The sequence below is a fragment of the Streptomyces sp. NPDC029466 genome (assembly GCF_055574515.1).
In genome coordinates, this window is record NZ_JBVHZH010000010.1 from 1 (window position 1) to 115,343 (window position 115,343).

A 115,343-nucleotide genomic window follows, 5' to 3' on the forward strand; every position below is an offset into this window, starting at 1 on the left:
GGTTGATAGGCCAGATATGGAAGCCCGGTAACGGGTGGAGTTGACTGGTACTAATAGGCCGAGGGCTTGTCCTCAGTTGCTCGCGTCCACTGTGTAGGTTCTGAAGTAACGACCTGTGATTGTGCCGGGTTGTCATCTTCATAGTGTTTCGGTGGTCATAGCGTTAGGGAAACGCCCGGTTACATTCCGAACCCGGAAGCTAAGCCTTTCCGCGCCGATGGTACTGCAGGGGGGACCCTGTGGGAGAGTAGGACGCCGCCGAACAATTTTTCAGCTCCGGTCCCTGAACCTCTGGTTCAGGGACCGGAGCTTTTTTGTTCTGCCCCCCGGGTGATGGGTGTAACTCGAAGTTCATCTCAGCTGACCAGGATCCGTGTCATGCGGACAGTAGGAACGCTCAAGTCAGCCGGTGTGCGTGCGGGTGATGAGGTCGTGGTGCCGGCGTATGGCAGCGCCGAGGTGGCCCGGGCCGTGGTGGAGTTGGGCGCGGTGCCGGTGTTCGCCGATGTGGACGGCGACAGCTACTGCCTCGACCCGGCTGCCGTGGCTGACGTGGTGACGAGTCAGACTGCCGCTGTCGTGGCGGTCAACCGCTTCGGGCGGCGGGCGGATGCCGGCTGGATCCGTGAAGTGGGTCAGCGGCACGGTCTGCTGGTGCTGGTGGAGGACGAGCCCGGGGCGGACCCGGAGGGCGCGGACCTGCGTCGGGCGCATGCGGCCTATCTGGACGGCAGGCTCAACGGGGTCGGGACGCCGACGCCGGCGGCGGGGCACACCTACGAGCAGTATGTGGTGCGGGTGCCGGGCAACGGGCGGCCGGACCGGGACGCGTTCGCGCGGACGTTGCGGGGCAAGGGCGTGGCGTGCCGGGTGCCGGTGCTGGCTCCGGTGTACCGCATGCCGGGGCTGCGGCGGGATGTGTTTCTGCCGCAGACGGAGCGGGCGGTGGACGAGACGCTGGCGCTGCCCGTGCATGCGGGGATGTCGCGGCGGGAGCTGCACAAGATGGTCGGTGCGTGCAATGCGCTGGGCGGGTTGCTGCAGCCGGCCTTTTAGCGAGTGGCCCGGGTGCGGTTCGAACCTGCCGCCGAGTTGCGGTAATATCTATTCCGTTGCCGCGCCCCAATAGCTCAGTCGGCAGAGCGTCTCCATGGTAAGGAGAAGGTCTACGGTTCGATTCCGTATTGGGGCTCCAGAGGACAAAGGCCCCCGCCAAATGGCGGGGGCCTTTGTCGTGTTGGGACGCGGTGCCGCAATGTGCGTCAGTTTTGCGGGGATTGGATATAGGCCAGGCCGTGGGCGCCGGAGATGTCGGTGCGGTCGACTTCCAGGGTGGCGAGCGGGCTCATCGTGGTGAGGTCGACGACCGTGACGGTGCTGGAGAGATTCGCGGAGACATAGCCGAGGCGGCCGTCGGGGGAGGAGGTGATGGTGAGGGGGAGCCGGCCGACCTCGACCTCACCCAGGGGGGCGAGGGTATCGGCGGCGAAGATGGTCAGGACTCCGGGGAGTTGCGAGTCCATGAAGCCGCCGGATGCGGTGCCCGAGCGCAGTTCGCCGGCCAGCAGCAGGCCGGTCGAGGTGGCGTGGACCGGCATGACCTGGCCCTTGGTGGGGACGGTGCGGATGATTTCGTGGGTGGCGGTGTCGATGACGTGGATGCCCGTCGGCCCGGAGGGCGAGGCGGTGAAGTCGGCCTTCGGAGCCGCCACGTAGGCATGACGGCCATCGGGGGCGATGGTGAGCCCTTCGCTGCCGGTGACCGGGATGCGGCCGATGCACTCATCGCGTGTCAGGTCGACGACCGAGACGAACGGCGCTTCCTTGTTGGTGGCGTAGCCGTACCGTCCGTCGGGGGTGAGGTCGAACCAGTGCGGGCCGGGGGCCATCGTGGAGATGCGGCCGAGGCGGGTGTGGGTGCGGGTGTCGAGGATCAGGACGCCGCCGGGCTCGGTGTCGGTGGCCTCCACGCTGGCGTACAGCCGGCCGCGGGCACGGTCGAGGGCCAGGCCGTGCGGAGCGTGGTCGGGGGCGGTGTCGAGGGTCGCCACGATGCTGCGGGTGTCGACGTCGATGACGGTGATCTGGTGGGACCGGCCCTGGTGGGCGTTGTAGAAGCCGGAGCGGTAGGTGCTGGCGCAGTACAGCAGCCGGTGGTCGGGGTCGTAGCAGAGCTCGTGGGGCTGCGGCGGGACCGGCAGCACGTCCAGGCGTTCGTGAGTGGCGGCGTCGAAGAAGGTGACGGTCGGACCGGTCTGGCTGACGACGGCGAGCAGGTCGCCGGGCTTGCCGGCGGGTGTGGAAGTCATGGTCCGTATCGTGGGCGGCCGTTGGGGATGACTCCAGTGCAAGTCGGGCAAGGGTGCCTTGCACCGCACGCAAGGGTGCAGGTGGTGACAGGGGCAGCGGCCGGACGGCTGTGAGCCGGATCACACAGGCCGCTGCCCCGGGGTCAGCCGGCCTGGAACTCGGGGACGCGCAGGGCGAGGATGGCCATGTCGTCGGAGGCGGGTTCGGCGGCGAAGCGTTCCACGGCGCGCAGCACGCGGGCGGCGACCGCGCCGGCGGTGAGGCCCGTACAGGTCGTCAGGACGTCGGTGAGGCCGTCGTCGCCGAGCATGCGGGTGCCCTCGCGGCGTTCGGTGACGCCGTCGGTGACACACAGCAGGACATCGCCGGGGTCAAGGGTGACGGTCTGTTCGTAGAGTTCCAGGTCGTCCATGACGCCGAGGAGCGGCTGGGGTTCGGCGGCCGGTTCGACCGTGCCGTCCTGGCGCAGCCGGAGCGGCAGGGGGTGGCCCGCGCAGACGACCTTGAGTACGGCGCTGCCGTCGTCCTGCGGCCACAGCTCGCCGTAGAGGAGCGTCAGGAAGCGGCTACGGGCGCCCTCGTCGAGGATGGCGGCATTCAGCCGCTCCAGGACGGCGGGGCCGCCGAAGCCCTCGCGGGCGAGCAGCCGCAGCGCGTGCCGGGCCAGGCCGGTGACCGCGGCGGCCTCCGGGCCCGTGCCGCAGACATCGCCGATGGCGAAGCCGTACGCGCCGTCGCGGATGGGGAAGAGGTCGTAGAAGTCGCCGCCGACCTCGTTGCCCTCGCCGGCCGCGCGGTAGATGACCTCGACCTCCACGCCGGGGATGACGGGGAGTTCGGGGGGCAGCAGGCTGCGCTGGAGGGACTGGCTGATGGCCGTGCGCTCGGAGTAGAGGCGGGCGTTGTCCAGGGCGAGCGCGGCCCGGCGGGAGAGGTCCTCGGCGAGTTCCAGGATCTCCTGGCGGAAGTGCTCCTCGGTGGGCTTGCCCAGGGTGAGCATGCCGATGACGCGGTTACGGGCGACGAGGGGGAGCACGACGGTCTCGCCGCCGACGGCGGAGGCGGTGGCGAGCGTGGCGCCCGGACCGGTCGACGGGCGGGCGGAGTTGCCCAGGCCGAGGCTGCGCATCGAGGTGCGCAGTGCGGCGTCGTGGGCGGCGTCGCCGGGGGCGGTCCACACCCGCGCGCCGGGGGTGGGCACCGGCTCGGGGGGATCGACCTTCATCAGCAGGGTCTTGAGGCCGTCGATCCGGTCCTCGTCCTCGTGCAGGACATAGGAGAGTTCGGGCTCGGAGGCCGGGTCGGCGACGGTGTAGACCGCGCACCACGTGGCGAGGGTGGGGACCGTCATCTGGGCCATCAGGGCCAGGGTCTGATCGCGGTCGAGGGTGCCGGCCAGGAGGTCGGAGGCCTCGACGAGGAAGGAGAGGGAGCCGCGGCGCAGCTTCTCCAACTCGGTCAGCCGGGCGCGTTCGACGGCGAGGGCGATGCGGTCGGCGGCGAACTGGAGCCGCAGTGCCTCCTCGTTCGTGTAGCGGCCGGCGCCTTCCGCGGCGACGCCGAGGGAGCCGGTCAGCCGGCCCTCGACCTTCAGGGGGACGGTGACGACCGAGCGCATGCCCGTGCCGCTGAGGAGGGGGACGGCGCCGGGGACGGCGGTGAGGTCCTCGTGGACGGCGGGCATCCGGGCGGAGCCGTAGCGTCCGGATCCGGCCTCGACGGGGACGCGGGCGAACCGCTGGCGGGCGGAGGGCAGGCCCGTGGAGGCGCGGACCTCCAGTTCGGTCTCGTCGTCGGTGGCCAGGAGGAGATAGGCGGCGTCGCCGTCGAGCATGTCGCGGGCGCGTTCGACGGTGCGCTGGAGCAGGCCGTCGAGGTCGTCCGGGGCCGGGGAGCCGATGAAGACCTCGAACGGGTCGGACGGGCGTCCCTCTGCCTGGGCGGCCTGGGAGGCGGCGTCCGGGGCGGGCGTGCGCTGCGGGCTCTGGAGGATCGCGCGTTCGTGGTCGCGCACCAGGAGGCAGACCGTGGAGGCCTCGCCGTCGGCGTCGCGGACGCGCAGGTGGGAGGCGTAGACGGGGACGACCCGGCCGTCGGCGCCCCTTATGCCGTAGGAGCCCTCCCAGCGGGACAGCTGGAGCGCCTCGGCGATGCCGGTGCCGGTGCCGGGGGTGTGCGGCCAGGCGGCGAAGTCGGTGAGCGGTTTGCCGATGACCTGCTCGGGGTCGTAGGCGAAGAGGTCCTGGGCGTCCTCGTTCCAGAAGCTGATGCAGCCGCCGCGGTCGATCTGGATCACGGCGACGCGGACCCGGGCGTCGGCGACCGGGAGGGCGTCCACGGGCAGCGCGGGGCCCGCGGAGCGGGTGCCGGCCGGGCGCTCGGGAAGATCGAGCTGGAACCACACATGCTTCTGGGCGGTGGTGTACTCGACGCCCCAGCGGGAGGCCAGCGCGCCGCACAGCAGCAGGCCGCGGCCGCCCTCGCGGTCGGGGTGGACGACGATCTGCCCGGCGTTCTGGAGCGGAATCTCCCGTTCGGGGTAGCGGTCGGCGACGGAGATCTTCACTCCGCCGTCGTTGCGCAGACACAGCACATCGGCGGCGGTGCCGGCGTGCACCACCGCGTTCGTGACCAGCTCACTGGTCAGGACGACGGCGTCGTCGACGATGTCGGCGCAGCCCCAGCCCTGGAGGGTGTCGCGGACGAACGCACGGGCAGTGGCGACGGAGCGCCCGACCGGCTCGAAGGTTGCGGCGGCCCGCGCGGTGATCACTGGTCTCCTCATGCGTGTGTCGGTGATCTGCTCCCCCATGGTCGCGGCGCCCCTCCGAATACCTGTTGTGCTCGCCCCACCGCCCGTGGTCGATGGCCGGGGCGGTGGACAGCCGTATGCCAGGTTACTTACCTTCGCCGCACCCAAGGATGCCGGTCACGTGTGTTTCCGCCCCAATCGTGCACCGGGACGGTGTGCGATGCTGCCGAACTGTTATGGCCTGGTTGAGCCATGGTGAAACACTGGGCAAGTATCAAGAGAAAGCCCGGGTAGAACGGTCGACCCTGCGGGAGGGACAACGTGGAGTCTGGCGCAGCGGCGCGGGGCGCAAGCACACGCGCGAAAGGCGGACGATCCCGGAACAACGGGACGACCGAGGTGGATACGGCTGCGCTGAATCGGCTGTTGGTCGCACTGGTTGCCATGCGGGACGGGAACTTCCGCAAACGGCTCACGGTTTCCGGCGACGGCGTCATGTCGGAAATCGCGGCGGTCTTCAACGAGGTCGCGGACCGCAATCTGCATCTCACGGGCGAGCTGACGCGGGTGCGCCGGGTCGTCGGCCGTGAGGGAAAGCTCACGGAACGGCTGGAGGTCGGCGCCGCCGAGGGCTCCTGGGCCGCGGCGATCGACGCCTCGAATGCGCTGGTCGACGACCTCGTACGGCCCGTCTCCGAGGTGGGGCGGGTGCTGTCGGCGGTCTCCGAGGGCGACCTGGAACAGCGGATGGATCTGCGTTCGCGCAGTTCGGACAGCTCTTCGGAGCACCCTCTGCGGGGTGAATTCCTGAAGGTCGGCCGGACCGTCAACGGGCTGGTGGATCAGCTCTCCGCCTTTACCGACGAGGTCACGAGAGTGGCCAGTGAGGTCGGTACGGAGGGCAAGCTCGGCGGCCAGGCGCGGGTGCGCGGAATGTCGGGTTCGTGGAAGGACCTCACGGAATCCGTCAACACCATGGCGTCCCGGCTGACGGCCCAGGTGCGTGACATTGCTCTCGTCACCACGGCGGTGGCCAAGGGTGATCTGTCGCGCAAGGTGACCGTCCATGTCTCCGGCGAGATGCTGGAGCTGAAGAACACCGTCAACACGATGGTCGACCAGCTCTCCTCGTTCGCCTCCGAGGTGACGCGGGTCGCCCGTGAGGTCGGTACGGAGGGTGAGCTCGGCGGTCAGGCGCAGGTCCCCGGCGTCGCCGGCGTGTGGAAGGACCTGACGGATTCGGTCAACCTCATGGCCGGCAACCTCACCGCGCAGGTGCGCGGGATCGCGCAGGTCACCACCGCCGTCGCGAACGGTGATCTGTCGCAGAAGGTCACGGTCAGTGCACGCGGCGAGGTCGCGCAGCTGGCCGACACGATCAACACCATGACCGAGACGCTGCGGACCTTCGCGGACGAAGTGACGCGGGTGGCGAACGAGGTCGGCGCCGAGGGTCAGCTCGGCGGTCAGGCGCAGGTGCCGGGCGCGGCCGGCACGTGGAAGGACCTCACCGATTCGGTGAACACCGCCTTCCGCAACCTGACGGCGCAGGTGCGGGACATCGCGCAGGTGACGACGGCGGTCGCCAACGGTGACCTCTCGCAGACGGTCACCGTCGATGTGGCCGGTGAAATGCTGGAGTTGAAGAACACCGTCAACACGATGGTGGGTCAGCTCTCCTCGTTCGGCGCCGAAGTGACGCGCGTTGCGCGGGAGATCGGGGTCGAGGGCGAGCTGGGCGGACAGGCCGCGGTGCCCGGTGCCGCGGGGACGTGGAAGGACCTCACGGACTCCGTGAACACCGCCTTCCGCAACCTCACCGGGCAGGTGCGCAACATCGCCCAGGTGACGACCGCGGTGGCCAACGGTGACCTCTCGCAGAAGGTGACCGTCGATGTCTCCGGCGAGATGCTCCAGCTGAAGAACACCGTGAACACCATGGTGGACCAGCTGTCCTCGTTCGCCGACCAGGTCACGCGGATGGCCAGGGACGTGGGTACGGAGGGCCGGCTGGGCGGCCAGGCCCGGGTGGACGGCGTCAGCGGCACCTGGAAGGAGCTGACCGACTCCGTCAACTTCATGGCGGGGAACCTGACTTCACAGGTGCGGCAGATCGCGCAGGTGACGACGGCGGTCGCCCGGGGTGACCTCTCCCAGAAGATCGACGTGGACGCGCGCGGCGAGATCCTGGAGCTGAAGAACACCATCAACACGATGGTCGACCAGCTCTCCGCCTTCGCCGAGCAGGTCACCCGGGTCGCCCGGGAGGTCGGTACGGACGGCAGGCTGGGCGGTCAGGCGCAGGTGCCGGGCGTCGCGGGTGTCTGGCGCGATCTGACCGACTCCGTGAACGGTATGGCCGGCAACCTCACGGCCCAGGTCCGCAATATCGCGCAGGTCGCCACGGCGGTCGCGCGCGGTGACCTGTCGCAGAAGATCGACGTGGACGCCCGGGGCGAGATCCTGGAGCTGAAGAACACCCTGAACACCATGGTCGACCAGCTCTCCTCGTTCGCAGAGCAGGTCACCCGGGTCGCCCGTGAGGTGGGCACCGAGGGCATCCTGGGCGGCCAGGCCGAGGTGCAGGGCGTCAGCGGTACGTGGAAGGACCTCACCCAGTCCGTCAACTTCATGGCGAACAACCTGACCTCGCAGGTGCGCAACATCGCCGAGGTGACGACCGCGGTGGCCCGCGGTGATCTGTCCAAGAAGATCACCGTCGATGCCAAGGGCGAGATCCTCGAACTGGTCACGACCGTCAACACGATGGTCGACCAGCTGTCGTCGTTCGCCGAGCAGGTGACCCGGGTGGCCCGCGAGGTGGGCACCGAGGGCCAGTTGGGCGGTCAGGCGCGGGTGCCGGGTGCCACCGGCATCTGGCTGGACCTCAGCGACAACGTGAACCTGATGGCCAACAACCTGACCATCCAGGTGCGCAACATCTCCCAGGTCTCGGCGGCGGTTGCCAACGGCGACCTCACGAAGAAAGTCACGGTCGAGGCGCGCGGCGAGGTCGCGCAGCTCGCCGACACGGTCAACACGATGGTCACGACGCTGTCGTCGTTCGCCGACGAGGTCACGCGAGTGGCCCGTGAGGTGGGCACCGACGGCATCCTGGGCGGTCAGGCCCGCGTCCCCGGCGTCGCCGGTACGTGGAAGGACCTCACCGAGTCCGTGAACTCGATGGCCAACAACCTGACCGGCCAGGTCCGCAACATCGCCATGGTCACCACCGCCATCGCCAAGGGTGATCTGACCAAGAAGATCGACATCGATGCGCGGGGCGAGATCCTCGCGCTGAAGACCACCATCAACACGATGGTCGATCAGCTCTCGTCCTTCGCCGAACAGGTCACCAGGGTGGCCCGTGAGGTGGGTACGGAAGGCCAGCTGGGCGGGCAGGCGCAGGTGCGCGGTGTGGCCGGCACCTGGCGGGACCTGACCGAATCGGTGAACGAGATGGCGGGCAACCTGACCCGTCAGGTCCGGGCCATCGCCGCGGTCGCCGCGGCGGTCACCCTCGGCGATCACAACGTCCGTATCGACGTGGACGCGGCCGGCGAGATCCTGGAGCTCCAGGACAACGTCAACACCATGATCTCCACGCTCCGCGAGACCACCCTCGCCAACGAGGAACAGGACTGGCTCAAGGGCAACCTCGCCCGGATCTCCGGTCTGATGCAGGGCCGGCGCGACCTCAAGGACGTCGCCACGCTCATCATGAGCGAGCTGTCGCCCGCGGTCTCCGCCCAGCACGGCGCGTTCTTCCTCGCCGCGCAGCCCGACAGCCAGGAGATCGGCGCGGACGGTGGCGAGGCCGGTGCGTACGAGCTGCGGCTGATGGGTTCGTACGGCTACGCCATGGGCGGGATGCCGACGACCTTCCGGCCGGGCGAGACGCTGATCGGCACGGCCGCGGAGGAGGGGCGCACGATCCTGGTGGAGAACGTCCCGTCCGGCTATCTCAAGATCGCCTCCGGGCTGGGTGAGGCACCGCCGGCGAATGTGATCGTGCTGCCGGTGCTGTTCGAGGACAAGGTGCTCGGGGTGATCGAGCTGGCGTCCTTCCAGCCGTTCACCCAGATCCAGAAGGACTTCCTCAGCCAGATCGCCGAGATGATCGCGACCAGCGTCAACACCATCTCGGTGAACACCAAGACCGAGGTGCTGCTCAAGCAGTCGCAGGAGCTGACCGAGCAGCTCAAGGAGCGGTCGGGTGAGCTGGAGAGCCGGCAGAAGGCGCTGGAGCTGTCCAACACCGAGCTGGAGGAGAAGGCCGAGCAGCTGCGCGCGCAGAACCGCGACATCGAGGTGAAGAACACCGAGATCGAGGAGGCGCGGCAGGTCCTGGAGGAGCGCGCCGAGCAGCTCGCGGTCTCGATGCGCTACAAGTCGGAGTTCCTGGCGAACATGTCGCACGAACTGCGCACGCCGCTCAACTCCCTGCTGATTCTGGCCAAGTTGCTGGCCGATAACGCCGAGGGGAATCTCTCCCCGAAGCAGGTCGAATTCGCCGAAACCATCCATGGCGCCGGTTCCGACCTGCTCCAGCTGATCAACGACATCCTCGACCTGTCCAAGGTCGAGGCCGGAAAGATGGACGTCAGCCCGACGCGCATCGCGCTGGTCCAGCTCGTCGACTACGTGGAGGCCACCTTCCGGCCGCTGACCGCGGAGAAGGGACTCGACTTCTCCGTACGGGTCTCCCCGGAGCTCCCCGCGACGCTGCACACCGACGAGCAGCGACTGCTCCAGGTGCTGCGCAATCTGCTGTCCAACGCGGTGAAGTTCACCGACAGCGGCGCCGTCGAGCTGGTGATCCGGCCGGCCGGCGCGGATGTCCCGGTGGCCATCCGGGAGCAGCTGCTGGAGCACGGTTCGCTGCGCGACCCGGACGCGGACATGATCGCCTTCTCGGTGACCGACACCGGCATCGGCATCGCCTCCAGCAAGATGCGGGTCATCTTCGAGGCGTTCAAGCAGGCGGACGGCACGACCAGCCGCAAGTACGGCGGTACCGGCCTGGGCCTGTCCATCAGCCGGGAGATCGCCCGGCTGCTGGGCGGCGAGATCCATGCCGCGAGTGAGCCGAACCGCGGCTCCACGTTCACCCTCTACCTGCCGCACAACCCGGGCGGGCTGCCGCCGCAGGGCTATCCGCAGCTGGTGGCCGGCGGGATCGCGATGGACGCGGAGGCGCGGGAGACGGAGGTCGGGCAGCAGGAGGCCGAGGAGCAGCAGGAGCACGAGCAGGGCTCCAGCCTCAACCGGCGCCGCCGCCGGGCGATTCAGGGGACCCCGCGGCGCTTCGAGCTCTCCGGGCGGCAGCAGCCGGCCCCGGCGCCGCAGCAGGCGCCACCGGCGCCGCCGCAGCCCGCTCCCCAGCAGCCCGCGGAGGAGCCCTGGCTCGGCAACGGCCAGGATCTGGTGGACCCGGCCTTCGAGGGCGGCTTCCACGGTGAGAAGGTGCTGATCGTGGATGACGACATCCGCAACGTCTTCGCCCTCACCAGCGTCCTGGAACAGCACGGGCTGTCGGTGCTCTACGCGGAGAACGGACGGGAAGGTATCGAGGTCCTGGAGCAGCACGACGACATCGTGCTGGTCCTGATGGACATCATGATGCCGGAGATGGACGGCTATGCGACCACGGCGGCGATCCGCCGGATGCCGCAGTTCGCCGGACTGCCCATCATCGCGCTGACCGCGAAGGCGATGAAGGGCGACCGGGAGAAGAGCATCGACTCCGGGGCCTCCGACTACGTGACCAAGCCGGTGGATACCGATCATCTGTTGTCGGTCATGGAGCAATGGATGCGGGCGGAGTGACGGAGCGTCCAGTATGGAGGGGAAAGGGGATCATCGCGTGCTGACTCAGTGTTGCCGCGGACGTGTGGAAGCGTGGGATCCGGGGAACCTTCTGGTCCCTGTCTGCGTTTCTGCAACGTGCACAGTGACATCGCGGTGACAGGGTGTGGCGACAGGCGGGGTGCAGCTACCATGACCGGCACAAGGACGGGCGGCGTGACGGAGTCGTCCCCTGGGGCGGCGTCCGGTTCGATGCCGGGGCGAGGAGGACGGGCCATGGTGCAGAAGGCCAAGATCCTCCTGGTCGATGACCGGCCGGAGAATCTGCTGGCGCTGGAGGCGATCCTCTCCGCGCTCGATCAGACACTGGTGCGGGCATCGTCCGGGGAGGAAGCGCTCAAAGCACTGCTCACGGACGATTTCGCGGTGATTCTGCTCGATGTGCAGATGCCGGGCATGGACGGTTTCGAGACCGCCGCGCACATCAAGCGGCGCGAGCGGACCCGCGACATCCCGATCATCTTCCTCACGGCCATCAACCACGGCCCGCATCACACCTTCCGCGGGTACGCGGCCGGCGCGGTGGACTACATCTCCAAGCCGTTCGACCCGTGGGTGCTGCGCGCCAAGGTCTCGGTCTTCGTCGAGCTGTACATGAAGAACTGCCAACTGCGGGAGCAGGCCTCCCTGCTGAGGCTTCAGCTGGAGGGCGGCCGGCCGAGCGCCGACGAGGCGCGGGAGTCCGCGGGGCTGCTCGCCGAGCTGTCCGCGCGGCTGGCCGCGGTCGAGGAGCAGGCCGAGGCGCTGTCCAAGCAGCTGGACGAGACGGCGGACGCGGCGGCGGTCGCCACCGCGGCGCATCTGGAGCGCAAACTCACCGGACTGCGCAGGGCGCTGGACGCCCTGGAGCCGGGGTCGGGCAGCGTCGCGGGGTGACTGACGCCCCTTCATGAGACGGGCGCGCGACACGTTCGGGTGAAGCGCCGTGCGCTCGTGTCATGCCTGCGTTCGCCTGTAATCTCGTCGCCATGGCCTCACGTACGTCCGGCAAGGGAACCCAGAGCACGGCGGGCCCCTCGAAGCAGCGCGCCGGACGGACCGCGGGCGGCGCCGCCAAGAAGGCCGCCGCGAAGAAAGCCCCCGCGAAGCCGCCGGCCAAGAAGGCGGCGGCAGCGAAGAAGGCACCGGCCAAGAGGGCCGCCGCCAAGAAGGCCGCTCCCAAACCGGCGCCGTCACCCACCGGTGGGGTCTACCGTCTCGCCCGCGCCTGCTGGCTGGGGCTCGCGCACGGCATCGGGGCGATGTTCCGCGGGGTGGGCCGTGGCGCGAAGAACCTCGATCCGGCGCACCGCAAGGACGGGCTGGCGCTGCTGCTGCTCGGGCTCTCACTGGTGATCGCGGCCGGCACCTGGTCGAACCTCAGCGGCCCGGTCGGCGACCTCGTCGAGCTGCTGGTGACCGGCGCGTTCGGCCGGCTCGATCTGGTCGTACCGATACTGCTGGGCGGCATCGCCGTACGCCTCATCCGGCACCCCGAGCAGCCGGAGGCCAACGGCCGGATCGTGATCGGGCTGTCCGCGCTGGTGGTCGGCGTCCTCGGGCAGGTCGCGATGGCCTGTGGCTCCCCGGGCCGGGACAACGGCCTGGCCGCCATACAGGACGCCGGCGGCTATCTCGGGTGGGTCGCGTCCAAGCCGCTGATCTTCACCGTCGGACAGACCCTGGCGGTGGCGCTGCTGGCGCTGCTGACCCTCTTCGGGCTGCTGGTGGTCACCGCGACCCCGGTGAACGCCATCCCGCAGCGGCTGCGGGCGCTCGGCATCAAGCTGGGCGTGGTGCATCCCGAGGCGGACCACGACGAGGTCGAGGAGTACGCGGAGGAGTGGCGCGAGCAGCCCGTGCGCAAGCCGCGCCGCAGCGCCGCCGCACCGGCCGCACACGACCCGGACGCGATAGAGGAAGCGGCACTGGCCAAGCGGCGCCGGCCGCGGCGGGCCTCCGCGCAGTCCGACCCGACCCGGCCGATGGACGCGGTGGATGTCGCCGCCGCGGCCGCCGCCGCGCTGGACGGCGCGGTGCTGCACGGCGTCCAGCCGTCACCGCTCGTCGCCGGCCTCAGCAGCAGCATCTCCGGGGAGCGCCGGGGCCGCGACGGCGAGGACACCGCGGGGGAGAGCGGCACGGTGCCGCCGGCCCGCGGCGCGGAGCCGGAGCCGGCCGCGAACGAGCGCACCCCGGCCGTGCCGGACTTCACCAAGGCGCCGCCCGAGCCCTCGGGCGCGCTGCCGGCCCGCGCCGAGCAGCTCCAGTTGGCCGGCGACATCACCTACTCGCTGCCCTCGCTCGACCTGCTCTCCCGGGGCGGGCCCGGCAAGACCCGCAGCGCCGCGAACGACGCCATAGTGACCGCGCTGACCACGGTCTTCCAGGAGTTCAAGGTCGATGCCGCGGTCACCGGCTTCACCCGGGGCCCGACGGTCACCCGCTACGAGGTCGAGCTCGGCCCGGCCGTCAAGGTCGAGAAGATCACCGCCCTGGCCAAGAACATCGCCTACGCGGTGGCCAGCCCCGATGTCCGCATCATCAGCCCGATCCCCGGCAAGTCCGCGGTCGGCATCGAGATCCCCAACACCGACCGCGAGATGGTCAACCTCGGCGATGTGCTGCGGCTGGCGGACGCGGCGGGCGATGAGCATCCGATGCTGGTGGCGCTCGGCAAGGACGTCGAGGGCGGCTACGTCATGGCCAACATGGCGAAGATGCCGCACATCCTGGTGGCCGGTGCCACCGGCTCCGGTAAGTCCTCCTGCATCAACTGTCTGATCACCTCGGTGATGGTGCGGGCGACGCCGGAGGACGTCCGGATGGTGCTGGTCGACCCCAAGCGCGTCGAGCTGACCGCGTACGAGGGCATCCCGCATCTGATCACGCCGATCATCACCAACCCCAAGCGCGCCGCCGAGGCGCTCCAGTGGGTGGTGCGCGAGATGGACCTGCGCTACGACGATCTTGCGGCCTACGGCTTCCGGCACATCGACGACTTCAACGAGGCGGTGCGCAGCGGCAAGGTCAGCTCCCCCGAGGGCAGCGAGCGCGAGCTGGCGCCGTACCCGTACCTGCTGGTCATCGTGGACGAGCTGGCGGACCTGATGATGGTCGCGCCGCGGGACGTGGAGGACTCGATCGTCCGCATCACCCAGCTCGCCCGCGCGGCAGGCATCCACCTGGTGCTCGCCACCCAGCGGCCTTCCGTCGATGTGGTCACCGGCCTGATCAAGGCCAATGTGCCCTCCCGGCTCGCGTTCGCCACCTCCTCGCTCGCCGACAGCCGGGTCATCCTCGACCAGCCGGGCGCCGAGAAGCTGATCGGCAAGGGCGACGGGCTGTTCCTGCCGATGGGCGCCAACAAGCCGGTGCGCATGCAGGGCGCGTTCGTGACCGAGGAGGAGGTCGCGGCCGTCGTCCAGCACTGCAAGGACCAGATGGCGCCCGTCTTCCGCGATGACGTCACGGTCGGCACGGCGAAGAAGAAGGAGATCGACGAGGACATCGGCGATGACCTCGATCTGCTGTGTCAGGCCGCTGAGCTGGTGGTTTCCACCCAGTTCGGGTCGACGTCGATGCTCCAGCGCAAGCTGCGGGTGGGCTTCGCCAAGGCCGGCCGGCTGATGGACCTGATGGAGTCGCGGAACATCGTCGGGCCGAGCGAGGGTTCCAAGGCTCGTGACGTTCTTGTGAAGCCTGATGAACTGGACGGAGTGCTGGCGGTGATCCGGGGGGAGGCTACCGAGTAGCACAGCCATCCGGGTCACCCGTACGGAAGAAGAAAGCAACCGTTTCTGCTGCCGAGACGTCAAGTTGAGGGAGATGAGGGAACGATGCCGCACCATCCAGCCCGAGGGCACCGCCGACGGCGTTCCGATGGCGTACAAAGTCCGCTCTCCCGCTTGCCCGACCCTTTCGCCCCACCCCTAGACTGAACTTCCAGCAGGTGGCTACACGCTCGAAAGGCGCCTCCGTGTCCATCGGCAACTCCCCCGAAGCAGACCGGCCTTCCGTCGGTGCTGCCCTCCAGAAGGCCCGTATCGGAGCGGGACTGACCGTCGAAGAGGTCAGTACGACGACACGGGTGCGCATCCCTCTCGTGCACGCGATCGAGCAGGACGATTTCTCCCGCTGTGGCGGCGACGTCTACGCCCGGGGGCACATCCGGGCGCTCGCCCGTGCCGTATCCCTCGATTCCCGACCCCTGATCGACCAGTTCGACGCCGAGCACGGCGGCCGGCCCGCGCCGACCCCCGCCGCGCCGCTCTTCGAAGCCGAACGGATCCGCTCCGAGCCGCGCCGCCCCAATTGGACCGCGGCGATGGTCGCGGCGATCGTCGCCGTGGTCGGATTCGCCGGCTTCACGCTCTTCACGGGCGGCGACAAGAGCAACGGCGGCCCGGTCGCGGCCGGTGACGCCCATGCGAAGGCGCCGGCGCCCACCCGCCATCCCTCCACGATCAAGCCGCCCCTCAAGCCCGACCCCGAGCCCTCCGACAGCGCCGTCGCCGGACTGCCGAAGGACAAGGTCACGATCAAGGTGACCGCCCGCGACGGCCAGAGCTGGATCTCCGCCAAGGACGCCAACGGCAAGCTCCTGGAGGACGGTCTGCTCAAGCAGGGCGAGTCCAAGACCATCACCGACAAGAAGCGGATCGACCTGGTCCTCGGTAACGCCGGAGCCGTGCAGCTGTACGTCAACGGCAAGGAGGTCAAGCAGGTCGGCGAGAAGGGCACCGTCGAGCGGCTCAGCTACACGCCGGGGGACCCCCAGGCGGGCTGAGTGCCCTTGCCAGAGGGCGTCCGCCGCCCGGCCCCGGGGTCCGGGACCGGCGGCGGAGACCTGCGCGCCAAGGGGGTGGCCGGGACAAAGTAGGCTGAGCCCTATGCCCGAACGCCGTACCGTCGCCCTTGTCACTCTTGGCTGCGCCCGTAACGAGGTGGACTCGGAGGAGCTCGCAGGCCGCCTGGCAGCGGACGGCTGGGAGCTCGTCGAGGAAGCCGCCGATGCCGATGTCGCCGTCGTCAACACCTGTGGCTTCGTCGAGGCCGCCAAGAAGGACTCCGTCGATGCCCTGCTGGAAGCCAACGATCTGAAGGATCATGGCAGAACCCAGGCCGTGGTGGCCGTCGGCTGCATGGCCGAGCGCTACGGCAAGGAGCTCGCCGAGGCGCTGCCCGAGGCGGACGGGGTGCTCGGCTTTGATGACTACAGCGATATCTCCGGCCGGCTCCAGACCATCCTGAGCGGCGGAAACGTCGAGGCCCACGCGCCGCGCGACCGTCGCAAGCTGCTGCCGATCAGCCCGGCCGAGCGCCAGCAGGCCGACGGAGTGGCGCTGCCCGGCCACGGGGACGCACTGGCCTCGGCCCCCGAGGACCTGCCCGAGGGTGTCGCACCGAAGTCCGGACCGCGGGCGCCGCTGCGCCGCCGCTTGGACGCGAGCCCCGTCGCCTCGGTGAAGCTGGCCTCCGGCTGCGACCGGCGCTGCTCGTTCTGCGCCATCCCGTCCTTCCGCGGCTCCTTCATCTCCCGCCGGCCCTCCGATGTGCTCGGGGAGACGCGCTGGCTGGCCGGTGAGGGCGTCAAGGAGATCATGCTGGTCTCCGAGAACAACACGTCCTACGGCAAGGACCTCGGCGACATCCGCCTGCTGGAGACGCTGCTGCCGGAGCTGGCGGCCGTCGACGGCATCGAGCGGATCCGGGTCAGCTATCTCCAGCCCGCGGAGATGCGGCCCGGCCTGATCGACGTGCTCACCGGCACCGACAAGGTCGCGCCCTACTTCGATCTGTCCTTCCAGCACTCGGCGCCCGGTGTGCTGCGGGCGATGCGGCGCTTCGGCGGCACCGACAGCTTCCTGGAGCTGCTGGAGACGATCCGCACCAAGGCGCCGCAGGCCGGCGCCCGCTCCAACTTCATCGTCGGCTTCCCCGGCGAGAGCGAGAGCGATCTGGCGGAGCTGGAGCGTTTCATCACCGAGGCCCGGCTCGATGCCATCGGCGTCTTCGGCTACTCCGACGAGGACGGCACCGAGGCCGCCTCGTACGAGGACAAGGTCGACCCGGACGTGGTCGCCGAGCGGCTGGCGCGGGTCTCGCGGCTGGCGGAGGAGCTGACCGCGCAGCGCGCCGAGGAGCGGATCGGCGAGACGGTGCGGGTGCTGGTCGACCGGACCGACGACGAGGACGGTGTCGTCGGGCGGGCCGCGCACCAGGCCCCGGAGACCGATGGCGTCACCCTGCTGTCGACCGACCGGGAACCGGAGCCCGGTCGTATGGTCGAAGCAAAGGTGGTCGCGAGCGAGGGGGTGGACCTCGTCGCGGAGGTGCTGTCGGTGGAGGGCACGGGGTGTACCGAGGAGGCGGCCAGATGACCGGAGTCCCGGCATCCGCAGCTGGTGGCCCGCGCACGGCGCCGGCCGTCCGGCAGGCCGGGCTGTGGAACATCGCCAACGTCCTGACGATGCTGCGGCTGGTGCTGGTCCCGGCCTTCGTGCTGCTGCTGATGCACGACGACGGAACGGATCCGGTCTGGCGGGTCTTCGCCTGGGCCGCGTTCGCCGTCGCCATGATCACCGATGTGTTCGACGGGCATCTGGCGCGGGCGTACAACCTGGTCACCGACTTCGGCAAGATCGCCGACCCGATCGCGGACAAGGCGATCATGGGTGCCGCGCTGATCTGTCTGTCGGTGCTGGGTGATCTGCCCTGGTGGGTGACCGGCGTGATCCTCTTCCGGGAGCTCGGCATCACACTGATGCGGTTCTGGGTGATCAAGCACGGGGTCATTCCGGCCAGTCGTGGCGGCAAAATCAAGACATTGGCGCAGGGCACCGCGGTCGGGATGTACGTCCTGGTGCTGACCGGTCCGCTGGCCACGTTCCGCTGGTGGGTGATGGCGGTGGCGGTGGCGCTGACCGTCGTCACCGGACTCGACTACGTCCGGCAGGCCGTGGTGCTGCGCCGGGCCGGGCTGGCCCGGGAGCGGGCCGTGCGCGCCGAGCGGGACGCGGGCCGGTGAGCGGGCCGGGTTCTGCCGCCGCCGGGGCGCTGGAGATGCTGGCCGGGCGGGGACAGAGTCTGGCCGTGGCCGAATCGCTGACCGGCGGCCTGGTGGCGGGCGCGCTGACCGCGGTCCCGGGGGCCTCACGGGTGGTCCGGGGCTCGGTCACCGCGTATGCGACCGAGGTCAAGCGCGAGGTGCTGGGCGTGGACGGCGCCCTGCTGGCCGCGCGCGGCGCCGTGGACGGCGAGGTCGCCCGGCAGATGGCGAGCGGTGCGCGGCGGGTGCTGGGCGCCGACTGGGGCCTGGCGACCACGGGTGTGGCCGGCCCCGATCCGCAGGACGGGCATCCGGTGGGCACCGTTTTCGTGGCGGTGCAGGGACCGGACGGTGCCGGAGCGGTGCGCCGGCTGTCGCTGGCGGGGGATCGTGACCGGATCCGCCAGGACACCATTCGCGCCGTGCTCGCACTGTTGTTGAGCGAACTGACAGAAAATACGCGGGCACAGGATACGGAACAACACGGGGGGAATGGATGTTTGCAGCCCTGAGTGAACACGTACTTGCGCCCGGCACTGGTACCGCCCGAGGCGGTACGGTGGGGCGAGAAGGATCCGGATCCGAGGTCCGAGGAGGGAGCCAGCGATGATTCTGCTTCGTCGCCTGCTGGGTGACGTGCTGCGCCGACAGCGTCAGCGCCAGGGCCGAACCCTGCGCGAGGTCTCTTCCTCCGCCCGGGTATCGCTCGGCTATTTGTCCGAGGTGGAGAGGGGGCAGAAGGAGGCTTCCTCCGAGCTGCTCTCGTCGATCTGTGACGCGCTGGATGTGCGGATGTCCGAGCTCATGCGGGAGGTCAGCGATGAGCTGGCGCTCGCCGAGCTGGCAGCGTCCGCGGCCGCGAGCGACCCGGTGCCCGCACCGGTACGGCCGAAGCTCAATTCGGTGTCCGTCACGTCCCTGGCCGGTGTGCCGGAGGACCGCGTGACCATCAAGTCCCCGGCAGACGTCGTGGATGTCGTCGCGGCCTGACACCCCTGTTCGTACGCATCGAAGCCCTGGTAGGCGCAGCCTGCCGGGGCTTTGTGCTGTCCGTACGGGGGCGGGGGTGCGCGGTGGATCCGGGGCGGGCGGGCGCTCGGCCGGACCGTTCGGGCAGCTCGGAACGGGCGATTCATTTATACGATGGCTAAATCGGATAAATCGCCCGAAAAGGAGTGCCTGGATGTCTGTCGTCAAGAGCACACTGTCCGACGGGGACCGCGGCATCGTCGGCAACGCCCTTCAGGGAGCCCTCGTCGACCTGGTGGATCTCTCCCTCGTCGCGAAGCAGGTGCACTGGAACGTCATCGGGCCGCGCTTCCGCTCCGTACATCTCCAGCTCGACGAGGTGGTCGCCAGCGGACGGCAGCACGCCGACACGGTGGCCGAGCGGGCGGCGGCGATCGGGGTCTCTCCTGACGGGCGGGCGGTCACCGTCGCCAAGACCAGCGGCATCGGCGAGGTCAAGGACGGCTGGATCAAGGACGGCGACGTGGTGCGGGCGATGGTGGAGGCGCTGAGCGCGGTCATCGGCCGGATGCGCGAGCGGATCCTCGCCACCGCGGAGGCGGACCCGGTCAGCCAGGACATCCTCATCGGGCTGACCGCGGACCTGGAGAAGCACCACTGGATGTTCCAGGCCGAGGCCCAGTGACGTACGGCGGCGTGCGCTGAGGCCCCGGGCTTCTCGGGCGTGTCCGACAGGGCCGGCGGCGTCGAGGGCCGTTCCGGGGCTTGCGGGGTCGGCCGCGCGCCGGAAACGCCCCGGTGCGCCCTCCCGCCGGGCGGCGGGGCCCGTCTAGCGTCGGCCGGAGGAGGCAGCCATGGGGTGGCATGACGTCGCGGTCCGCGGGCCGGCCGGACGGCGTTCGGGCGCCGTGCCGGGGCGCCGGATATCCGCGGCCGTCGTCCTCTCCGGGGTCGTCGGCGGGGGGCTGTGGTGGTGGGCCGCGGTCCGGCTGGTGGTGTGGCCGCAGTCGGCGGGGGTGGTCGAGGGGGCCGTGCTGGTGGGCGGCTGGGGGCTGAGTCTGCTGCCGGTGCACTGCGTACCGCGGGAGAACCGGAAGGACGGTCTCTGCCATCGCGCCATGGCACGGGCGGCCCGGCGGGTCCGGGAGCGCCGGGGGGCGCTCACCAGGGCATGGCGACGCCGCCGTTCGGGCGGAGGACCTGGCCGGTCATGAAGGCCGAGGCGTCCGACGCCAGGTGCAGCACGGTGTGGGCGACGTCCTCCGGCTCACCCACCCTCCCCAGCGGCGACATCCGGATCATTGGTCCCTCCGCCTGCTGCTGCGCCTCCGCGGTGTGCCGGTCGGTCATCGCCGTACGGATCCAGCCCGGGGCGACGGCGTTGACGCGGATGCCGTGCCGGCCGACCTCGGTGGCCAGGGTCTTGGTGAGCTGGACGACGGCGGCCTTGGCGGCGCCGTAGGAGAGCAGGCCGGGGGCGCCGGTGTCGATCGCGCCGGAGGCCATGTTCACGAGGGAGCCCCGGGTGGCGGTGGCGATCATGGCGCGGGCGGCCTCCTGGCAGCCGTACAGCACGCCTTTGAAGTTGGTGTTCCAGACCCGGTCCAGATCCGTGTCCTCGGTCTCCAGGACGGGGGCGGAGTGCATGATCCCGGCGATGTTCGCCATCACGTCGAGTCGGCCGGTGGAGCTGCGGGCGGCGTCGACGACGGCGGCGACCTGCTCGCGCCGGGTGACATCGAGCCGATGGGCGTGCGCGGAGCCCGCTGCCGCGGTGATGGCCGCTGCGGTCGCCCGCGCGCCCGGTTCGTCGAGGTCGGCGCAGTGGACGGTGGCTCCGGCCTCGGCGAGGAGGGTGGCGGTGGCGCGGCCGATGCCTCCCCCACTGCCTGAAGGGCGTGGGAGGTGCCCCCAGCCGCGCCCGTGACGAGCGCGGTGCGGCCCGTGAGGTCGTACGCCGTGAGAGGCATGGGACGAGGGTAGGGAGAGATCTGACGGTGCGTCAATTGGGCTGCGGGGGTCCTTCGGTTCAGCCGGCGGGGCGGGCGCCCCGTGGGTCCGGTTGGCAGGTGGGGCACCAGTAGGTGACGCGTTCCTCGGCGGTGGGGTCCTGGTCGGCGGTGCGGATCGCGGTGCCGCAGCGCAGGCAGGGGCGGCCGGCTCGGCCGTAGACCCACAGCCGTCGGTCGGGGCGGGCACTGGGCGTGGTGATGCGGGCGGGGCGCCGCTTGTTGGCTTCGAGGAGCTTCTTGGCGAGCGGGGGCACGCGTTCCGGCCGGGGGAGTGCCCCCATGGGGAGCCAGGGCGAGGCGTGCAGCAGGAAGCACAGCTCGGATTTGTAGACATTGCCGATGCCGGCGAGATTGCGCTGGTCGAGCAGTGCCTCGCCGAGGGGGCGCTCCGGGGTGGCGAGCAGGCGGCGCAGGGCTTCGGCGGGGTCCCAGTCGGGGCCGAGGAGGTCGGGTCCGAGGTGGCCGACCACCCGGGGTTCGTCGTCGGTGCGCAGCAGGTCGAGGACGGGGAGGCGGTAGCCGACGGCGGTGTGGTCCGCGGTGCCGAGGATCGCTCGGATCTGGTGGGCGGGGCCGCCGCGCCAACGCTCGGCCGGGGCGTAGATCTTCCAGGCGCCGTCCATCCGCAGATGGGAGTGGAGGGTCAGACCGCCCTCGAAGCGGGTGAGGAGGTGCTTGCCGCGGGGGAGGACGTCCAGCACCCCGCGGCCGGTCAGATCCACCGTCGCCAGCCGGGGCACGCGCAGATCGCAGCGGGTCAGCGGGCCGCCGGTCAGTGCGTCGCGGAGCCGCTGGGCCAGGCGCCAGACGGTGTCACCTTCGGGCATGCCACCATCATGCCGGGAGCCGGGAGCCGGGAGCCGGGAGCCGGGAGCCGGGAGCCGGGAGCCGGGAGCCGGGAGCCGGGAGCCGGGAGCCGGGAGCCTTCGGCCCGCGGGGCGGGCGCCGAGCGGGGCGCCGCTGAGGTCATCCGCGCAGGCGCAGGCCCCGGGGGGTGGGGTGGAAGCCGGCGGTCTCCAGGGTGACGGCGTACGGGGAGGTGAGGGCCGCGGTGCCGTTGATGCGTTCGGTGGTGATGGTGCCCAGGGCGCCGGCGCGGGCGGCATCCGTGAGGGCCTCGACGGCGAGCTGGAGACGCGGGTCCGTGGCGGGCCCGTCCGGTGCGTGGCCGAGGGGCCAGATGAGCAGGGTCTTGCCGCCGCGCTCCATGTAGAGCGTCAGCTCGCCGTCGACGAGGACCACCAGGGAGCCCGCCTTGCGGCCGGGTTTGTGGGTCGAGCCCTCGGGCGGCTCGGGCCAGGACAGCGCGGCGCCGTAGGCGTTGGCGGGGTCGGCGGCGGCCAGGACCACGGCGCGCTGCGGGCCGCCGCGCCGGGACTGCGCCGGGCCGCTCTCCGGCAACGCGGCATCGGCGGTGCGCTCCCGCTGGGTGCTGACCGCGCGCAGCCGGTCCACAGCCCCGTCCATCGCGAACTGGGCCGCGCCCAGACCCTCCACCACATAGCCGCGACGGGCCTGGCCGGACTCCTCGAAGGCGGCCAGTACCCGGTACGCGGCGGAGAACCCGCCCTCGACCCCTTCGGCGGCGACCGCGCCACGGGTGACGACGCCGTGCCGGTCCAGGAGCGCACGGGCCAGGGCATGGGCGCGGTGGGTGGGGTCCGGCTCGGTGGTGGGCAGGAGCGACCAGCGGCCACCCACGGTCGGCGGGCCGGAGCGGGAGGCGGTGGGCCGGCCGCCGCGGCCCGCGGCCGCGGTCAGCGAGCCGTACCGGCCCCGGGGGACGGCGCGGCGGGCGCGATGGGCGGTCGAGCCGGCCGTACGGCCCGAGCCGAGGAGGGCGCGCAGCGGGGCGAGGGTGTCGTTGGTCAGCCGGCCCGACCAGGCCAGGTCCCACAGCGCGTCGGCCAGCTGCGGATCGGTGGCGTCGGGGTGGGTGGTGGCGCGGACCTGGTCGGCGAGTTGGCGGAAGAACAGCCCGTAACCGGGGGCGAGGGCGGTCAGCAACGACTCGTGCAGCGCGGTCAATTCCAGCGGGAGCGGTGGCGGGAGCAGCAGCGGGGCGGAGTCGGCGAGATGCAGCGAGAGCCAGCCGTCCTTGCCGGGGAGCGCACCGGCGCCGGCCCACAACACCTCACCGGTGGCGGTGAGTTCGTCCAGCAGGGCGGGGGTGTAGCCGCCGACGCGGGACGGCAGCACCAGCTTCTCCAGGGCGGAGGCGGGCACCGGGGCGCCCTGGAGCTGCTCGATGGCGCGCACCAGGCCGTCGATGCCGCGCAGGCTGTGCGAGGCGCCGCCGAGGGGCGCGGACACCCCGCCGGGCGGTGCCGGGCGCGGCGGGCCGACGTGCTGCCACTGGGGGAGGAAGGCGGCGAGCGCGGCGGGCGGCACCGGCTCCAGCTCCTCGCGCAGCGCGGCGAGGGAGCGGCGGCGCAGCCTGCGCAGCACCTGGGCGTCACACCACTCCTGGCCGATGCCCGCGGGATGGAACTCGCCCTGGACCACCCGGCCGGCGGCGGCGAGACGCTGGAGCGCCCCGTCGGTGACGGCCGTGCCGAGGCCGAAGCGGGCGGCGGCCTGCTCGCTGGTGAACGGGCCGTGGGTGCGGGCGTAGCGGGACAGCAGATCGCCGAGCGGGTCCTTGACCGGTTCGGTGAACGACTCCGGGACACCGACCGGCAGCGCCGTGCCCAGCGCGTCACGGAGCCGGCCGGCGTCCTCGACGGCGGCCCAGTGGTCGGCGCCGGCGATGCGTACGGAGAGGGCCCGTCGGGTGGCGGCCAGCTCCCGGGGCCAGGCCGGATCCGCGCCGCGCTCGGTCAGCTCGGCATCGGTCAGCGGCCCCAGCAGCCGCAGGACGTCGGCGACGCCCTCGACGTCCTTGACCCGCCGGTCGTCCGTACGCCACTGGAGCTCGCGCTCCAGCTCGGCCAGCACCTCGGCGTCCAGCAGCTCGCGCAGCTCTGCCTGGCCGAGCAGTTCGGCGAGCAGCCGGGAGTCCAGGGAGAGGGCGGCGGCGCGGCGCTCGGCGAGCGGGGAGTCGCCCTCGTACAGGAACTGGGCGACATAGCCGAACAGCAGCGAGCGGGCGAACGGGGACGGCTCGGGGGTGGTCACCTCCACCAGGCGGACCCGGCGGGCCTCGATGTCCCCCATCAGCTCCGTCAGGCCCGGGACATCGAAGACGTCCTGGAGGCATTCGCGGACCGCTTCCAGCACGATCGGGAAGGAGCCGAACTCGCTCGCCACCTGGAGCAGTTGGGCGGCCCGCTGGCGCTGCTGCCACAGCGGGGTGCGCTTGCCGGGGCTGCGCCGCGGCAGCAGGAGGGCACGGGCGGCACATTCCCGGAACCGGGAGGCGAACAGCGCGGAGCCGCCGACCTGGTCCGTGACGAGCTGGTCCACCTCGCCCTGGTCGAAGGCGACATCGGCGGCCCCCACGGGGGACTGCTCGGGGTCGTACTCCGCGCCGTGGCCGGGCGGGCCGGCGGGCGGGTCGAAGGCGCCGTCGCCGTCGAGGAGGTCGAGGCCCATCAGATCGGCGTCGGGCAGCCGCAGCACGATGCCGTCGTCGGCATGCATCACCTGGGCGTCCATGCCGTGGCGCTCGGCGAGGCGGGCGCCGAGGGCCAGCGCCCAGGGGGCGTGCACCTGCGCGCCGAACGGGGAGTGGATGACCACCCGCCAGTCGCCGAGCTCGTCGCGGAACCGCTCCACGACGATCGTGCGGTCATCGGGGACATGGCCGCAGGCCTGCTTCTGCTCGGCGAGGTAGCTGAGCACATTGGACACCGCCCAGTCGTCCAGCCCGGCGGCGGACAGCCGGGCCCCGGCGTCCTCCGGCGCGAGCGAGCCGATCTCGCGGAGGAACGCGCCGAGTGCGCGGCCCAGTTCCAGGGGGCGGCCCAGCTGGTCGCCCTTCCAGAAGGGCAGCCGCCCCGGTACCCCGGGAGCGGGAGTGACCAGCACCCGGTCGCGGGTGATGTCCTCGATGCGCCAGGACGTCGTGCCGAGTGTGAAGACATCGCCGACGCGGGACTCGTAGACCATCTCTTCGTCGAGCTCTCCGACCCGGCGCCCGCCCCCCTTGCCAAAGTCGCCGCCCGCCAGGAACACCCCGAACAGGCCGCGGTCGGGGATCGTGCCACCGGAGGTGACGGCCAGCCGCTGGGCTCCGGGGCGGCCCGTGACGGTGTGGGCGACGCGGTCCCACACCAGGCGCGGCCGCAGCTCGGCGAAGGCATCGGAGGGATAGCGGCCGGCGAGCATGTCCAGCACGGCAGTGAACGCCGACTCGGGCAGCGCGGCGAACGGGGCGGCCCGCCGGACCAGGGCCAGCAGCTCCTCGACGTCCCAGGTGTCCATCGCGGCCATGGCGACGAGCTGCTGGGCGAGCACGTCCAGCGGATTGGCCGGCACCCGCAGCGCCTCGATGGCGCCGGAGCGCATCCGCTCGGTGACCACGGCGGCCTGCACCAGATCGCCGCGGTACTTGGGGAACACGATGCCCGTCGAGACCGCGCCGACCTGATGGCCGGCCCGCCCGACGCGCTGGAGCCCGGAAGCGACCGACGGCGGCGACTCAACCTGGACGACCAGATCGACCGCGCCCATGTCGATGCCCAGCTCCAGACTGGAGGTGGCGACCACGGCCGGCAGCCGGCCCGCCTTCAAGTCCTCCTCCACCTGGGCGCGTTGCTCCTTGGACACGGAACCGTGGTGGGCACGGGCCAGCAGCGCCGGTGCGCCCTTGGCGGCCCCGGCCTCGGCCATCAGCTCCGCGGGGGAGTGGTGTTCCGGGAGGGCCTCGCCCGTGGCCCGCTCGTAGGCGATCTCGTTGAGGCGGTTGCACAGCCGCTCCGCCAGACGGCGGGAGTTGGCGAAGACGATCGTGGAGCGATGGGCCTGGACGAGATCGGCGATCTTCTCCTCGACCTGCGGCCAGATGGACGGCTTCGCACCGGTGTCGCCCTCCTGGACGGGCGAGCCGCCCAGCTCGCCCATGTCCTCCACCGGGACGACCACCGAGAGGTCGAAGCGCTTCCCGGACGGCGGCTGGACGATCTCCACCCGGCGCCGCGGCGACAGATAGCGGGCCACCTCCTCCACCGGGCGGACCGTCGCCGACAGTCCGATCCGTCGCGCCGGGCGGGCCAGGAGCTCGTCCAGACGCTCCAGGGACAGCGCCAGATGCGCCCCGCGCTTCGTGCCGGCCACGGCATGGACCTCGTCCAGGATCACCGTCTCGACGCCCGCCAGCGCCTCCCGGGCCGAGGACGTCAGCATCAGGAACAGCGACTCGGGGGTCGTGATGAGGATGTCCGGCGGGCGGTTGGCGATCGACCGGCGCTCGGCGGGCGGGGTGTCCCCGGAGCGGATGCCGACCGTGATGTCCGGCTCCGGCAGCCCGAGGCGGACCGATTCCTGTCGGATGCCCGTCAGCGGGCTGCGCAGGTTGCGCTCGACATCGACGGCGAGTGCCTTCAGCGGGGAGACGTACAGGACCCGGCAGCGCTTCTTCGGCTCGGCGGGCGGCGGTGTGCTCGCCAGCGCGTCCAGGGACGCGAGGAAGGCGGCGAGCGTCTTGCCCGAGCCCGTCGGCGCCACCACGAGGACGTCGGAGCCCGCGCCGATCGCCCGCCAGGCGCCCTCCTGCGCGGCCGTGGGCGCGCTGAAGGCCCCGGCGAACCAACCGCGGGTCGCGGGGGAGAACGTCTTGAACGCTGCCTCGGCCATGTCCCCCATCGTGCACCGGACCACTGACAACGCGGACCCGCGCACCGAGCCCACCGCCGCCGACCGGGCCTTTTCCGGCCGTCCACGCTTCGGACGGGCGGGCCGGCGGCTGTCCGGCGGACGCAGAATGGCGGCATGGTCATGGTCAGCGGGGAGAGCGCGGCGGCCGGCGGGCCCGGCGCGGCGGCCGTGCCGCGGGCGCGCGGCGAGTGGGCGCGCCACTGGCGCTACGACGGGCTGCCCGGCCTCGACCTGCTGCGCGCCCGCTATGTCCGGCACTCCTTCCCCCGCCACGCGCACGACGGCTATGTGGTCTGCGCGGTCACCTCCGGCATCGAGGAGGTCGGGCTCCGGCAGGGCACCGTCCGGGCCGGCCACGGCGGCATCATCATGATCAACCCGGAGGTCGCGCACACCGCGCGGGCGGGCGCACCCGAGGGCTGGACCTACGCCACGCTCTACCCGTCCTACGAGCTCGTCGCGGAGATCGCCGAGGAGACCACGGCGCTGCGCGGCACCCCGGGCTTCGACCGCACGACCGCCGAGGAGCCACAGCTCGGCCGCATGATCACCGAGATTCACCGGGCCGCCGAGACCGGTAACGCCCTGGCCGCCGACAGCCTGCTGCGGACCGTCCTCGCCCGGCTGCTGCACCGCTACGGAGCTCCCCTCCCGGCGCGTACGCCCCGCACCGCGGGCGCCCGGACCGCCGCCCGCGCCCGGGCCGTCCTGGAGCAGCGGATGGCCGACCCGCCCTCCTTGGAGCGGCTGGCGCAGGAGCTCGGCACCAGCCCGTTCGCGTTGCTGCGTGCCTTCAGGAGCGCTTACGGCATGCCGCCGCACACCTGGCTCACCGACGCCCGGGTGCGCCGGGCCCGCAAGCTCCTGGAAGCGGGCCGCACACCCGCCGATACGGCCCTCGCCGTCGGCTTCACCGACCAGCCGCATCTGAACCGGCACTTCACCCGGATCGTCGGTGTACCGCCCGGCGCGTACCGGAGGGAGCGGTCGGCCCAGGGGCGGGCGGTACGAGCGGACGGGCTCTGAGGGCGCGACCGGGCGGCGTGCGCGCGGGCGCAAGAACGTACAAGACCTGCGGCAGTCCCGGAACCTAAGGTCCGGGACGTGCCAGAACAGACAGAGATACGCACCACGGAGCGGGCCGCGCCACCACCGCCGGCACCGCCCGCGACCTCCGACGCCGCCGTCATCAGGGACGCGCTCGGCGTCGGCATCGCCGTCGGCCTCTCCGGATTCGCCTTCGGCGTGACCTCGGCCGGCGTCGGGCTCAGCCTCTTGCAGACCTGCGCGCTGAGCCTGCTGGTGTTCACCGGGGCCTCGCAGTTCGCCCTGGTCGGCGCGCTGGCGGCGGGCGGCAACCCGCTCACCGCAGCGGCCGGCGCGTTCTTCCTGGGGGCCCGCAACGCCTTCTACGGGCTGCGGCTGTCCGCCGTCCTCGGGTACCGGGCCACGGTCAAGCCGTTCGCCGCCCACTGGGTCATCGACGAAACCTCGGCCGTCACCCTGGCCCAGCCCGACCGGCGCACCGCCCGGCTCGGCTTCACCGTCACCGGGCTGAGCCTCTACGTCCTGTGGAACCTCACCACCCTCGCCGGTGCCCTGGGGGCCGAGGCGCTCGGCGACACCGAGGCCTGGGGCCTGGACGCGGCCGGCCCCGCGGTCTTCCTGGCGCTGCTGGCGCCGATGCTCAAGGACACCGTGGAGCGGGTCGCGGCCGGTCTCGCCGTGGTGCTGGTCATGGTGACGCTGCCGCTGCTGCCCACCGGCGTGCCGGTGCTGGTCTCGGCGCTCGCCGCACCCGCTGTCCTCGTCGTCCAGGGGCGCCGCGGGCGGGGGACGGCGCAGGAGCCGGGTGCCGGCCCGGCCCACGACGCCGGGCCGCCCGCGCGCCCGGAGGGAACCCCCGAGAGCCGCCCCGCCACCGAGGAGGACCGGGCATGAACGTCTGGATCGCGATCGCCGTCACCGCTGTCGGCTGCTACCTGGTCAAGTACCTCGGCCTGGCGGCACCCGCCGGCCTGCTGGAGCGCCCGCTGGTCAAACGGCTGGCCGCGCTGCTGCCGGTGGCCCTGCTGGCCGCGCTCACCGCCCAGCAGACCTTCAGCGACGGCCGGCACCTGATGCTCGACGCCAAGGCCGCGGGGGTGGCCGCCGCGGCCGTCGCGCTCGTCCTGCGGGCGCCGTTCCTCCTGGTCATCGGCGTCGCCGTGGCCGTCACCGCGGGGGTGCGGGCCCTGGGAGGGTGAGCGCCGCGGACACCCCTAGAGGGGACGCCCGTACGCCCGGAGGGTCAGCAGCGCCTTGAGCGTCACCATCGGACGGCTCTCCAGCGCGGTCCCGGGTGCCCACACCCGCCAGTTCACCGGCCAGCCGCCGTCCTCCTCCTGGAGCGCGACGAGGTGGTCCAGCGCCCGCTCCATCTCCTGGTCGGTGAACCAGTCCCGGGCCAGTGAGCCGGGCGCGGGCGCGAAGTCGTAGGGGAGGTGGTGCTCCCCGGGGGCGTACCCCGGTGCCACCGGAACGTCCGCGGCCCGCTCCGGGTCCAGCAGCACCAGACGCCGGTCCCGTACGATCCGGCCGAGCCGCTGCGCCGCCGCGGCGGCCCGCGGCCGGTCCGGGGCGCCGTCCAGGAAGGCGACCGCCGCCTCGACCTCGTACGGGTGGGTCTCCTCCATCGACTCCACGGCCGCCCAGCAGTAGTCCGTGGCCCGGAACAGCCAGGCGTGCCACACCTCGTTCCGGTGCAGGACACCCACCACGGGACCGGTGGCCAGAAGGGCGCTCGGTGGATCGTCGACCACCGGGATCCAGGGCGCGGACGGATAGCCGCGCAGCGAAGGGTGCAGCGCGGGCAGCGCGCCCTCCGGGGTGGAGATCTTCGTCAGATAGCGGCAGATCCGCTCCACCTGGCGGCCGTCGCACCGCCCGATCAGATCGAGGACCTTCAGGGCGTGCGCGGTGTGCAGCGGCTGGCTGACCGGGCCGCGAAGATCGGGCTCCAGGGCGTGGCCGAAGCCGTCGTCGTCGTTGCGGTACGCGGCGAGCGCGGTCTCCACGGGGTCGGCCCCGCCGCCGAGGAAGTGGTACTCGAAGAGCCGCTGCTCGAGTACCCGGGCGGTCAGCCAGACGAATCGCTCGGCTCGCGCCAGAGGAGTCGAAAGTGAGCTTGCGTTTTCGGCCATGGGCTGACCGTAGGGCCGTTTTCTCCCGGTGGCACCGGCTCGCGACCGCTGCCCTCCCAGGGCGGGATACTGAAGGCATGCGGTTGACGGTCTTCTGGCAGCGGATGGCGGATCACTTCGGTGCGGCGTATGCCGACTCCTTCGCGCGCGATCATGTGATGTCCGGCCTCGGCGGCCGGACCGTGCACGAGGCGCTGGACGCGGGGTGGAGCGCCAAGGAGGTGTGGCGGGTGGTCTGCTCGGTCATGGAGGTGCCGTCCGACAAACGCTGAACGGGTCCCTTCACAGGGCTCTGACCTGGGCGGAAGAGGGCCCGAGGGCCGGGCGGCGGGGGCCGGGGCACGGTCCGGGACCGGGAATGTCATGACCGTACGCAACACTTGGGTCCGTGCCCGAGTCAGATGAGATCCCCAGCAACGACGTCCCACGCCCCGAGGACCGGTCCGATGCGCGGATGCCGCGCTGGCTTCCGCGCGCGATGGTGCTCGCGCTCGCCCTGGTGGCCTGCTTCCAGCTCGCCACCTGGGGATTCCACCAGCTGATCACGCTGCTGCTGAACGTGCTGATCGCGTTCTTCCTCGCGCTGGCCGTCGAACCGGCCGTCGACTGGATGGCGGCCCGGGGCATGCGGCGCGGGCTGGCCACCGGTCTGGTCTTCCTGGGCATCCTCGTCGCCGCGGCCGGATTCTTCGCGCTCCTGGGCTCCATGCTCGCCGGCCAGATAGCCAACATGGTCGAGGAGTTCCCGCAGTACCTGGACTCCGTGATCAGCTGGATCAACAACACCCTGCACACCCACCTCTCGCGGGTCCAGGTGCAGAACAACCTGCTCAAGTCGGACTGGCTCCAGAAGTACGTCACGGACAGCGCCAACAACGTGCTGGCCGTCTCCGCGACGGTGCTGGGCAGCCTGTTCAACCTGCTGACGGTGGCGCTGTTCTCGTTCTACTTCGCCGCCGACGGGCCCCGGCTGCGCCGCGCGCTGTGCTCCGTGCTGCCGCCGCACCGCCAGGCGGAGGTGCTGCGCGCCTGGGAGATCGCGGTCGCCAAGACCGGCGGCTATCTCTACTCGCGCGGCCTGATGGCGCTGATCTCCGGTATCGCGCACTACGTGCTGCTGGAGATCCTGGGGGTCCCGTACGCCCCGGCGCTGGGCATGTGGGTGGGCCTGGTCTCCCAGTTCATCCCGACCATAGGGACCTATCTCGCGGGCGCCCTGCCGGTCCTGATCGCGTTCACCGTCGATCCCTGGTACGCCCTGTGGGTCTTCGGCTTCGTCGTGACCTACCAGCAGTTCGAGAACTACCTCCTCCAGCCCCGGATCACCGCCAAGACGGTGGACATCCATCCCGCCGTCGCCTTCGGCTCGGTCGTCGCCGGCACCGCCCTGATGGGCGCGGTGGGCGCGCTGATCTCGATCCCGGCGACGGCGACCCTGCAAGCCTTCCTCGGCGCGTATGTGAAGCGGTACGAGGTCACCGACGACCCTCGGGTCCACGGCAGACGCGAGCCCGGGGTCCGGGCCCTGGCCCGTATGCGGCGGAACCTGCACGACACGCAGCCGTCGGCTCCGCTGGAGGACCGGAAGGCGGACGGCGCTCCGGCCGAGGGCCAGGACGCCGGCTGACGGAGGGGCGCACCCTCGAAGGGGCGGGGCGGCCTCGCGCGGGGCGGTTCCCCGCCCACGACGTAGCGGTGAGGCCGCTTGACACCAAAATCGAACATCCATTCTCATGGGAGCTCCGGCCGCTGTCCTCGGGCTTTTCGCGGAGTTATCCACAGGCCGGAGCCGGGTCCGGGCGCATTGTCAGTGGCAGGCGTTAGCGTCATGGACGTGAAGCGATCGACTCAAGCAAATCGGGTGGAACCCATGGCAGGCACTGACCGCGAGAAGGCGCTGGACGCCGCGCTCGCACAGATTGAACGGCAATTCGGCAAGGGCGCCGTGATGCGCATGGGGGAGCGGTCGAAGGAGCCCATCGAGGTCATCCCGACCGGATCCACCGCCCTCGACGTCGCGCTCGGCGTCGGCGGCCTCCCCCGCGGCCGCGTCATCGAGGTCTACGGCCCGGAGTCCTCCGGTAAGACGACCCTGACCCTGCACGCCGTCGCGAACGCCCAGAAGGCCGGCGGCTCCGTCGCGTTCATCGACGCCGAGCACGCGCTCGACCCGGAGTACGCCAAGAAGCTCGGCGTGGACACCGACTCCCTGATCCTGTCCCAGCCGGACAACGGCGAGCAGGCACTGGAGATCACGGACATGCTGGTCCGCTCCGGCGCGCTCGACCTCATCGTGATCGACTCCGTCGCCGCCCTGGTGCCGCGGGCCGAGATCGAGGGCGAGATGGGCGACTCCCACGTCGGCCTCCAGGCCCGGCTGATGAGCCAGGCCCTGCGCAAGATCACCAGCGCGCTCAACCAGTCCAAGACCACCGCGATCTTCATCAACCAGCTCCGCGAGAAGATCGGCGTGATGTTCGGCTCGCCGGAGACCACGACCGGTGGCCGTGCGCTGAAGTTCTACGCCTCGGTGCGTCTCGACATCCGCCGCATCGAAACCCTCAAGGACGGCACGGACGCGGTCGGCAACCGCACCCGCGTCAAGGTCGTGAAGAACAAGGTCTCCCCGCCCTTCAAGCAGGCCGAGTTCGACATCCTCTACGGCCAGGGCATCAGCCGCGAGGGCGGCCTGATCGACATGGGCGTGGAGCACGGCTTCATCCGCAAGTCCGGCGCTTGGTACACCTACGAGGGCGACCAGCTCGGCCAGGGCAAGGAGAACGCCCGCAACTTCCTCAAGGACAACCCGGATCTCGCCAACGAGATCGAGAAGAAGATCAAGGAGAAGCTCGGCATCGGCGTGCAGCCGCAGGACCCGGCGGCGGAGCCCGGTACGGACGCCGCGGTGGCGGCGGCCGACCCGGCTGCGGCTCCGGCACCGGCGGCCAAGGGCGCCAAGGGCTCCAAGGCCGCCGCGGCCAAGAGCTAGCCCGCCATGACACGGCGAACGGAATGGCCGGGCAGCGAGGACGAGATCGACAGCGCTGCCGGCGACGCCGAGACCCGTAGCGGCCGCAGGGGCCGTCATGGCCGTGAGGACAGCGGTGGCCCCTCCTCGTCGAGGGCCGAGTCGGGGCCACCGCGTACGCCCGAGGAGCAGGCGCGGGCCATCTGCCTGCGCCTGCTCACCGGGAATCCGCGTACGCGCAAGCAGCTCGAGGACGCCCTGCGCCGGCGGGGCATCCCTGAGGAGGCCGCGGACGAGGTGCTGTCCCGCTTCGAGGACGTCGGGCTGATCGACGACGCGGCCTTCGCCGACGCCTGGGTGGAGTCCCGCCACCATGGGCGCGGCCTGGCCCGGCGTGCCCTGGCCCGCGAACTCCGCACCAAGGGAGTGGACTCCGCCCTCATCGATGTGGCCGTCGGCCGCCTCGACTCCGAGCAGGAGGAGTCCACCGCCCGCGAGCTGGTCGACCGGAAACTGCGGGCCACCAGGGGCCTGGACCGCGAGAAGCGCCTTCGCCGCCTGGCCGGAATGCTGGCCCGCAAGGGATACCCGGAGGGCCTCGCCCTCCGCGTCGTCAAACAGGCGCTGGAGGAGGAAGGCGAGGATCCGGATCTTCTGGAGCAGCACGGTCTGCTGGATATGTGAGGGTCGGCGGCCGCCACCACAGCCGTCAGCGAATCCGGCAGGGCAGGTGACCGGGCGGCCGCGCACTGAGCCCGGCGGGGCAGGTGACCCCGGGCGGCCGCACCATGAGGCCGGCGGGGCGGGTGACCGGGCGGCCGCGCACTGAGCCCGGCGGGGCCACCGGCTCCAGGACAACTGACAGAGGACAGAGGACAGAGGACAACTGACTGAGGGCAACGGCGACTTCGTCGCGGCGCGGGCGACGGACCCGGCGGGGGCGTGGCCCGGACGCAGGTGTGGGCGCCCTCAGCCCCCCACCTCCACCCCCAACCCCGCCTCCCGCCAAGCCTGGAATCCCCCCGCCAGATCGGTGGCCCGGTGCAGCCCCAGCTGGCGTAGCGAGAGGGCGGCGAGGCTCGATGCGTAGCCCTCGTTGCAGATGACGACGACCGGCAGATCGTGGTGCGTCGCTTCCGGGGCGCGGTGTGCGCCCGTCGGATCGAGCCGCCACTCCAGTTCGTTGCGCTCGACGATCAGGGCGCCGGGGATGGTGCCGTCACGCTCCCGCAGTTCCGCGTAGCGGATGTCCACCAGCAGCCCGCCCGCCTCCTGGAGGGCGGCGGCCTCCAGGGGATCCACCCGGTGCCCCAGTTGGCGCCGGGCCTGCGCCAGCAGGGCATCGACCGCGCTCATGCCCACTCCTCCGGCTGCTCGACCGCTTCGAGCCGCAGCACCGGCCCGGTGCGGCTGTAGCGCCGCATCAGCGGCAGCGGCGGGTAGTAGGCGTGCACCGACACCGCATGGGTGTCCGCGGAGAGGTTGAGCACCTGATGCACATGGTGCGGGCCGAAGGCCCGGCCGTGCCCGCCGCTGAGCCGGCGCTCCCGGTCCACGCCGTCGGCGAGTTCCAGGGTCTTCCAGCCCTCGGTGGGCAGTGCGGCGGTGAGCGACTGTTCCGTCAGCTCACCCGCCGCCGTCGCGAAGGCGCCGTGCGAGCCGCCGTGGTCGTGCCAGCCGGTGCCGGTGCCGGGCGGCCAGCCGATCAGCCACGCCTCGCTGCCGCCCGGCCCGTCCAGCCGCAGCCAGGTACGGCCTTCGGGGTCGAGCGGGAGCGAAGCGACCAGAGCCGGATCGGTGGCCGCCCGGCGGGCGAAGTCGAGGAGTTCGGAGGCGCTGGGCCCGCCGTCCTTGCCGAGGGCAGGCGGGCGCGCAGGGGTGTGTACGTCGGGCACGGAAACCGTCCTGAGTGATCGCGAAGAGGCGCGGCTGCCGGTCGGAGGCGGGCGGCCGCGCGGGGAAGGAAGATGCGGATCAACAGGACGGACGACACATGCAGCCCGCGTAGCGGACCAGGTCGAGATGGACCCTCCGCCAGAATCGCGAGCTGTGATCAGTCATCCTCGGAGTGAAGCACGGAGCTTCCCACAGGGTCAACCGCGGAAGCGTCCCCCTCTCCGGCCGCGTCGCCCCCGGGTGCCGCGGCCTCCCGGCCGGCCCCGGTCACCGGCCCGTGTGCCCCGCCCCGTACGGCGTTCGCGCACGCGGCCATCTCGGCCGGGCGGACGCCGGACAGCGCGGTGACCAGATGGCCGTCCGGCCGCACGAGCAGCACGGTGTGCGCGGAGGCACCCGGATAGGCCTCGGTGACCAGGATCTCGGCGTCCATCGGCAACGCGTCGACCGCCTCGGCCAGTCGGGGCATCAGGCCGGCCGACTGCCAGTGCCGGCGGTCCCAGACGCCGGTGCCGGGGGCCACCAGCACCACCAGCAGACCGCGCCCGAGCCGGTCGCGCAGCCGCACCACCGAGCCGTCCGACGCGGTCACCGCCACATCCGTGACCGGCGCGCCGGGCGGTGTCTCGACGAGGAGGCCGCCGGCCTGCCCGTCGGGCGGTCCCAGCGGGGTGCGGGCATAGACGGGCGGTGCGCCGAGTGGGCCTCGGCCCAGGTGGCCGTCGGTCAGCAGGGTGCTGCGCCCGCGCGCCGCGCCCGGCAGGACGGTGCGCCAGCGGACCGCGCGGCCGTCGCGCAGCAGCGGCAGCGCCTGGTCCGCGGCACGCAGCCGGGCCGCGACCGCGCCCCGGCGCTCGGCCTGGTAGCTGTCGAGCAGCACGTCGGACGCGCCGTGATGCCAGGCCAGGCCCAGCTTCCAGGCGAGGTTCTCGGCGTCCCGCAGCCCCTCGTCCAGGCCCTGGGTGCCGAGCGCGCCCAGCAGATGTGCGGAGTCCCCGGCGAGGAAGGCCCGGCCCTGCCGCCAGTCCCGGGCCAGCCGGTGGTGGACGGTGTGCACGCCCGTGTCGAGAAGTTCGTACGGCGGGACCAGCCGGCCGTGGCCGCGTCCCCGGGGGAGCGCGGCGTCGCCCTCCGCGCCGGTCTCGTCGGCCGGGCCCGCCGGGGACTCACTGGTCCAGCCGGCCAGCGAGTCCCGGATCCGGGCGACCAGGGCGTCCGGGGTGACCAGTTCGCGCCCCGGCGGCAGCAGCCAGTCCAGCCGCCAGACATGGCCGGCCAGCGGGCGGGCGGAGACCTCGCTGCCGGGTCCGCCGCCCTGCCGGGGCGGCGAGCGGTGCAGCAGGGCCTCGCCGGGCCAGGGGAGCTCGCAGCGCAGCGCGGCCACCGCATGCCGTTCGACGGCCGTACGGCCCGGGAAGCGGATGTCCAGCAGCTTGCGGACGGTCGACCGGGGGCCGTCGCAGCCGATGAGGTAACTCCCGCGCCACCATGTGCCGTTGGGGCCGCGGGTGTGGGCGCTGATGCCGTGCTCGTCCTGTTCGAGATCGGTGAGCCGGCTGCCGGTGACGATCTCGGCGAGCTTCTCGTGGGCGAGCGCGGCGCGCAGGGCGCGGGTGAGCGCGTGCTGCGGGAGGTGGAGCGGGGAAGCGGTGGCGGGGGCGGCCGCGCCGTCGGGGGTCCGCGGGGCGAAGGTGACGCGTTCCCGCAGGCGCCGGCGGCGCATCGTGCGCCAGGCCGTCCAGTGGGCGCCGGCACTGTCCAGGGTGTCGGCGCAGCCGAGCCGGGCGACGAAGGCGGCGGTGTCCGGGCGGAGCACGACGGTGCGGGCGGGCCGGGTCTCCTCCTGGCCGGTGGTCTCGTCGAGGACGACGGTCGGGACGCCGAGGCGGGCGAGGGCGAGCGAGAGGGAGAGGCCGACCGGGCCGGCCCCGACGACGATCACCGGGTCCACGGCGCAGCTCCCCGGGGCCGCTGGTACGTACGGGACATGCGGGAACTGGCAGTTGGAGCCCGGTGCGTGATCACACAGCGTATGCAACCCACTGCGACCGCTCGCGTCAAGTGACGGAGGCGGTGGCGAGGGTGCCACCGCCTCCGGACGGATCGATATCGGCCGCGGGACGGCCTGCGGTGCCGTCAGTCCTTCGTGGTGACCGGCCCGTCGACCGCCGCGTCGGAGACCTCCATCGCGTCGGTGGCCGTCACCGGTTCGCCGGCCGCGGCGACTCCGATACCCGTCTTGGCCCGCCGGCCGCGCCGCTCGATCCAGTTGGCGAGGGCGGACAGTGCCAGACACATCGCGACGTAGATGCTGCCGGTCACGATGATGAACGGCACATAGGTGTCGTTGCCGTTGACGATGATGTTGGTGCTCATCTGGCGGGCGGTGAAGAGCAGTTCCTCGAAGGTGATGATGTAGCCGAGGGAGGTGTCCTTCAGCGTCACCACCAGCTGGCTGATGATCGTCGGCAGCATCGCCCGCACCGCCTGCGGGATCAGCACCGTCGTCATGACCTGCGTCTTGCTCATGCCCAGGGCGTACGCGGCCTCGCGCTGGCCCGTGGGCACGGCGTTGATGCCGGCCCGCAGCACCTCGGCCTGGACCGAGCCGTTGTAGACCGTCAGGCCGATGACCAGGGCCCAGAACTGCGGCTGGTCGCCGGTCAGACCGAGGCTTCCCCGGTTGCTGAGCAGCAGCACCCACAGGGCATAGATGGTGATCAGCAGCGGTACGGCGCGGAAGAGCTCGATGAAGCCGGTCGCCAGCCAGCGGACCGGCCGGTGGTCCGAGAGCCGCGCCACCGCGAGCAGCACGCCCAGCGCCAGTGACAGCACCGCGGCGACCGCGAAGACCTGAAGCGTGGTCACCAGGCCGTCGCGGATGTTGGTCCGCACACCGGCGTTGTTGAAGATGTTCCACACCTCGGGCTCCAGCTGGCCCTGGGTGTTCAGCCGCAGCACGGTGAAGACGAGCAGCGCCAGCACCGCGAGCGCGCCGACGACGGAGTAGACGCGGTTGCGTACCTTCGCCTTCGGTCCTGGTACGTCGTAGAGAACGCTGGCGCCGCTCATGCCCTTACCTCGCTTTGTTCCGCCGCGCCTGCGCGTGGCACCCACGTCGTGCTGATCCGCCCCTCGCGGCCGCTCATCGGGCCACCTCCATCCGGCGCTCCAGCAGCCGGAAGACGGCGCTGATGGCGAAGGTGATGATGAGGTAGGCGAGCGCGGTCCACAGGAAGATCCAGGCGATCGCGTAGCCCTTGTCGTTGAGCAGCTTGGAGACGTTGAACAGTTCGCCGTAGCCGAACGCTCCGGCGATCGCGGAGTTCTTCGTCAGCGCGATGAAGATGCTGCTCAGCGGGGGCAGTACGGTGCGCGTGGCCTGCGGGAGCACGATCTGGCCCAGCGTCTGGGCGAAGGTCATTCCGAGGCTGCGCGCGGCCTCCGCCTGTCCCAGCGGCACGGTGTTGATGCCGGACCGCACCGCCTCGCACACGAAGGAGGAGGTGTAGAAGCCGAGCGCCAGTGTGGCCAGCACGTAGGGGCTCGCCCCCTGGAAGAGGACCTGCGGGACGACGAAGAAGGCGACGAGGAAGAGCAGCGTCAGCGGCGTGTTGCGCAGCACCGTGACCCAGGCCGTCCCGAAGGCGCGCAGCGGCGGAATCGGGGAGACCCGGAAACCGGCTATGAGCACGCCGAGTACCAGCGCGAGCAGGGCGCTGGACGCGGTGATCGCCAGCGTTCCGAGGAATCCGTCCCGGAACTCGGGCAGATAATCGAGGAGTACGTTCATGGGGTCTCCGCGGTAGCGGTCATCGGGTACACGGCGGGAAGTGGGTCAGCGGCGGGCGAAGACACCGCGCGCCCCGTACACCCGCCGCGGCGGGCGTACGGGGCGGCGCAGATCGGTGGGTTCGCGAGCGCCTCAGCCGCGGGGCAGCGGCGTCTCCGGGGCGACGAACTTCGACCCGGACTTGCCGAGCGTGCCGTCGTACGCCTTCTTGTAGTCACCGTTCTTGATGTGGTTCTCCAGCGCGTCGGTGATCGCGTCGCGCAGGGCCTTGTCGTCCTTGTTCATGCCGACGCCGTAGGGCTCCTTGGTGAACGACTTGCCGACGACCCGGAGCTTCTCGGGGCGCTGGGCGGCGTAGCCCTTGAGGATCGCGTCGTCGGTGGTGACCGCGTCGACCTGGCCGTCCAGCAGGTTCTTCACACAGTCCGAGTACTTGGACTGCTCGCTGGTGACGGCGCCGTACTTCTTCTTCTTGATCTCCTGGAGCGGAGTGGAGCCGACGATCGAGCAGACCTTCTTGCCCTTGAGGGTGTCCGGTCCGGTGATGGCCTTGTCGTCCTTGCGCACCAGGAGGTCCGCGCCGGCCGTGTAGTACGGGCCCGCGAAGCCGACCTGCTTCTTGCGCTCGTCGTTGATCGTGTAGGTACCGACGTAGTAGTCGACCTGCCCGTTGGAGATGGTGGTCTCACGGACGTTGGAGTCGATCGTCTTGAACTCGATCTGCTTCTCCGAGAAGCCGAGGTCGGCGGCGACCATCTTGGCGATCTCGATGTCGAAGCCGGAGTACTTGCCGGTGGTGTCCTTGAAGCCCAGGAACGGCTGGTCGGCCTTGACGCCGATGACGATCTTCTTGGCCTTCTGTGCCTTCTTCAGCACCGGCGAGTCGATCTTGGGCGCCGAGGCGACCTTGTACTTGCCGCTGAAGAGATCGCCGCCGGCCGGCTTGTCGCCCGCCGCACCCTTCTCGCCGCCACAGGCGGTCGCCGTCGCCGCCAGCGCGAGCACCACCGCACCGGCCGCAGCCGTCTTACGAATCCTCATGGTGAACATCCTTTGGTTCAGCAGGTGTTGGCAATGATGGTGGCCCGACTGCGGGCTCAGTGGTGGAGGATCTTCGACAGGAAGTCCTTGGCGCGGTCGCTGCGCGGGTTGTTGAAGAACTGGTTCGGCTCGGCCTCTTCGACGATCCGGCCGTCCGCCATGAAGACGACCCGGTTCGCCGCGGAGCGCGCGAACCCCATCTCATGGGTGACGACGACCATCGTCATGCCGTCCCGGGCGAGCTGCTGCATGACGTCCAGCACCTCGTTGATCATTTCCGGGTCGAGCGCGGAGGTCGGCTCGTCGAACAGCATCACCTTCGGGTCCATCGCCAGCGCACGGGCGATCGCCACCCGCTGCTGCTGACCGCCGGAGAGCTGTGCGGGGTACTTGTTCGCCTGGGTGCCGACACCGACCCGGTCGAGCAGGGCGCGGGCCTTCTTCGCGGCTTCCGCCTTGTCCGTTTTGCGGACCTTGGTCTGGCCCAGCATCACATTTTCGAGCACGGTCTTGTGCGCGAAGAGGTTGAAGGACTGGAAGACCATGCCCACATCGGCGCGCAGCCGGGCCAGTTCGCGGCCCTCCTGCGGCAGTGGCTTCCCGTCGATCGTGATGCTGCCGCTGTCGATGGTCTCCAGGCGGTTGATCGTGCGGCAGAGCGTCGACTTGCCCGAGCCCGAGGGCCCGATCACGACGACGACCTCGCCGCGGTTGATCGTCAGGTCGATGTCCTGGAGCACGTGCAGCGCGCCGAAGTGCTTGTTCACGTTGTCCAGCACGACCAGCTGGTCCGCTGCCGGCGCGGGACCGTCGGCGTTCTTGGTCACCGATACTTCGCTCATCGGCGTGTGGCTCCGTCCTCCTCGATTGGGGAGGACCCTAGTAACGCCCCGCGACCAGCGTCATTACATCTGAGCTGAACTTGAGCATAACGATCCGGCCGCGACGGGACCCCGGGCGCGCAGCGCGGCGTCCGCGGTGGACACGACGCCAATGGTGGTGTCCCCGGCGTACCGGCTGGGTAACGGATGGCGGCGCGGAGGTGGCCACCTCTTGACGCATGGGCCTCCCATCGCCGTAGATGCCCTGTGGCCTGTACGCATGCACCCGGGAGGAGGCCGGATGAGACTGCTGCTCGTCGAGGATGACGATCATGTCGCCGCGGCGCTGTCCGCGGTGCTCGCCAAGCACGGCCTGGCCGTCGTGCATGCGCGCAACGGCGAGGACGCGCTCAAGGCCCTGCTGCCCGACCACGGGGAGCCGTTCGCGGTGGTGCTGCTCGACCTCGGGCTGCCCGACCAGGACGGTTTCGAGGTCTGCGGCCGGATCCGCAAGCTCTGCGCCACCCCCGTCATCATGGTCACCGCGCGCTCCGATGTGCGCTCGCGCATCCACGGGCTCAACCTCGGCGCGGACGACTATGTCGTCAAGCCGTACGACACCGGTGAGCTGCTGGCCCGTATCCACGCGGTGAGCCGGCGCAACGCGCCCGGCGGCGGTGAACAGGCCGCCGAGGAGTCCACCGCCGACGAGGCGCTGCGCCTGGGCGCGGTCACCGTCGAACTCTCCACCCGCCAGGTGGCGGTGGACGGCGCCGCGGTCCCGCTCACCCGCAAGGAGTTCGACCTGCTCGCGCTGCTCGCCCAGCGTCCGGGTGTGGTCTTCCGCCGGGAGCAGATCATCAGCGAGGTGTGGCGCACGAGCTGGGAGGGCACCGGCCGGACCCTGGAGGTGCATATCGCCTCACTCCGCGCCAAACTGCGCATGCCCGCGCTGATCGAGACGGTGCGCGGGGTCGGCTACCGCCTGGTCGTCCCGGCCGCCGGCCCGGGCGTGCGCACATCTGCCGCCCCGGCCTCCTGAAGGCCGCCGCGACCACGTGCGCACCCGACTCCTCCCGCTCCTCATCGTCCTCATGGCCGGTGTCCTGCTCGCGCTCGGCATCCCGCTCGGCGTCATCACGGCCGGGGTGGAGCAGCAGCGGGTGGTCGTCGACCGGATCGACGACGCCGCCCGCTTCGCCTCCCTCGCCCAGTTCGTCACCGCCCGGCCCGACGCGGACGACGGGCACAAGACCCCGGAGGAGGACGAGCGGCGCGCCACCCTCCGTACCGAGCTCGCGCGCTACTACGACCTCTACGGCATACGTGCCGGTGTGTTCTACCGCGATCGCACCCCCATGGCCGCTGCCCCCGTCGGCCTGCCGGTACCCCAGGACGGTGAGGCCGCACGAGCCTTCAGCGAGGCGCTGGCCGGCCGCCGCAGCCATGACCCGCACCAGGTCTGGCCCTGGGACGACAAGGGACGCATCCCGGTCGCCTCACCGGTGATCCGCGACGGCGACGTGGTCGCCGTCGTGATGACCGACTCGCCCACGGGACAGCTGCGCTCGCACGTCCTGCGCGGCTGGCTGCTGATCGCGGCCGGCGAGTGCGCGGCCATGCTCGTCGCCGTCGCCGCGGCCTTCCGTCTCACGGGCTGGGTGCTGCGGCCCGTACGGGTCCTGGACGCGGCCAGCCACGACATCGCCACCGGCCGGATGAACGCCCGGGTCGCCGCCACCGCGGGCCCGCCCGAACTGCGCCGGCTGGCCCGCTCGTTCAACGAGATGGCCGACAACGTCGAGGACGTCCTGGAGCAGCAGCGCGCCTTTGTCGCCGACGCCTCCCACCAGCTGCGCAACCCGCTGTCCGCGCTGCTGCTGCGGATCGAGCTGCTGGCGCTCGAACTCCCCGACGGCAACGCGGAGATCGCCTCGGTCCGCACCGAGGGCAAACGCCTGGCCCGGGTCCTGGACGATCTGCTCGACCTCGCCCTCGCCGAACACACCGCCGCCGACCTCCAGCTCACCGATGTCGCGGCGCTGGCCGCCGAGCGCGTCGGCTCCTGGCGCCCGCTGGCCGACGACAAGGGCGTCGTCCTCACCTATGAGGGGCAGAGCGCCGTCACCGGCTGGGCCGACCCGGTGGCCCTCTCCAGCGCCCTGGACGCCGTGATCGACAACGCCCTGAAATTCACCCCGGAGGGCCGTCCGGTCACCGTCGCCGTCGCACCGGAGGGCGAGCGCGTCCACATCACCGTCGCCGACCGGGGCCCCGGCCTCACCGACGACGAGCTCTCCCGGGTCGGTGACCGCTTCTGGCGCAGCAGCCGCCACCAGAACGTCTCCGGGTCGGGCCTCGGCCTGTCGATCACCCGCGCGCTGCTCACCGCGGGCGGCGCCACCATCACCTATGCCCCGCATCCCCCGCACGGGCTGAAGGTCACCGTCACCGTGCCGCGCACCGCACCGTGAGGGCGCCGGTGCGCAGGCGTCGGCGGCCCCGCCGACTGTGCTACGGTCGATGACGTTGCAGTTGTGGTACCCATGAACGTGTGCGCGCCCGGAGGCTGGATGCCCCGGGCGTTCCTTGTTTTCCGGACCTGTTCCGGTGTGGGGCAATCATCTCGGCGACAAGGAGGCCGTGCAGTACGGTCTCCCGTTTGCCCCATGAAGGAGAAAAACATGGCTTCCGGCACCGTCAAGTGGTTCAACTCGGAAAAGGGCTTCGGCTTCATCGAGCAGGACGGCGGCGGCCCCGACGTCTTCGCCCACTACTCGAACATCAACGCGCAGGGCTTCCGTGAGCTCCTTGAGGGCCAGAAGGTCACCTTCGACGTGACCCAGGGCCCCAAGGGCCCGCAGGCGGAGAACATCGCCGCTGCCTGACGCACCGCGTCCCGTGAGCGGGGGCCGCACCGGCACGTCCGGTGCGGGCCCCGCTCCGTTCGCAGGCCGGCCCGGGCGGACGCCTCAGGGCTTCTGCGACACGTAATAGCGCCGGGCCCCGGTGTGCAGCTCCAGCGGGTCGGTGAACACCGCCGTCCGCAGATCCACCTTCTGCGCGGCATGCACCTGGCGGCCGATCCAGTCCCGGCTGTCGATGACGGTCCGGGTGATGCCCTCGGTCAGCGCGGCGTCCTGGCGGTCCGTCGTCACCAGCAGATTCGCCACCGCGATCGTCTTCACCGCCTGCCCGCCCTGGGCCCTGGGGTAGGCGTCGGCGGGCATCACCGCGGCTCGGTAGTAGCGGGTGCGTTCGCCCTGCCGGTGCAGCGCCTCGCTGAGATCCCCGAGCTGGACCAGCCGCACCGGGAAGCGCTGCGTCAGCCGCTGCACCGCCGTCGTCGGCAGCCCGCCGGACCAGAAGAAGGCGTCCAGCTTGTGCTGCTCCAGCAGCTGCGGCATCCGGTCGATCCCGACCCGCACCGGCTCGATGTCCCTGGCGAAGTCCAGTCCGGCGGCCTCCAGCAGCCGCCGGGTGATCAGCTGGACGCCGGAGCCGTCGGTACCGACGCCGACCCGCAGCCGCCGCAGATCCTTCGTCGAGCGCACCGCGGAGTCCTTCGGCACCACCAGCTGCATGTAGTCGTCGTACAGCCGCGCGCAGGCCCGCAGCCGGTCCGCGCCCGGCTCGCCCCTGATCTTGTACGTGGCGACCGCGTCCGCCGTCGCGATGCTGTACTCCGCCCGCCCGGCGACCAGCTGGCGCAGATTGTCGATCGAGCCCTCGGTGCGGGCCAGCCGCAGATCCACGTCCGGCAGGTCATGGGCCAGATCCTGCTTCAGCAGCTCCCCGTAGCGCGCGTAGACGCCGGTCGGGACGCCCGTCGCCAGCGTCACCCGGCCCCCGGGAGCCGGCGCAGCGCCCGTCGACAGCAGCCACCACAGCACCGGCCCGAGGACGACCAGTGCCGCGATCGCCGCCTGGACGGCCCGGCGACCGGTGCGGGGGAGTGCTGTGACCATGGGCGGGATACTGCCAGGACCGCGGCGGGAAGGGGAGGGGCGGGGCCCGGTCCGGTGCGGTCACCGGTGTCCGGACCGGCTCTCCCGGCTGCCGCCGCGGCACGCTCCACCGCCCTTGGGGGCCGGGAGCGGACGGGCGTCACGGCCCCGGGACCGGCCGCGGTTGCACCCGCAACAGCAGGAGTTACGGTGGCGACGTGGCGCCCGAACCGCTCCGGCGGCAGCGGGCCGACCCTCCCTACCTGGACCAGCAGGGACCCGGCACGTCCCTACCGCGCGCCCGGCGGCGCGCACGCCAAGAGAACTCCCTCCACCCTCAGCGCACCGGCGCCGGTGCCCCCACACCACGGCCCCCCCGAGGCGCCGGTGCGGGAAGCGACACCTCATGAAACCGCCCACCGCACTGCGGCCCGACACCCGTGCCCGGTCCGAAGCCGTCCGCCCGCCCCCCGGCGCCGCCGATGCCGGACTGCTCCTCCTGCGGCTGACCGTGGGACTGATCCTGGCCGGCCACGGCGCCCAGAAGCTCTTCGGACTCTTCGGCGGCCGGGGGCTCGACATCACCGGCAAAGGCTTCGAAGCCCTTGGCTACCGGCCCGGCACCTTCTTCGCCGGCCTCGCCGGAACCTCGGAACTCCTCGGCGGCCTCGGCCTCGCCCTGGGACTGCTCACCCCCCTGGCAGCCGCCGCACTGATCGGCGTGATGATCAACGCCATGGTCCTGGCGGCGCCCAAGGGACTCTGGGCGGAGACCGGCGGCCTCGAATACCCGCTGACCATCGCGGTCGCCGCGCTCACCGTCGCGGCCACCGGACCCGGCCGCTACGCCCTCGACCGGCCCTTCCGCTGGGGGCACGGCGGCTGGCGCAGCGCGGCCTTCGCCCTGGGGGCCGGCGGCCTCGGCGCCGCCCTCGTCCTGGCCCTCTGAGCGGACCTCCGGGCCTTCCCGCGCCCGGTGCCGGATGGTCCCGGCCCGGCCTCCGGCGTCAGGAGGTACTTCCGGCACCGCCTACCCTTGTGGCATGAGCAGCAGCGACCGGAGCCAGGCAGTGGGCGTCAGCAAGAGTTACGAGATCCGCACCTACGGGTGCCAGATGAACGTCCACGACTCCGAGCGGTTGTCCGGCCTGCTGGAAGAGGCCGGATACGTGCCCGCGCCCAAGGACGGCGACGGCGCCGATGTCGTGGTCTTCAACACTTGCGCGGTGCGGGAGAACGCCGACAACCGGCTCTACGGCAACCTCGGTCAGCTCGCCCCGAAGAAGGCCGCGCGGCCCGGCATGCAGATCGCCGTGGGCGGCTGCCTCGCCCAGAAGGACCGCGACACCATCGTCAAGAAGGCCCCCTGGGTCGACGTGGTCTTCGGCACCCACAACATCGGCAAGCTGCCGGTGCTGCTGGAGCGTGCCCGCGTCCAGGAAGAGGCGCAGGTCGAGATCGCCGAATCCCTGGAGGCGTTCCCCTCGACCCTGCCCACCCGGCGGGAGAGCGCCTACGCGGCCTGGGTCTCCATCTCCGTGGGCTGCAACAACACCTGCACCTTCTGCATCGTGCCCGCGCTGCGCGGCAAGGAGAAGGACCGCCGGCCCGGCGACATCCTGGCCGAGATCGAGGCGCTGGTCTCCGAGGGCGTCAGCGAGATCACCCTGCTCGGCCAGAACGTCAACGCCTACGGCTCCGACATCGGCGACCGCGAGGCGTTCTCCAAGCTGCTGCGGGCCTGCGGGAAGATCGAGGGCCTGGAGCGGGTCCGCTTCACCTCCCCGCACCCCCGCGACTTCACCGACGACGTCATCGCCGCCATGGCCGAGACGCCGAACGTGATGCCGCAGCTCCACATGCCGCTCCAGTCCGGCTCCGACCGCGTCCTGAAGGCGATGCGCCGCTCGTACCGCCAGGAGCGCTTCCTCGGCATCATCGAGAAGGTCCGCGCCGCGATGCCGGACGCCGCCATCTCCACGGACATCATCGTCGGCTTCCCCGGCGAGACCGAGGAGGACTTCGAGCAGACCCTGCACACGGTCCGCGAGTCCCGCTTCGCCCAGGCCTTCACCTTCCAGTACTCCAAGCGCCCCGGCACCCCGGCCGCCGACATGGACGGCCAGATCCCCAAGGCCGTCGTCCAGGAACGCTACGAGCGCCTGGTCGCCCTCCAGGAGGAGATCTCCTGGGCGGAGAACAAGAAGCAGGTCGGCCGCACTTTGGAGGTCCTGGTCGCCGAGGGCGAGGGCCGCAAGGACGAGGCGACTCACCGCCTGTCCGGCCGCGCCGCCGACAACCGGCTGGTCCACTTCACCCGCCCCGACGAGCCGGTCCGCCCCGGCGACGTGGTGACCGTCGAGGTCACCTACGCCGCTCCGCACCACCTCCTGGCGGAAGGCCCGGCCAAGGCGGTCCGCCGCACCCGCGCCGGGGACGCCTGGGAGAAGCGCAACGCCGCCCCGGCGGACAAGCCCAAGGGCGTACTGCTGGGCCTGCCCACCATCGGGGCCCCGGCACCGAGCCCGGCGCCCGCCGCCGGCTGCGGCTGCGACTGACCCGGCCTCGCACCGGACGCCCCGGGGCATGGCGAACCGCCCCGCACCAGGGGCGTTACGCTGCGTGTCATGCTCGTAGCCGCCGCCCTCTGCCCCTGCCCGCCGCTCCTCGTCCCGGAGGTGGCCGCCGGGGCGGCGCCCGAACTCGACGCGCTGCGCGCCGCCTGTCTGGACGCGATCGGCGTGCTCGCTGCGGCCCGCCCCGACCGGCTGGTCGTCCTCGGTCCCACCGACGAGTCCGGCAGCGGCCCGTACCCCCAGGGGGCCACCGGCTCCTTCCGCGGCTTCGGGGTGGACCTTCAGGTGCCGCTGGGCGCCGCGGAGACCGCACCGGAGCGGGAACTCCCGCCGTCGCTGGCCGTCGGTGCCTGGCTGCTGTCCCGTACGGACTGGGACGACGCCCCCGTGGAGGGGCTGGGAGTGGCACAGTCGCTGCCCCGCGACCGCTGTCTGGAACTGGGCCGGGAGACCGCCGCGGCCGCTCCCCGGGTCGCCCTGCTGGTGCTGGGGGACGGCAGTGCCTGCCGGACGGTGAAGGCGCCCGGCTACTTCGACGAGCGGGCCGAGCCCTTCGACGCCGAAGTGGCCCGCGCCCTGGGCGGCGCCGACATCGCCGCACTGGCCGCGCTCGACGAGGAGCGGGCCGCCGGCCTCCAGGCGTCCGGACGGGCCTGCTGGCAGGTCCTGGCGGGGGCGGCGGAGGACGCGGACCGGAGCGGCCGGCTGCTCCGCGAGGAGGCCCCCTACGGGGTGGGCTACTTCGTGGCGGCCTGGTCGTAGCGGGGCCGCACGACGGGTACGCCCACGGCCGCGAGGCGCTTCGCCCGCGGCCGTCGTGGCGGTGCTCCGGTCAGCGCGCCTGGTGCCGCGCGCTCTCGCTGTCCGCGGCGGCCTCCGCCGACTGCTGCCGGGGGATCCCGGCGCTCTCACCGGCCTGCTCCGCACGCGGTGTCCCGGCGTCCGCCGCCCCCGCTGCCGCGTCGCCGGCCGCCTCAGGAGCCGCCGCCTCCGCCGCTTCCGGCATCTCCGCCGCTTCCGGTGCCTCCCCGGCTTCCGGGGCGGCCGCCGCGGGGCTCTCGGCGCCGTCCGCGGCCTCTCCGGCGCGATCGGCGTGACCGGTGTCCCCGGTCTCTGCCGGAACCGCCGACGCCGTCGGCTCCGCCACCTCGGCCGCCACCGCCGTAGTGGCACTCTCCTCCGTCACCGTCAGCGCCTCGGACTTACGGCGCCGAAATCGCGAAAACACACCCATAACTGCTCCTACGCTCTTCATGTGGTGACATCCCGGTCCGCCCGGGAGCGGACCGTTGCGCCGCCCGCGGGCGCCGGGTGCTGCGCCGGCTCTCGGGACCTCGCAACAGGCAACGAGGTCATCGGTGGCCCGTCACGTCGCTCGTTCGAGATGGGGGCGTGATGTTTGCGAGACTGACGGGGTGAACACCGCCGTTCCCGCTCCGCGGGTCATCGCCGTCGTCGGTCCCACCGCGGCCGGAAAGTCCGATCTGGGCGTCGCGCTCGCACAACACGTGGGGGGCGAGGTCATCAACGCCGACTCCATGCAGCTCTACCGCGGCATGGACATCGGCACCGCCAAACTCACGCCCGAGGAGCAGCAGGGCGTTCCGCACCGCCTCCTGGACATCTGGGACGTGACCCGCGCAGCCAGCGTCGCCGAATACCAGCGGCTGGCCCGCGCCGAGATCGACCGGCTGCTCGCCGAGGGCCGCACCCCGGTCCTGGTCGGCGGCTCCGGCCTCTACGTACGCGGCGCCATCGACGCCCTCGACTTCCCCGGCACCGACCCGGAGGTGCGCGCCCGCCTGGAGGCCGAACTCGCCGAACGGGGCAGCGGCCCCCTCCACGCCCGGCTGGCCGCCGCCGACCCGGAGGCCGGCCGCGCGATCCTGGCGAGCAACGGCCGCCGCATCGTGCGCGCCCTGGAGGTCATCGAGATCACCGGCCGCCCCTTCACCGCCAACCTCCCCGGACACGAGGCGGTCTACGACACCCTCCAGATCGGCGTCGACGTCGCGCGCCCCGAACTCGACGAGCGGATCGCCCGGCGGGTCGACCGTATGTGGGAGGCGGGCCTGGTCGACGAGGTGCGTCGGCTGGAGGGCGAGGGGCTGCGCGAGGGCCGTACGGCATCCCGGGCGCTCGGCTACCAGCAGGTGCTCGCCCAGCTCGCGGGGGAGTGCACCGAGCAGGAGGCGCGCGACGAGACGGTGCGCGCCACCAAGCGCTTCGCGCGCCGCCAGGACTCGTGGTTCCGCCGGGACCCGCGGGTCCACTGGCTCAGCGGCGCCACCGAGCACCGGGGAGAACTTCCTGGTCAGGCACTGGCGTTGCTCGAACGACCGGTCACAGCCTGATCACGTCATGGCATCGGGACGCTCCGGCCGTCATCCGGGCCCCTGAGGGCGTGTCATCATCGACCTTCGATCGAGGCGTGCAGTCTGGAGTGGGGAGGGCGCGTGGCAATGGAGGCCGGCCCTCGCAACGGAGCGCAGCAACCGGACAGCGGCGCCGACGCGGCTCCCCTGACCGACGACGGTCCGGACGCCGACGACGGTCTGTCCGGCCCCGGTGGTGTCGGCGGCGGACCGCTCACCGCCCCGGACACGCTGGACGACTCCGACGCCCCGGACGACGGCCCCGGGGAGGGCGGCGAGTCCTTCCGGGAGCTGCGCCCGCCGCGTCGTCTGCGGCTGTGGCAGCTGGCCCCGATCGTCGCCCTCGCCGCCCTCGGCTCGCTGATGTTCGCCTTCCCGCTCGCCTTCGAGCTGGGCGGCGACGGCGGCGCGATGATCGCGATGCTCGGCCTGCTGCTGTGCTGCTGCGCCGCGGGCTGGGGCATGATGGCCGCCCGCCGCGTCGGCTACACCTGGCCCGGCCTCCCCGCGCAGGGCTCCGGCCGCCGCGCCTGTTGGCGCGTGGTGCTGATCTACACCGTCCTGGTGGCCATCCCGGCGTCGCTGGCCATATGGCGCGTGGCCCGGCTGCGCTGAGACGTGGCCCGGGCGGGGCGGGACAGGGCGGCCGGTATTGCCCACCGTCTCCCTGCCGCTCGTTTGCACCCACTTGGTTTTGACGCCTCAAGCTTGGCGCCCTCGTTTTCGCGCCTCAAGCTTGGGTGCTTCAGGTTCTGGGGCCTCCTGTTGGCTCCCGTCAGGCTTGTTCCCGTCCCGCTTGTTTCCCCTCCAGTTGTTTCCCCACCGCCCACCCCCCTTCGGGGGGGTGGGCGGAACAGGCGAGCACCCGGGCTTCAGGGGGGCGGGTACGTGCGAGCCCCCGGACTTCGGAGGCAGGCGGGTACAGGTCAGCCCCCGGGCTTCGGACGCGGGCAGGTGCATGCGAGCACCCTTGCTGCGGAGGCAGGCACGTACAGGTGAGCCCGGGTCTTCGGAGGCAGGCAGGTACAGGTCAGCCCCCGGGCCCCAGGGGCGCCGACCCTGGCCACCAGCCCCGGTGCCCCCGGCCCCCGTACACCGCCACCCCCCGCCCTCCCCGTACGATGCAGGGGTGACCAGCACGCAGCGCCTCGCCTTTCTCAAGGGCCACGGCACCGAGAACGACTTCGTGATCGTCCCCGACCCGGACGGGCGGCTCGATCTGCCCGCGACCGCCGTCGCCAGGATCTGCGACCGGCGGGCCGGCCTCGGCGGCGACGGCCTGCTGCACGTCGTACGGTCCGCCGCGCACCCCGAGGCGCACCAGCAGGCCGGCGAGGCCGAGTGGTTCATGGACTACCGCAACAGCGACGGCTCGATCGCCGAGATGTGCGGCAACGGTGTCCGCGTCTTCGCGCGCTATCTGCTGCACGCCGGCCTGGTCGAGGCCGGTGACCTCGCCATCGCCACCCGCGCCGGCGTTCGCCGTGTGCACCTCGCCAAGACCGGCGATGTCACCGTCTCCATGGGTCGGGCCGAACTCCCCGAGGAGAGCGTCGTCGTCACTCTTGACGGCCGCAGCTGGCCGGCCCGCAACGTGAACATGGGCAATCCGCACGCGGTCACCTTCGTCGAGGATCTGGCCCACGCCGGCGACCTGCTGGCCGTACCGCCGTTCAGCCCAGCGTCGGTTTATCCCGACGGCGTGAACGTCGAGTTCGTCGTCGACCGCGGTCCGCGCCATGTGGCGATGCGGGTCCATGAACGTGGTTCGGGCGAGACCCGCTCGTGCGGGACCGGCGCCTGTGCGGTCGCCGTGGCCACCGCCCGCCGGGACGGTCTGGACCCCGCCGTGACCGGTACGCCCGCCACATACCGGGTCGATGTGCTCGGCGGCAGCCTGTCCATCACCGAGCGGCCCGACGGCACGGTCGAGATGACCGGCCCGGCCGAGATCGTCGCCGAGGGCACTTTCGACGCCGCCTGGCTGGCCGGCGCGCTCGCCTGAAGCGGCCGCGCCGCGTACCGCCTCCCCGCCCCGCTCCGGGAAAGGGTTCCGGCCAAAAGATTCGCTCGAACGGGTGATCCGAATCACGCTGAGCGAGAGGCGGACAGCGGTGCGTGATGGGCTCGGTAGCATCAAGCACCGGCCCGGGCGCCCGAACTGACGCGTTCCACCGCCGGTCGACGCTGCCGGAGGTGCCCATGAGCGCAGAGGCCACTAACCCTGGTAATCCTGGAGCAGCGGGCCGCAGGCGCGGCCGCCGCCGACTGGAACTCAGCGGGCTGCGCCGCATCGGCCGTGCCGCACTGCTCGGCCCCGCCCCGCGCGACGGCCTCCCGCACGCCCTCGAACACGTCGCCAAGGTGCACCGCGGCCACCACCCCGACGCCGATCTGGACACCCTCACCAGGGCCTATCTGCTCGCCGAGTCCTCGCACCGCGGCCAGCTGCGCAAGAGCGGCGAACCGTACATCACCCACCCGCTCGCGGTGACCCTGATCCTCGCCGAACTGGGCGCGGAGACCACGACCTTGACCGCCTCCCTGCTCCACGACACCGTCGAGGACACCGAAGTGACGCTGGATCAGGTGCGGGAACTGTTCGGCGCCGAGGTCTGCTACATCGTCGACGGGGTCACCAAGCTGGAGAAGGTCGACTACGGCGCGGCGGCCGAGCCGGAGACCTTCCGCAAGATGCTGGTGGCGACCGGCAACGACGTCCGGGTGATGTCCATCAAGCTCGCCGACCGGCTGCACAACATGCGCACCCTCGGCGTGATGCGCCCCGAGAAACAGGCCCGGATCGCCAAGGTGACCCGCGATGTGCTGATCCCGCTCGCCGAGCGCCTCGGCGTCCAGGCGCTCAAGGCCGAGCTGGAGGACCTGGTCTTCGCGATCCTGCATCCCGAGGAGTACGCCACCACCCGGGCCCTGGTCATGGAGTACGCCTCCCGGCCCGACCCGCTCACCGCGCTCGCGCAGCGGGTGCGCACGGTCCTCGACGAGGCCGGTATCGACGCCGAAGTCCTCGTCCGGTCCCGGCACTTCGTCTCCGTCCACCGGGTGCGCCTCGCGCGCGGTGCGCTGACCGGGGCGGACCTGGGGCGGCTGCTGGTGCTGGTGGCCGAGGACGCCGACTGTTACGCGGTCCTCGGCGAGCTGCACACCTGCTTCACCCCGGTGATCTCCGAGTTCAAGGACTTCATCGCGGTCCCCAAGTTCAACCTCTACCAGTCGCTGCACACCGCGGTCACCGGCCCGTCCGGCGAGGTCGCCGAGACCCTGATCCGTACGCACCAGATGCACCGGGTCGCCGAGGCCGGGGTGATCGCGCTCGGCAACCCCTACGCGCCCACGGACGGCGTGGACGCCCCCGAGGGCGAGCGGGCCGACCCGACCCGCCCCGGCTGGCTCTCCCGGTTGCTGGAGTGGCAGCGCACCACCCCCGACCCGGACACGTTCTGGACCTCGCTGCGCGACGATCTCGCCCAGGACCGGGAGATCACCGTCTTCTGCACCGACGCCCCGCCGGACGGCTCGTCCGGCGGCGCGGGGGGCGTGATCGGTCTGCCCGCCGGAGCGAGTTGCGTGGACGCCGCGTACGAACGGCACGGCGAGGGGGCGCACTGTTGTATCGGCGCGCGCGTCAACGGGCGGCTCGCCACCCTCTCCACGGTCCTGCACGACGGCGACACTCTGGAGCTGCTGAGGGCACCGGAATCCGCGGCCGGCCCCTCGCCCGAATGGCTGGAGCACGCCCGGACGCCCGCCGCCCGGCTCGCCATCGCCCGGTGGCTGGCCGGGCCACAGGAGCCCGGGGCCCGCCCGGCAGCCCCCGGCGAGGGGCACGGCGCGGCGTCCCCCGACCGCCCCACCGCGGAGCCCGACCACCCCGGTGCCGGCCCGGTCGCCCCCGCCTCGGTCCTCGCGGTGGCTGATCTGCCCGGCGCGTCGGTCCGGCTGGCCCGCTGCTGCACCCCGGTGCCGCCGGACGCCGTCACAGGCTTCGCCGTACGCGGCGGCACCGTCACCGTGCACCGCGCCCTGTGTCCCGTCGTGGCGCGGATGGCGGCGACCGGCCGGCAGCCGGTCGGGGTGCGCTGGCGCGGGGCCGGCCAGGGGGGCCACGGCTGCCGGGTCACCCTCCTGGCCGAGGCCTTCAGCCGGCCGCAGCTCCTGGCCGACCTCACCGAGGCCATCGCCTCCCAGGGCGCCGCCGTGGTGTCGGCCGCCGTCGAACCCCCGCACGAACAGCGGGTCCGCCACACCTACACGCTGCATCTGCCGAACGCCGCCGGGCTGCCGTCCCTGATGCGCGCCATGCGCCAAGTGCCCGGCGTCTTCGATGTGTTGCGCGCGGGGCGGGCCCGGCAGCCCGCGGCCCTGCGCCCCTGAAGGGCCCGGGGGCCCGGAAGCTGACGCCCCGTCGGACGCTGCTCCGTCCGGCGGCGTAAGACGGGTGGACGATCCGCCGCCCGTTCGGGTGCCGTTTGCCCCGTCACCCGCGGGGGAGGGGGCCGCGTTGGTAGCCGTAGTTCATGTCCCTTCCCTTGCGCCGCCCGTCCCGCGACCCCGACCGCCCCGTCCCCGTCCTGCCCCGTGGCCCGAGCGGGCGGGGCCGGTGGACGGGTCTGCGGGCCGCCGCCCTCGGGCTGGCCGCCCTGGCCACCCTCGGCGTGGCCGAGCCGCCGGCCGTGGGGCCGCAGGGCCTCGGCGACCGCCTCTTCCCCACCCTCGGCAACACCGGCTACGACGTCACGTCCTATGACGTCACCCTGGACTACTCCGGCCACAACGACCGGCCGCTGAACGCCACCACCGAGATCACCGCCCGCGCCACCAGCGAGCTCGACCACCTCAACCTCGACTTCGCCCGCGGCGCCGTACGCTCCGTGAAGATCGGCGGCCAGGCCGCCCGGCACGAGCAGCACGGCGAGGACCTGGTGCTCACCCCGGCCTTCCACATCTCCCGGGGGCAGGATCTGAAGATCTCCATCGAGCACACGAGCGACCCCGGCGGCAAGAGCGACGGCGGCTGGATCCGCACCTCCGACGGGCTGGCGATGGCCAACCAGGCCGACGCCGCCCACCGGGTCTTCCCCTGCAACGACCACCCCTCCGACAAGGCCCTCTTCACCTTCCACATCACCGCTCCCCAGCAGCTGACCGCCGTCGCCAACGGGCTGCCGCTGCGCCCCGGCGCCCGCGCGGGGCGCCGCACCTGGACGTACCGCACAGACCACCCCATGGCCACCGAGCTGGCGCAGGTCTCCATCGGGAAGTCCAGCGTGCTGCTGCGCCACGGGCCGCACGGCCTGCCGGTCCGGGATGTCGTACCGACCGCGGACCGGGCCGCCCTCGCGCACTGGCTGGCCAAGACCCCCGGCCACGTGACCTGGATGGAGCGCAAGGTCGGCCCCTACCCCTTCGAGGCGTACGGGGTGCTGATCGCCAACGCCAGGACCGGCTTCGAGCTGGAGACCCAGACCCTGTCGCTCTTCGAGAAGGCCCTGTTCACCACCGATCAGCTGCCCGCCTGGTACGTCGAGTCCGTGATGGTGCACGAACTGGCCCACCAGTGGTTCGGCAACAGCGTCAGCCCGCGCCGCTGGTCCGACGTCTGGCTCAACGAGGCCCATGCCACCTGGTACGAGGCCCTCTTCGCCCAGGAGAAGGGCGACCACCGGGCCTCGCTGGAGGCCCGTATGCGGAACGCCTACGAGCAGTCCGACGGCTGGCGCGCCGAGGGCGGACCGCCCGCCGCGCCCAAGGCCCCCAGCCCGGGGGAGAAGATCAGCATCTTCCGCCCCATCGTCTACGACGGCAGTGCGCTGGTCCTCTACGCCCTGCGGCAGAAGATCGGCCCCGCCGCCTTCGACCGGATCGAACGCGAGTGGGTGGCCCGGCACCGCGACGGGGTGGCCGACACCTCCGACTTCGTCCAGCTGGCCTCCCAGGTGACCGGGCAGGACCTCACCGCCTTCTTCCAGGGGTGGCTCTACGGCGAGAAGACCCCGCCGATGCCGGGGCACCCGCAGTGGCAGCCCAGGAAGGGCGCGGACAAGCCCGGCGCCAAGGGCGTCGCCCCCGGCCCCGGCGCCAAGAAGCCCGCTCCGAGGCCCGGGGGTCCCAAGGCGGCCGCCGGAAACCCCGCAAAACCCGCGTGACGGCCCTCTCCGGCCGTGGGACCATCGTCAGGTCGGCACCGGGCCGGCCCGGGAATCTCCCGGACGGCTCGGACGTTGACACCAGCGACGGTCGCGGCATCACCGCGGCGGTCGCCATGACGACAGTCCCGGTGGGGCCGCCAGGTCCCCGGCAGGGCTTCCCAACGACGCGAAGGATCAAATGACCTCCTCTTCTTCCCTTCCGCAGGACCGGCAGCGCCTCCCCGAGAGCCTTCGGGCGAACGCCCTGATGGAAGAGGACGTCGCCTGGAGCCACGAGATCGACGGGGAGCGTGACGGCGACCAGTACGACCGCTCGGCACGCGCCGCACTACGCCGCGTAGCGGGCCTTTCCACCGAGCTCGAGGACGTCACCGAGGTCGAGTACCGACAGCTCCGCCTGGAGCGCGTGGTGCTCGTCGGTGTCTGGACCACGGGCACGGTCCAGGAGGCGGAGAACTCGCTCGCCGAGCTCGCCGCCCTCGCCGAGACCGCCGGTGCGATGGTGCTCGACGGCGTCATCCAGCGCCGGGACAAGCCCGACCCGGCCACCTACATCGGCTCGGGCAAGGCTCTGGAGCTGCGGGACATCGTCCTCGAATCCGGGGCGGACACCGTGGTGTGTGACGGTGAGCTCTCCCCGGGCCAGCTGATCCACCTGGAGGATGTCGTCAAGGTCAAGGTGGTCGACCGGACCGCCCTGATCCTCGACATCTTCGCCCAGCACGCCAAGTCCCGGGAGGGCAAGGCGCAGGTCTCGCTGGCGCAGATGCAGTACATGCTCCCCCGGCTCCGTGGCTGGGGTCAGTCGCTCTCCCGGCAGATGGGTGGCGGTGGCTCCGGTTCGGCGGGCGGCGGTATGGCCACCCGTGGTCCCGGTGAGACCAAGATCGAGACGGACCGGCGGCGGATCCGCGAGAAGATGGCGAAGATGCGCCGGGAGATCGCGGAGATGAAGACCGGCCGGGACATCAAGCGCCAGGAGCGCCGGCGCAACAAGGTCCCCTCGGTCGCCATCGCCGGCTACACCAACGCCGGCAAGTCGTCCCTGCTCAACCGCCTGACCGGGGCCGGCGTCCTGGTGGAGAACGCCCTGTTCGCCACCCTGGACCCGACCGTCCGGCGGGCTGAGACCCCCAGCGGACGGCTCTACACCCTCGCCGACACCGTCGGCTTCGTCCGCCATCTCCCGCACCACCTCGTCGAGGCCTTCCGCTCCACGATGGAGGAGGTCGGCGAGTCCGATCTCATCCTGCATGTGGTCGACGGCTCGCACCCGGTGCCCGAGGAGCAGCTGGCCGCGGTGCGTGAGGTGATCCGCGACGTGGGCGCGACGGACGTGCCCGAGATCGTGGTGGTCAACAAGGCCGACGCGGCCGATCCGCTGGTGCTCCAGCGACTGCTGCGCAAGGAGAAGCACGCCCTCGCGGTCTCGGCCCGTACGGGCCAGGGCATGGCGGAGCTGCTGGAGCTGCTCGACGAGGAACTCCCCCGGCCGCAGGTCGAGATCGAGGTCCTGGTGCCCTACACCCAGGGCGCCCTGGTCTCGCGGGCGCACGCGGAGGGTGAGGTCATCTCCGAGGAGCACACCGCCGAGGGCACGGTCCTCAAGGCGCGGGTGCACGCGGAGCTGGCCGCCGAGTTCGAGCCCTTCGTGCCGGCCGCCTGACGGGCCCGTAGTACAGCGACACAAGGCCCGCCCCCGGGAGACCGGGGGCGGGCCTTCGTCCTGCTCACGGGCGGAGCGGGTGGCGCCGTGCGGCACCACCCGCCTCACGCGACTACTGCTTGTTCGCCCACTTCTTGCTCATGTTGTCGAACAGGGCCTTGGCCTCGGGGCCCAGGTGCGGACCGGCCGACCAGCGGGCCGGGCGCGGACCCATCGACATGTTGGAGATCAGCACCTGCTTGCCGTTCGCGTCCTTGGCGAACCAGGGGCCGCCGGAGGAACCACCGGTCATGGTGCAGCCGATCCGGTACATGGTCGGCTTCTTGGCGTCCATCGACAGCCGGGTCGGCTTGTCGGTGCACTGCTGCTGCGCCGCACCGTCGAACGGCGGCTCGGCCGGGTAGCCCTGCGCGGTCAGGCTCGGAATCTTGGCCATCGCCGGGGCGTTGAAGTCGACCTCGTAGGCGCCGCCGGCGATCTCCTCCAGCGACTTACCGCCGGTGCCCTGCTCCGGCTTCACATGCATCAGCGCGTAGTCGTACGGAGCCATCGGGACGCCCGGAACGGCGCCGCCGGCCTTGATCCACTGCTGGGACGTCGCCATGTCGTCCGCCCACCACTTGCCCGACGGGACCCGGTCCTCGAAGGGCTTGTTCTTCAACTCAGCGGCGGAGCCACCGGTCTTGTTGAAGTTCGGCACGAACATCATGTTGCGGTACCAGCCGCCGTTCTTGCCGGCGTGCACACAGTGCGCCGCGGTCCACACCAGGTTGGACTTACCGGGGTGCGCCGGGTCCTTGACGACGGTGGCGGAGCAGCGGGAGTCGCCCTGGGGGGTGCTGAACAGCAGCAGGCCCACGCCGGGGGCGGTGGAGGTGTACGGGGTCTTGACGGGCTGCGCCGGGACGGCGGACGGCTCGGGGTCGGTCTTGCCCTGGTCCTCGGAGATGTCCTCAGGCTTGCTGGGGTCCTGGGGCGGCTTGACCTTGTCGATCTTGTCCTTGTCCCAGAAGTCCTTGATGATCGGGTTGATGAACTCCCCGGCTTCCCGGAGCCACTTGTCCCGGTCCCAGTTCTTCCACTCGCCGTTCTTCCACTTGTCCAGGTCGACGCCGTGTTCCTTGAGCTTGTCCTGGATGTCCTGAGGGATCTTGAAGTCACCCCCGCCCGCTTCCTGGCCGGCGCCCTGGGTGGGCTTGGCGTCCGCGTTGTCGCCCTCCGGCCCGCAACCGGTGACGGTCAGCGCCATGACGGCGGTGAGAGCGGCGGCGGCCAGGACTGGCCGACGTATGGATCGCATGGGTGAGTTCCCCCTGGTGAATCGGACTGTGCCGGTGTGACGTGAGCTGATCTTGCGCCGGTTCGTTCTTTGTCATGAACCTCAAGATCCCGGTGCAACACCCCACTATGCCGGTGACGATGGGGACGGCGGTACTCGGGTACCCGGTTCCACGCCGCCAAGGATCTTGGCGACAACCGTGTTCCCACGTCGCCACCGTCGTTGGTACGGACGGGGGACGGCCGGGCCGCCCGCAGGGCCCGCGGCCTTCCGCAGCTGACCAGCAGGAGGACACAACTGCCGTGGCGTTGACCGAAACCGTGCCGGCCGCGCCGGCCCACGAAGGGATCCTGCGCCGGCAGTCCCTGCGTGAGTCCGCCGCCCGCACCTACGCGCGCTCGCTGCCCATCGTCCCGGTGCGCGCCCGCGGGCTCACCATCGAGGGCGCCGACGGCAGGCGCTATCTCGACTGCCTCTCCGGCGCCGGCACCCTGGCGCTCGGCCACAATCACCCCGTGGTGCTCGAAGCGATCCGCACCGTCCTCGACTCCGGTGCGCCGCTGCACGTCCTCGACCTGGCCACGCCCGTCAAGGACGCCTTCACCACCGAGCTCTTCGCCACGCTGCCCGGAGAGTTGGCTGAAAAGGCGCGCATCCAGTTCTGTGGCCCGGCCGGCACGGACGCCGTCGAGGCCGCCTTCAAACTCGTTCGCACCGCGACCGGGCGGGACGGCCTGATGGCCTTCTCCGGCGCCTACCACGGCATGACCTCGGAGGCGCTCGCCGCGTCCGGGGGAGCGCAGCACACCAGCGTGGTCCGGCTGCCCTATCCGTACGACTACCGCTGCCCCTTCGGGACCGGCGGCGAACGCGGTGCCGAACTCGCCGCGCGCTGGACCCAGAACCTCCTCGACGACCACAAGAGCGGGGTGCCCAGCCCGGCCGGGATGATCCTGGAACCCGTCCAGGGCGAGGGCGGGGTGATCCCCGCTCCGGACGGCTGGCTGCGGCGGATGCGGGAGATCACCGCCGCCCGGCAGATCCCGCTGATCGTGGACGAGGTGCAGACCGGTGTCGGCCGCACCGGCGCCTTCTGGGCGGTGGACCACAGCGGCATCGTGCCCGACGTGATCGTGCTGTCGAAGGCGATCGGCGGCAGCCTGCCGCTCGCCGTGATCGTCTACCGCGAGGAACTGGACGCCTGGCAGCCCGGCGCGCACGCCGGCACCTTCCGCGGCAACCAGCTCGCCATGGCCGCCGGCGCCGCCACCCTCGCCTACGTCCGGGCGAACGGCCTCGCCCGGCGGGCCGGGGAGCTCGGCGCCCGGATGCTCGACCGACTCACCTCCCTCGCCGCCGCCCATGACTGCATCGGCGACGTCCGCGGCCGCGGTCTGATGCTGGGCGTCGAACTCGTCGACCGCGACGCCGACGCCGATGCCACCGGCGCCCGCCCCGCCGCCCCCGAGCTCGCCGCCGCCGTCCGGGACGCCTGCCTGGACCGCGGCCTGATCGTCGAACTGGGCGGCCGGCACTCCGCCGTCGTCCGGCTGCTGCCGCCCCTGACCATCACCGACGAACAGGCGGACGCGATCCTCGACCGCCTCGCCGACGCCATCACGGTGGCGGTCCGCACCACCCCCGGGCCGATGGGCTCGTTCCCCACGACAATGCGAGGCACCACCCCATGAACGAACGCCCCGGCCCCGACGGCGGTCAGCCCGTCGAGCGCATCCCCGCCCACCAGGGTGCGGGCATCATCGAGTCGGTACCGCGCCAGCAGCGGCGGGCCCCGGACGAGACCTGCCACCAGCAGCCCCATGAGCCGCCGGGCCGGCCCGAGCCCCATGGCGCCGCCGCTTCGCACGACCGCGCCCGCGGTGACCACGACCCGCTCGACCACCCGGATCCGGCGGTCGCCGCCGACGCCGCGGGCATCGAGCACCTCCTGCGCTGCTGGCTCCGGGAGAGCGGCGTCCACCACCCGGCCGAGGGCCGGCTGCGCCTCCCGCTGCGGGCCGCCGCCGCGAGCGCCCTGATCATCCCCGTCCGCTACTGGTCGCCCACGGGCTGGCACCGCCTGGGCGCCCCCACCCTCGAAGGCGCCCCGCCCGGCGCCGCCCCGCTGGACGCCGTCACCCTCGCCGCCATGCTGCGCCGGGAGGCCGCGCACGGCGACCGGCGGGCGTCCGACGGCGGCGAGCACCGGGTGGCGGACGGCGGGGAGCGGCCGGAGCCGGACGCCACACCGCAGCAGGCACCGGACGGCGACGGCACCGAACTCGTCGGCCGGGTCGCCAACTCCGTCCGCAATGTCGCCGCCTTCCTCACCGACCGGCGCGCCCGGCCGGCCGACGACCACGGCGCCCTCTTCCTGGAAGCCGAACAGTCCCTCCTCCTCGGCCACCCGCTGCACCCCACGCCCAAGAGCCGCGAAGGGCTCTCCGACGCCGAGACCCGCGCCTATTCGCCCGAACTGCGCGGCGCCTTCCCGCTGCACTGGATGGCCGTGCACCGCTCCGTCCTGGCCGCCGACTCCGCCTGGACCGTACGCGGCAAGCCCGTACCGGCCGACCGGCTCACCCGGGAGTTCGCCGGGAGCGGCTGCCAACTCCCCGACGACACCGTGCCGTTGCCGCTGCACCCCTGGCAGGCCAGGGAACTCGCCGACCGCTCCGACGTCACCGCCCTCCGCGAGGCCGGTCTGCTGCACGACCTCGGCGCCCACGGTCCGCTCTGGCACCCCACCTCCTCCGTCCGCACGGTCTACCGCCCCGACGCGGACGCCATGCTCAAGCTCTCCCTCGGGCTGCGCATCACCAACTCCCGCCGGGAGAACCTCCGTAAGGAACTGGCCCGCGGGGTCGAGGTGCACCGGCTGCTGCGCACCGGGCTCGCCAAGCAGTGGCAGACCGTCCACCCCGGCTTCGACATCGTCCGCGACCCGGCCTATCTCGCCGTCGACGGCTTCGACGGCGAACCCGTCCAGGGCCTCGATGTCGTCATCCGCCACAACCCCTTCAGCACCACCGACGACGCCGTCTGCATCGCCGGCCTCACCTGCCCCCGGCCCTGGCCCGGCCGCTCCGGCGTGCGCTCCCGGCTCGAAGACCTCGTCGGCACCCTCGGCGCCCGCACCGGCCGCCCCCTGGGTGCGGTGGCCACCGAGTGGTTCCTGCGCTACCTCGAAGCGGTCGTACGGCCCGTGCTGTGGCTCGACGGCACGGCGGGCATCGTGCTGGAAGCCCACCAGCAGAACACCGTGGTGCTGCTGGACCCCGACGGCTGGCCGGTCGGCGGCCGCTACCGCGACAACCAGGGCTACTACTTCCGCACCTCGCGCCGCGCCGAACTGGAACGACGGCTGCCCGGCATCGGAGCGGCCAGCGACAGCTTCGTCGCGGACGACGTCACCGACGAACGCTTCGCCTACTACCTCGGCATCAACAACGTCCTCGGCCTCATCGGGGCCTTCGGCTCCCAGCGCCTGGTCCGCGAGGAGATCCTGCTCGCCGCCTTCCGCCGCTTCCTCGCCGATGCCGCCGCGGCCCCGCGGGCCCACCGCTCGCCGCTCCCGGAGCAGTTGCTGGCCGCCCGCACCCTGCGCTGCAAGGCCAATCTGGCGACCCGGCTGCACGGCCTGGACGAACTCGTCGGCCCGGTCGAAACCCAGTCCGTCTACGTCACCCTGCCCAACCCCCTCGCCCCGTAGCCGCCCACCACGGCCCCCGACAGCAGACCACCGCATCCCGTCCCCGGCGCCGGCGCCCCGCGACCCATACGGCCACGCGGCACGCGGCCACGAGAGGAGAGCGTCGCCGTGCCACCCACCGATTCCGGCCTCAGCCCCAGCTCCGACGACACCCTCGGCCGGCAGCACCCGCCGGAACGCGGCGCGCGGTCCGACGACGGCCCGCGGCCTGCGGTGTCCCCGGACGCCCCGGCCGCCGGCCCGCTGCTCGACAACCTGGCGGGCTGGGGAGCGGCCGCGACACCCGCCGGGCCGTTCGCGCTCGTGCCCGTCCGGCCGGACCGCGATCTCGACCGGATCACCGGCTGGATGAACGATCCGGCCGTCGCGGCCTTCTGGGAGCTGGCGGGTCCGCCGGAGATCACCGCCGCCCATCTGCGCGGCCAGCTCGACGGCGACGGCCGCAGCGTGCCCTGCCTGGGGGTGCTGGCCGGGGTCCCGATGAGCTACTGGGAGATCTACCGCGCCGACCTCGACCCCCTCGCCCGCCACTACCGCGCACGGCCCCAGGACACCGGTGTCCATCTGCTCATCGGCGGGGCCGGCGACCGGGGGCGCGGACTGGGCAGCACCCTGCTGCGCGCCACCGCCGGTCTCATCCTCGACCACCGCCCGCGGTGCACCCGGGTCGTCGCCGAGCCCGATCTGCGGAACACCGCCTCCGTCGCGGCCTTCCGGAGCGCGGGGTTCCGCTGCGCCGACGAGATCGAACTGCCCGCGAAGCGCGCGGCGTTGATGGTCCGCGACCGCGCCCGCCGCCACCTGCTCTGACCCCGGGGCCGTCCGTCGACGGTCCCGCTCCGGTCCGCCGTCCACCGCGCTGCCCCGGTTGTCCCCCGTACGAGCCGGGGCGGTCCCGCTTCGAGGAGTCCCGCCTTGTCTCCTGAGCCCCAGCCCTCGCACCGCGCCTGGCAGCACGCCGCGCGCCGACTGTTCGCCAAGATCCTGGCGGAGTTCGCCTACGAGGAAGTCCTCACCCCCGAGCCCGACGGCACCACCCCCGACGGCACTCCGCAATACCGCCTGCCGGTCACCGAGGCCCTGGTCTACCGCTTCGGCGCGCGACGCGGCGCCTACGGCCACTGGCGCGTCGACCCCGCTTCGATCACCCCGGACGCCGACCCCTTCCACTTCCTCACGCATGCCCACGACACCGTGCTGGGCCTGTCCGGCGACACCACCGGCCACCTCATCCGCGAGCTGACCGCCACCCTCGCCGCCGACACCCGCCTCGACGCCACCGCGCTCAGCGCCGCCGAACTCGCCGACCTGGACTACGCCTCCCTCGAAGGCCACCAGACCGGCCACCCCTGGCTCGTCGCGAACAAGGGCCGGCTGGGCTTCTCCGCCACCGACGCGGCGACCTGGGCCCCCGAGGCTCGCACCGCCCGGCGCCTGCCCTGGCTCGCCGCGCACCACACCATCGCCCACTACCGCGGTATCCCCACCCTGGCCACCCCCGACCGTCTCTACGGCGAGGAACTCGACCCCGCCACCCGGCACGCCTTCGCCCGCACCATCAGCGACGAGGGCTTCGACCCCGCCGACTACCTCTATCTCCCCGTGCACCCCTGGCAATGGGACGAGACCATCGCCCCGCTCTTCGCCCCGCAACTCGCGGACAGATCCATCATCGCGCTGCCCACTGACAACGACCTCCGCCTGCCGCAGCAGTCGATCCGCACCTTCCTCAACCTCAGCCGGCCCGAGGCCCGGACGGTCAAGCTGCCGCTGTCCATCCTCAACACCCTCGTCTGGCGCGGTCTGCCCACCGAGCGCACCCTCGCCGCACCGGCCGTCACCCGCTGGGTCCACGGCCTGCGCGACGCCGACCCGTATCTGCGCGACGAGACCCGGGTGATCCTGCTCGGCGAGACCGCGTCCGTCACCGTCGAGCACCCCCTCTACGACCGGCTGCCCGGTGTCCCGTACCAGTTCAAGGAGCTGCTCGGCTGTATCTGGCGCGAGCCCGTCAGCGGCCATCTGGACCCCGGCGAACGCGCCCGCACCCTGGCCGCGCTGCTGCAGACCGATCCCCGGGGCCGCGCGCTGACCGCGGAGCTGGTGCGCCGCTCGGGGCTGGCCCCGCGCGCCTGGCTGGCCCGGCTGTTCGCCGCGCTGCTGCCTCCGCTGCTGCACTTCCTCTACCGGTACGGCACGGTCTTCTCCCCGCACGGCGAGAACGCCATCGTCGTCTTCGACGAGCACGACGTCCCCACCCGCCTCGCGGTCAAGGACTTCGTCGACGACGTCAACACCAGCTCCGTGCCCCTCCCGGAGCACGACTCCATGCCGGACGACGTACGGGCGGTGCTGCTGACCGAACCGCCCGCCTTCCTCACCCAGTTCATCCACTCCGGCCTGTTCGTCGGCGTCTTCCGTTACCTCGCGCCGCTGTGCGCGGACCAACTGGGCGTGCCCGAGGCCGAGTTCTGGTCACTCGTACGGGCGGAGATCCTGCGCCACCACGAACGTTTCCCCGCTCTCAAGGAGCGGCACGAGACCTTCGACCTGCTCACCCCGCGGATCGAGCGGCTGTGTCTGAACCGCAACCGTCTGCATGTGGACGGCTACCGGGACCGCACCGACCGCCCGCACGCGGCCGTGCACGGCAGCGTCCCCAATCCGCTCCACCTGCCGTGACGGACCCGGCTGTCAGTGGTCCCGCGTAGGCTTGCAGCGCTATGACAAAGCCCTCCCTCCCCGATCTGCTCCATGCCGCCGTCACCGCCGTCGGCGGCACCGAGCGCCCCGGCCAGGTGGCGATGGCCGAGGCCGTCGCCGAGGCCGTGGACGAACAGGCCCATCTGCTGGTGCAGGCCGGCACCGGCACCGGCAAGTCCCTCGGCTATCTGGTCCCGGCGCTCGCCCATGGCGAGAGAGTCGTGGTCGCCACGGCCACCCTGGCGCTCCAGCGCCAGCTCGTGGAGCGCGATCTGCCGCGGACGGTCGAGGCCCTGCATCCGCTGCTGCGCCGCCGCCCGGAGTTCGCCATGCTCAAGGGCCGCTCGAACTACCTGTGTCTGCACCGCCTCCATGAGGGCGTCCCGCAGGAAGAGGAGGACGGCCTCTTCGACGTGTTCGAGCAGGCCACGCCGACCAGCAAGCTCGGCAAGGACCTGCTGCGGCTGCGCGACTGGGCGGACGAGACCGAGACCGGCGACCGCGACGCGCTGACCCCCGGGGTCTCCGACCGTGCCTGGGGCCAGGTCTCGGTCTCCTCCCGGGAGTGCCTGGGCGCCTCGAAGTGCGCGTACGGGGCGGAGTGCTTCGCCGAGGCCGCCAGGGAGCGCGCCAAGCTCGCCGACGTGGTCGTCACCAACCACGCGCTGCTCGCCATCGACGCGATCGAGGGTGCCCCGGTCCTCCCGCAGCACGAGGTGCTGATCATCGACGAGGCCCATGAGCTGGTCTCCCGGGTCACCGGTGTCGCCACCGGCGAGCTCACCCCCGGCCAGGTCAACCGCGCCGTCCGCCGGGCCGCCAAGCTCGTCAACGAGAAGGCCGCGGACCAGCTCCAGACGGCATCGGAGACCTTCGAGCGCCTCATGGAGCTGGCCCTGCCCGGCCGCCTGGAGGAGATCCCCGAGGACCTCGGCTACTGCCTGATGGCGCTGCGGGACGCGGCCCGTACGGTCATCTCGGCGCTCGGCTCGACCCGCGACAAGTCGGTCCAGGACGAGGACGCCGTCCGCAAGCAGGCCCTGGCCTCGCTGGAGAACGTCCATGCCGTCGCCGAGCGCATCGCGAACGGCTCCGAGTACGACGTGGTCTGGTACGAGCGCCATGACCGCTTCGGCGCGTCCCTCCGGGTGGCGCCGCTGTCCGTCTCGGGCCTGCTGCGCGAGAAGCTCTTCGACGACCGCTCGGTGACCCTCACCTCCGCCACCCTCAAGCTGGGCGGCGACTTCAACGGGGTCGCCGCCTCCCTGGGGCTGGCCCCCGAGGGCACGGAGGGCGAGGACGTCCCGCCCTGGAAGGGCCTCGATGTCGGCTCGCCCTTCGACTACGCGAAGCAGGGCATCCTGTACGTCGCCAAGCATCTGGCCCAGCCGGGCCGGGAGGGCAGCCGTACGGACATGCTCGATGAGCTCACCGAGCTGATCGAGGCGGCGGGTGGCCGCACCCTCGGCCTCTTCTCCTCCATGCGCGCCGCCCAGGCCGCCGCGGAGGAGCTGCGCGGCCGGCTGGATCTGCCGATCCTCCTCCAGGGCGAGGAGACCCTCGGCGAGCTGATCCGCGCCTTCGCCGAGGACGCCCGTACCTGCCTGTTCGGCACGCTGTCCCTCTGGCAGGGCGTCGATGTGCCGGGCGCGAACTGCCAGCTGGTGGTGATGGACCGGGTGCCGTTCCCGCGTCCGGACGACCCGCTGATGAGCGCGCGGCAGAAGGCCGTGGAGGAGGCCGGCGGCAATGGCTTCATGGCGGTCGCGGCGACCCATGCGGCGCTGCTGATGGCCCAGGGCGCCGGCCGTCTGGTCCGCGCCACCGGCGACCGCGGGGTGGTCGCCGTCCTCGACCCCCGGGTGGAGCGGGCTCGCTACGGCTCCTTCCTCCGCAAGTCGATGCCCGAGTTCTGGTACACCACCGACCGCAACCAGGTCCGCCGCTCCTTGGCCGCCATCGACGCAGCGGCGAAGGCCGCAGGCACCGACGCCTAGGCGGCGCCGGCTCAGGCGCACAAACAGAGCCCCGGAACCGGCGCAGTGGTTCCGGGGCTCGGTCGTGAGGGGTGGGTCAGACGCGGCGCAGTACCGCCACCACCTTGCCGAGGATGGTCGCCTCGTCGCCGGGGATCGGCTGGTACGCGGAGTTGTGCGGCAGCAGCCACACATGGCCGTCCTCGCGCTTGAAGCGCTTGACGGTGGCTTCGCCGTCCAGCATCGCGGCGACGATGTCACCGTTCTCCGCGACCGGCTGGCGGCGGACCGTGACCCAGTCGCCGTCGCAGATGGCGGCCTCGATCATGGAGTCGCCGACGACCTTCAGCACGAACAGTTCGCCGTCGCCGACGAGCTGGCGGGGGAGCGGGAAGACGTCCTCGACCGACTCCTCCGCGAGGATCGGGCCGCCGGCGGCGATCCGGCCGACCAGCGGGACATAGGACGCGGCGGGCTTGCCCGCGGTCTCCGTCGCGGCGGTGCTGGTCTGGTCCGAGCCGCGGACCTCGTACGCCCGGGGGCGGTGCGGGTCGCGCCGCAGGAAGCCCTTGCGTTCGAGCGCCATGAGCTGATGGGCGACGGACGAGGTGCTGGACAGCCCGACGGCCTGGCCGATCTCGCGCATGGACGGCGGGTAGCCACGCCGCTGCACGGAATCCCGGATCACCTCGATCACCCGGCGCTGGCGGTCGGTGAGGCCCGAGCTGTCGGCGCGGATCCCTGGGGGACGGCCGGGCAGGGCGCGGGGGGGCTTCTGCTCTTCGGAGTCCAACGTGGCGTCGTCCATCGGCCGCTGTGCCTTCTGCGGGTGCTCGAACCGGCTCTGGGAGTGGCTTTGTGCGGTGATGGTCGCGCTGTCTGCGGTGGTGGTCACGTCGGCCCCTCTCGAAATGTTCTCCCTAGTTAGCCAACGGTAGTTGCTTTCGAAAGGTTGCGCCAAACACACGTTCGAGTGAAATATTCGGCTATTGCCTACCCGGATCGAGTGGCTGGGTGTATGGCCGAGTGGCATTCCGGGCCCGCAGGGGACTGCGTGCGCCGGGTTTTCCGGCCGGGCGGCGGGCCGGACCGTCGCCCGTGAAGGTCTCGGTGGCCGGCCGTCCCGGCCCGGTCGATTCTGTCATCCCGGCCCCGCCGCACCGCCGGCCGGGTGGCTTCCCGTACTCTCATGGGCGACCGCACGGCCCGCCTCCACCGCGACACGCGGTAGGCAGATGTAAGCGGCCCGACACCACATCTAGTGGTTAGATGCGTTCGGTCACCCAGAAGTTGTGGTGCCTGGTCCCTCAGGGGGTCGGGAATCGCCTATGCTGGTGACTGCTCCGAAGGGCCCGTACGGACCGGTCAGAGGTCTGTCGCCGTACGCGGGGCCCGTCGGCGTACGTACGTCCGTATATCACAGGGTGAGGAGGGTGGAGCCATGCACTGCCCCTTCTGTAGGCACCCGGACAGCCGGGTCGTCGACAGTCGCACCACCGATGACGGGACGGCGATCCGCCGGCGCCGCCAGTGCCCCGACTGCTCCCGCCGTTTCACGACCATCGAGACGGCGTCACTGATGGTGATCAAGCGGAGCGGGGTCACCGAGCCCTTCAGCCGCAACAAGGTCATCGCGGGAGTGCGCAAGGCGTGCCAGGGCCGGCCGGTCACCGAGGACGCCCTCGCCAAGCTCGGCCAGCGGGTCGAGGAGGCGGTGCGCGCCACCGGCAGTGCCGAGCTGTCCACCCATGACGTCGGGCTCGCCATACTGGGGCCGTTGCAGGAACTCGACCTGGTCGCGTACCTGCGCTTCGCCTCCGTTTACCGGGCCTTCGACTCGCTCGAGGACTTCGAGGCGGCCATCGCCGAGCTGCGGGAGCAGCGCGAGCAGGGGCCGCCCGGGCAGGAATGCGGGACCGAGGGGGAGGCCGGCGGCCCGGCCGTCCCCGTGCCCGCCACCGCCGCCGACTGAGCTCGGCGCGCATCCAGGACCTGTACCGGGGCGAGAGCAGGGCGTCCCGGTGGCAGAAAGACATACACCGTGCCACGGAATGCGTGCGCACATATGGGCGTTTGCCCGTATACAGGGAGGCGGAATGACAGAGACGACGAGCGGCCCGGCACGAGGCTCCCGCGCCAAGGGCAGCAAGGCGAGCAAGGGTCTGCGTATCGAGCGCATCCACACCACACCCGGCGTGCATCCGTACGACGAGGTGGAGTGGGCGTCTCGTGACGTCGTCATGACCAACTGGCGCGACGGCTCGGTGAACTTCGAGCAGCGTGGCGTCGAGTTCCCCGACTTCTGGTCGGTGAACGCGGTCAACATCGTCACGAGCAAGTACTTCCGTGGCGCGGTGGGTTCCCCGACCCGTGAGTCCAGCCTCAAGCAGCTCATCGACCGAGTGGTCAAGACGTACCGGAAGAGCGGCGAGGAGAACGGTTACTTCGCCTCCCCGGCGGACGCCGAGATCTTCGAGCACGAGCTGGCGTACGCCCTGCTCCACCAGGTCTTCAGCTTCAACTCGCCGGTGTGGTTCAACGTCGGCACCCAGCAGCCGCAGCAGGTCAGTGCCTGCTTCATCCTCTCCGTCGACGACTCCATGGAGTCGATCCTCGACTGGTACAAGGAAGAGGGGATGATCTTCAAGGGCGGCTCCGGTGCCGGTCTGAACCTCTCCCGTATCCGCTCCTCCAAGGAGCTGCTCTCCTCCGGTGGCAACGCCTCCGGCCCGGTCTCCTTCATGCGCGGCGCCGACGCGTCGGCCGGAACGATCAAGTCGGGCGGCGCCACCCGCCGTGCGGCCAAGATGGTCGTCCTGGACGTGGACCACCCGGACGTCGAGGCCTTCATCGAGACCAAGGTGAAGGAGGAGGAGAAGGTCCGCGCGCTGCGCGACGCGGGCTTCGACATGGACCTGGGCGGCGAGGACATCACCTCCGTCCAGTACCAGAACGCCAACAACTCGGTCCGGGTGAACGACGAGTTCATGAAGGCCGTCGAGACCGGCTCGAAGTTCGGGCTGCGCGGCCGGATGACCGGTGAGGTCATCGAGGAGATCGACGCCAAGGGGCTCTTCCGCAAGATGGCGGAGGCCGCCTGGGCCTGCGCCGACCCCGGCATCCAGTACGACGACACCATCAACCACTGGCACACCTCGCCGGAGTCGGGCCGGATCACCGCGTCCAACCCGTGCAGCGAGTACATGCACCTGGACAACTCCTCGTGCAACCTCGCCTCGCTCAACCTCCTGAAGTTCCTGCGCGACGACGACCTGGGCAACCAGTCCTTCGACGCCGAGCGCTTCGCCAAGGTCGTCGAGCTGGTCATCACCGCGATGGACATCTCCATCTGCTTCGCCGACTTCCCGACCCAGAAGATCGGCGAGACCACCCGCGCCTACCGCCAGCTGGGCATCGGCTACGCCAACCTCGGCGCCCTGCTGATGGCCACCGGCCACGCCTACGACTCGGACGGCGGCCGCGCGCTGGCCGGTGCCATCACCTCCCTGATGACGGGCACCTCCTACCGCCGCTCGGCCGAACTGGCCGCGGTCGTCGGCCCGTACGACGGCTACGCCCGTAACGCCGACGCCCACAAGCGCGTCATGAAGCAGCACTCGGACGCCAACGGCAGCGCCGTGCGCATGGACGACCTGGACACCCCGGTGTGGGCCGCGGCGACCGAGGCCTGGCAGGACGTGCTGCGGCTCGGCGAGAAGAACGGCTTCCGCAACGCCCAGGCGTCGGTGCTCGCGCCGACCGGCACCATCGGCCTGATGATGGACTGCGACACCACGGGCGTCGAGCCGGACCTGGCGCTGGTCAAGTTCAAGAAGCTGGTCGGCGGCGGCTCCATGCAGATCGTGAACAACACGGTCCCCAAGGCGCTCAAGCGGCTCGGCTACCAGCCCGAGCAGGTCGAGGCGATCGTCGCCCACATCGCCGACCACGGCAATGTCATCGACGCCCCGGCCCTGAAGGCCGAGCACTACGAGGTCTTCGACTGCGCCATGGGCGCGCGCTCGATCTCCGCCATGGGCCATGTGCGCATGATGGCGGCCGCGCAGCCCTTCCTCTCCGGTGCGATCTCCAAGACGGTCAACGTCCCCGAGTCGGCCACCGTCGAGGAGATCGAGGACGTCTACTTCCAGGGCTGGAAGCTCGGCCTGAAGGCGCTGGCGATCTACCGCGACAACTGCAAGGTCGGCCAGCCGCTCTCCGCCAAGAAGAAGGAGGAGGAGAAGAAGGCCGAGCCGGTCGCCGAGAAGAAGGTCGTCGAGTACCGCCCGGTCCGCAACCGCCTCCCCAAGGGCCGTCCCGGCATCACCACCTCCTTCACGGTCGGCGGCGCCGAGGGCTACATGACCGCCAACTCCTACCCGGACGACGGTCTCGGTGAGGTCTTCCTGAAGATGTCCAAGCAGGGCTCGACCCTCGCGGGCATGATGGACGCCTTCTCCATCGCGGTGTCGGTGGGCCTCCAGTACGGCGTGCCGCTGGAGACCTACGTCTCGAAGTTCACCAACATGCGCTTCGAGCCGGCCGGCATGACGGACGACCCGGACGTGCGGATGGCGCAGTCGATCGTCGACTACATCTTCCGCCGCCTGGCGCTGGACTTCCTGCCGTTCGAGACCCGCTCGGCGCTCGGCATCCACTCCGTCGAGGAGCGCCAGCGCCACCTGGAGACCGGTTCGTACGAGCCGTCCGACGACGAGGTCGACGTCGAGGGCCTGGCCCAGTCGGCGCCCCGCCAGACGGAGTCGGCGAAGGAGTCCACCCCGGCGACGAAGATCGTCGAGGAGGCCGCCGCCCCGGCCCCCAAGCAGGCGCACACCAACGCCGAACTCGTCGAGATGCAGCTGGGCATCAACGCCGACGCTCCCCTGTGCTTCTCCTGCGGGACGAAGATGCAGCGGGCCGGCAGCTGCTACCTGTGCGAGGGCTGCGGATCGACCAGCGGTTGCAGCTGAGCACGCACGGAACGGCGTCCGACGCGGCCGTGAGCTACTGCCGCTGAGGGCGCCGCACCGCACCTGAGAGAGGGTGTCGACCATTGGTCGGCGCCCTCTTCGGTGTTTTGCGAGGCGTGGGTGTGGCCTGAGCGGGCGGCCTGTGTGAGGCCGCCGTTCGTCGACGGAGGGCCCGGGGATTTGGGGGGCTGTTCCGCGGTGGGGGCCGCTTACGGGAGGGCCCGGGCGTCCGGCAGCGGGGCCGGTGGGCATGCCGCGCCGCCGGTGCCCCGCTCCCGGGGACGGACAACGGTGTAGAGAAGCGCGGCCGCAAGGTGGACGGCGGCGATCCCGAGCAGCAACAGGGGCGGCGGAAGTGCGGCGGCCGTACCGACGAGGGTGGCTCCGCAGGCCGCCGCCGTGATCTTGAGGCCCGCCCCCAGGGTGAAGACCTGCGCACGGACCGGCGGCGGGGCGTGCGCGGCCCGCAGGCGCAGGGTGGCGGTGAGCAGCGGACCGTCACACAGCCCGGCGAGGACGAACAGGGCCGCGGTGGCCGTCGGCGACACCGGGAGTGCGGCGGCGCCCAGCGCGACACCGGTGCCGCACAGGGCGAGGGTGGCGAGGCGCGGATCGGACAGCGGCGGTCGCCATCGGGCCACGGCCAGCGAACCGGCGAGCGCGCCGAGCGCGAACGCGGTCATCAGGAGGCCGCCCGCGCCGGGGTGCCCCGGGTGGCCGGCGAGCAGCACCGTAGTGGTGGTCAGACCGCCCACGCCGACGAAAGCCAGACAGGTGCCCGCGGTGAGGGCGCGCAGCGCGCGGATGCGCCAGACGGCCACCAGGCCCGCGGTGAGATCGGCGCGCAGCGTGCCGGCGGGTGCGTGGCCCGCTGCGGCCGGTTGCATGCGTCCGTACGGCAGTCCGGTGGCCAGTGCCGCGGCGGCGGCCGCCGCCGCGGCGAGCAGCAGCATCGCCGCGCCGGGCGACGCCACCGCGGCCGCGAGGCCGGCCACGGCGGGGCCTGCCACCGACGCGGCGTTGTAGACCGCCGCATCCAGCGCGTAGGCACGATCACGCGGTCCGCCGGCCGGCAGCAACCCGGTGAGCAGGCTGGACAGTCCGCCGGAAACCACCGGCCCGAAACTGCCGCCGGCCAGGGCGACGGCGAGGGTCACCGGTGTGGGAGCCCGCCCCACACTCGTCGCCAGCCCCGCGATGGCGCAGGCGAAGCCGCCCAGGGCACCGACGTAACAGAGCCGGGGGCGCCGCATACGGGAGACGAGGGCGCCGACCAGGGGCGCGGCGATCACATGCGGCGCCATCCAGGCGGTGAGGACGAACGCGCCCTGCCCCGCGCTCCCGGAGCGCTGTAGCGCCAGCAGCACCACCGCCACGGCCGTGCCCTCCTCCGCCAGGCGGGCAAGGAAGGCCATGGCCAGATAGAGCGGTAATCCTGAGCGTGCCCCCGATATGGCCGGGCGTCGCGGCATACGCATCTCCAGGAGGACGGACGGAGAGGTAACGGCTTACCTCGATAAGACGTTACTCTGAGGCGGGGCGTATTGCCCATGGGCCACGGGGCGCGAAGAGAGGCTGGCCATGAAGGACGAGGCGCTGCCGCGGCGCGGTTTTCGGCCCGCCGAGCGGCTGATCGAGCTGGCGAACGCGGTGCGTGCGGACCCCGATCTTCCGAGGGACGCGCTGGCAGAGCTGCTCGCGCGTCATGGGGAGAGCCCGGAAGACCTCACCGAGCAGGCGTTCTCGCCGGACGACGCGGTGCGCCTGCGGGCGGCCGCCGCCCGGCTGGCCGGGCTCCTGACCGAGTCGGATACCGACCTGGCCGCCCACGCCATCAATGCGCTGCTGGCGGAATGCGGCGCCCGTCCGCACCTGTCACGGCACGGCGGGCACGCCTGGCATCTCCATGTCGACCGCGGTGACGACGCCAACTGGGCGGACTGGTTCCTGGCGTCCGGTGCCCTGGCGCTGGCCCAGATTCTCAGCGAATACGGCCGTGTCCCCTGGGGGGAGTGCGCGTCCGCCCGATGCGGCACGCTCTATCTGGGCACCGGCCCCGGGAGCGCCCGCCGTTACTGCTCGACGGCCTGTGCCGCGCGGGAACGGGTGGCGGCGCACCGCCGCCGCAAACGGGCGTCCGACTGACGGCGCGGGGCATGGCAACGGGGGAGGCGGCACATGGCCACCTCCCCCTCCTTGCTGCCCTCGGTCTCGGCGCCGCCCGCGCGCCGTTCGCCCGTCAGCGGCCCATTTCCGAGGTGAACGCGTTGGGGTCGGTGTCGAATCCCCGGAGAGCCGAGCGGAAGCGCCACTGCCCGCCCTCGTCCCGGGTGAATTCGGCGACGATCGCGGCGGTCGCCCCCGCGACCTCGGTGAAATCGTGCTCCGTCAGATCGGTGTAGCCCTCGCGGATCCGTACCGCGGTGTTCGCGATATCGCCGAAGACCTTGCGGCCCTCGCCCTGCTGGATGGCCACCCCCACGATCACCCGGGTGTAGGTCTCGGCCAGCCGGTCCAGCTCCAGCGTCATGATCTCGTCGAAGCCGAACCCCTGGCCGGTCCTGCTGTCCCGGTTGAGGGTGATGGTCCCGTCCGGCGACCGGCTGTCGAAGTGCACCAGATAGGCGGGCTCATGCGGCGCGTCGGCCGTATAGGTGGCCGCGACGATGTCGAGATCATTGTCCGGCGTCCCGAGGGGGCTCGGGTCCCACTTGAGCGTTACCTCGACCTTCTCGATCCCTTTGCTGAGCGTGCTCACCGGACTTCCCTCCCGTCATCTCCCGGGGGTGTGACGCGGCCTGCGCGGGCAGGCGGACGGCTCCCCAGGGCTTCCCGTTGGCTGTCCATCGTGCCACGCCGCACGGCCCGCGGGCGTGGTGAACTGCCCTTGGTCACACCTGGTTTGTGTCAGGCGCAGCTGGCTGGAAAGTGCCGTCGGGGCAAGGGGGCGCCGGATGCGGCTCAGCGTGTCCGCTCGCCCCAGAGGCGGTTGAGCTGGCCGTCCAGTACGTCCAGCGCCTCGGCGGGGGACAGATGGCCGATCAGGACATGGGTGGTGAGGCCGTCCGCCAGGGCGAGGAGGGTGCGGGCCGCGCGGTCCGGGTCGGGGGTATCGGAGGCTTCGGCGATCAGTCGTGCGAACACCGTCTGCAGACCGGCGTAGTTGGTGCGAAGAGTTCCGGCCAGGGACGGACTGACGGCGGCCTGCGCCACGAAGGCCAGCCAGACCCGTGCCTCGGCGCGATGTTCCTCCCGGAGGAGTGACACCTCCGTCGTGGCGTGCCCCAGCGCCGTGCGGGCCGACTGGGCGGGCGAGGCGGCGAGCCGGGCCGAGACCCGGGCGGTGATCCGTTCGCCGATGTGGCCGAGCGCGAAAACCAGCATGTCCTCCTTGGTCCGGAAGCAGCGCTGCACGGCACCCATGGAGACCTCTGCGCGGGCCGCCACGTCGCGGAGCGTGACGCCCTCCAGGCCGCTCTCGTCGGCGAGTTGGCACACCGCCTCGGCGATCTGGCGGCGCCGGCTCTCGTGGTCGACCTGCTTGGGCATGCCCCGTACTCCCGGTTATTCGATGCGCATGTATCGGCAGCAAGGTTACGATGCGCCGAACCGATGCGAGTGCATCGGAACGTGGGTGAAGGTCCTGGCGGCCCAGGGAAGGCCTGCTGAGGCCATGGGAAGGGGAGGGCATGCGCGACGCGCTGTGGAAGAGGACGGCTCGCGCCCAGGCGGCGGCGGTACGTACCGGTGAGGTGTCGGCGGTGGAGCTGGTCGGGGCGCACCTGGAGCGGATCGCCGAGGTCAACCCGGCCGTCAATGCCGTCACCCAGCTGCTCGCCGAACGGGCGCGGGGTGAGGCGGCGGAGGTCGACCGTGGGCGGGCGGCGGGTGCGGAGCTGGGGCCGCTGGCCGGTGTGCCGTTCACGGTCAAAGAGACCACGGCCATTGAGGGGGTGCCGACGACCTACGGCGCGGAGCGCTTCCGTGACTTCGTCGCGCACTCCGATGCGCCCCCGGTGGCGCGTCTGCGCGCGGCGGGCGGTATCCCCATAGGGCACAGCAACATGCCGACGCTCATCCTGGCCGGCATCCATACCCGCAGTGAGCTGTTCGGGGACACCGTGAACCCCTGGAGTGCCGCGGTCACTCCGGGCGGCAGCAGTGGCGGCGACGGCGCGGCCGTGGCGAGCGGCATGGCCCCGCTCGGACTCGGCAACGATTCCGGGGGTTCGGTGCGCATTCCCGCGTCCTTCTGTGGCGTCGCGGGGCTGAAGCCGACCTACGGGCGGTTCGCCGCCGATCACCGCATCGGCCCGGACGACCCCTCTCTCGCCGCCCAGTTCCTCGTGGTCGACGGCCCGCTGGCCCGTACGGTCGATGATCTGCGGCTCGCGTACGAGGTGTTGGCCGGGGCCGATCCGCGGGACCCACGGGCCGTGCCGGTGCCGCCCTACGGGCCGCCGCCGGGGCGTCCCCTCACGGTGGCGATGGTGGCGGATCCCGGAGGTGGCGGGGTGGATCCCGCGGTGCGCCGGGCCGTGGAGAGCGCGGCGGACGCGCTGCGGGACGCGGGGTACGAGGTGCGCGAAGTGGCCGACGTGCCGCGGCTGGACGACGCCCTCGACGCCTACGCCCGGATGACGCTGACGGAGTTCGCCACCACCTGGCCGGTCGTCAAGCCGCTGCTCGGGGAGGGCGGCCATCGCTATGTCGAGTGGGGGATGGCGAGGTCGGCCCCCGTGGAGCTGCCGGAGTATCTGCGGCTGACCGGGGTGCGGTTGGGCATCCAGCGGGACTGGGCGGCCTTTCTGGACGAGTATCCGCTGGTCCTGGGGCCGGTGTTCACCGACCCGCCGTTCGCTCCGGGGGAGGAGATACGGGACGAGGAGAGCTATCGGCGGGTGCAGCACGCGATGCGGCTGTGTACCGCGACCAGCTTCGTCGGGGTGCCCGCGGTGGCCGTCCCCACCGGGGTGGCGGACGGGCTCCCGTACGGAGTGCAACTGATCGGGCGCTCCTACCGGGAGGACCTGTGCCTGGCGGCGGCCGAGGCGGTGGAGCGGCGGCTCGGTGTCCGCACGCCCATCGATCCGCGCCCGTAAGGAAGTTCGGGGTGGTGTGAATGTGACGCGCAGTGATCCCGGTCCGTCCTTGGGTCGTACGATGGCGCGGTGCTGGTCAAGTGGATTCGCCTCACCGTTGTGGACCGTCGAGGGTTCGAGCGGGGGCAGCGGAAATGGGCGGGGCTGCTGGGTGAGCCGGGGTTCCGGGGGCAGGGCGGGGGGTGGAGCCGGGGGCGGCCGGGCGTCGCGCATCTGGTCGCCTTCTGGGAGAGCCGGGCGTTCTACGACTCCTTCATGGCGCGCTCCCACGACCGGCTGGCGGCCTCCCAGGTCGGCACGTACAAGGACGCCCAAGTCCGGCTGTTCGAGCACGAGTTTGATGTGAAGGTGGGCTTCCGCCCGTCGTTCGGCGATGTGGACGTGCTGCGGCTGGCGCACTGCCAGGTGCGCCAGGACCGGGTGGATCACTTCATGCTGATGCAGGAGAAGGTCTGGAACCCGGCGATGGCGGGTTCACCGGGCATGCTGCGAGGGATGCTGGGGCGGGCTCCGGGCGAGGAGTTCCTGGTGCTGTCGATGTGGCAGTCGGCGGCCGAGCGGGGGAAGTACCGGCCCGAGCGGGTGGAGCGGCTGGCGCTGCGTGCCCAGATAGCCGCGGATGTCCGGGCCATCGCGGGGGACGTGGTGCAGCTCGAACCGTCGTGGACGGTGTGACGGGCGGCGTGGTCAAGGGGCCGCTCCGGGGGAGGGGTCCTTCCGGCCGGCGACCGTGAACGCCCCGGCGCGGGCGGCCGCCAGCGTGGCCGCCACGGCCTGCTCGGCGACGGTGTCGTCGACCGGCTCCCGGGTGATGAACAGGCGGAAGAACAGCGGCGCGGAGACGGAGCGGACGAGCGCTCCGGCGTCGATGCCACGGTGCGGGGTGGCGCCGGAGGCGGCTTCCGCAGCGGCGTCCGGGGCCGCCGCCAACTCTCCGCGTCGCACGGCGCGTTCGACGAGGGCCTCACAGCGCGCGAACCGCTCGGTGTAGTAGGCGCGCAGGGCGTCGGCCGCCCGCTCCGACTGGAAGGCGGCGGCGATCATCGCCGAGCCCGACGCGGCCACCGCCGGGTCGGTGAACGACACGACGACCTCCTGGGCGAGGGCGCGCAGATCGCCCTCCAGGGACCCGGTGTCGGGCGGGATCCAGCTGTCCTCGCCCGCAAGATCCAGAGCGTCCGCCACCAGGCCCTCGACGTCCTTCCAGCGCCGGTAGAGCGTCGTCTTGTGCACGCCGGAGTGGGCGGCGACGTATTCGACGGTCAGGCCGGGGTAGCCGTGCTCGGTGAGGCCGGCGAGCACGGCGTCGCGGACGGCGGCGCGGGTGCGGGCGGTGCGGCCGCCGGGGCGGCGGGTGCCGGGGGAGGGTGCGGAACCGCCGCTCTCGCGGCCGCTGTCGGGCATCGTCTCGCCAGACAATTGCTACTCCAGTTGCGTTAGTGGATTCCGTCTGCCATCATCATCGTAATGCGACGAAGGTTGCATTTACCTCGGGGGGATGGGTGACCACTCAGATTTCCTTGCACGACATCACCAAGTCCTACGGTGACCACCTGCTGCTCGACGGCGTCTCTTTCTCGGTGCGCCCCGGCGAACGCGTCGGGATCGTGGGGGAGAACGGTGCCGGGAAGTCGACACTGCTCCGCATCGTCGCAGGTGCCGAGCGGCCCGATGAAGGCCAGGTGGTGCTCCGGGCCGACGGTGGCATCGGCTACCTGGGCCAGACCCCTGACCTCCCGCCGGACCGCACCGTCCAGGACGCGATCGACGCCGCCCTGGCGGACCTCAGGGACATGGAGCACCGGCTCCGCTCCCTGGAGGGCGGGCTCGACCGGGCCACGCCCGGCGGGCTGGAGGAGTACGGCGAGCTGCTCACCCTCTTCGAGCTGCGCGGCGGCTATGAAGCCGACGCCCGCGTCGACCGGGCACTGCACGCCCTGGGCCTGGCACAGCTGGGCCACGACCGAGTGCTCGGCAGCCTCTCCGGGGGTGAGCAGGCCCGGCTCGGGATCGCCTGTCTGATCGCCGCGGCCCCCGAGGTGATGCTGCTCGACGAACCCACCAACCATCTCGACGCCACCGCCCTGGACTGGCTGGAAGGCGCCCTGCTCGCCCACCGGGGCACGATCCTTGCCGTCTCGCACGACCGGCTCTTCCTTCAGCGCATCGCCACCGCACTCGTCGAGGTCGACGCCGACCGCCGGACCCTGGTCCGCTACGGCGGCGGTTACGGCACCTTCCTCGCGGCCAGGGACGCCGCCCGCCGGCGCTGGGAGCAGGACCACGCCCAGTGGTGCGCACGGATCGCGCAGCTCACCGACTTCGCCGGGGGCGCGGCGCGGAACGTCGCGCAGGGCCGGGCCATGAAGGACGGCAACAAGATGGCGTACGACCGGGCCAAGGGCCGCGTCCAGGCATCCGTGGCCGGCCGGGTGCGCAACGCGCAGGAACGGCTGCGCAGACTCCGGGAGCATCCCGTTCCCAGGCCGCCCGACCCGCTCCGGTTCCGTGCCGCACCGGACATCGGCGAGGCCCAGGGCACCCTCGTCCGGCTCGACGGAGTGCGGGTGGGGGACCGGCTCGCGGTGGACTCCTTCACCGTCGCCGCCGGTGAACGTCTGTTGATCCACGGCGCCAACGGAGCCGGCAAGACCACGCTGCTCCGGGTGCTGGCGGGGGTCACCACACCGGACAGCGGCACGGTGCGGCGGCGAGGGCGCACCGGCTACCTCGCGCAGGAAATACCAGTCTCCCGTCCCGCCGAACCGCTGCTCTCGGCGTTCCGCCGCGGACTGGCCGGGGACATGGCGGAGCAAGCCACCCTGCTGCTGTCCTTCGGCCTGTTCCGCGAACGCGACCTCGATGTCCCCGTGGGGGCACTCTCCGCCGGGCAGCGGCGCCGGCTCGCGCTGGCCCGACTGCTGGCCCGCCCGGCCGACCTGCTGCTGCTCGATGAACCCACCAACCACCTGGCGCTCGGCCTCGTGGAAGAGCTCGAAGCCGCGCTGGCGGCATGGCCCGGCGCCCTGGCCGTCGTCTCCCACGACCGGCTGCTGCAGCGACGCTTCGGCGGGCGCTCCTACGAGATATGCGAGGGCCGCCCGGCCCTGGCCGCCCACTGACCGGCGCCCCTTGATCCGGTGCGCCCCGATGGTCCGGCGTGGCCTCCGCGCAGTCGTTGCCTCCGGGCATCGAGGCCGGCCGGGCCCGGGGCAACGGGCATCCAACGGCGGCGCCCGCCCCTGGCGACGGGCTCCCGACGCCCGGACCACGCCTCGCTCGGGAAACGCGCAGTTCGGGAAACGTGCAGTAGGGAGATTCGGGAAATGTGCAGTAAGGAGACCGGAAGGTGACAGCCGGCCACTCGACCGGGTCGCGACCATGACAGCGTGCGACATGCACAAGCCACCCGATTTAGGCTGGCGGCATGGCTCGGCCCCGACGCATCGTTCTCATCCGCCACGGAGAGTCGGAGGGGAATGTCGACGACACCGTGTACGAGCGGGAACCCGATCACGCACTCGCCCTCACCGGGGCCGGGCTGCGGCAGGCGGCGGAGGCCGGCGGCGCGGTGCGGGAGATGTTCGGCGATGAGCGGATCTCCGCCTATGTCTCGCCGTATCGCCGCACCCACCAGACCTTCCGCGAACTCCGCCTCGACCCCGCCAAGGTCCGGGTACGCGAGGAACCCCGGCTGCGCGAGCAGGACTGGGGCAACTGGCAGGACCGCGAGGACGTCCGCCGGCAGAAGGCCTACCGGGACGCCTACGGCCACTTCTTCTACCGCTTCGCCCAGGGCGAGTCCGGAGCCGATGTCTACGACCGGGTCGGGGCTTTCCTGGAGAGCCTGTGGCGCAGCTTCGAGGACCCCCAGCACCCGCCGAACGTCCTGATCGTCACGCACGGGCTCACCATGCGGCTGTTCTGTATGCGCTGGTTCCACTGGACGGTGGCGGACTTCGAGTCGCTGTCCAACCCCGGCAATGCGGAGTGGCGCACCCTGCTGCTCGGCCCGGACGGCCGCTACACCCTCGACCGGCCCTTCGAGCGCTGGTGTGAACCCGTTCCTTATGGGGCCACCGGTTAGAGTGCACACCGATGACCCTCGACCACCGTGACGCAGACCGCTGTGAGCGGGCTCTGGCGAGCCTGCGCGGACTGTCCGTGGGTGATGCCCTCGGATCTCAGTTCTTCGTCCCCGCGAACTACCCCTCCCTCAAGCGCCGTGAGCCGCCTCCCGCCCCCTGGCAGTGGACCGACGACACCGAGATGGCCTGTTCCGTCCTGGCCGTCCTCACCGCTCACGGACGGATCGACCAGGACGCCCTCGCCCGCTCCTTCGCCGACCACCATGACTTTGACCGCGGCTACGGTCCGGCCGTCAACCGCATGCTGCGGCTGATCCGCGAGGGCGGCGACTGGCGCGAGCTGGCGTCCGGGCTCTTCAACGGCCAGGGCTCGTGGGGCAACGGCGCCGCGATGCGTATCGCTCCCCTCGGCGCCTGGTACGCCGATGATCCCGAGCAGGCCACCCACCAGGCGGAGATCTCCGCCTACACCACACACCAGCACCGCGAGGCCGTCGTGGGCGCCATGGCCGTCGCCGCCGCGGCCGCCCTGGTGGCTGACCCGACCCGTGGCACCGGCCCCGAGCAGCTGCTCGACGGGGTACTGGAGCTGATCCCCCGCAGCGCCGTACAGGCCGGGCTGCGCCGGGCCCGCGACATGCTCGACTACGCAGACTCCGGCACCGTCGCCGCCGTCCTGGGCTGCGGACGACGCACCAGCGCCCATGACACCGTCCCCTTCGCCCTGTGGGCCGCCGCCCAGCATCTCGGCAACTACGAGCGGGCGTTCTGGACCACCGTGCAGGCGGGCGGCGACGTGGACACCACATGCGCCATCGTCGGCGGCATCGTCGCCGCAGCCGGCCCCGCCGGCGCCCCGCCCGCGGCATGGCTGGACGGCACCGAGCCCCTCCCGTCGTGGGCCCCCGCCCTCGCCGACTGATTCACCGCCGTATTAGCGCCACGCCCCTTGCCCCTTCCGTGCCCCCCGCAGCCTGGCCATCCGCGGCTGCCTTCGCGCCTGCGGCGCTTCCAACAGGCGGCGCCGTACGGTGAGTTCGCCTCCGTACGGAGAGGCGCGAGGTAGCGGAACGGCAGCGTCCGGGAGCCGGGCCCGCCCGCCCGCGCCCGCTTCGGCGTACCCGCCGGTAGCGGCACCGCCCGGCCCCGGTCGCGGGGGCGCCGACACCGTTTGCCGCCAGGTTCGGATCCGATGCGGACGGCTGGGCCGATTAGGCGTAACCTTGCTGGCGCCATGCCGTACGAGCCCCCCACACATTCCGTCGAGCGATCATTGCGCGCCACGACGGGCGCCAAGATCGTTGCAGGTATCGACGAGGTCGGACGCGGAGCGTGGGCCGGTCCGGTCAGCGTCTGCGCAGCCATCACCGGTCTGCGCCGGCCGCCCGACGGACTCACCGATTCCAAGCTGCTGACTCCCAAGCGCCGCACCGAACTGTGCGATGTGCTCGGCGAGTGGGTCACGTCGTATGCCCTGGGGCACTCCTCGCCGGAGGAGATCGACGAGCTGGGCATGACCGCTGCCCTGCGGCTCGCGGCCGTACGCGCCCTGGAGGCGCTGCCGGTCCGACCGGACGCGATCATCCTCGACGGCAAGCACAACTACCTGGGCGCGCCATGGCGCGTCCGCACGGTCATCAAGGGCGACCAGTCCTGCATCGCGGTTGCCGCCGCGTCCGTGATCGCCAAGGTGCGGCGGGACGCGATGATGGCCAAACTGGGCCTGGCCTACGCCGACTTCGACTTCGCGGCCAACGCCGGCTACCCCTCTCCGACCCATCGCATCGCCCTGGAGGAGTACGGTCCTACGCCGCACCACCGAGTGTCGTGGTCCTACATGGACGCGCTGCCCCGGTGGCGGCATCTGAAGAAGGTGCGCATCACCCCCGAAGCAGCCGCTCTGCAAGCCGGTGGCCAACTCGGCTTCGACTTCTGAGCGGTGCGGACATGAATTCGGTACCCGATGACATGTTCCGCACTTACGTTTGATAGACATCCCTTTATGCCTCTCATCCCCGAGGAGCCTCAGATTCACGAGAGTGTCCCGGGTCCCCGCGCAACTCCGGCCGCCGGCCGTACCGCGCCGACCCCCCGCCCCGTTCCTGGCCCCGGTCCCCGCCCCGCGCCTCCGCGTGGCGCGCCCGCGTCCAGTGTCCGTCCGGGCAAGCCCGGACCTGCTGCCCCGCCGCGTGGGCCTGTCGCCGCTCCGCCGGCGCAGCGCACCAACTCCCCGCAGCCGCCTGCCGGTAAGCCCGGTACTGCCGCGGGAGCGCAGCTCCAGCTGATCCCGGCCCCCGCCGACGGCGCGGTCGACGCTGCCGACGAGGCCGTCGACCTGCTGCTGGACTCCGGGCGTGCGCCGGGCGAAATCCTGGTGCTGACCACCGGCGAAACCCATCCGTGGGCCGTGCATGAACGGTCCTTCGGTGAGGCGTCCTACTGGGCCCAACACGACGCCGCGGACGATGTGTTCTACGCGGACGCCACGGCCGAGCGTGCCACGGGCCGGCCCGTCGTGGTCGTCGCCGTCAACGGTGGTTCGGACGAGGTCACCGGGCGGGCGCTGCCCGCGGCGATGGCCCGTGCCGGCACGCTGCTGATCGTCTGCGGTGACCCGCAGCGGATCAACGCCGTGCTCGGCGCTCCCGCCTGACCGCTGCCGGTTCGCAACAGCCCGTCGGCCCTGGAGGCCGTCGGGCTCGCTTGCGTACCGGACAGTCGAGGCCCGGACGGTAGGCCCCTGCCGAGTGAGGGCGGCCCGCTGTTCCCGCCGTGCGCGGGACCCCGGGGCGCCCGCCTGCTCCGCTCAGCGCGCCGCCGTGTGCCGATGGGCTTCCGGGGCGCCGCCTCCGATGCGCCGCGGCATCGACCGGTTCTGCGCGGGAATCCCCACGGCCGTGCGCGGGGCATCCGGAAGTGAATCCGTCGTGCGACGCATCTCCCGGCGGCTCACCCCGGTCGTCTCTCCGGGCGGCTCATCCATCGGGGTCTGCCTGGGACGGCGCCCGCCCCGGCCCTCTCCCAGTACCTGCCAGCGGTCGGGGGTCAGCGTGATGTACGCCCCGCAGCGCAGCCCGTGAAGGGTGCAGGCATCGCGCAGCCCCCACATCCAGGCCCCGTCCGTCTCCGTCCAACGGGGCTCGCCCGCACGGCAGTAGAGCAGCACGGCGGTCCGCACCGGGGCTCGCAGCCGCAGGTCGTGCGGGGTGACCCGGCGCAGATGTGCCAGCAGCACATTGCGGAACCCCCAGCCGTCGGGAGCGGCCGCGTGCTCGGTGAACGAAGCGCTGGCCGTCACCCGCTCCTGCGCATCGAGCACGGCGACGATGGCCGTCGACGGCCCCGGGTGATGACGATCGTGCAGGCCGGCGACGATCTCACGGGGGTTGCGCAGCAACGGGATACCGGCCGAGGCCCATTCGGCGGGCACCAGCATCCGTCCCAGTCGGGCGGAATCGGCGGACGCGGGCGGGGACATCTGCGAGGGCGAGGCGAAGCCGAAGGTCACGTTCCTCCCTTCGTCTACGCGTCCGCACGTCGGGCAGCGGCCGGGCACGGTACGCACCACGGCATGGCCCTGCCTGACCACGGACGGCCGGTAAGGGGAAGCACCTCCAATTCTCGCGGTCGTACACGCATGCGGCAACGAGCAATTTCCCCCATGACCGGAATCGCCGCAGGTATCCCAAATATCCCTGGGGGCCGTAGCGGCCTGTCCCGCGCTCAGCCCTGTACGGCGAGGACCAGCGGAAACACCCCCTCTGCTCCCGCCCGGCGCAGCAGCCGAGCGGCCACGGCCAGGGTCCAGCCGGTGTCGGCGTAGTCGTCCACCAGCAACACCGGGCCATCCGCCGCGGCCAGGGCCTGCGCCAGCTCCGGCGGCACACCCAGCGAACCGTGCAGGGCCCGCAGCCGCTGGGCGCTGTTGCTGCGCGGAATCCTGCCCTCGGCACCGTCGTCCGACGAAGTCACCGTGCCCAGAAACGGCATCCGGCCGACCGTGGCGATCCGCTCGGCCAGCGACCGGATCAGCTGCGGACGGGTGCGTGAAGAGAGCGCGACGACGCCCACCGGGCGGGCCGGTGCCTCCGCCGCCCCCGAGGCCCAACCACCGGGCCCCTTCGCCCAGTCGGCGAGAACCGTGACCACCGCGGCCGCCACATCATCCGGGACCGGACCGTCCGCGGCCTGCGGGGCGAGCATCGGACGCAGCCGGTTGCCCCACCCGATGTCGGAGAGCCGCCCCAGCGCGCGGCCGGTCGTGGCCAGCTCACCGGCCGGGATGCGCCCCTTGAGATCGACACCGACGGCCGGCAGCCCCGTCGGCCACATCCGGCGCGGCTCGACCTCCACGCCCGGCCGCCCCAGCTCACCGCGCGCCGCGTCCAGCGAGGCCGCGGACACCTCGGTGGTGAACCTCGCCCCGGCGCAGTTGTCACAGCGGCCGCACGCCACCGCCGCCTCGTCGTCCAACTGCCGCCGCAGGAACTCCATCCGGCAGCCCGCCGTGCTGGCGTACTCCCGCATCGCCTGCTGCTCGGCCTCGCGCTGACGCGACACCCACGCATAGCGCTCGGCGTCGTACGCCCACGGTCGGCCGGTGGAGAGCCAGCCTCCCTTGACGCGCTGCACGGCGCCGTCCACATCCAGGACCTTGAGCATGATCTCCAGACGCGAGCGGCGCAGTTCGACCTGGGGCTCCAGGGCCGGCAGCGACACCGGCCGGCCGGCGGCCGCCAGGACGTCCAGGGTGCGCCGCACCTGCTCCTCGGGCGGGAAAGCCAGCGAAGCGAAGTACTTCCAGATCGCCTCGTCCTCCCGCCCGGGCAGCAGCAGCACCTCGGCGTGCTCGACCCCACGGCCGGCCCGGCCCACCTGCTGGTAGTAGGCGATGGGGGAGGACGGCGAGCCCAGATGCACCACGAACCCCAGGTCGGGCTTGTCGAAGCCCATGCCCAGCGCCGAGGTCGCCACCAGCGCCTTGACCCGGTTGGCGAGCAGATCGTCCTCGGCCTGCTGGCGGTCCGCGTTCTCCGTCTTGCCGGTGTACGAGGAGACCGTGTGCCCCCGATGGCGGAGGAACGCCGTGACCTCCTCGGCCGCGGCGACGGTGAGCGTGTAGATGATCCCCGAGCCCGGCAGCTCGTGCAGATGGTCCGCGAGCCAGGCGAGCCGATGGGCGGCATCCGGCAGCGGGAGCACCCCCAGGCTCAGACTCTCCCGGTCCAGCGGCCCGCGCAGCACCAGCGCCTCCGTGGAGCCCTCGCCCGTGCCGAGCTGTTCGGCGACATCGGCGGTCACCCGCGCGTTGGCCGTCGCGGTGGTGGCGAGCACCGGCACACCGGGCGGAAGATCGGCGAGCATCGTGCGCAGCCGTCGGTAGTCCGGCCGGAAATCGTGGCCCCAGTCGGAGATGCAGTGGGCCTCGTCCACCACCAGCAGCCCCGTCGCCGCGGCGAGCTTGGGCAGCACCTGATCGCGGAAGTCGGGGTTGTTGAGCCGCTCGGGGCTTACCAGCAGGACATCCACGTCACCGGCCGCCACCTCGGTCTGGACGGTGTCCCACTCCTCGGTGTTGGCGGAGTTGATCGTGCGCGCGCGGATCCCGGCGCGCGCGGCCGCCTCGACCTGGTTGCGCATCAGGGCGAGCAGCGGGGAGACGATCACGGTCGGGCCGCTGCCGCGCTCACGCAGCAGCGCCGTCGCGACGAAATAGACCGCGGACTTGCCCCAGCCCGTGCGCTGCACGACCAGGGCGCGGCGGTGGTCGGCGACCAGGGCCTCGATCGCGCGCCACTGATCCTCACGCAGTCTGACGTCGCCGCCGGGGTCTCCGACGAGGCGGGTCAGGACGGCATCGGCTGCGGCACGCAGATCTTCGTTGCTCATGCCCCCATGCAACCCGATGCGACTGACATCGCGCGAACCCCCGCCCGAACCTGTGGATAACCCCGTCGCCCGCGAGTTATCCACAGGGGTCGCGGCGCAGCGGCCGGCCGCGGGATCTTCGAGTCATGAATCCGCACAGCGAACCGAGCAAGCGCACCGGCGACACCAACTCCGCTGCCACCTCCTCTCCTTCGTCCGCCTCCACTCCCTCGAACTCCCCCCGCCCGCCCAAGCCATCGCCCCCTGCCAACCCCCCGAACACCACCAGGCCCTCCCGCCCCATCGCACCGAGTGGCCCCACTGACTTCACCAGCGCCGCGGAACCGGCCGGTCCGGCCGATCCCACACACACCACCACCCCCTCCCCGCTCTCCAACCCCGCCTATATCGCCGGCTCCGCGAGCCCGTCCGACTCCTCCCACTCCGCCCCCTCCGCCTCCACCGGTGAGAGCACCTCGCCGACCGCCGACGCCCAGGTCACCCTGCGCAGCCCGGCCGAGCTCGCCGACGCCCTGCCGTATTTCCTCGGCTTCTATCCGGACGACAGCGTCGTGATGGTCGCCCTGCACGGCGAGCGCGGCCGGTTCGGCGGCCGGGTCAGGCTCGGCATTCCGACCGACACCGCGCAGTGGCCGGATGTCGCCGACCAGCTCGCCGACTGTCTGATCTCGGCTGGTCAGGAGCGTGACGACCGGCCCGCGGCGATCATCGTCTACCTCTGCCAGGAGCCCGCGGCGGGCGAGAGCGGCAAGGACGTCAAGGACCGGCTGCGCCCCTTCGCCCAGCGGCTGCGTACTGCCTGCGGCGCTCTCGACGTACCGGTCCTGGAAGCCCTCTGTCTCTCCAACGGCCGCTTCTGGTCGTACTGCTGTCCCGACTTCCGCTGCTGTCCCGCCGAGGGCACACCCATGGTCATGCCCGGCACGTCCGTGATGGCCGCGGCCGCCGCATACGCGGGAATGCAGGTGCGCGGCTCGCTCAAGGAGATGGAGGCCAGGCTGAGGCCCCGCACCGGACCGCGGGCCGCCGAACAGGAGAAGGCGCTGGACGCGGCAGCGGGTGCGCTGGTGCCGCACATGCTCCGGCGGGACGAGGCGGCGGCCGTCCGCCGGGACACCCTCGACCTGGCCGGCGCCATGATCCACCGGTTCCGTCTCGACACCCCCTCGGGCAGCAACCGGGCCCGGGACGCCTGCGACGACGCGCTGATCACTGACTCCGAGGCCGCCGCTCTCATCCTCGGCCTCCAGGACCGGGTCACCCGCGACCGGGCAGCGGAGTGGATGGACGGCTCCGTTGCCGCGCCGGCCCTCCGGCTCTGGCGCGCCCTCGCCCGCCGCTGCGCCGGTGGCTACGCCGAGCACGCGGTGGCTCCGCTCACCCTCGCCGGCTGGGTCTGCTGGTCCACCGAGGACGGACCGTCGGCACGCGTTGCCCTCAACTGCGCACTGTCGCTCGACCCCGACTACACCTTCGCCCAGTTGCTGCACCGCGCCATCAATGAGGGCCTCGACCCGGAGCCGCTGCGCCGCTGTCTGCGCGAGCAGCACCAGGAGGCCGGGGCCGCCACCGAGGCGTCCACGTCGTCTTCCACCGCTCCGGCCGCCAAGGAAACACCGCGGTCCACGAAGCGCTCCAGGCCGGCCCGTTCCGGATCCGCAGGCCGCCCCCGGGGGCCGCGCGGCGCAACGGGCCCGGGCAGCCGTACGACCGACGGACGCGGCAGGCGCCGGGCCGGCCGGGACGGGAGCCGACGGTGACCCGACCGGGCCGCTGCTGCGAGGCCGTCGTGACCTGGGAACCGGCCGGTGCGTCCACCCGAGTGGCGTAACCCGTATGGCCCCCGGACCTCACCAGGGAGCACAGCGCGTGCCAGGCCCCACGGCTCGGCCGGCCCGCCGGCTGCCCGGAGCGCCGTACCCGGTACCGCCCCGGGCCCCACAACCGCAACCGGTCCACTCCGCACTCGTCCGTGTGGCTCCCGTCCCTCGCCGTCTCCCCGGCGTCGGGGCAGCTGACCGGCCAGGGCATGGACGGCATCTACCGCGACGGCCGGCGGGTCCGGTCCCGCTGCGAAACGCTGGTCGCGGGCGGGCGCGGACCGCTCGTCGTCCAGTGGCGGTTGACGGGAACGGACCGTGCCCGGTTCGTCGGACGATCCGCAGGATCGGCGAGCGGGGGCCGGATCCGGAGATCCAGATGGAGCGGCTGCGGTCCGCCGACGGCACCGAGCAGATCACGTTCCGCAGCAGTGGCACCCGGCCGGTCCGGCTTCCGGTCGAGATTCGGCTGGGCACGGATCTCGCGGAGCTCGGCTCCGTCGCCATCGGCTTCCCGGGTCCCGGCCTGCAAGCGACGGTCCACGGCTCCGGACTCCGCTGGTCCGGGCCCAGTGTGCACGCGGTGGTGTCCGCGACACCAGGTCCAGTGGACGCGCTGGCATCGACGGGTCTGCTGCGCCGGGAACTGGCGCTGCGCCAGGCGCCCGAGGCACCATCGAACTGCGCGCCGGCCTGGAAAGAGACCGGGGCGGCCCGGGAGGCGCTCCGGGCAACCACCGGCTCCCCGGTGACACCCGTATCCCCGGCCCCCGCACCGGACCGGTCGCCCCGCGGAAGCGTGGCCACTGGCCACCGGCCACCGCGTCCCTGGTCGGCGGCCCGGCTGGAGTGCGACGACCATCGGCCGATGCGCTCCTGGCGGGCAGCCTCGACGATCTCCACGGCCTGCTGATGCGCGACCCGGTGGCCACCGCGGGGAACCTGTATCTCGTCGGCGGATTCCCCTGGCGTTGCGGCCTGGCACCGGTCGAAGCGCTGTGGGCCGCCCGGATGATGCTCCCCCTGGGCACCCGGCTCGCCGCGGGCACACTGCGTGCCCTTGCCCGTGGGCAACAAGCCGCTTCAGGGACGGATTTCGGCCGAATCCCCGGCTCTCTCAGAGACGTCGGACCACACGCGCCACCGAGCTGCACCGGCATCGAGACCACCCTGTTGTTCCCCGTCGTGCTCGCGGAGGCCCGCCGCTGGGGCCTGCCCGAACGGGAGACGGAGCGGCTGCTCCCCGCCGCGGAGCGCTGTCTGCGATGGCTGAGGACCGTCACCGACCCACCGGGCGGCGGCCCCGAGGTTACGTCCCCGACCCCGCACCCGGTGGACCGTACCGCTGCGAGACCCAGGCTCATGCTCCTCATCGCGCCGCCCTGCTGGGCGCCGATCTCCTCGATGCCTTCGGATCCCTCGACGCGGCAGCGCTACGGGACCGGGCCGACGAGCCGCGCACCCGGTTCCGTACGGACTTCTGGCTGGACGAGGGCGCACGCGGCCGCCCCGCCGTCCTGCTCACCGCCGACGGACGCCCCGTCCCGCACCTCGCCTCCACCACCGCCGCACCCCTCGACACCGGTCTGCTCGGCGGCGGCACTCTTGCCCCCCGGCCTGCTGGACGCGGCTCAGAACGACCAGCTGGCCGGACTGCTGGGCAGCCCAGCCAGGGACTCCGGTTGGGGCCCACGGGGGGCTCGGCGCCAAGGAGAGCGGCTACAACCCGTTCGGCCACCGCAGTGGCGCGGTCCGCATCCACGAAACCGCGGTCGCGGCCGCCGGGTTAGCCGCGGCCAGCCATGAGCCGACAGCCGGCGCCTGACCAAAGGGGTCCTCGACGCCGCGGAAAGCTTCGGATACCGCCTACCCGAGATGCACGCGGGGGAGCAGCGCACCGTCGGCAGCGCCCCCGTGCCGCATCCGGCGGCCTGCCGCCCCGCTGCCGTGGCGGCGGCCGGCGCGGTGCACCTACTGGTCGCGCTCGTCGGCCTGCGACCCGATGCGCCCGCCAGGACGGTGGCCGTGCGGCCGCCGGGTACGGCCCCGCTCGGCGCGCTTCAGCTCACCGGCCCGAGCGTCGCGGAGCAACCGTTCACCGTACGGATCAGCAGACTCGGCACGGGGTCGTGGAAACGGCGGCGGACGGTCTGCGGCTGGGCTCGTGACGCGCTTCGGGCCTGTTTATCGTCAGGCGGACGACTATGATCACGCCCATGCCTCCCTACGACCCGTCGGCCTTCCCGCCCTTCGCTGTCACCGTCGACCTGGTCGTGCTCACCGTGCGCCGCCACGCCCTGTGCGCGCTGGCCGTGCGCCGCGGTGAGCCGCCGTTCCAGGGCCGCTGGGCGCTGCCCGGTGGATTCGTCCGGGCCGATGAGGACCTCGAGGCCGCGGCCGCCCGGGAGCTCACCGAGGAGACCGGGCTGCAGGCCCAGACCCCGGCGGGCGCGTCGCCGATCTACGGCGCGCACCTCGAGCAGCTCGCCACATACGGCGACCCCAAGCGGGACCCCCGGATGCGGGTCGTCAGCGTCGCGCACCTGGTCCTCGCCCCCGATCTGCCCGCTCCCCGGGCCGGTGGCGACGCCCACAGCGCGCGCTGGGCACCGGTCGAGACCCTCCTGGAGCAGGACGACACCACCCGGGAGGGCGAGCTGGCGGCCCCCCTCGCCTTTGACCATGCCCGGATCCTCGGTGACGGTGTGGAGCGCGCCCGCTCGAAGATCGAGTACTCCTCTCTGGCCACGGCCTTCTGTCCGCCGGAGTTCACCGTCGGCGAGCTGCGCCGGGTGTACGAGGCCGTCTGGGGCGTCGCGCTGGACCCCCGCAACTTCCACCGCAAGGTGACCGGAACCCCCGGCTTCCTGGTGCCCACGGGCGGTACGACGACGCGTCAGGGCGGCCGTCCCGCACAATTGTTCAGAGCCGGTGGGGCGACGCTGCTCAACCCGCCGATGCTGCGCCCGGAGGTTTGAGTCGGGCTACAGCCCAGGCATCGTGGGGCTGAAGCTCACCCGCGGTGACACGGTGAGCTATCAAGCTCGGGCAATTACGAGAAAATAGGACATATTCCGGTACCTTGACCGGGTGGGTCCTCTCGTATCTCCCGTAGCTCCCGACCGGCCTCACGCCCCGCGAGGGGTGCGACGCCTCACGCTGCCGGGTCGCCTGGCGGCTCCCATGGCGTGCATTCCGCCGCCGTTGGTACCCCTGGTCGCCCAGTACCGCTCGACCGGGGCGCCTCCCCGCTAGCGCGACCCGCCCCGGTCGGCCCGAACCAACCATTCCCCATGCCCTGGCCGGTCGGCCGCTCGCCCGCGTTCCGCCTCCCCGCCACGGTCCGACGCCGGCCACGGGCGCCCTTCGTCACCCCTGCCCCCGAGTGGCCTTTTCGAGGCTCCAGTTGGACGGGCCGTCGTCGATTTTACCTGGGTAGAGGTTTGGGGCCTCGGTGTATTCCGTTCCCTTGTAATGGAATTGTCCGCGGTGCTTCTCATGACGCTGCGACCGAGGGGATCCCGCCGTTCAGCCGCCACGTCAAGGGCTCGTTCGGAATCGACCAAGGTGCATCTGTTCGTGATGCGCTTCACGTGCCAACCCGCAGGCAGGGCAACCGTGTTGGGGTCGACCGGCCTGGTCTGCGGTGATGTGTCCACCGGGCCGGGGCGCTTCAGCTGCTGATCGAGTAATGCATATGTTTTGGTGTCCTGTTGTTGTGGCCGCTGTCCACAACTCGCCTGGGAGAGCGCATTTCTTTCCGATAAAGCGTCAATTCAGGGATGGGGGGCGATCACCCTTTCGTGTGCTTTTCACCAAAGACCTCAAGGGTGTTCAGGGTGTCGCCGACAAAAGATGCGTGAGTACCCTTGCGCACACCATGATGACCGCGGCTCGCCCCGGCGACACCGGCCTCGCAGGCCCGGGCGAGCTTGACCGCTACCCCTACGCCAACGCGGCCAACGCCGCGAACGCCAACAACGCAGCCGGCCAGGACCGTGCCGAGCGGGTTTCGCAGGTCTGGGACGGCTCCGAAGCAGACATCGGCCGGGTCGGCCGTCGCGCGGCCGGCAGTCGCGGCAGAGGCCTGCACGGCCAACTCGTCCAGCAGCTGGGCCAGATGATCGTCTCCGGCGATCTCGGCGCCGACCGCCCGCTCGTACCCGAGGAGATCGGCCAGCGCTTCGAGGTCTCCCGCACCGTCGTCCGTGAATCGCTGCGAGTTCTCGAGGCCAAGGGCCTCGTCAGTGCCCGCCCGAACGTGGGCACCCGAGTGCGACCGGTCAGCGACTGGAACCTCCTCGACCCCGACATCATCGAATGGCGGGCCTACGGGCCACAGCGTGACGACCAGCGCCGTGAGCTGTGTGAGCTCCGCTGGACGATCGAGCCCCTCGCCGCCCGGCTTGCCGCCGGCCACGGCCGTGAGGACATCCAGCAGCGACTGGCGGACATGGTCGAGATCATGGGCCACTCCGCGGCCCAGGGCGACACCATGACCTTCTCCCGCGCCGACGCCGAGTTCCACTCGCTGCTGCTCCAGCTCGCCGGCAACCGCATGCTCGAGCACCTCTCGGGCATCGTCTCCGCCGCCCTGCACGTCTCGGGTGGCACCGCCGGCGGCTGTGAGCGACCGGTCGAGACCTCCGTGGGGCAGCACATGCGGGTCGTCGACGCCATCGGCTCCGGCGACGCCACGGCGGCCGAATCCGCTATGCGGCAGCTCCTCGCCGCCCATGGCGAGGTCGTCGGCCAGGGCTCCGGGACGCCCGCGGACCACGTCGTCCCCGCGCCCCGCGAGCACTGAAGGCCGTACCCGACCGCGTACGGACAGTAGGCGCCGCGCGGCCCCCGTGCCCTGCACACCCCTCCGGGCAGGGCACGCCGTACGCGGCGATGGCGCACGAGATCGCCGGATCCGGGTCGTCGACCGGATCCGGCGAGAGACCTTGGGAGGGTTGCATGTCATATGACTGGGAATGGGTCGTTATGGGGTGTGACTCGGGCCACGCAGATTGGGCGTAACGCTCTTCAGGGAAGCGCGATGACTTAAGAGGTGATAGCCGAGGAGGGAATACGAGCGGCGTTCGTGACGCTGTTCAACTCCCCGGTTGCCCCTGCGCCGTCGGTCCATCCCCACCGGCGGTCGTCGGCTCCGATCCACAGTGGACGGGGTCGGAAGCCGTTTCCATCGTTCCGAGAGGTTGTTCGTGTCGGCCAGCACATCCCGTACGCTCCCGCCGGAGATCGCCGAGTCCGAGTCTGTGATGGCGCTCATCGAGCGGGGAAAGGCAGATGGGCAGATCGCCGGCGATGACGTGCGTCGGGCCTTCGAGGCTGACCAGATTCCGCCAACCCAGTGGAAGAACGTTCTGCGCAGCCTCAACCAAATCCTCGACGAGGAGGGTGTGACGCTGATGGTCAGTGCCGCAGAGGCGCCCAAGCGCACCCGCAAGAGCGTCGCAGCGAAGAGTCCGGCGAAGCGCACCGCCACCAAGACCGTCGCGGCCAAGGCCGCCACGGTCAAGAAGACCACCGCAGCCGCGGCCCCCGCCCCCGTGGCGGACCCGTCGGCCGGTGAGTCCGAGTCCGCGCCTGCGAAGAAGGCAGCGGCGAAGAAGACGACCACCAAGAAGGCGGTCGCGAAGAAGACCACGGCCAAGAAGGCCACTGCAAAGAAGACCGCGTCCAAGAAGGACGTCGACGAGCTGCTCGACGAGGACGTGACCGAGGAGACCCCGGCGCCCGGTAAGGGCGACGCCCCCGAGGCCGCCGAGGGCGCGGAGAACGCCGGCTTCGTTCTGTCCGACGACGACGAGGACGACGCCCCGGCCCAGCAGGTCGCCGCGGCCGGCGCCACCGCCGACCCGGTCAAGGACTACCTCAAGCAGATCGGTAAGGTCCCGCTCCTCAACGCCGAGCAGGAGGTCGAGCTCGCCAAGCGCATCGAGGCCGGCCTGTTCGCCGAGGACAAGCTGGCGAACTCCGACAAGCTCGCTCCCAAGCTCAAGCGCGAGCTGGAGATCATCGCTGAGGACGGCCGCCGGGCGAAGAACCACCTCCTGGAGGCCAACCTCCGTCTGGTCGTCTCCCTGGCCAAGCGGTACACCGGCCGCGGCATGCTCTTCCTGGACCTGATCCAGGAGGGCAACCTCGGTCTGATCCGTGCGGTCGAGAAGTTCGACTACACCAAGGGCTACAAGTTCTCGACCTACGCGACGTGGTGGATCCGCCAGGCCATCACCCGCGCCATGGCCGACCAGGCCCGTACGATCCGTATCCCCGTCCACATGGTCGAGGTCATCAACAAGCTCGCGCGCGTCCAGCGCCAGATGCTCCAGGACCTGGGCCGTGAGCCCACCCCGGAGGAGCTGGCCAAGGAGCTCGACATGACCCCTGAAAAGGTCATCGAGGTCCAGAAGTACGGCCGTGAGCCGATCTCGCTGCACACCCCGCTGGGCGAGGACGGCGACAGCGAGTTCGGTGACCTCATCGAGGACTCCGAGGCAGTCGTCCCGGCCGATGCGGTCAGCTTCACGCTTCTCCAGGAGCAGCTGCACTCGGTGCTGGACACCCTCTCCGAGCGTGAGGCCGGCGTCGTGTCCATGCGCTTCGGTCTCACCGACGGCCAGCCCAAGACGCTGGACGAGATCGGCAAGGTCTACGGCGTCACGCGTGAGCGGATCCGCCAGATCGAGTCGAAGACGATGTCGAAGCTGCGTCACCCGTCGCGCTCCCAGGTGCTGCGCGACTACCTCGACTAGTCCCACCCGTCCGGACGACATCACGAGCCCGGTCCTCCTAGCCGGAGGGCCGGGCTCGCGCTCGTCCGGGTGCGCCGGGCGGCCGATTGACTCACTCTGGGTATGCGCGCACTGCCCAGGAGTCAGGAGTCCGAATGCGTCCGACCGTCCACGCCGCCCTCGGAGCCCTCGCGCTGGTCCTCGCCCTGCCGGCGCCGGCGGCCGCGGACGAGGCGGTGATCGGCGGGAAGCCCGCACCGCTGGCGCACAGCCCCTGGGCGGTGGCGCTGGCCTCCCATGAGCGGTTCGGGGCCCAGCGCTCCGGACAGTTCTGCGGCGGGGTGCTCGTCGGGCACTCGACGGTGGTGACGGCGGCGCACTGCCTGAGCAAGGAGGTGCTGGGCGTCCCCTGGCGGCAGGTGCGGGACCTGCGGGTCGTCGTCGGACGCGACAACCTCTCCGGCGGCGGCGGACAGGAGCTCAAGCCCGCGAAGATCTGGGTGAACCCGCGCTACAACAGCTGGACCAACGACGGCGACATGGCCGTCCTCACGCTCGACAAGCCGATCCCGGACCGGCCCCTCCCGATAGCGGAACGGAACGACAGCGCCTACCGGCCGGGCAACGCGGCCACGGTCTACGGCTGGGGTGACACCACCGGCGGCGGCAGCTATGCGTCACACCTGCGGGCGGCGCACGTCAACGTGCTGCGGGATGCGATCTGTGCGCGGGCCTATCCAGGCAGTGCCGACGGCAAGTACAGAGCGCAGTCGATGCTGTGCGCGGGGGAGCCGTCCGGTGGCCGGGACGCCTGTCAGGGGGACAGTGGCGGGCCGCTGGTCGTGGGCGGTCGGCTGGTGGGCCTGGTGTCGTGGGGGACCGGCTGCGGTCAGGCAGGCAGTCCTGGGGTCTATACGCGCGCCTCAGCGCTGCTCCCGGCCGTGGCCGCACACGGGGCCGACTGAGGTGGTGCGGGAGCTGTCAGCCATGGGTGAGCGCACGAGTGCGGGCGGCCTCCCCGGTGGTGTCGGGGAGGCCGCCCGCGTACGGCCCTGGGCCGCTGCTCGCTCGTCGTGGATGCGAAGTGTCAGCGTTCCTCATCGGACGCGGACGCCGGAGAAGCGGTCAGCCGCTCCGTCTCGTCCTGTATTTCCGCGGCGATCTTCTTGAGTTCTGGCTCGAACTTGCGACCGTGGTGGGCGCAGAAGAGCAGTTCTCCGCCGGACATCAGGACGACGCGCAGGTATGCCTGGGCGCCGCAGCGGTCGCAGCGGTCAGCGGCCGTCAGCGGGCTCGCGGGTGTCAGAACAGTAGTCACGTCGCCTCTTCTCTAGCTCGACGAGCTGTCGTACCAGGGTCAACATCCAACCAGGCCGAAAACGTTCCCGCTCGTGCCTTTTCCTCGAAAAAAGTTCTTCGAGGGGGCCGGGTGCTGCCGGGTGGCGGCGAATGAGCCGTATTGCTTGGTGGTCTGATTCACGTTGGTTGTTGGTCTGTCCCCCCGGCTGGCTTGCCGGTTGTTGATGAGGACGTGCCCGGAGCCTAAATGGTTCATGCCTCGAAGGGAACGTGATGTGCACGTCACTCGGACGTCACCCCAACGAGGGATCGAACGTACGAGCGAAATTCTACTACCATGGCCATGCTTACGGGTGGCGTCACATCGGCTCTACCAGGCCTCGGTACCCTCTGACCGGCGACACCGCCACAACCGAGTCCGCGGAATGCGGACTGCCAGAAATTCAGCGAGGAGCGAACCGCGTGACCGCCGAGATGTCCGTGCCGTCCACCGCAGTGCTGACCGGGGCAGACCGGGACGGTTCCAACTACACCGCGCGGCATCTGCTCGTCCTCGAGGGGCTCGAAGCTGTCCGCAAGCGCCCCGGCATGTATATCGGCTCGACGGACAGCCGGGGGTTGATGCACTGCCTCTGGGAGATCATCGACAATTCCGTCGACGAGGCACTGGGCGGCTACTGCGATCACATCGAGGTGATCCTCCACGACGACGGGTCGGTGGAGGTCAGGGACAACGGCCGGGGCATCCCCGTCGATGTCGAGCCCAAGACCGGTCTCAGCGGCGTCGAGGTCGTGATGACCAAGCTGCACGCCGGCGGAAAGTTCGGCGGCGGCTCGTACGCGGCCTCCGGCGGCCTGCACGGCGTCGGCGCCTCGGTCGTCAACGCGCTGTCCGCCCGGCTGGACGTCGAGGTGGACCGCAGCAGCAAGACGCATTCGATCAGCTTCCGCCGCGGCGTTCCCGGGATCTTCACCGAAACCGGTCCCGACGCCCCCTTCGATCCGGGCAACGGCCTGCTCAAGGGCAAGCGGATCGCCAAGACGAAGACCGGCACCCGGGTGCGCTACTGGGCCGACCGGCAGATCTTCCTCAAGGACGCCAAGCTCTCCCTGGAGACGCTGCACGCCCGAGCCCGCCAGACGGCCTTCCTCGTGCCGGGCCTGACCCTCGTGGTCCGTGACGAGCGTGGCATCGACGGCGCCGGAAAGACCGAAGAAACATTCCGCTACGACGGCGGTATCAGCGAATTCTGCGAGTACCTCGCGCAGGACAAGGCCGTCTGCGACGTGCTCCGGCTGGCCGGCCAGGGAACCTTCAAGGAGACCGTGCCGGTTCTCGACGACCGCGGTCACATGACACCGACCGAGGTCACCCGGGAACTGGGCGTCGATGTCGCGCTGCGCTGGGGCACCGGCTACGACGCGACGGTCAAGTCGTTCGTCAACATCATCGCGACGCCCAAGGGCGGCACCCACGTCTCCGGCTTCGAGCGGTCGGTCACCAAGACCGTCAACGAGGTGCTGCGGTCGAGCAAGCTGCTCAGGGTCGCCGAGGACGACGTCGTCAAGGACGACGCCATGGAGGGCCTCACCGCCGTTGTGACCGTACGGCTCGCGGAGCCGCAGTTCGAGGGGCAGACCAAGGAGGTGCTCGGCACCTCCGCCGCCTCGCGGATCGTCGCCCAGGTGGTCAGCCGGGAACTCAAGGCGTTCCTGACCTCCACCAAGCGGGACGACAAGCAGCAGGCGCGCTCCGTCCTGGAGAAGATCGTCGCCGCGGCCCGGACGCGCATCGCCGCCCGTCAGCACAAGGAGGCCCAGCGGCGGAAGACGGCGCTGGAATCCTCCTCGCTGCCGGCCAAGCTCGCGGACTGCCGCAGCGACGACGTCGACCGCAGCGAGCTGTTCATCGTCGAGGGAGACTCGGCGCTGGGCACCGCCAAACTGGCGCGCAACTCGGAGTTCCAGGCCCTGCTGCCGATTCGCGGCAAGATTCTGAATGTCCAGAAGTCATCGGTTTCGGACATGCTCAAGAACGCCGAGTGCGGTGCCATCATCCAGGTCATAGGGGCCGGCTCGGGCCGTACGTTCGACATCGACACCGCCCGCTACGGCAAGGTCATCTTCCTGGCCGACGCGGACGTCGACGGCGCCCACATCCGCTGTCTGCTGCTGACCCTCTTCCAGCGCTACATGCGCCCGATGGTCGAACAGGGCCGGGTGTTCTCCGCCGTCCCGCCGCTGCACCGCGTCGAACTGATCAACCCCAAAAAGGGCCAGGAAAAGTACATCTACACGTACTCGGACAACGAACTGCGCCAGACCCTGCTCGAACTCCAGCGCAAGAAGGTGCGCTACAAGGACAGCATCCAGCGTTACAAGGGCCTGGGCGAGATGGACGCCGACCAGCTCGCCGAGACGACCATGGACCCGCGCCACCGCACCCTGCGTCGCATCAACATCAGCGACCTCGAAGCGGCGGAGAAGGCCTTCGATCTCCTCATGGGCAATGAAGTCGCCCCCCGTAAGGAGTTCATCACCAACTCCGCGTCCACTCTGGACCGTTCGCGCATCGACACCTAAGGGGCCGCAGCTCCCGGCGGGCGCCTCTCCACCCCTGGGTGGACAGGCGCCCGTCGCCGTTTCCACCCGGACCCCACCCTGGCTCCGATTCGGGCGGCAGCACCGCTCCGTAGCGCCGGGACGGTCCAATTCGCCGTCCCCAGGAGGGTCAGGTCGTGAGCGGCTTGCTCGACATCGTTGTGATCACCGCGGCTGTTGCGCTGGTGTTCGTCCGTCAGTTCAGGGTGGCCTCGGCGCGCAACGCGTCACTTCGGAGAGCAAAACGTGGTGGCTGATACCGCTCGCCCTGACGGTCGTGGCGGTGCGGGTGCCCGGCCTTCTGGACCCCGCACACCACACGGCGTCCGCCGCCCTGCTCGGCGTGGAGGTCTCGATTGGGCTGGCCTGCGGCGTGGGCTGGGCCCGGACGACGCGCATCTGGTCCGACGCGGACGGTGTCGTGTGGACCGAGGGCGGCTGGGCGGCGGCCGACGTGTGGTTCTGCGGTCTGGTGCTGCGCCTCGCCCTCCTGGGCTTTGCCGTGGTCATGGGCGTCCACCAGGGCAGCGCGGCCACCATGCTCTCCGTGGCCGCAATGCTGCTGGTGGGGCCACCCTGTGGCGGGCCCAGGCGGTGCAGCAGAAGCACCGTGCCCCGTCGCGTGCTGAGGCCGTGAGCGCGCCGCGAAAGGACCGTACGTGCTGTTGACCTCCTGGACGAGCTGGCCGCTGCGGGGGTCGCTGTCCCGTGAGGGGGTGACCGGCGCCGGATGTGGGTCTGCCGGGCGGTGCGCGTCGTGGTGGTCGCTAGCGACCGCCGCCATCACCGTGGGCCTGGGCCGGCAGCCGCCGGGCTTTGTCGTGTGCCTCGGCGTCCAGCCGTATCACGTAGCCCGCGCACCGGCGAGGTCGAAGCCGAAGGCCGCGGTCGGGCGCGATCCGCCCGCGTTCGGTGAGCGCCGCCGATTCGGCTCCGCGGAGATCCACGATGTGCTCGCCCATAGCCTCAGCGCCCAACTGGTGCACCGGAGGTGGTACGGCTGCTCATCCAGCGCAGCGTCGACCTTGAAGCCGACCGTGACCAGCTCCTGGAGCGGGTCACGGCGCGCCGGGGGATGGCCCGAGAAGGGCTTGAAGGTACCCGTGAGGCGCTTTCCCCGCCGCCGGGGATGGGTGACCCGGTCGAGGACTTCCTGAGCCGCCTGACCGCCGCTGAGGGCGCTCAGCTGAAGGTGACGGGTGAGGCCCGCACCGTGCCGGCGGAAGCGGGCCTCGCGGTCCGCAGGGTCGCCCAGGAAGCGCTGACGAACGTGCGCAAGCACGCTCCGGGAGCCCGGGTGAGCGTGCGGCTGGAGTACGGGACGGATGACGTGGGCTCGAGGTGCGCGACTCCGGTGGCCGTGGCAAGCCCGTGAGCTCGTCGAGAGCGGCTCCGGATACGGTCTGCCCGGAATGCGGGAGCGCGCGCGGAACTCCTCGGCGGAACGCTGGAGTCCGGCCCCGATGGAGACGGATTCGTGGTGAGGTTGCGGGTGCCCGCATGACGGAGCGCACGGTGGCACGGGGCGTGGTCGCTGACGACCAGACGGTGGTGCGCGAGGGAATCGTGATGCTGCTGAGGCTGCTGCCCGGCATCGAGGTCGTGGGAACGACCGCCGACGGTGAGGAGGCGGTCCGCCTCGTCGTGGAACTCGCCCCCGGCCTCGTCCTGATGGACCGGCGGATGTCACGCTGCGACGGCGTCCAGGCCACCCGCCGCATTCGTCTCGAGCACCCTGGTACCCAGGTCGTGGTGCTCACCACCCATGCGGACGACGACTCGCTCTTTCCCGCTCTCCAGGCGGCGCAGGCGGCCACCTGACCAAGGACGCCGACAGCGACTAGATCGTCCGTGCCATCGACGATGTGCTCTCGGGGGAGGCCGGCCTGTCGCCCAGGATCCAGCGCAGGCTCCTGGAGCGCTTCACAGGGCCCATGAGTTGCCAGCCGCGTCCCTCGGGCGAGCCGCCGGACGGGCTGACCGCCCACGAGGCGGAGGTGCTGCGGCTGATCGCCGAGGGGCGGTCCAATCCCGAAAACGCGCGCACACTGCACGTTTGCACGGCGACCGTGAAGACCCACAGCAACAATCTCTTCGCCAAAGCGGGGCTATGGGACCGGCCCCAGGTCATCCACTACGCGTACCGCCTAGGTCTCGCAAAGCCGACCGGGTAACCCCTCACCTGATGGGGTGAAGGATTCGCAATGAAGCATCCCGGATCTTCCTTTCTGTCCACCCTTGGGCCGCACGGACAACAGCCCCGTGCATCAAGGAGAGTTCGGTGGACAAGCAGGACGGCCGCTCGGTCGGTGAGCCAGGGGCCCTACGGCTCGACGACCCCTGGTACGACACTCTCGCCTCCGGGTGGGGCGAACTGGACGACGCGGCGGAGACGACGGACAGGTGGGGTGAGACGCAGCCACCGCCCCCGGTACCGGCGCCGGGACCGCGGTCCGCGCCGCACGACGAGGTCTACCTGACGGTGCAGCGAAGCGCAGCCTTCCAAGAGGTGCGTCGCCGCTACCGGCGCTTCGTCCTGCCGGGCACGGTGATCTTCCTGGTCTGGTACCTCGCCTACGTGATCGCGGCGACCGCCGCGCAGGGCCTCATGGCCCACCGCGTTGCAGGGGCCCTGAACGTCGCGATGCTCGCCGGCCTCGGCCAGTTCGCCACCACCTTCCTGCTCACCTGGGCGTACGCGCGCCATGCCCGGCTGCGCAGAGACAGCGCGGCGCTCGACATCCGCTGGGAAACCCAGGAACTGACCGGAGGGAACACCCGGTGACCGGTGACCACCAGACCCTCGCGCTGCTCTTGTTCAGCGTGTTCATCGCCGTCACCCTGGCGATCACCACCTGGGTGAGCCGCCGCAGGCGCGGTTCCACCGAGGAGTTCTACGCGGGCGGAAGACTCTTCTCGCCCATGGAGAATGGCTTCGCCATCGCGGGGGACTACATGTCCGCCGCCTCCTTCCTCGGCATCTCCGGACTCATCGCCCTCTTCGGATACGACGGCCTGCTGTACTCGGTCGGCTTCCTCGTCGCCTGGCTCATCGTCCTGTTCCTCGTCGCCGAACTGGTCCGCAACTGCGGCAGGTTCACTCTCGCCGACGTCGTCGCCGCCCGGATGCGGGAACGCCCCGTCCGTGTCGCGGCCGGCGCGGCCTCCGTCACCGTGTCGGTGCTCTATTTGGTGGCACAAATGGTCGGTGCCGGCAGTCTGGTCGCCCTGCTCGTGGGGAGCGCCGGCCAGCAGGCCCGTACCTGGATGGTGATCGGGGTCGGCGCCCTGATGGTGGTCTACGTTGCCTTCGGCGGCATGCGGGCCACGACCTGGATCCAGGTCGTCAAAGCCGTACTCCTCATGGGCGGTGCGGTCGCACTGACCGTCCTGGTACTGGTCCGCTTCCACGGCGACATCAACGCACTGCTGAACACCGCCGCCGAACGCAGTGGCCACGGTCGCGACTTCCTCGCACCCGGTCTCAAATACGGCGGCGACTGGACCTCGCGGCTCGACTTCATCAGCCTCGGCATCGCACTCGTCCTGGGCACCGCCGGACTGCCGCACATCCTCTCCCGCTTCTACACCGTGCCCACGGCGCGCTCCGCCCGTCGCTCCGTCGTATGGTCCATCGGTCTGATCGGTGGCTTCTACCTGATGACTATCGTGCTCGGGTTCGGTGCCGCCGCAGTACTGGGCAGCGATGCTGTCCGGGCGTCCAATACGGCAGGCAACACCGCTGTCCCGCTGCTCGCCCTCGATCTGGGAGGCGGCGCCGGTTCGACCGGAGGGACGGTGCTCTTCGCTGTGGTGGCCGCGGTCGCGTTCGCCACCATCCTGGCCGTGGTCGCCGGCATCACGCTCGCGTCGTCGGCCTCAGTGGCACACGACCTGTATGCCTCCCTACGACGCCCGCGCGACACCGCGCAGGAGGCTCAGCGCGCCGAGGTGACCGTGGCCCGCATCGCGGCGGTGGTCGTCGGTGCTGTCGCCATCGGCCTCGCCCTGCTCGCCCAGGACTTGAATGTGGCCTTCCTAGTGGGGCTGGCGTTCGCCGTCGCTGCGTCGGCCAATCTGCCGGTTCTGTTGTTCACCCTCTTCTGGCGACGCTTCACGACCCGGGGCGCGGTGTGGTCCGTATACGGCGGTCTGATCCCGGCCATCACTCTGGTCGTCCTTTCGCCGGTGGTCTCAGGAAGCCCGGAGGCCCTCTTCCCCGGACTGGACTTCGCCGTCTTCCCACTCGACAACCCCGGTGTCGTGTCGATCCCGCTGGGCTTCCTGATGGGCTGGCTGGGAACGGTGCTCTCCCCGGAGCCCGCGGACGAGGCACGACACGCGGAGACGGAGGTACGGGCGCTCACGGGGGCGGGGGCGGCCTAGGGGCTTGTCCGGCGGGGCAGTGGTGGCCACCATGCCCTGACGACACAGGACCAGACGGGGCGGAGCTGCTGCCTCCCCCTGGGCCCGTGGCCCGCCTTCCAGTGCCCCTGCTGAATGCCTAGACCCACTCGTAGCGGTGCTCAGGGCGGCCGGTCTCGCCGTACCTGAGCGTGAGGCGCACCCGCCCGGCGCGTTCCAAGAGTTTGAGGTAGCGCTGGGCGGTCTGCCGACTCAGCCCCGCCTGAAGGGCGACGTCCTGCGCGGACAGCGGGGTGTCCGCGGAGCGCAGCACCGAGCGGACGCGGTCGGCGGTGGCGGTGGAGTGCCCCTTCGGCAACTCGGCGGAGCCGGCGTTGGCCGTTCCCAACGCCCCGAAGATCCGGTCCACTTCGGACTGCTCCGCCTGCCCGCCGCCCGCAAACGTGCGGTGCAGCGCCGCGTAGCCCTCCAACTTGGAGCGCAGGCCTGCGAAGGTGAACGGCTTGACCAGGTACTGCAACGCCCCGTGGCGCATCGCTGCCTGCACGGTGGCGATATCGCGCGCCGCAGTCACCATGATCACGTCTGTGAGCAGACCGCGACGCCGCAGCTCGCTCACCAGTTGAAGGCCTGTTCTGTCGGGGAGGTAGTGGTCCAGGAGGATCAGGTCGACGGGGTGCGTCTCAAGGGCGGTGAGGGCTTCCGCAGCGGTGTGCGCGAGGCAACTGACACGGAACCCCTCGATTTTGGCGACGTAGGCCGCATTGATCTTCGCGACGTGTACATCGTCGTCCACGACCAGTACGTCGATCATCGGCCGGCCTCCGTGGCGTCTTCGGGGCGGCGTGTGCGCGTTACGGCCCGTCTGGTGGTGTGCGCGTCCCGGATTGCCTTCTGTGGGGCTGCTTTACGGGGCTCGGGAAGCTCATCGGACAGTGCGTCGGGGACCGTCACGGTGAATACCGCGCCGCCTCCGGGGCGCTCGCCGACCTCGGCGCTGCCTCCGTAGCGCTCGGCGAGTCGGCGTACGAGTGCCAGGCCGATGCCGCGCTGCCCGTGAGCGGGTGGCTCCTTGGTCGTCCATCCCTCGGTGAAGATTTCCGCGCGACGTTCCTCGGGCACACCCGGCCCGTTGTCACTGACGCGCACCACAGCGGTCCGGCCGTCTGCGCGGATCTCCGCTTCCAGTTGGGCGTCGCGCTCACCCGATGTGGCATCCAGGGCGTTGTCGATGAGATTCCCGAGGATGGTGACCAGGCTGGGCGGTTCGACCAGACGGTCGGGCAGGTGGGTCTCGGGGGAGACGCTCAGGGAGACGCCGCGCTCGGTGGCGACGGTGGCTTTGCCCACCAGGAGCGCGGCAAGCAGTGGATCGTGGATGCGCTCGGTGACCTGCTCGGCGGTCGCGCGGTGCACCCCCACAGCCTGTGTCACGAACTCCACGGCTTCCTCGTGCAGCCCGAGTTCGAGCAGGCCGAGCAGGGTGTGCAGCCGGTTGGCGTGCTCGTGGTCCTGGGCGCGAAGGGCGTCGATGAGGCCGCGGGTTCCATCCAGTTCGCGGCCCAGTCGCTCCAGTTCGGTGCGGTCGCGCAGGGTGACCACGGCACCGCCGTCATCGGTCGGCATGCGGTTCGCTACCAGGACCCGCTGGCCGCTTACGGCCAGCAGGTCCGCCCCCGACACCCGACCGGCCAGAACATCGGTGGTGCGGCCCGGTGGCAGGGCTGCTTCCAGGGAACGTCCGGTGTCCTCGGTGCGGAGATCCAGGAGGCGCTGCGCCTCGTCATTCATGAGGCGGATGCGCCCGTGTTTGTCGAGCGCGAGAAACCCCTCGCGGATGCCGTGCAGCATCGCCTCCCGCTCGGCGAGCAGCGCGGAGATGTCGGAGAAGGCCAGGTCATGGGTGCGGCGCTGGAGACGGCGGGAAACGAGATAGGCGGCGAGAGCACCTACGCCGAGTGCTCCGCCCGCGTAGGCGAGCAGCTGGGGGACGGTGGAGAGCAGCCGTTCCTGCACGCTTTCGTACGCGATGCCGACAGAGACGGCGCCCACGACATTGCCGTCCTCGTCACGGAGCGGGACCTTGCCGCGCGCGGACCGGCCGAGGGTGCCCTCGTCGATCTGCATGACGTCTTGGCCGGAGAGCGCGGCGCTCGGATCAGTCGAGACATGGTGCCCGATCTCGTCGGGGTCGGTGTGGGACCAGCGCACACCCCGTCTGTCCATGATCACCACGTACTCGGCGCCAGTGGCGGCGCGAATCCGCTCCGCCTCGTTCTGCACGGGTCCATGGCGAGTCGGACGGGAGGACTCCAGGGCGTCGTCGAGGTGTGTCTCAGCCGCGGTGGTCTGCGCGATCGCGAGAGCGCGGCGCATCGCCTGGTCATCGAGCTGCGCACTGAGCGGGGCGAGGAACAAGCCGGTTGCCAGTGCGGTGACACCGGCAGCGATGGCTAGCTGCACCATCAGGACCTGGGAGAACACCCGCCGCGGCCAGCCCAGCCGTGGCCGGGTACGGCGCGGCCCCGAGGTGGCCGGCTCTTGATTGACCGAGGCCGTAGTCTCGGCGGCCGGTCGACTGTCGGCCGTATCCGAGGCGCTGCCCGGCCTGTCGGTAGTGGTGTCGGGGACCGGCATGTCGGTGGGAAACGGCGCGAAACCCGAGGGCTCTCCACCGCTCGGGCGTGGAACCGACTCTTCCCTCTCGCCCATACGAACGAACAGTAAGCGCGGCGGTGGTCGGGTGGGTAATACCCGCTGGAGGGAATTCGGAGGGTGTCCGGACGGCCACTGGAATGTGACACCGCCCGCTCCCGAACCTGGGGCCAGGGCGGGATGCCTGCCTCGCTGCGCTATCGCCTAACCCAGGGCGAACACCCAGATCCCCCACGCCATCACGATCGCCCATGCCATGACGCCGACGGCCACCGCGAGGACGATGGCGCGACTCACGGCTGCCGGAGTCGGCGCGTCCATACGATCCCTCAACAGCAGGTCACCGATGTGTCGGCGTGGTCAGCGACCCGCTGCTTGCGCGGCGATTTCCCCTCGTACGGAAGGCGCAGGGCAGGTGCGCGTAGGCAAGGCCGGAGGAGCCACCAAGGGGAGTTATCCACAGGCCTTTTGGGCGCGGAGTGTGCACGCTTAGCCTCGCGTGGTGAGGCTGGCGGGGGTCTTGCTTGGGCGGTCAAGGCCGCCAGAGCGAGGCGAGGCGCGTCGTGCGTGCGTAGGAAGGAGCGGGCAATGAGGTCGGCGGGGGATGGCTGCGGTGCGGGGCGGCAGCGGTGGAAGCGGGTGGGTGGCGTACGGTTCGGCCGCCGAGGCGGGGCTGTACGGGCTCGACGCGGTTGGTCAGTGCGTTTCTCCTGCCGCCTCACCTGGTCCTGCGGCGGCCCTGCGGTACCGGAGGACGGCAACGGTGGGCCAGGCCCTGCTTCAGGTGGCCGGGATAGCCGGCCCACATACGGCCATCGGCCCGGCAAGCGGGAAGACCCGCACCTCGCGCGGGTGGGGGAAGCGAAGGCTGCCGGAGCGCTCGCGGACTGTCAGGGCAAGCCCGCGAGATCACCTGCTGGCGGCGGTCTGGGGCGTCCCGTGAAGCATGCCGTTCGCCGCGGTGACGGAGACAACCGCCATACGCGCCGGTGGACCGAGCGGCGCACCACAGCTAGCGGGCGCCGCAGCACCATCGGCCCGTTGTTCGACGGTGACCTGCCAGGTACGCCCGTCGGAGTGCGCGACGGTGACGACCCAGGCAGGGGAGGCTCCCACAACCATCGCGCTGCCCGGCGTCCGGCTGTTGGCCGGCTTGGGTTCGGGCCACATCGGGTCGGTCCGTACGACGTCGAGTGCGTCCGCCCGGTCCTCCGCGATCAGCCCGCGGACGGCAAGGTCAGCGGCCTGGCCCGGCCGGTCCCAGGCCGAGCGCCCGCGGCAATGGTCGCTCGTGATCCGTCCGTCGCGCGCCGCCTCCACAGCCTCCTTGACCAAGGGAGCCGAGGCGCGCCCGTAGGCGTAGCCGTAGGGGAGGACGAAAAGGGTCGGGGAGAAGCGGTGGCCACCGATGTGGGTGACCTCCCAGACCTCGGACCCGCCGGCGGCGAGCTCGGCGGCGAGCGGGCGGCCGAGCAGGGCACAGCAGCGGTCCCGCTTGCCGTTGGTGCAGACGAGAACCAGAGGTTCACCGATGTACGGCTCCCAGAGGCCGTGATGCTCTCCCGCGCCCAGGGTCGTGAAGTCCAGGTCGAGGGCGGCCCGCGGGTCGGTAACTGTGGTCGTCCGGATCCAGGAGCACCCGGGGGCGGTGTGCGCGAGGAACATACGTCGCCTGGAGGTGCCGTGACAGTCGGCGTGGCGTCCCGGCCGCCGGATAAGGGCAACGCGTACGCCTGTCCCCTCTGCCGCGGCTTCGAGGGCCCGGCCGACGTCAGGATCAAGGTGACTGTCCGTCAGCGCATGGGCGCCCCAGGGTCCTGTTTGCTCGATGAGCAGCCAGGTCCGGGCAGGCGCAGCGGTTCCGGCGAGCGATTCGGCCGATTCACGGGAAGCGGTGGCGCAGGTACTCACATAGGTGAGCCTAACCTCATCCGTCGGGAGTCGGCTTCCGGGTGGGCATCCAGGGGACGAGGGCGGGCGGAAGGAACTGGATGTTAGTGGGTGTCACACCGTGTGAGTCCCGGCGATGCCGATGCCGACCGCGTTTTGCTGGTGGCGTCTGAGCCGGCTCTGCCCCATCCCTCCGCGCGGCTGCCTTTCATGGCAACGGTTGTGGTGGGCGGGGCCCCTGGTACTGGCCGCTGGGGCGCATGCGGAGAGGACGTTCGGCGTATTCCTCCAGGGCGTGGGCGATCCAGCCGGCCGTTCGGGAGATGGCGAAGATGGTCTCGCCCGCCTCGGTCGGCATGCCCGTCGAGACGGTCAGTACGGCCAAGGCCAGGTCTACGTTGGCGTGCAAGTCCGTGTGCCGCGCCGTTGTGGTGATCACTTGACGGGCGGCCTCCAAGGCGGGGCGGGCCTGAGGTACGTCCTCCAGGAGCTTGAAGAGGGCGCGTGCTCGTGGGTCCTCGCCGCTGTAGAGGCGGTGGCCGAGGCCTGGTACCCGGCGGCCGGCCCGTAGGTGGTCGGCGACGACGGTGGCCGCGCTGCCGCGGTCCAGTACTTCCAGCAGCAACCGGTGAGCGAGGCCGCTCGCCGCGCCGTGCAGCACGCCGTCCAGCGCCCCGAAGCCGGCCGACACGATCGCGTACGGATGGGCACGGGCAGAGGCGGCGACCCGGACCGCGCAGGTCGAGGCAGCGAGGTCGTGGTCGATGAGCAGGACCAGCGCGGCGTCCAGGACGCGGAGTGCCGCGGCGTCGGCCGGTTCAGCGGTCAGTCGTGACCAGAGGCGTGGGGCGAGTGCGTTGGTGGTGCATTGCTTCGGGGCCTGTGGCGGCAAGGCGTCGACAAGGGTCGGGATGAGGCTGCGGGCGGTCTCGACGACGGTGGCCTCGGACAGGTCGAAGCGCAACGGGTCGGCGGCCGCGGCGGCGATCACGGCGACCCGTAGCCGGTCCATCGGTCCGCTGTGGGAGGGCAGCGCCTGGACGGCTCGTCGGGCGGCGGACAGGGCGTCCTGTGGCGCTGTGAAGTGGATGCCGGGCCGCAGCTCGCCGGTCCACAGCCACTCGGCGACTTCCTCGTAGCTGTAGTGGGCGGCGAGTTCCGAGGTGTCGACGCCGCGGAAGTAGCAGTGGTCGCGGTCGATCAGTGTGATGCCCGTACGGACGGCCAACTCGCCACCGGAGGCAGAAGTCTCGCGGCGTCCGGTACGGCGGGCGAGGGCGTCGACCTCCTTCACGTTGAAGGTGCTGCCGCGGCTGCCCGGCTCGCGGCGGCTGGTCAGCTGGCCGCGGCTGACATAGGCATACACCGTCTCCGGCTTCACGCCGAGCCGGTCGGCCGCCTCCCGGGTGCTCAGTCGCTGCCCGCCTGCGTCCTGCGCTGCTTCTCGATCCGCCATGAGGTCACCGTATCCAGGCCCATCCATATTGATTCAATCAACATTGACAACTATTGAGTCAAGCATAGACAGTCGGATCAATGTTCGGGTGAGAAGAGCAAGGAGATCAGCCATGCCGACCGCCAGGGTGAACGCAGCGATCGACGCTCCCCGCGGGCTTGCGGGCGTCATCGTCACCGAGACCCAACTGGGCGACGTACGGGGCACCGAGGGCTTCTACCACTACCGCCAGTACTCCGCCGTCGAGCTGGCCACCGCTCGCAGCTTCGAGGACGTCTGGTACCTGATGTTCCACGGGGAGCTGCCCGACGCCGCGCAGCTGGCGGCGTTCAAGGCCGAGACCGCCGCCCTGCGCACGCTGCCCGCGGCCGTGCGGGACGCGCTGCCCGCTCTCGCCCATGCCGGTGCGCTCTCCGGTCCGCTCGCCGGGCTGCGCACCGCACTGTCGCTGCTCGGCGCAACGGTGGGCTTCCGGCCGCTGTACGACCTCGACGCCGGCCACCGCCGTGCCGACGCGCTCGCCGCCTGCGCGGCCGTACCGACCCTGATCACCGCGCTGCACCGCCTCGGCCAGGGCCTGACCCCCGTCGAGCCGCGTGCGGACCTCGGCCACGCGGCCAACTACCTCTACATGCTCACCGGCGACGAGCCGGAGCCGGCGCAGGTCCGGGCCATCGAGGCGTATCTGATCTCCACCATCGACCACGGCTTCAACGCCTCGACCTTCACCGCACGCGTCATCACCTCCACCGGTGCCGACCTCGCGGCCTGTCTCGTCGGCGCCGTCGGTGCGCTCTCCGGGCCGCTGCACGGCGGTGCGCCCAGTCGCGCCCTGGACATGCTCGACGCCATCGGCACTCCTGACCGCATCGATTCATGGGTCCGTGACCGCGTGCGGCGTGGCGACCGGATCATGGGGTTCGGGCACTCCGTCTACCGCACCGAGGACCCGCGCTCCCGGATGCTGCGAGGTATCGCCGAGCGCTTCGGTGGCCCGCTGGTGGACTTCGCCGTCCAGGTGGAGGCGAGGGTCGAAAAGCTGCTGGCCGAGCTCAAGCCCGGCCGTGAGCTGCACATCAATGTGGAGCTCTACGCGGGCGTCGTCATGGAGCTGTGCGGCCTGCCGCGCGAGATGTTCACGCCCACCTTCTGCGCGGCCAGGGTGGTCGGCTGGAGTGCCAACATCCTGGAGCAGGCCCAGGATTCGAAGATCATCCGCCCCGCGGCCCGGTATGTCGGACCGCCCCCGCCGCAGGCGGTGCCCGTCGTCGCACCCCGCTAGCGGGGGAGGCCGCAGGGGGGCCGAGCCGAGCCCGTGGCGCCGGCGGTCCGTTACGATCGACAGCTCGTCCGCCGCCGGTCCGCGCGGCCCGCCACCCGCACCATGGAGGCGCCCCCTTGGCCACGCAACAGATCCCGGTCGTCGTGCTCGCGGGCTTCCTCGGGTCGGGCAAGACCACCCTCCTCAACCACCTCCTGGGCAACGGTGACGGCACCCGGATCGGCGCCATCGTCAATGACTTCGGCAGCGTCGAGATCGATGCCATGACCGTCGCCGGGCAGGTCGACTCGATGGTCTCGCTCGGCAACGGCTGTCTGTGCTGTGCGGTCGACACCAGCGAGCTGGACACCTACCTGGAGCGGCTGGCCCGCCCCACCGCCCGTATCGACGTGATCGTCATCGAGGCCAGCGGGCTGGCCGAGCCGCAGGAACTCATCCGGATGATCCTGGCCAGCGACAACGACCGGATCGTCTACGGCGGGCTGATCGAGGTCGTCGACGCCGCGGAGTTCGACGACACCCGGGTGCGGCATCCCGAACTGGACCGGCATGTGGCCATCGCCGACATCGTGGTGCTGAACAAGGCCGATCGCATCGGCGACGCGGCGCGGCAGTCACTCATGGACACGCTCGCCGACCTGGCTCCCGGCCGCCCGGTGATCTGCACCGCCTACGGGAGGGTCGATCCCGAGCTGTTCTTCGACCGCGGACCGGGCGAGGACCGCGACGCGGCCGTCCGCCAGCTGTCCTTCGAGGACCTGCTGCGCGAGGCCGCGGCGAACGGGGGCCCCGCCCACGACTCCGACGACCACTGCGGCCACCCCGGTGAGTGCGGCCACCCCGGCCACGCCCACCACGCGGGCCACCTCCACGCCGCCTACGAGAGCGTGGAGTTCACCTCCGCCGAGCCGATGCACCCGCGCCGTCTCATGGACTTCCTCGACAGCCGCCCGGCCGGCCTCTACCGCATCAAGGGCTTCGTCCACTTCGACGTACCGGAGAACCGCCAGAAGTTCACGGTGCACGCCGTCGGTGACTTCCTGCGCTTCTACCCCGCGCCGTGGCCGAAGGGCGAGGAGCGGTGCACCCAGCTCGTCATGATCGGCAGCGGTATCGACGCCCCGGCCCTGCGCAAGGAGCTGGAGAACTGCCGGGACAGCACACCCTCGGAAGCCGGTCCGAACAGCATGTGGGGTGTGCTGCGGTACGTGGCAGCACACGAGGAGACCGAGGACGAGTGACGCCGCCGGGCCGGTTCTCCACCGGCCCGGAGGCGTCGACCACGTCGGCCACCGCGGCTGCCGGTTACACCGGCCCCGCCAGCGCCGCCACCGGCTTCGTCAGCGGCACTCCCGAGCCGTCCCGGCGCGGATCCACCTCCGGAAGCTCGACCGGGGTGCCCTTGGCGTCCGCGGCCCGCACCGGAGCGGGCACCGCCCACGCCTGGGTCAGACAGTCCTCACCCTTCAGGAACCGCTGACAGCGCACCCCGCCGGTCGCCCGGCCCTTGCGCGGGTACTGGTCGAACGGGGTGAGCTTGGCCGTCGCCACCGAGTCGTCCAGCGTGCCGTGCGAGCCGGCGACCGTGAACACCATGGCGTCGGTGGCCGGATCGACCGCGGCGAACGAGATCACCTTCGCGCCCTCGCCCAGCTTGACGCCCGTCATGCCGCCCGCCGGCCGGCCCTGCGGCCGCACCTGCGACGCCGGATAGCGCAGCAGCTGAGCCTCGTTGGTGATGAAGACCAGGTCCTCCTCACCGGTGCGCAGCTCGACCGCGCCCACGATGCGGTCACCCTCCCTGAGGGTGATGACCTCCAACTCCTCCTTGTTGGCGGGGTAGTCGGGCACCACCCGCTTGACGACGCCCTGTTCCGTGCCGAGCGCCAGGCCCGGCGAGGACTCGTCCAGCGTGGTCAGACAGACCAGCTCCTCGCCGTCCTCCAAGGTGAGGAACTCCGAGAGCTGCGCCCCACCGGAGAGGCTCGGCGCCGCCGCGGTCTCCGGGAGCTGGGGCAGGTCGATCACCGAGATCCGCAGCAGCCGTCCCAGGGACGTCACGGCCCCCACCTCGCCACGGGTCGTCGCCGGCACCGCTGAAACGATCACATCGTGCTTGACGCGCTTGGCGTCGACGTCGAAGGTCATGTCCCCGGTGACCGTGCGTGCCAGCAGCCCCGTCGAGGAGAGCAGCACCCGGCACGGGTCGTCGGAGACCTCCAGCGGCACCGCACCGACCGCGGGGCCCGCCGACTCCAGCAGGACCGTGCGCCGGTCCGTGCCGTACTTCTTCGCGACCGCGGCCAGCTCGCCGGAGACCAGCTTGCGCAGCTCGGTGTCCGACTCCAGGATCGCCGTCAGCTTCTCGATCTCGTCCTGAAGCCGGTCACGCTCCGACTCCAGCTCGATACGGTCGAACTTGGTCAGCCGGCGCAGCGGGGTGTCGAGGATGTACTGCGTCTGGATGTCGCTCAGCGAGAAGCGCTCGATCAGCCGCTCCTTGGCCTGCGCGCTGTTCTCGCTGGAGCGGATGAGGCGGATGACCTCGTCGATGTCCACCAGGGCCGTGAGCAGGCCCTCGACCAGGTGCAGACGGTCGCGCCGCTTGGTCCGCCGGAACTCGCTGCGCCGGCGCACCACATTGAAGCGGTGGTCGACATAGACCTCCAGCAGCTCCTTCAGGCCCAGCGTCAGCGGCTGGCCGTCCACCAGCGCGACATTGTTGATGCCGAAGGACTCCTCCATCGGCGTGAGCTTGTAGAGCTGCTCCAATACGGCCTCGGGGTTGAAGCCGTTCTTGACCTCGATCACCAGCCGCAGGCCGTGCTCACGGTCGGTGAGGTCCTTGACGTCGGCGATGCCCTGGAGCTTCTTCGATCCGACCAGGTCCTTGATCTTGGAGATGACCTTCTCGGGGCCGACGGTGAAGGGGAGTTCGGTGACGACCAGGCCCTTACGGCGCGCGGTGACGTTCTCCACGGTGACCGTCGCACGGATCTTGAACGTGCCACGGCCCTTCTCGTACGCGTCCCGTACGCCGCCCAGACCCACGATCCGGCCGCCCGTCGGCAGATCGGGACCCGGCACGAAGCGCATCAGGGTGTCGAGATCGGCGTTGGGGTGCTTGATCAGATGGCGGGCCGCGGCGATGACCTCGCCCAGGTTGTGCGGCGGCATGTTCGTCGCCATACCGACGGCGATGCCGGAGGCGCCGTTGACGAGGAGGTTCGGGTACGCGGCCGGGAGGGCGGCCGGTTCCTGCTCCTGGCCGTCGTAGTTCGGCGAGAAGTCGACGGTGTCCTCGTCGATGGACTCCGTCATCAGGGACGTGGCGGACGCCATCCGGCACTCGGTGTACCGCATCGCGGCGGGCGGGTCGTCATTGCCCAGGGAACCGAAGTTGCCGTGGCCGTCCACGAGCGGCAGCCGCATGGAGAACGGCTGCGCCATGCGCACCAGCGCGTCGTAGATCGATGCGTCGCCGTGCGGGTGGAGCTTACCCATCACCTCGCCGACGACGCGGGCGCACTTGACGTAGCCGCGGTCGGGGCGCAGCCCCATTTCGTTCATCTGGTACAGAATGCGGCGGTGCACGGGCTTGAGCCCGTCGCGGGCGTCCGGCAGGGCGCGCGAGTAGATGACCGAATACGCGTACTCAAGGAAGGAACCCTGCATCTCGTCGACGACGTCGATGTCGAGGATCCTCTCCTCGAAGTCGTCCGGCGGCGGGGTCTTCGTGCTGCGGCGGGCCATCGCGGCTGCGGCTCCTTCTGCTGCGTCTACTGCCGATGTCGGGAAAGCGTCGGGTCAACCAGTCGGGTCAACCAGCTGGGGGATCGACCCGCGAGTATGTCTGAGTCTGACGCGGACCATTGTGGACCGCGCCACTGACAACGCCGACCGCGACTCCCCCTTCGGCCCCGCGGGAGCCGAGCGCGGCGTACGTTCGGGGCCGGTCGGACGGGAACTTCGCCAGATGCCGACGCGCTTGCATACAGTGACAGAACTTCCTCGCAAGCGGATCGAAGGGACGTACATGCCCATGGGTCACACGGCCACAGAACAAGCCGGCTCCGGCGGCCTGACAGCGACCGAGCACCGGCTGGCCAATGGCCTGCGCGTGGTGCTCTCCGAAGACCACCTGACCCCGGTCGCGGCGGTGTGCCTCTGGTACGACGTCGGCTCCCGCCACGAGGTCAAGGGCCGTACGGGCCTGGCTCACCTCTTCGAGCATCTGATGTTCCAGGGTTCCGCGCAGGTGAAGGGCAACGGCCACTTCGAGCTGGTGCAGGGCGCCGGCGGTTCGCTCAACGGCACCACGAGCTTCGAGCGCACCAACTACTTCGAGACCATGCCCGCCCATGAGCTGGAGCTCGC

The 115,343-nt window shown here is 71.4% G+C and carries 87 protein-coding genes, 1 tRNA gene, 1 rRNA gene and 3 pseudogenes (1 of these 92 running past the window's edge); 62 read left to right on the top strand and 30 right to left on the bottom strand.

Features of this window, described 5'->3' with window-relative positions; genetic code table 11:
- Positions 1-147: 147 nt before the first annotated feature.
- The 3 genes from rrf (at position 148) to ACZ4XD_RS10825 (ending at position 1,195) form a co-directional block, all read left to right on the top strand.
- Positions 148-264: ribosomal RNA gene (gene rrf, locus ACZ4XD_RS10815) — 5S ribosomal RNA — on the top strand.
- 114 nt (positions 265-378) lie between these two features.
- A complete protein-coding gene (locus tag ACZ4XD_RS10820; RefSeq protein ID WP_468040445.1) occupies positions 379-1,056 on the top strand; it encodes a DegT/DnrJ/EryC1/StrS family aminotransferase in 678 nt (225 codons plus the stop codon).
- A gap of 63 nt (positions 1,057-1,119) precedes the next feature.
- A tRNA-Thr gene (locus tag ACZ4XD_RS10825) sits at positions 1,120-1,195 on the top strand.
- Positions 1,196-1,262: 67 nt separating this feature from the next.
- Here ACZ4XD_RS10825 and ACZ4XD_RS10830 read toward each other — a convergent pair.
- Together ACZ4XD_RS10830 and ACZ4XD_RS10835 are read right to left on the bottom strand one after the other, a co-directional pair.
- Positions 1,263-2,309 carry a YncE family protein gene (locus tag ACZ4XD_RS10830; protein WP_468040448.1) on the bottom strand — a complete coding sequence of 349 codons (1,047 nt, stop codon included), beginning with the start codon at positions 2,307-2,309 and terminating at the stop codon, positions 1,263-1,265.
- A gap of 143 nt (positions 2,310-2,452) precedes the next feature.
- Positions 2,453-5,122, bottom strand: a complete 2,670-nt coding sequence (locus tag ACZ4XD_RS10835; RefSeq protein ID WP_468040451.1) for a SpoIIE family protein phosphatase — start codon at positions 5,120-5,122, stop codon at positions 2,453-2,455.
- 261 nt (positions 5,123-5,383) lie between these two features.
- Here ACZ4XD_RS10835 and ACZ4XD_RS10840 point away from each other — a divergent pair, with 261 nt between their 5' ends.
- From ACZ4XD_RS10840 to ACZ4XD_RS10885, 10 genes are all read left to right on the top strand, one after another.
- Entirely contained in the window at positions 5,384-10,891 is a 5,508-nt protein-coding gene (locus ACZ4XD_RS10840; RefSeq protein WP_468040453.1) for a HAMP domain-containing protein, read from the top strand.
- A 255-nt stretch (positions 10,892-11,146) separates the two neighbouring features.
- Entirely contained in the window at positions 11,147-11,806 is a 660-nt protein-coding gene (locus ACZ4XD_RS10845) for a response regulator (RefSeq protein ID WP_042159926.1), read from the top strand.
- A 92-nt stretch (positions 11,807-11,898) separates the two neighbouring features.
- A complete protein-coding gene (locus ACZ4XD_RS10850) occupies positions 11,899-14,664 on the top strand; it encodes a DNA translocase FtsK (RefSeq protein WP_468040456.1) in 2,766 nt (921 codons plus the stop codon).
- Between the two features lie 224 nt (positions 14,665-14,888).
- Positions 14,889-15,698: a helix-turn-helix domain-containing protein gene (locus tag ACZ4XD_RS10855; protein WP_468040458.1), complete on the top strand. Its 810-nt coding sequence runs from the start codon at positions 14,889-14,891 to the stop codon at positions 15,696-15,698.
- A gap of 103 nt (positions 15,699-15,801) precedes the next feature.
- Complete coding sequence (rimO, locus tag ACZ4XD_RS10860) at positions 15,802-17,292, top strand: 30S ribosomal protein S12 methylthiotransferase RimO (RefSeq protein WP_468040460.1); 1,491 nt, start codon at positions 15,802-15,804, stop codon at positions 17,290-17,292.
- Positions 17,289-17,939: a CDP-diacylglycerol--glycerol-3-phosphate 3-phosphatidyltransferase gene (pgsA, locus tag ACZ4XD_RS10865; protein ID WP_468040462.1), complete on the top strand. Its 651-nt coding sequence runs from the start codon at positions 17,289-17,291 to the stop codon at positions 17,937-17,939. The genes rimO and pgsA overlap by 4 nt, the downstream gene beginning before the upstream one ends.
- A complete protein-coding gene (locus ACZ4XD_RS10870; RefSeq protein WP_328548242.1) occupies positions 17,936-18,472 on the top strand; it encodes a CinA family protein in 537 nt (178 codons plus the stop codon). Before pgsA ends, ACZ4XD_RS10870 begins: the two co-directional genes overlap by 4 nt.
- Positions 18,473-18,566: 94 nt before the next feature.
- Entirely contained in the window at positions 18,567-18,950 is a 384-nt protein-coding gene (locus tag ACZ4XD_RS10875) for a helix-turn-helix domain-containing protein (protein ID WP_018092941.1), read from the top strand.
- 193 nt (positions 18,951-19,143) lie between these two features.
- Positions 19,144-19,614 carry a Dps family protein gene (locus ACZ4XD_RS10880; RefSeq protein WP_468040465.1) on the top strand — a complete coding sequence of 157 codons (471 nt, stop codon included), beginning with the start codon at positions 19,144-19,146 and terminating at the stop codon, positions 19,612-19,614.
- Positions 19,615-19,783: 169 nt separating this feature from the next.
- On the top strand, positions 19,784-20,143 hold the full coding sequence (locus tag ACZ4XD_RS10885; RefSeq protein WP_468040467.1) for a hypothetical protein: 360 nt from the start codon (positions 19,784-19,786) through the stop codon (positions 20,141-20,143).
- Here the strand turns inward: ACZ4XD_RS10885 and ACZ4XD_RS10890 are convergent.
- From ACZ4XD_RS10890 to ACZ4XD_RS10900, 3 genes and pseudogenes are all read right to left on the bottom strand, one after another.
- Positions 20,091-20,899 (bottom strand): annotated as a pseudogene (locus ACZ4XD_RS10890) (SDR family NAD(P)-dependent oxidoreductase). The gene ACZ4XD_RS10885 and the pseudogene ACZ4XD_RS10890 sit on opposite strands and share 53 nt — an antisense overlap.
- A 59-nt stretch (positions 20,900-20,958) precedes the next feature.
- Positions 20,959-21,768 carry an Fpg/Nei family DNA glycosylase gene (locus tag ACZ4XD_RS10895; RefSeq protein WP_468040469.1) on the bottom strand — a complete coding sequence of 270 codons (810 nt, stop codon included), beginning with the start codon at positions 21,766-21,768 and terminating at the stop codon, positions 20,959-20,961.
- A 139-nt stretch (positions 21,769-21,907) separates the two neighbouring features.
- Positions 21,908-26,677: an Lhr family helicase gene (locus tag ACZ4XD_RS10900; protein WP_468040471.1), complete on the bottom strand. Its 4,770-nt coding sequence runs from the start codon at positions 26,675-26,677 to the stop codon at positions 21,908-21,910.
- 141 nt (positions 26,678-26,818) lie between these two features.
- Here ACZ4XD_RS10900 and ACZ4XD_RS10905 point away from each other — a divergent pair, with 141 nt between their 5' ends.
- The 3 genes from ACZ4XD_RS10905 (at position 26,819) to ACZ4XD_RS10915 (ending at position 28,944) form a co-directional block, all read left to right on the top strand.
- A complete protein-coding gene (locus ACZ4XD_RS10905; RefSeq protein WP_468040713.1) occupies positions 26,819-27,724 on the top strand; it encodes a helix-turn-helix transcriptional regulator in 906 nt (301 codons plus the stop codon).
- Between the two features lie 78 nt (positions 27,725-27,802).
- Positions 27,803-28,639 (top strand): AzlC family ABC transporter permease, encoded by an 837-nt coding sequence (locus ACZ4XD_RS10910; RefSeq protein ID WP_468040473.1) that lies wholly within the window; start codon positions 27,803-27,805, stop codon positions 28,637-28,639.
- Positions 28,636-28,944, top strand: a complete 309-nt coding sequence (locus ACZ4XD_RS10915; RefSeq protein ID WP_042159901.1) for an AzlD domain-containing protein — start codon at positions 28,636-28,638, stop codon at positions 28,942-28,944. Before ACZ4XD_RS10910 ends, ACZ4XD_RS10915 begins: the two co-directional genes overlap by 4 nt.
- A gap of 15 nt (positions 28,945-28,959) precedes the next feature.
- Here ACZ4XD_RS10915 and ACZ4XD_RS10920 read toward each other — a convergent pair whose 3' ends face one another.
- On the bottom strand, positions 28,960-29,880 hold the full coding sequence (locus ACZ4XD_RS10920) for a hypothetical protein (RefSeq protein WP_468040479.1): 921 nt from the start codon (positions 29,878-29,880) through the stop codon (positions 28,960-28,962).
- A 77-nt stretch (positions 29,881-29,957) separates the two neighbouring features.
- Between ACZ4XD_RS10920 and ACZ4XD_RS10925 the strand changes: the two genes are divergently transcribed.
- From ACZ4XD_RS10925 to recX, 4 genes are all read left to right on the top strand, one after another.
- Positions 29,958-30,152: a DUF3046 domain-containing protein gene (locus tag ACZ4XD_RS10925; protein WP_042159897.1), complete on the top strand. Its 195-nt coding sequence runs from the start codon at positions 29,958-29,960 to the stop codon at positions 30,150-30,152.
- Positions 30,153-30,286: 134 nt separating this feature from the next.
- Positions 30,287-31,507, top strand: a complete 1,221-nt coding sequence (locus ACZ4XD_RS10930; RefSeq protein ID WP_468040715.1) for an AI-2E family transporter — start codon at positions 30,287-30,289, stop codon at positions 31,505-31,507.
- Between the two features lie 243 nt (positions 31,508-31,750).
- Positions 31,751-32,869 carry a recombinase RecA gene (gene recA / locus ACZ4XD_RS10935; protein WP_468040482.1) on the top strand — a complete coding sequence of 373 codons (1,119 nt, stop codon included), beginning with the start codon at positions 31,751-31,753 and terminating at the stop codon, positions 32,867-32,869.
- A 6-nt stretch (positions 32,870-32,875) separates the two neighbouring features.
- Positions 32,876-33,532: a recombination regulator RecX gene (gene recX / locus ACZ4XD_RS10940; RefSeq protein ID WP_468040485.1), complete on the top strand. Its 657-nt coding sequence runs from the start codon at positions 32,876-32,878 to the stop codon at positions 33,530-33,532.
- A gap of 285 nt (positions 33,533-33,817) precedes the next feature.
- Here the strand turns inward: recX and ACZ4XD_RS10945 are convergent, their stop codons facing one another.
- From ACZ4XD_RS10945 to ACZ4XD_RS10980, 8 genes are all read right to left on the bottom strand, one after another.
- Positions 33,818-34,204, bottom strand: coding sequence for a rhodanese-like domain-containing protein (locus ACZ4XD_RS10945; protein WP_468040488.1), 387 nt, complete (start codon positions 34,202-34,204; stop codon positions 33,818-33,820).
- Positions 34,201-34,743 carry a cupin domain-containing protein gene (locus tag ACZ4XD_RS10950; protein ID WP_468040490.1) on the bottom strand — a complete coding sequence of 181 codons (543 nt, stop codon included), beginning with the start codon at positions 34,741-34,743 and terminating at the stop codon, positions 34,201-34,203. The genes ACZ4XD_RS10945 and ACZ4XD_RS10950 overlap by 4 nt, the downstream gene beginning before the upstream one ends.
- 79 nt (positions 34,744-34,822) lie before the next feature.
- A complete protein-coding gene (locus ACZ4XD_RS10955; protein ID WP_311044721.1) occupies positions 34,823-34,909 on the bottom strand; it encodes a putative leader peptide in 87 nt (28 codons plus the stop codon).
- Positions 34,902-36,695 (bottom strand): FAD-dependent monooxygenase, encoded by a 1,794-nt coding sequence (locus ACZ4XD_RS10960; RefSeq protein ID WP_468040492.1) that lies wholly within the window; start codon positions 36,693-36,695, stop codon positions 34,902-34,904. Before ACZ4XD_RS10960 ends, ACZ4XD_RS10955 begins: the two co-directional genes overlap by 8 nt.
- 185 nt (positions 36,696-36,880) lie before the next feature.
- Positions 36,881-37,816: an amino acid ABC transporter permease gene (locus ACZ4XD_RS10965; protein WP_468040495.1), complete on the bottom strand. Its 936-nt coding sequence runs from the start codon at positions 37,814-37,816 to the stop codon at positions 36,881-36,883.
- A gap of 73 nt (positions 37,817-37,889) precedes the next feature.
- Entirely contained in the window at positions 37,890-38,537 is a 648-nt protein-coding gene (locus tag ACZ4XD_RS10970) for an amino acid ABC transporter permease (protein WP_468040497.1), read from the bottom strand.
- A gap of 132 nt (positions 38,538-38,669) precedes the next feature.
- A complete protein-coding gene (locus ACZ4XD_RS10975) occupies positions 38,670-39,578 on the bottom strand; it encodes a glutamate ABC transporter substrate-binding protein (RefSeq protein WP_468040499.1) in 909 nt (302 codons plus the stop codon).
- Positions 39,579-39,634: 56 nt separating this feature from the next.
- Positions 39,635-40,420 (bottom strand): amino acid ABC transporter ATP-binding protein, encoded by a 786-nt coding sequence (locus tag ACZ4XD_RS10980; RefSeq protein ID WP_468040503.1) that lies wholly within the window; start codon positions 40,418-40,420, stop codon positions 39,635-39,637.
- 280 nt (positions 40,421-40,700) lie between these two features.
- On the opposite strand from ACZ4XD_RS10980, the gene ACZ4XD_RS10985 reads away from it, so the two are divergent.
- The 3 genes from ACZ4XD_RS10985 (at position 40,701) to ACZ4XD_RS10995 (ending at position 43,287) form a co-directional block, all read left to right on the top strand.
- Positions 40,701-41,441 carry a response regulator transcription factor gene (locus ACZ4XD_RS10985; protein WP_468040505.1) on the top strand — a complete coding sequence of 247 codons (741 nt, stop codon included), beginning with the start codon at positions 40,701-40,703 and terminating at the stop codon, positions 41,439-41,441.
- Positions 41,442-41,457: 16 nt separating this feature from the next.
- Entirely contained in the window at positions 41,458-42,873 is a 1,416-nt protein-coding gene (locus ACZ4XD_RS10990) for a sensor histidine kinase (RefSeq protein ID WP_468040507.1), read from the top strand.
- Between the two features lie 210 nt (positions 42,874-43,083).
- Complete coding sequence (locus ACZ4XD_RS10995) at positions 43,084-43,287, top strand: cold-shock protein (RefSeq protein ID WP_042160117.1); 204 nt, start codon at positions 43,084-43,086, stop codon at positions 43,285-43,287.
- Positions 43,288-43,371: 84 nt separating this feature from the next.
- Here ACZ4XD_RS10995 and ACZ4XD_RS11000 read toward each other — a convergent pair whose 3' ends face one another.
- Positions 43,372-44,367 (bottom strand): TAXI family TRAP transporter solute-binding subunit, encoded by a 996-nt coding sequence (locus ACZ4XD_RS11000; protein ID WP_468040510.1) that lies wholly within the window; start codon positions 44,365-44,367, stop codon positions 43,372-43,374.
- Positions 44,368-44,752: 385 nt separating this feature from the next.
- Here ACZ4XD_RS11000 and ACZ4XD_RS11005 point away from each other — a divergent pair, with 385 nt between their 5' ends.
- The 3 genes from ACZ4XD_RS11005 to ACZ4XD_RS11015 all read left to right on the top strand — a co-directional run bounded on the left by ACZ4XD_RS11005 (position 44,753) and on the right by ACZ4XD_RS11015 (position 47,684).
- Positions 44,753-45,295, top strand: a complete 543-nt coding sequence (locus ACZ4XD_RS11005) for a DoxX family protein (RefSeq protein WP_468040512.1) — start codon at positions 44,753-44,755, stop codon at positions 45,293-45,295.
- A 94-nt stretch (positions 45,296-45,389) separates the two neighbouring features.
- Positions 45,390-46,904, top strand: a complete 1,515-nt coding sequence (miaB, locus tag ACZ4XD_RS11010) for a tRNA (N6-isopentenyl adenosine(37)-C2)-methylthiotransferase MiaB (RefSeq protein ID WP_468040514.1) — start codon at positions 45,390-45,392, stop codon at positions 46,902-46,904.
- A gap of 69 nt (positions 46,905-46,973) precedes the next feature.
- On the top strand, positions 46,974-47,684 hold the full coding sequence (locus tag ACZ4XD_RS11015) for a class III extradiol dioxygenase subunit B-like domain-containing protein (RefSeq protein ID WP_468040516.1): 711 nt from the start codon (positions 46,974-46,976) through the stop codon (positions 47,682-47,684).
- Between the two features lie 70 nt (positions 47,685-47,754).
- Here ACZ4XD_RS11015 and ACZ4XD_RS11020 read toward each other — a convergent pair whose 3' ends face one another.
- Entirely contained in the window at positions 47,755-48,150 is a 396-nt protein-coding gene (locus tag ACZ4XD_RS11020; RefSeq protein ID WP_468040518.1) for a hypothetical protein, read from the bottom strand.
- 187 nt (positions 48,151-48,337) lie between these two features.
- Here ACZ4XD_RS11020 and miaA point away from each other — a divergent pair, with 187 nt between their 5' ends.
- The 6 genes from miaA (at position 48,338) to hflX (ending at position 57,133) form a co-directional block, all read left to right on the top strand.
- A complete protein-coding gene (gene miaA, locus ACZ4XD_RS11025; RefSeq protein WP_468040520.1) occupies positions 48,338-49,276 on the top strand; it encodes a tRNA (adenosine(37)-N6)-dimethylallyltransferase MiaA in 939 nt (312 codons plus the stop codon).
- 108 nt (positions 49,277-49,384) lie between these two features.
- The gene (locus tag ACZ4XD_RS11030; RefSeq protein WP_468040522.1) at positions 49,385-49,912 is read left to right on the top strand and encodes a hypothetical protein; all 528 of its coding nucleotides are present in this window, start codon (positions 49,385-49,387) and stop codon (positions 49,910-49,912) included.
- A 514-nt stretch (positions 49,913-50,426) separates the two neighbouring features.
- A complete protein-coding gene (gene dapF, locus ACZ4XD_RS11035) occupies positions 50,427-51,302 on the top strand; it encodes a diaminopimelate epimerase (protein WP_468040524.1) in 876 nt (291 codons plus the stop codon).
- 197 nt (positions 51,303-51,499) lie between these two features.
- A complete protein-coding gene (locus ACZ4XD_RS11040) occupies positions 51,500-53,692 on the top strand; it encodes a RelA/SpoT family protein (protein ID WP_468040526.1) in 2,193 nt (730 codons plus the stop codon).
- Between the two features lie 143 nt (positions 53,693-53,835).
- Positions 53,836-55,464: a M1 family metallopeptidase gene (locus tag ACZ4XD_RS11045; RefSeq protein ID WP_468040528.1), complete on the top strand. Its 1,629-nt coding sequence runs from the start codon at positions 53,836-53,838 to the stop codon at positions 55,462-55,464.
- Positions 55,465-55,645: 181 nt separating this feature from the next.
- Complete coding sequence (gene hflX, locus ACZ4XD_RS11050) at positions 55,646-57,133, top strand: GTPase HflX (protein WP_042159859.1); 1,488 nt, start codon at positions 55,646-55,648, stop codon at positions 57,131-57,133.
- A gap of 112 nt (positions 57,134-57,245) precedes the next feature.
- Here the strand turns inward: hflX and ACZ4XD_RS11055 are convergent, their stop codons facing one another.
- On the bottom strand, positions 57,246-58,433 hold the full coding sequence (locus ACZ4XD_RS11055; RefSeq protein WP_468040531.1) for a trypsin-like serine peptidase: 1,188 nt from the start codon (positions 58,431-58,433) through the stop codon (positions 57,246-57,248).
- 281 nt (positions 58,434-58,714) lie between these two features.
- Here ACZ4XD_RS11055 and ACZ4XD_RS11060 point away from each other — a divergent pair, with 281 nt between their 5' ends.
- From ACZ4XD_RS11060 to ACZ4XD_RS11080, 5 genes are all read left to right on the top strand, one after another.
- Positions 58,715-60,103 (top strand): diaminobutyrate--2-oxoglutarate transaminase family protein, encoded by a 1,389-nt coding sequence (locus ACZ4XD_RS11060; protein ID WP_468040533.1) that lies wholly within the window; start codon positions 58,715-58,717, stop codon positions 60,101-60,103.
- Positions 60,100-62,124, top strand: a complete 2,025-nt coding sequence (locus tag ACZ4XD_RS11065) for an IucA/IucC family protein (protein ID WP_468040535.1) — start codon at positions 60,100-60,102, stop codon at positions 62,122-62,124. Before ACZ4XD_RS11060 ends, ACZ4XD_RS11065 begins: the two co-directional genes overlap by 4 nt.
- 108 nt (positions 62,125-62,232) lie before the next feature.
- Positions 62,233-62,934, top strand: coding sequence for a GNAT family N-acetyltransferase (locus ACZ4XD_RS11070; RefSeq protein WP_468040537.1), 702 nt, complete (start codon positions 62,233-62,235; stop codon positions 62,932-62,934).
- Between the two features lie 105 nt (positions 62,935-63,039).
- Complete coding sequence (locus tag ACZ4XD_RS11075; RefSeq protein WP_468040539.1) at positions 63,040-64,806, top strand: IucA/IucC family protein; 1,767 nt, start codon at positions 63,040-63,042, stop codon at positions 64,804-64,806.
- Between the two features lie 41 nt (positions 64,807-64,847).
- The gene (locus ACZ4XD_RS11080) at positions 64,848-66,824 is read left to right on the top strand and encodes an ATP-dependent DNA helicase (RefSeq protein WP_468040541.1); all 1,977 of its coding nucleotides are present in this window, start codon (positions 64,848-64,850) and stop codon (positions 66,822-66,824) included.
- A 76-nt stretch (positions 66,825-66,900) separates the two neighbouring features.
- On the opposite strand, the gene lexA is transcribed toward ACZ4XD_RS11080, so the two are convergent.
- Complete coding sequence (gene lexA, locus ACZ4XD_RS11085) at positions 66,901-67,698, bottom strand: transcriptional repressor LexA (protein ID WP_042159846.1); 798 nt, start codon at positions 67,696-67,698, stop codon at positions 66,901-66,903.
- 546 nt (positions 67,699-68,244) lie between these two features.
- Between lexA and nrdR the strand changes: the two genes are divergently transcribed.
- Positions 68,245-68,775 (top strand): transcriptional regulator NrdR, encoded by a 531-nt coding sequence (gene nrdR / locus ACZ4XD_RS11090; RefSeq protein ID WP_042159844.1) that lies wholly within the window; start codon positions 68,245-68,247, stop codon positions 68,773-68,775.
- A gap of 124 nt (positions 68,776-68,899) precedes the next feature.
- Positions 68,900-71,776, top strand: a complete 2,877-nt coding sequence (locus ACZ4XD_RS11095; protein ID WP_468040544.1) for a vitamin B12-dependent ribonucleotide reductase — start codon at positions 68,900-68,902, stop codon at positions 71,774-71,776.
- Positions 71,777-71,985: 209 nt separating this feature from the next.
- On the opposite strand, the gene ACZ4XD_RS11100 is transcribed toward ACZ4XD_RS11095, so the two are convergent.
- Complete coding sequence (locus ACZ4XD_RS11100) at positions 71,986-73,191, bottom strand: MFS transporter (protein WP_468040546.1); 1,206 nt, start codon at positions 73,189-73,191, stop codon at positions 71,986-71,988.
- A 166-nt stretch (positions 73,192-73,357) separates the two neighbouring features.
- On the opposite strand from ACZ4XD_RS11100, the gene ACZ4XD_RS11105 reads away from it, so the two are divergent.
- Positions 73,358-73,921, top strand: coding sequence for a CGNR zinc finger domain-containing protein (locus ACZ4XD_RS11105; protein ID WP_468040548.1), 564 nt, complete (start codon positions 73,358-73,360; stop codon positions 73,919-73,921).
- A gap of 94 nt (positions 73,922-74,015) precedes the next feature.
- On the opposite strand, the gene ACZ4XD_RS11110 is transcribed toward ACZ4XD_RS11105, so the two are convergent.
- Both ACZ4XD_RS11110 and ACZ4XD_RS11115 read right to left on the bottom strand, forming a co-directional pair.
- The gene (locus ACZ4XD_RS11110) at positions 74,016-74,534 is read right to left on the bottom strand and encodes a TerD family protein (RefSeq protein WP_468040551.1); all 519 of its coding nucleotides are present in this window, start codon (positions 74,532-74,534) and stop codon (positions 74,016-74,018) included.
- 203 nt (positions 74,535-74,737) lie between these two features.
- Complete coding sequence (locus tag ACZ4XD_RS11115; protein ID WP_468040553.1) at positions 74,738-75,325, bottom strand: TetR/AcrR family transcriptional regulator; 588 nt, start codon at positions 75,323-75,325, stop codon at positions 74,738-74,740.
- 140 nt (positions 75,326-75,465) lie between these two features.
- Here ACZ4XD_RS11115 and ACZ4XD_RS11120 point away from each other — a divergent pair, with 140 nt between their 5' ends.
- Together ACZ4XD_RS11120 and ACZ4XD_RS11125 are read left to right on the top strand one after the other, a co-directional pair.
- Positions 75,466-76,878 carry an amidase gene (locus ACZ4XD_RS11120; RefSeq protein WP_468040555.1) on the top strand — a complete coding sequence of 471 codons (1,413 nt, stop codon included), beginning with the start codon at positions 75,466-75,468 and terminating at the stop codon, positions 76,876-76,878.
- Between the two features lie 69 nt (positions 76,879-76,947).
- Positions 76,948-77,553 (top strand): YdbC family protein, encoded by a 606-nt coding sequence (locus ACZ4XD_RS11125; RefSeq protein ID WP_042159834.1) that lies wholly within the window; start codon positions 76,948-76,950, stop codon positions 77,551-77,553.
- Positions 77,554-77,565: 12 nt separating this feature from the next.
- Here ACZ4XD_RS11125 and ACZ4XD_RS11130 read toward each other — a convergent pair whose 3' ends face one another.
- The gene (locus tag ACZ4XD_RS11130) at positions 77,566-78,282 is read right to left on the bottom strand and encodes a TetR/AcrR family transcriptional regulator (protein ID WP_468040718.1); all 717 of its coding nucleotides are present in this window, start codon (positions 78,280-78,282) and stop codon (positions 77,566-77,568) included.
- Positions 78,283-78,380: 98 nt separating this feature from the next.
- On the opposite strand from ACZ4XD_RS11130, the gene ACZ4XD_RS11135 reads away from it, so the two are divergent.
- From ACZ4XD_RS11135 to ACZ4XD_RS11155, 5 genes are all read left to right on the top strand, one after another.
- Positions 78,381-80,000 carry an ABC-F family ATP-binding cassette domain-containing protein gene (locus tag ACZ4XD_RS11135; RefSeq protein ID WP_468040557.1) on the top strand — a complete coding sequence of 540 codons (1,620 nt, stop codon included), beginning with the start codon at positions 78,381-78,383 and terminating at the stop codon, positions 79,998-80,000.
- 305 nt (positions 80,001-80,305) lie between these two features.
- Positions 80,306-80,965 carry a histidine phosphatase family protein gene (locus ACZ4XD_RS11140; protein WP_468040559.1) on the top strand — a complete coding sequence of 220 codons (660 nt, stop codon included), beginning with the start codon at positions 80,306-80,308 and terminating at the stop codon, positions 80,963-80,965.
- An 11-nt stretch (positions 80,966-80,976) separates the two neighbouring features.
- The gene (locus tag ACZ4XD_RS11145; RefSeq protein ID WP_468040562.1) at positions 80,977-81,888 is read left to right on the top strand and encodes an ADP-ribosylglycohydrolase family protein; all 912 of its coding nucleotides are present in this window, start codon (positions 80,977-80,979) and stop codon (positions 81,886-81,888) included.
- 312 nt (positions 81,889-82,200) lie between these two features.
- Complete coding sequence (locus ACZ4XD_RS11150; protein ID WP_468040564.1) at positions 82,201-82,902, top strand: ribonuclease HII; 702 nt, start codon at positions 82,201-82,203, stop codon at positions 82,900-82,902.
- 66 nt (positions 82,903-82,968) lie between these two features.
- Positions 82,969-83,619: a hypothetical protein gene (locus ACZ4XD_RS11155; RefSeq protein WP_398832794.1), complete on the top strand. Its 651-nt coding sequence runs from the start codon at positions 82,969-82,971 to the stop codon at positions 83,617-83,619.
- Between the two features lie 153 nt (positions 83,620-83,772).
- Here ACZ4XD_RS11155 and ACZ4XD_RS11160 read toward each other — a convergent pair whose 3' ends face one another.
- Positions 83,773-84,474 (bottom strand): hypothetical protein, encoded by a 702-nt coding sequence (locus ACZ4XD_RS11160; protein ID WP_468040567.1) that lies wholly within the window; start codon positions 84,472-84,474, stop codon positions 83,773-83,775.
- 215 nt (positions 84,475-84,689) lie between these two features.
- On the bottom strand, positions 84,690-86,855 hold the full coding sequence (locus ACZ4XD_RS11165) for a RecQ family ATP-dependent DNA helicase (protein WP_468040569.1): 2,166 nt from the start codon (positions 86,853-86,855) through the stop codon (positions 84,690-84,692).
- Between the two features lie 125 nt (positions 86,856-86,980).
- On the opposite strand from ACZ4XD_RS11165, the gene ACZ4XD_RS11170 reads away from it, so the two are divergent.
- The 6 genes from ACZ4XD_RS11170 to ACZ4XD_RS11195 all read left to right on the top strand — a co-directional run bounded on the left by ACZ4XD_RS11170 (position 86,981) and on the right by ACZ4XD_RS11195 (position 96,383).
- Positions 86,981-88,615, top strand: a complete 1,635-nt coding sequence (locus tag ACZ4XD_RS11170; protein ID WP_468040572.1) for a DUF4192 domain-containing protein — start codon at positions 86,981-86,983, stop codon at positions 88,613-88,615.
- 439 nt (positions 88,616-89,054) lie between these two features.
- The gene (locus tag ACZ4XD_RS11175; protein WP_468040574.1) at positions 89,055-89,588 is read left to right on the top strand and encodes a hypothetical protein; all 534 of its coding nucleotides are present in this window, start codon (positions 89,055-89,057) and stop codon (positions 89,586-89,588) included.
- Between the two features lie 1,303 nt (positions 89,589-90,891).
- The gene (locus tag ACZ4XD_RS11180; RefSeq protein WP_181018681.1) at positions 90,892-91,653 is read left to right on the top strand and encodes an NUDIX hydrolase; all 762 of its coding nucleotides are present in this window, start codon (positions 90,892-90,894) and stop codon (positions 91,651-91,653) included.
- 827 nt (positions 91,654-92,480) lie between these two features.
- Positions 92,481-93,482, top strand: a complete 1,002-nt coding sequence (locus tag ACZ4XD_RS11185) for a FadR/GntR family transcriptional regulator (protein ID WP_468040579.1) — start codon at positions 92,481-92,483, stop codon at positions 93,480-93,482.
- A 403-nt stretch (positions 93,483-93,885) separates the two neighbouring features.
- On the top strand, positions 93,886-95,439 hold the full coding sequence (locus ACZ4XD_RS11190) for an RNA polymerase sigma factor (protein ID WP_468040583.1): 1,554 nt from the start codon (positions 93,886-93,888) through the stop codon (positions 95,437-95,439).
- Positions 95,440-95,573: 134 nt separating this feature from the next.
- The gene (locus ACZ4XD_RS11195; RefSeq protein ID WP_468040587.1) at positions 95,574-96,383 is read left to right on the top strand and encodes a serine protease; all 810 of its coding nucleotides are present in this window, start codon (positions 95,574-95,576) and stop codon (positions 96,381-96,383) included.
- Positions 96,384-96,505: 122 nt separating this feature from the next.
- Here ACZ4XD_RS11195 and ACZ4XD_RS11200 read toward each other — a convergent pair whose 3' ends face one another.
- Entirely contained in the window at positions 96,506-96,736 is a 231-nt protein-coding gene (locus ACZ4XD_RS11200; protein WP_003981845.1) for a DUF7455 domain-containing protein, read from the bottom strand.
- A 443-nt stretch (positions 96,737-97,179) separates the two neighbouring features.
- Here ACZ4XD_RS11200 and ACZ4XD_RS11205 point away from each other — a divergent pair, with 443 nt between their 5' ends.
- The 6 genes and pseudogenes from ACZ4XD_RS11205 to ACZ4XD_RS11230 all read left to right on the top strand — a co-directional run bounded on the left by ACZ4XD_RS11205 (position 97,180) and on the right by ACZ4XD_RS11230 (position 103,704).
- Positions 97,180-99,300 carry a DNA gyrase/topoisomerase IV subunit B gene (locus tag ACZ4XD_RS11205; protein WP_468040594.1) on the top strand — a complete coding sequence of 707 codons (2,121 nt, stop codon included), beginning with the start codon at positions 97,180-97,182 and terminating at the stop codon, positions 99,298-99,300.
- Between the two features lie 307 nt (positions 99,301-99,607).
- Positions 99,608-99,955, top strand: a complete 348-nt coding sequence (locus ACZ4XD_RS11210) for a hypothetical protein (RefSeq protein ID WP_468040597.1) — start codon at positions 99,608-99,610, stop codon at positions 99,953-99,955.
- A gap of 268 nt (positions 99,956-100,223) precedes the next feature.
- Positions 100,224-100,822 (top strand): annotated as a pseudogene (locus ACZ4XD_RS11215) (sensor histidine kinase); the annotation flags it as partial.
- Positions 100,819-101,492 (top strand): annotated as a pseudogene (locus ACZ4XD_RS11220) (response regulator). The pseudogenes ACZ4XD_RS11215 and ACZ4XD_RS11220, both read left to right, overlap by 4 nt.
- 107 nt (positions 101,493-101,599) lie before the next feature.
- Positions 101,600-102,103, top strand: coding sequence for a DUF485 domain-containing protein (locus tag ACZ4XD_RS11225; protein ID WP_468040602.1), 504 nt, complete (start codon positions 101,600-101,602; stop codon positions 102,101-102,103).
- On the top strand, positions 102,100-103,704 hold the full coding sequence (locus tag ACZ4XD_RS11230) for a solute symporter family protein (RefSeq protein WP_468040604.1): 1,605 nt from the start codon (positions 102,100-102,102) through the stop codon (positions 103,702-103,704). Before ACZ4XD_RS11225 ends, ACZ4XD_RS11230 begins: the two co-directional genes overlap by 4 nt.
- A 118-nt stretch (positions 103,705-103,822) precedes the next feature.
- Here the strand turns inward: ACZ4XD_RS11230 and ACZ4XD_RS11235 are convergent, their stop codons facing one another.
- The 4 genes from ACZ4XD_RS11235 to ACZ4XD_RS11250 form a co-directional block, all read right to left on the bottom strand.
- Entirely contained in the window at positions 103,823-104,497 is a 675-nt protein-coding gene (locus ACZ4XD_RS11235; RefSeq protein ID WP_468040609.1) for a DUF7342 family protein, read from the bottom strand.
- Positions 104,494-106,320 (bottom strand): ATP-binding protein, encoded by a 1,827-nt coding sequence (locus tag ACZ4XD_RS11240; RefSeq protein WP_468040612.1) that lies wholly within the window; start codon positions 106,318-106,320, stop codon positions 104,494-104,496. The genes ACZ4XD_RS11235 and ACZ4XD_RS11240 overlap by 4 nt, the downstream gene beginning before the upstream one ends.
- A 927-nt stretch (positions 106,321-107,247) precedes the next feature.
- Complete coding sequence (locus tag ACZ4XD_RS11245; RefSeq protein ID WP_468040616.1) at positions 107,248-108,249, bottom strand: sucrase ferredoxin; 1,002 nt, start codon at positions 108,247-108,249, stop codon at positions 107,248-107,250.
- A 187-nt stretch (positions 108,250-108,436) separates the two neighbouring features.
- Positions 108,437-109,684 (bottom strand): citrate/2-methylcitrate synthase, encoded by a 1,248-nt coding sequence (locus ACZ4XD_RS11250; RefSeq protein WP_468040619.1) that lies wholly within the window; start codon positions 109,682-109,684, stop codon positions 108,437-108,439.
- Between the two features lie 112 nt (positions 109,685-109,796).
- On the opposite strand from ACZ4XD_RS11250, the gene ACZ4XD_RS11255 reads away from it, so the two are divergent.
- Both ACZ4XD_RS11255 and ACZ4XD_RS11260 read left to right on the top strand, forming a co-directional pair.
- Complete coding sequence (locus ACZ4XD_RS11255; RefSeq protein ID WP_468040621.1) at positions 109,797-110,966, top strand: citrate synthase; 1,170 nt, start codon at positions 109,797-109,799, stop codon at positions 110,964-110,966.
- 116 nt (positions 110,967-111,082) lie between these two features.
- Positions 111,083-112,207 (top strand): CobW family GTP-binding protein, encoded by a 1,125-nt coding sequence (locus ACZ4XD_RS11260; RefSeq protein WP_468040625.1) that lies wholly within the window; start codon positions 111,083-111,085, stop codon positions 112,205-112,207.
- A 64-nt stretch (positions 112,208-112,271) separates the two neighbouring features.
- Here the strand turns inward: ACZ4XD_RS11260 and ACZ4XD_RS11265 are convergent, their stop codons facing one another.
- Positions 112,272-114,719: a DNA gyrase/topoisomerase IV subunit A gene (locus ACZ4XD_RS11265; RefSeq protein WP_468040628.1), complete on the bottom strand. Its 2,448-nt coding sequence runs from the start codon at positions 114,717-114,719 to the stop codon at positions 112,272-112,274.
- Between the two features lie 289 nt (positions 114,720-115,008).
- Between ACZ4XD_RS11265 and ACZ4XD_RS11270 the strand changes: the two genes are divergently transcribed.
- Positions 115,009-115,343 carry the beginning of a M16 family metallopeptidase gene (locus ACZ4XD_RS11270; RefSeq protein ID WP_042159786.1) on the top strand. 1,006 nt of this gene lie beyond the right edge of the window, so 335 of the gene's 1,341 nt are visible here — the first part of the coding sequence; it begins with the start codon at positions 115,009-115,011; the stop codon falls past the right edge of the window.

What these genes read in the sequence shown, in the direction of transcription:
- ACZ4XD_RS11100 (WP_468040546.1), bottom strand. Translation starts at nt 73,191, where the DNA reads ATGGCCTTCCTTGCCCGCCTGGCGGAGGAGGGCACGGCCGTGGCGGTG.
- ACZ4XD_RS11105 (WP_468040548.1), top strand. Translation starts at nt 73,358, where the DNA reads ATGAAGGACGAGGCGCTGCCGCGGCGCGGTTTTCGGCCCGCCGAGCGG.
- ACZ4XD_RS11000 (WP_468040510.1), bottom strand. Translation starts at nt 44,367, where the DNA reads ATGGTCACAGCACTCCCCCGCACCGGTCGCCGGGCCGTCCAGGCGGCG.
- ACZ4XD_RS10975 (WP_468040499.1), bottom strand. Translation starts at nt 39,578, where the DNA reads ATGAGGATTCGTAAGACGGCTGCGGCCGGTGCGGTGGTGCTCGCGCTG.
- ACZ4XD_RS11235 (WP_468040609.1), bottom strand. Translation starts at nt 104,497, where the DNA reads ATGATCGACGTACTGGTCGTGGACGACGATGTACACGTCGCGAAGATC.
- ACZ4XD_RS11145 (WP_468040562.1), top strand. Translation starts at nt 80,977, where the DNA reads ATGACCCTCGACCACCGTGACGCAGACCGCTGTGAGCGGGCTCTGGCG.
- nrdR (WP_042159844.1), top strand. Translation starts at nt 68,245, where the DNA reads ATGCACTGCCCCTTCTGTAGGCACCCGGACAGCCGGGTCGTCGACAGT.
- ACZ4XD_RS11165 (WP_468040569.1), bottom strand. Translation starts at nt 86,855, where the DNA reads ATGAGCAACGAAGATCTGCGTGCCGCAGCCGATGCCGTCCTGACCCGC.
- ACZ4XD_RS10895 (WP_468040469.1), bottom strand. Translation starts at nt 21,768, where the DNA reads ATGCCCGAAGGTGACACCGTCTGGCGCCTGGCCCAGCGGCTCCGCGAC.
- ACZ4XD_RS11265 (WP_468040628.1), bottom strand. Translation starts at nt 114,719, where the DNA reads ATGGCCCGCCGCAGCACGAAGACCCCGCCGCCGGACGACTTCGAGGAG.
- ACZ4XD_RS11130 (WP_468040718.1), bottom strand. Translation starts at nt 78,282, where the DNA reads ATGCCCGACAGCGGCCGCGAGAGCGGCGGTTCCGCACCCTCCCCCGGC.
- ACZ4XD_RS11055 (WP_468040531.1), bottom strand. Translation starts at nt 58,433, where the DNA reads ATGCGATCCATACGTCGGCCAGTCCTGGCCGCCGCCGCTCTCACCGCC.
- ACZ4XD_RS11170 (WP_468040572.1), top strand. Translation starts at nt 86,981, where the DNA reads ATGAATCCGCACAGCGAACCGAGCAAGCGCACCGGCGACACCAACTCC.
- ACZ4XD_RS10995 (WP_042160117.1), top strand. Translation starts at nt 43,084, where the DNA reads ATGGCTTCCGGCACCGTCAAGTGGTTCAACTCGGAAAAGGGCTTCGGC.
- ACZ4XD_RS11195 (WP_468040587.1), top strand. Translation starts at nt 95,574, where the DNA reads ATGCGTCCGACCGTCCACGCCGCCCTCGGAGCCCTCGCGCTGGTCCTC.
- rimO (WP_468040460.1), top strand. Translation starts at nt 15,802, where the DNA reads ATGCCCGAACGCCGTACCGTCGCCCTTGTCACTCTTGGCTGCGCCCGT.
- ACZ4XD_RS10830 (WP_468040448.1), bottom strand. Translation starts at nt 2,309, where the DNA reads ATGACTTCCACACCCGCCGGCAAGCCCGGCGACCTGCTCGCCGTCGTC.
- miaB (WP_468040514.1), top strand. Translation starts at nt 45,390, where the DNA reads ATGAGCAGCAGCGACCGGAGCCAGGCAGTGGGCGTCAGCAAGAGTTAC.
- ACZ4XD_RS10945 (WP_468040488.1), bottom strand. Translation starts at nt 34,204, where the DNA reads ATGAGCGCGGTCGATGCCCTGCTGGCGCAGGCCCGGCGCCAACTGGGG.
- ACZ4XD_RS10980 (WP_468040503.1), bottom strand. Translation starts at nt 40,420, where the DNA reads ATGAGCGAAGTATCGGTGACCAAGAACGCCGACGGTCCCGCGCCGGCA.
- ACZ4XD_RS10915 (WP_042159901.1), top strand. Translation starts at nt 28,636, where the DNA reads ATGAACGTCTGGATCGCGATCGCCGTCACCGCTGTCGGCTGCTACCTG.
- pgsA (WP_468040462.1), top strand. Translation starts at nt 17,289, where the DNA reads ATGACCGGAGTCCCGGCATCCGCAGCTGGTGGCCCGCGCACGGCGCCG.
- ACZ4XD_RS11005 (WP_468040512.1), top strand. Translation starts at nt 44,753, where the DNA reads ATGAAACCGCCCACCGCACTGCGGCCCGACACCCGTGCCCGGTCCGAA.
- ACZ4XD_RS10925 (WP_042159897.1), top strand. Translation starts at nt 29,958, where the DNA reads ATGCGGTTGACGGTCTTCTGGCAGCGGATGGCGGATCACTTCGGTGCG.
- ACZ4XD_RS10820 (WP_468040445.1), top strand. Translation starts at nt 379, where the DNA reads ATGCGGACAGTAGGAACGCTCAAGTCAGCCGGTGTGCGTGCGGGTGAT.
- ACZ4XD_RS11045 (WP_468040528.1), top strand. Translation starts at nt 53,836, where the DNA reads ATGTCCCTTCCCTTGCGCCGCCCGTCCCGCGACCCCGACCGCCCCGTC.
- ACZ4XD_RS11065 (WP_468040535.1), top strand. Translation starts at nt 60,100, where the DNA reads ATGAACGAACGCCCCGGCCCCGACGGCGGTCAGCCCGTCGAGCGCATC.
- ACZ4XD_RS10920 (WP_468040479.1), bottom strand. Translation starts at nt 29,880, where the DNA reads ATGGCCGAAAACGCAAGCTCACTTTCGACTCCTCTGGCGCGAGCCGAG.
- ACZ4XD_RS11150 (WP_468040564.1), top strand. Translation starts at nt 82,201, where the DNA reads ATGCCGTACGAGCCCCCCACACATTCCGTCGAGCGATCATTGCGCGCC.
- ACZ4XD_RS10970 (WP_468040497.1), bottom strand. Translation starts at nt 38,537, where the DNA reads ATGAACGTACTCCTCGATTATCTGCCCGAGTTCCGGGACGGATTCCTC.
- ACZ4XD_RS11030 (WP_468040522.1), top strand. Translation starts at nt 49,385, where the DNA reads ATGGAGGCCGGCCCTCGCAACGGAGCGCAGCAACCGGACAGCGGCGCC.
- ACZ4XD_RS11180 (WP_181018681.1), top strand. Translation starts at nt 90,892, where the DNA reads ATGCCTCCCTACGACCCGTCGGCCTTCCCGCCCTTCGCTGTCACCGTC.
- ACZ4XD_RS11155 (WP_398832794.1), top strand. Translation starts at nt 82,969, where the DNA reads ATGCCTCTCATCCCCGAGGAGCCTCAGATTCACGAGAGTGTCCCGGGT.
- ACZ4XD_RS11240 (WP_468040612.1), bottom strand. Translation starts at nt 106,320, where the DNA reads ATGCCGGTCCCCGACACCACTACCGACAGGCCGGGCAGCGCCTCGGAT.
- ACZ4XD_RS11095 (WP_468040544.1), top strand. Translation starts at nt 68,900, where the DNA reads ATGACAGAGACGACGAGCGGCCCGGCACGAGGCTCCCGCGCCAAGGGC.
- ACZ4XD_RS11255 (WP_468040621.1), top strand. Translation starts at nt 109,797, where the DNA reads ATGCCGACCGCCAGGGTGAACGCAGCGATCGACGCTCCCCGCGGGCTT.
- ACZ4XD_RS11250 (WP_468040619.1), bottom strand. Translation starts at nt 109,684, where the DNA reads ATGGCGGATCGAGAAGCAGCGCAGGACGCAGGCGGGCAGCGACTGAGC.
- ACZ4XD_RS10880 (WP_468040465.1), top strand. Translation starts at nt 19,144, where the DNA reads ATGTCTGTCGTCAAGAGCACACTGTCCGACGGGGACCGCGGCATCGTC.
- ACZ4XD_RS11120 (WP_468040555.1), top strand. Translation starts at nt 75,466, where the DNA reads ATGCGCGACGCGCTGTGGAAGAGGACGGCTCGCGCCCAGGCGGCGGCG.
- hflX (WP_042159859.1), top strand. Translation starts at nt 55,646, where the DNA reads ATGACCTCCTCTTCTTCCCTTCCGCAGGACCGGCAGCGCCTCCCCGAG.
- recA (WP_468040482.1), top strand. Translation starts at nt 31,751, where the DNA reads ATGGCAGGCACTGACCGCGAGAAGGCGCTGGACGCCGCGCTCGCACAG.
- ACZ4XD_RS10845 (WP_042159926.1), top strand. Translation starts at nt 11,147, where the DNA reads ATGGTGCAGAAGGCCAAGATCCTCCTGGTCGATGACCGGCCGGAGAAT.
- ACZ4XD_RS11015 (WP_468040516.1), top strand. Translation starts at nt 46,974, where the DNA reads ATGCTCGTAGCCGCCGCCCTCTGCCCCTGCCCGCCGCTCCTCGTCCCG.
- ACZ4XD_RS10850 (WP_468040456.1), top strand. Translation starts at nt 11,899, where the DNA reads ATGGCCTCACGTACGTCCGGCAAGGGAACCCAGAGCACGGCGGGCCCC.
- ACZ4XD_RS10900 (WP_468040471.1), bottom strand. Translation starts at nt 26,677, where the DNA reads ATGGCCGAGGCAGCGTTCAAGACGTTCTCCCCCGCGACCCGCGGTTGG.
- ACZ4XD_RS10955 (WP_311044721.1), bottom strand. Translation starts at nt 34,909, where the DNA reads ATGACTGATCACAGCTCGCGATTCTGGCGGAGGGTCCATCTCGACCTG.
- ACZ4XD_RS11140 (WP_468040559.1), top strand. Translation starts at nt 80,306, where the DNA reads ATGGCTCGGCCCCGACGCATCGTTCTCATCCGCCACGGAGAGTCGGAG.
- ACZ4XD_RS10965 (WP_468040495.1), bottom strand. Translation starts at nt 37,816, where the DNA reads ATGAGCGGCGCCAGCGTTCTCTACGACGTACCAGGACCGAAGGCGAAG.
- ACZ4XD_RS10885 (WP_468040467.1), top strand. Translation starts at nt 19,784, where the DNA reads ATGGGGTGGCATGACGTCGCGGTCCGCGGGCCGGCCGGACGGCGTTCG.
- recX (WP_468040485.1), top strand. Translation starts at nt 32,876, where the DNA reads ATGACACGGCGAACGGAATGGCCGGGCAGCGAGGACGAGATCGACAGC.
- ACZ4XD_RS10905 (WP_468040713.1), top strand. Translation starts at nt 26,819, where the DNA reads ATGGTCAGCGGGGAGAGCGCGGCGGCCGGCGGGCCCGGCGCGGCGGCC.
- ACZ4XD_RS10875 (WP_018092941.1), top strand. Translation starts at nt 18,567, where the DNA reads ATGATTCTGCTTCGTCGCCTGCTGGGTGACGTGCTGCGCCGACAGCGT.
- ACZ4XD_RS11040 (WP_468040526.1), top strand. Translation starts at nt 51,500, where the DNA reads ATGAGCGCAGAGGCCACTAACCCTGGTAATCCTGGAGCAGCGGGCCGC.
- ACZ4XD_RS11175 (WP_468040574.1), top strand. Translation starts at nt 89,055, where the DNA reads ATGGAGCGGCTGCGGTCCGCCGACGGCACCGAGCAGATCACGTTCCGC.
- ACZ4XD_RS10985 (WP_468040505.1), top strand. Translation starts at nt 40,701, where the DNA reads ATGAGACTGCTGCTCGTCGAGGATGACGATCATGTCGCCGCGGCGCTG.
- ACZ4XD_RS11080 (WP_468040541.1), top strand. Translation starts at nt 64,848, where the DNA reads ATGACAAAGCCCTCCCTCCCCGATCTGCTCCATGCCGCCGTCACCGCC.
- ACZ4XD_RS11115 (WP_468040553.1), bottom strand. Translation starts at nt 75,325, where the DNA reads ATGCCCAAGCAGGTCGACCACGAGAGCCGGCGCCGCCAGATCGCCGAG.
- ACZ4XD_RS10835 (WP_468040451.1), bottom strand. Translation starts at nt 5,122, where the DNA reads ATGGGGGAGCAGATCACCGACACACGCATGAGGAGACCAGTGATCACC.